This window comes from Campylobacter sp. CNRCH_2015_0338h (assembly GCF_025772785.1).
In the GTDB taxonomy this organism is placed as follows: domain Bacteria; phylum Campylobacterota; class Campylobacteria; order Campylobacterales; family Campylobacteraceae; genus Campylobacter_D.
Window position 1 is genome coordinate 1 of sequence record NZ_JAKMST010000006.1, and the last position, 114,756, is coordinate 114,756.

126 protein-coding genes, 1 tRNA gene and 1 other RNA gene (1 of these 128 only partly in view) are annotated in these 114,756 nt (G+C 29.4%); 68 read left to right on the top strand and 60 right to left on the bottom strand.

Translation table 11 applies throughout. The features are described from left to right. Window positions 1–34: 34 nt before the first annotated feature. The 6 genes from ychF to rpiB are packed head-to-tail and all read right to left on the bottom strand — an operon-like array spanning window position 35 to window position 4,477. Window positions 35–1,135 carry a redox-regulated ATPase YchF gene (gene ychF, locus L8X30_RS05155; RefSeq protein WP_263679342.1) on the bottom strand — a complete coding sequence of 367 codons (1,101 nt, stop codon included), beginning with the start codon at window positions 1,133–1,135 and terminating at the stop codon, window positions 35–37. Between the two features lie 2 nt (window positions 1,136–1,137). Then, entirely contained in the window at window positions 1,138–2,583 is a 1,446-nt protein-coding gene (locus tag L8X30_RS05160; RefSeq protein ID WP_263679344.1) for a leucyl aminopeptidase, read from the bottom strand. Then, complete coding sequence (locus L8X30_RS05165) at window positions 2,580–3,173, bottom strand: DedA family protein (RefSeq protein WP_039668313.1); 594 nt, start codon at window positions 3,171–3,173, stop codon at window positions 2,580–2,582. The genes L8X30_RS05160 and L8X30_RS05165 overlap by 4 nt, the downstream gene beginning before the upstream one ends. 1 nt (window position 3,174) lies before the next feature. Then, window positions 3,175–3,711: an adenine phosphoribosyltransferase gene (apt, locus tag L8X30_RS05170; RefSeq protein WP_263679456.1), complete on the bottom strand. Its 537-nt coding sequence runs from the start codon at window positions 3,709–3,711 to the stop codon at window positions 3,175–3,177. Beyond that, a complete protein-coding gene (locus tag L8X30_RS05175) occupies window positions 3,711–4,043 on the bottom strand; it encodes a hypothetical protein (RefSeq protein ID WP_039618138.1) in 333 nt (110 codons plus the stop codon). Before L8X30_RS05175 ends, apt begins: the two co-directional genes overlap by 1 nt. Then, on the bottom strand, window positions 4,040–4,477 hold the full coding sequence (gene rpiB / locus L8X30_RS05180) for a ribose 5-phosphate isomerase B (protein WP_263679345.1): 438 nt from the start codon (window positions 4,475–4,477) through the stop codon (window positions 4,040–4,042). Before rpiB ends, L8X30_RS05175 begins: the two co-directional genes overlap by 4 nt. A 139-nt stretch (window positions 4,478–4,616) precedes the next feature. Here rpiB and L8X30_RS05185 point away from each other — a divergent pair, with 139 nt between their 5' ends. After that, on the top strand, window positions 4,617–5,168 hold the full coding sequence (locus L8X30_RS05185) for a CheB methylesterase domain-containing protein (RefSeq protein ID WP_263679346.1): 552 nt from the start codon (window positions 4,617–4,619) through the stop codon (window positions 5,166–5,168). 9 nt (window positions 5,169–5,177) lie between these two features. Continuing rightward, window positions 5,178–5,960, top strand: coding sequence for a CheR family methyltransferase (locus tag L8X30_RS05190; protein ID WP_263664281.1), 783 nt, complete (start codon window positions 5,178–5,180; stop codon window positions 5,958–5,960). Here L8X30_RS05190 and L8X30_RS05195 read toward each other — a convergent pair. Next, window positions 5,957–7,150 carry an MFS transporter gene (locus L8X30_RS05195; protein ID WP_263679347.1) on the bottom strand — a complete coding sequence of 398 codons (1,194 nt, stop codon included), beginning with the start codon at window positions 7,148–7,150 and terminating at the stop codon, window positions 5,957–5,959. The genes L8X30_RS05190 and L8X30_RS05195 overlap by 4 nt on opposite strands. A gap of 105 nt (window positions 7,151–7,255) precedes the next feature. Between L8X30_RS05195 and L8X30_RS05200 the strand changes: the two genes are divergently transcribed. The 15 genes from L8X30_RS05200 to mog all read left to right on the top strand — a co-directional run bounded on the left by L8X30_RS05200 (window position 7,256) and on the right by mog (window position 23,576). Continuing rightward, a complete protein-coding gene (locus tag L8X30_RS05200) occupies window positions 7,256–8,302 on the top strand; it encodes a dehypoxanthine futalosine cyclase (protein WP_263679349.1) in 1,047 nt (348 codons plus the stop codon). Further along, a complete protein-coding gene (locus L8X30_RS05205; protein WP_263679352.1) occupies window positions 8,302–9,522 on the top strand; it encodes a M16 family metallopeptidase in 1,221 nt (406 codons plus the stop codon). The genes L8X30_RS05200 and L8X30_RS05205 overlap by 1 nt, the downstream gene beginning before the upstream one ends. Next, on the top strand, window positions 9,512–11,335 hold the full coding sequence (gene recG, locus L8X30_RS05210; RefSeq protein WP_263679353.1) for an ATP-dependent DNA helicase RecG: 1,824 nt from the start codon (window positions 9,512–9,514) through the stop codon (window positions 11,333–11,335). The genes L8X30_RS05205 and recG overlap by 11 nt, the downstream gene beginning before the upstream one ends. Next, the gene (locus tag L8X30_RS05215) at window positions 11,328–11,930 is read left to right on the top strand and encodes a Crp/Fnr family transcriptional regulator (RefSeq protein WP_263679355.1); all 603 of its coding nucleotides are present in this window, start codon (window positions 11,328–11,330) and stop codon (window positions 11,928–11,930) included. Before recG ends, L8X30_RS05215 begins: the two co-directional genes overlap by 8 nt. A gap of 43 nt (window positions 11,931–11,973) precedes the next feature. Beyond that, a complete protein-coding gene (locus L8X30_RS05220; RefSeq protein WP_039618152.1) occupies window positions 11,974–12,621 on the top strand; it encodes an amino acid ABC transporter permease in 648 nt (215 codons plus the stop codon). Continuing rightward, a complete protein-coding gene (locus L8X30_RS05225; protein WP_039618154.1) occupies window positions 12,614–13,273 on the top strand; it encodes an amino acid ABC transporter permease in 660 nt (219 codons plus the stop codon). The genes L8X30_RS05220 and L8X30_RS05225 overlap by 8 nt, the downstream gene beginning before the upstream one ends. A 1-nt stretch (window position 13,274) precedes the next feature. Further along, window positions 13,275–14,012, top strand: a complete 738-nt coding sequence (locus tag L8X30_RS05230) for an amino acid ABC transporter ATP-binding protein (protein WP_263679358.1) — start codon at window positions 13,275–13,277, stop codon at window positions 14,010–14,012. 76 nt (window positions 14,013–14,088) lie between these two features. After that, window positions 14,089–14,916: a cysteine ABC transporter substrate-binding protein gene (locus L8X30_RS05235; RefSeq protein WP_263679360.1), complete on the top strand. Its 828-nt coding sequence runs from the start codon at window positions 14,089–14,091 to the stop codon at window positions 14,914–14,916. A 2-nt stretch (window positions 14,917–14,918) separates the two neighbouring features. Continuing rightward, window positions 14,919–16,169: an MFS transporter gene (locus L8X30_RS05240; RefSeq protein WP_263679362.1), complete on the top strand. Its 1,251-nt coding sequence runs from the start codon at window positions 14,919–14,921 to the stop codon at window positions 16,167–16,169. Window positions 16,170–16,206: 37 nt separating this feature from the next. Next, a complete protein-coding gene (locus L8X30_RS05245) occupies window positions 16,207–17,613 on the top strand; it encodes a COG3400 family protein (protein WP_263679364.1) in 1,407 nt (468 codons plus the stop codon). Window positions 17,614–17,620: 7 nt separating this feature from the next. Beyond that, a complete protein-coding gene (aroB, locus tag L8X30_RS05250) occupies window positions 17,621–18,679 on the top strand; it encodes a 3-dehydroquinate synthase (RefSeq protein WP_263679365.1) in 1,059 nt (352 codons plus the stop codon). Then, window positions 18,676–20,205, top strand: a complete 1,530-nt coding sequence (locus L8X30_RS05255) for a mechanosensitive ion channel family protein (protein WP_318529749.1) — start codon at window positions 18,676–18,678, stop codon at window positions 20,203–20,205. Before aroB ends, L8X30_RS05255 begins: the two co-directional genes overlap by 4 nt. After that, complete coding sequence (gene mtaB / locus L8X30_RS05260) at window positions 20,202–21,458, top strand: tRNA (N(6)-L-threonylcarbamoyladenosine(37)-C(2))-methylthiotransferase MtaB (RefSeq protein ID WP_263679366.1); 1,257 nt, start codon at window positions 20,202–20,204, stop codon at window positions 21,456–21,458. The genes L8X30_RS05255 and mtaB overlap by 4 nt, the downstream gene beginning before the upstream one ends. Continuing rightward, entirely contained in the window at window positions 21,448–23,046 is a 1,599-nt protein-coding gene (locus L8X30_RS05265; protein WP_263679368.1) for an AAA family ATPase, read from the top strand. Before mtaB ends, L8X30_RS05265 begins: the two co-directional genes overlap by 11 nt. A gap of 2 nt (window positions 23,047–23,048) precedes the next feature. Then, the gene (gene mog, locus L8X30_RS05270; protein WP_263679369.1) at window positions 23,049–23,576 is read left to right on the top strand and encodes a molybdopterin adenylyltransferase; all 528 of its coding nucleotides are present in this window, start codon (window positions 23,049–23,051) and stop codon (window positions 23,574–23,576) included. Between the two features lie 12 nt (window positions 23,577–23,588). Here mog and L8X30_RS05275 read toward each other — a convergent pair whose 3' ends face one another. Genes L8X30_RS05275 through L8X30_RS05320 form a run of 10 tightly spaced genes read right to left on the bottom strand, consistent with a single transcriptional unit; the run spans window position 23,589 to window position 31,293 of the window. Then, complete coding sequence (locus tag L8X30_RS05275) at window positions 23,589–23,963, bottom strand: rhodanese-like domain-containing protein (RefSeq protein WP_263679371.1); 375 nt, start codon at window positions 23,961–23,963, stop codon at window positions 23,589–23,591. A 2-nt stretch (window positions 23,964–23,965) separates the two neighbouring features. Next, the gene (locus L8X30_RS05280) at window positions 23,966–24,301 is read right to left on the bottom strand and encodes a rhodanese-like domain-containing protein (protein WP_263679372.1); all 336 of its coding nucleotides are present in this window, start codon (window positions 24,299–24,301) and stop codon (window positions 23,966–23,968) included. Beyond that, window positions 24,298–26,127, bottom strand: coding sequence for a molecular chaperone HtpG (htpG, locus tag L8X30_RS05285; protein WP_263679373.1), 1,830 nt, complete (start codon window positions 26,125–26,127; stop codon window positions 24,298–24,300). Before htpG ends, L8X30_RS05280 begins: the two co-directional genes overlap by 4 nt. Before the next feature lie 11 nt (window positions 26,128–26,138). Next, the gene (gene crcB, locus L8X30_RS05290; protein ID WP_039625961.1) at window positions 26,139–26,507 is read right to left on the bottom strand and encodes a fluoride efflux transporter CrcB; all 369 of its coding nucleotides are present in this window, start codon (window positions 26,505–26,507) and stop codon (window positions 26,139–26,141) included. Then, window positions 26,504–27,193, bottom strand: coding sequence for a lysophospholipid acyltransferase family protein (locus L8X30_RS05295; RefSeq protein ID WP_263679374.1), 690 nt, complete (start codon window positions 27,191–27,193; stop codon window positions 26,504–26,506). Before L8X30_RS05295 ends, crcB begins: the two co-directional genes overlap by 4 nt. Beyond that, window positions 27,171–28,376: an SH3 domain-containing protein gene (locus L8X30_RS05300; RefSeq protein ID WP_263663359.1), complete on the bottom strand. Its 1,206-nt coding sequence runs from the start codon at window positions 28,374–28,376 to the stop codon at window positions 27,171–27,173. The genes L8X30_RS05295 and L8X30_RS05300 overlap by 23 nt, the downstream gene beginning before the upstream one ends. Next, complete coding sequence (gene purQ / locus L8X30_RS05305; protein WP_263679375.1) at window positions 28,370–29,020, bottom strand: phosphoribosylformylglycinamidine synthase subunit PurQ; 651 nt, start codon at window positions 29,018–29,020, stop codon at window positions 28,370–28,372. Before purQ ends, L8X30_RS05300 begins: the two co-directional genes overlap by 7 nt. Then, a complete protein-coding gene (purS, locus tag L8X30_RS05310) occupies window positions 29,017–29,253 on the bottom strand; it encodes a phosphoribosylformylglycinamidine synthase subunit PurS (protein ID WP_263679376.1) in 237 nt (78 codons plus the stop codon). The genes purQ and purS overlap by 4 nt, the downstream gene beginning before the upstream one ends. A gap of 8 nt (window positions 29,254–29,261) precedes the next feature. Continuing rightward, window positions 29,262–29,975, bottom strand: a complete 714-nt coding sequence (purC, locus tag L8X30_RS05315) for a phosphoribosylaminoimidazolesuccinocarboxamide synthase (protein ID WP_263663357.1) — start codon at window positions 29,973–29,975, stop codon at window positions 29,262–29,264. Window position 29,976: 1 nt separating this feature from the next. Continuing rightward, window positions 29,977–31,293 carry a S41 family peptidase gene (locus L8X30_RS05320; RefSeq protein ID WP_318529506.1) on the bottom strand — a complete coding sequence of 439 codons (1,317 nt, stop codon included), beginning with the start codon at window positions 31,291–31,293 and terminating at the stop codon, window positions 29,977–29,979. 207 nt (window positions 31,294–31,500) lie between these two features. Here L8X30_RS05320 and L8X30_RS05325 point away from each other — a divergent pair, with 207 nt between their 5' ends. From L8X30_RS05325 to L8X30_RS05345, 5 genes are all read left to right on the top strand, one after another. Further along, window positions 31,501–34,074 (top strand): ATP-dependent Clp protease ATP-binding subunit, encoded by a 2,574-nt coding sequence (locus tag L8X30_RS05325; RefSeq protein ID WP_263679377.1) that lies wholly within the window; start codon window positions 31,501–31,503, stop codon window positions 34,072–34,074. Window positions 34,075–34,233: 159 nt separating this feature from the next. Continuing rightward, complete coding sequence (locus tag L8X30_RS05330) at window positions 34,234–35,373, top strand: hydrogenase small subunit (protein WP_258107370.1); 1,140 nt, start codon at window positions 34,234–34,236, stop codon at window positions 35,371–35,373. 2 nt (window positions 35,374–35,375) lie between these two features. Next, window positions 35,376–37,091, top strand: a complete 1,716-nt coding sequence (locus L8X30_RS05335; RefSeq protein WP_263679378.1) for a nickel-dependent hydrogenase large subunit — start codon at window positions 35,376–35,378, stop codon at window positions 37,089–37,091. A 15-nt stretch (window positions 37,092–37,106) separates the two neighbouring features. After that, the gene (gene cybH / locus L8X30_RS05340; protein ID WP_263679379.1) at window positions 37,107–37,799 is read left to right on the top strand and encodes a Ni/Fe-hydrogenase, b-type cytochrome subunit; all 693 of its coding nucleotides are present in this window, start codon (window positions 37,107–37,109) and stop codon (window positions 37,797–37,799) included. After that, window positions 37,796–38,329: a HyaD/HybD family hydrogenase maturation endopeptidase gene (locus L8X30_RS05345; RefSeq protein ID WP_263663353.1), complete on the top strand. Its 534-nt coding sequence runs from the start codon at window positions 37,796–37,798 to the stop codon at window positions 38,327–38,329. The genes cybH and L8X30_RS05345 overlap by 4 nt, the downstream gene beginning before the upstream one ends. A 20-nt stretch (window positions 38,330–38,349) precedes the next feature. On the opposite strand, the gene L8X30_RS05350 is transcribed toward L8X30_RS05345, so the two are convergent. After that, complete coding sequence (locus tag L8X30_RS05350) at window positions 38,350–38,772, bottom strand: PepSY-like domain-containing protein (protein ID WP_263679380.1); 423 nt, start codon at window positions 38,770–38,772, stop codon at window positions 38,350–38,352. 133 nt (window positions 38,773–38,905) lie between these two features. Here L8X30_RS05350 and gltX point away from each other — a divergent pair, with 133 nt between their 5' ends. From gltX to L8X30_RS05365, 3 genes are read left to right on the top strand one after another with little or no spacing between them, the layout of a single operon-like run. Beyond that, window positions 38,906–40,201 carry a glutamate--tRNA ligase gene (gene gltX, locus L8X30_RS05355; protein ID WP_263679381.1) on the top strand — a complete coding sequence of 432 codons (1,296 nt, stop codon included), beginning with the start codon at window positions 38,906–38,908 and terminating at the stop codon, window positions 40,199–40,201. A 1-nt stretch (window position 40,202) separates the two neighbouring features. Beyond that, window positions 40,203–40,490 (top strand): YggT family protein, encoded by a 288-nt coding sequence (locus L8X30_RS05360; protein ID WP_012661430.1) that lies wholly within the window; start codon window positions 40,203–40,205, stop codon window positions 40,488–40,490. Further along, window positions 40,491–42,128: a lytic transglycosylase domain-containing protein gene (locus L8X30_RS05365; RefSeq protein ID WP_263679382.1), complete on the top strand. Its 1,638-nt coding sequence runs from the start codon at window positions 40,491–40,493 to the stop codon at window positions 42,126–42,128. It abuts the gene before it with no gap. Here the strand turns inward: L8X30_RS05365 and L8X30_RS05370 are convergent. Beyond that, window positions 42,016–42,510: a hypothetical protein gene (locus L8X30_RS05370; protein ID WP_263679383.1), complete on the bottom strand. Its 495-nt coding sequence runs from the start codon at window positions 42,508–42,510 to the stop codon at window positions 42,016–42,018. The two genes, L8X30_RS05365 and L8X30_RS05370, sit on opposite strands and share 113 nt — an antisense overlap. An 86-nt stretch (window positions 42,511–42,596) precedes the next feature. Here L8X30_RS05370 and mobB point away from each other — a divergent pair, with 86 nt between their 5' ends. The 6 genes from mobB (at window position 42,597) to L8X30_RS05400 (ending at window position 47,776) form a co-directional block, all read left to right on the top strand. Then, window positions 42,597–43,076, top strand: coding sequence for a molybdopterin-guanine dinucleotide biosynthesis protein B (gene mobB, locus L8X30_RS05375; protein WP_263679384.1), 480 nt, complete (start codon window positions 42,597–42,599; stop codon window positions 43,074–43,076). 9 nt (window positions 43,077–43,085) lie between these two features. After that, a complete protein-coding gene (locus L8X30_RS05380; RefSeq protein ID WP_263675497.1) occupies window positions 43,086–43,934 on the top strand; it encodes a class 1 fructose-bisphosphatase in 849 nt (282 codons plus the stop codon). After that, a complete protein-coding gene (locus L8X30_RS05385; protein ID WP_263663348.1) occupies window positions 43,934–44,128 on the top strand; it encodes a hypothetical protein in 195 nt (64 codons plus the stop codon). Before L8X30_RS05380 ends, L8X30_RS05385 begins: the two co-directional genes overlap by 1 nt. 13 nt (window positions 44,129–44,141) lie before the next feature. Next, window positions 44,142–46,028 (top strand): methionine--tRNA ligase, encoded by a 1,887-nt coding sequence (gene metG / locus L8X30_RS05390; RefSeq protein ID WP_263679385.1) that lies wholly within the window; start codon window positions 44,142–44,144, stop codon window positions 46,026–46,028. Then, the gene (locus L8X30_RS05395) at window positions 46,029–46,970 is read left to right on the top strand and encodes a hypothetical protein (RefSeq protein ID WP_263679386.1); all 942 of its coding nucleotides are present in this window, start codon (window positions 46,029–46,031) and stop codon (window positions 46,968–46,970) included. 62 nt (window positions 46,971–47,032) lie between these two features. After that, on the top strand, window positions 47,033–47,776 hold the full coding sequence (locus tag L8X30_RS05400; protein ID WP_263679387.1) for a substrate-binding domain-containing protein: 744 nt from the start codon (window positions 47,033–47,035) through the stop codon (window positions 47,774–47,776). A gap of 43 nt (window positions 47,777–47,819) precedes the next feature. On the opposite strand, the gene L8X30_RS05405 is transcribed toward L8X30_RS05400, so the two are convergent. Together L8X30_RS05405 and queC are read right to left on the bottom strand one after the other, a co-directional pair. Next, window positions 47,820–48,392, bottom strand: coding sequence for a YceI family protein (locus L8X30_RS05405; RefSeq protein WP_263663344.1), 573 nt, complete (start codon window positions 48,390–48,392; stop codon window positions 47,820–47,822). Between the two features lie 62 nt (window positions 48,393–48,454). Beyond that, window positions 48,455–49,120, bottom strand: coding sequence for a 7-cyano-7-deazaguanine synthase QueC (gene queC, locus L8X30_RS05410; RefSeq protein ID WP_263679388.1), 666 nt, complete (start codon window positions 49,118–49,120; stop codon window positions 48,455–48,457). A 52-nt stretch (window positions 49,121–49,172) separates the two neighbouring features. Here queC and ybeY point away from each other — a divergent pair, with 52 nt between their 5' ends. Together ybeY and L8X30_RS05420 are read left to right on the top strand one after the other, a co-directional pair. Further along, window positions 49,173–49,586: an rRNA maturation RNase YbeY gene (gene ybeY / locus L8X30_RS05415; RefSeq protein ID WP_263679389.1), complete on the top strand. Its 414-nt coding sequence runs from the start codon at window positions 49,173–49,175 to the stop codon at window positions 49,584–49,586. Beyond that, entirely contained in the window at window positions 49,587–50,555 is a 969-nt protein-coding gene (locus tag L8X30_RS05420; RefSeq protein ID WP_263679390.1) for a DUF3298 and DUF4163 domain-containing protein, read from the top strand. It begins immediately after the preceding gene. Window positions 50,556–50,559: 4 nt separating this feature from the next. Here the strand turns inward: L8X30_RS05420 and L8X30_RS05425 are convergent, their stop codons facing one another. Beyond that, complete coding sequence (locus tag L8X30_RS05425; protein WP_263663340.1) at window positions 50,560–50,970, bottom strand: PepSY-like domain-containing protein; 411 nt, start codon at window positions 50,968–50,970, stop codon at window positions 50,560–50,562. A gap of 114 nt (window positions 50,971–51,084) precedes the next feature. Between L8X30_RS05425 and L8X30_RS05430 the strand changes: the two genes are divergently transcribed. Beyond that, complete coding sequence (locus L8X30_RS05430) at window positions 51,085–51,615, top strand: rhomboid family intramembrane serine protease (protein WP_263679391.1); 531 nt, start codon at window positions 51,085–51,087, stop codon at window positions 51,613–51,615. Continuing rightward, a complete protein-coding gene (locus L8X30_RS05435) occupies window positions 51,612–52,103 on the top strand; it encodes a SixA phosphatase family protein (protein ID WP_263679392.1) in 492 nt (163 codons plus the stop codon). Before L8X30_RS05430 ends, L8X30_RS05435 begins: the two co-directional genes overlap by 4 nt. Before the next feature lie 421 nt (window positions 52,104–52,524). On the opposite strand, the gene L8X30_RS05440 is transcribed toward L8X30_RS05435, so the two are convergent. Continuing rightward, the gene (locus tag L8X30_RS05440) at window positions 52,525–52,722 is read right to left on the bottom strand and encodes a molybdenum cofactor biosynthesis protein (RefSeq protein ID WP_263679393.1); all 198 of its coding nucleotides are present in this window, start codon (window positions 52,720–52,722) and stop codon (window positions 52,525–52,527) included. 94 nt (window positions 52,723–52,816) lie between these two features. Here L8X30_RS05440 and L8X30_RS05445 point away from each other — a divergent pair, with 94 nt between their 5' ends. Genes L8X30_RS05445 through L8X30_RS05455 form a run of 3 tightly spaced genes read left to right on the top strand, consistent with a single transcriptional unit; the run spans window position 52,817 to window position 54,981 of the window. Then, window positions 52,817–53,500 (top strand): aspartate/glutamate racemase family protein, encoded by a 684-nt coding sequence (locus L8X30_RS05445; protein ID WP_263679394.1) that lies wholly within the window; start codon window positions 52,817–52,819, stop codon window positions 53,498–53,500. Beyond that, window positions 53,500–54,567 (top strand): tyrosine-type recombinase/integrase, encoded by a 1,068-nt coding sequence (locus tag L8X30_RS05450; RefSeq protein WP_263679395.1) that lies wholly within the window; start codon window positions 53,500–53,502, stop codon window positions 54,565–54,567. Before L8X30_RS05445 ends, L8X30_RS05450 begins: the two co-directional genes overlap by 1 nt. Window positions 54,568–54,612: 45 nt before the next feature. After that, on the top strand, window positions 54,613–54,981 hold the full coding sequence (locus L8X30_RS05455; protein ID WP_263663333.1) for a hypothetical protein: 369 nt from the start codon (window positions 54,613–54,615) through the stop codon (window positions 54,979–54,981). Window positions 54,982–54,983: 2 nt separating this feature from the next. On the opposite strand, the gene L8X30_RS05460 is transcribed toward L8X30_RS05455, so the two are convergent. Further along, complete coding sequence (locus tag L8X30_RS05460) at window positions 54,984–55,841, bottom strand: DMT family transporter (protein ID WP_263679396.1); 858 nt, start codon at window positions 55,839–55,841, stop codon at window positions 54,984–54,986. An 85-nt stretch (window positions 55,842–55,926) separates the two neighbouring features. Between L8X30_RS05460 and murA the strand changes: the two genes are divergently transcribed. After that, complete coding sequence (gene murA, locus L8X30_RS05465; protein WP_263679397.1) at window positions 55,927–57,183, top strand: UDP-N-acetylglucosamine 1-carboxyvinyltransferase; 1,257 nt, start codon at window positions 55,927–55,929, stop codon at window positions 57,181–57,183. Then, complete coding sequence (locus tag L8X30_RS05470) at window positions 57,180–58,340, top strand: molybdopterin molybdotransferase MoeA (RefSeq protein WP_263679398.1); 1,161 nt, start codon at window positions 57,180–57,182, stop codon at window positions 58,338–58,340. The genes murA and L8X30_RS05470 overlap by 4 nt, the downstream gene beginning before the upstream one ends. A 30-nt stretch (window positions 58,341–58,370) precedes the next feature. On the opposite strand, the gene L8X30_RS05475 is transcribed toward L8X30_RS05470, so the two are convergent. Beyond that, on the bottom strand, window positions 58,371–58,667 hold the full coding sequence (locus L8X30_RS05475; RefSeq protein ID WP_039668370.1) for an invasion antigen C: 297 nt from the start codon (window positions 58,665–58,667) through the stop codon (window positions 58,371–58,373). A 107-nt stretch (window positions 58,668–58,774) separates the two neighbouring features. Between L8X30_RS05475 and L8X30_RS05480 the strand changes: the two genes are divergently transcribed. The 9 genes from L8X30_RS05480 (at window position 58,775) to murG (ending at window position 65,893) form a co-directional block, all read left to right on the top strand. Further along, window positions 58,775–58,849, top strand: a tRNA-Gly gene (locus tag L8X30_RS05480). Window positions 58,850–58,920: 71 nt separating this feature from the next. After that, complete coding sequence (gene flgA / locus L8X30_RS05485) at window positions 58,921–59,589, top strand: flagellar basal body P-ring formation chaperone FlgA (protein WP_087700599.1); 669 nt, start codon at window positions 58,921–58,923, stop codon at window positions 59,587–59,589. Then, window positions 59,586–60,164, top strand: coding sequence for a UbiX family flavin prenyltransferase (locus tag L8X30_RS05490; protein ID WP_263679399.1), 579 nt, complete (start codon window positions 59,586–59,588; stop codon window positions 60,162–60,164). Before flgA ends, L8X30_RS05490 begins: the two co-directional genes overlap by 4 nt. Then, window positions 60,161–60,643 carry a pantetheine-phosphate adenylyltransferase gene (gene coaD, locus L8X30_RS05495; RefSeq protein ID WP_263679401.1) on the top strand — a complete coding sequence of 161 codons (483 nt, stop codon included), beginning with the start codon at window positions 60,161–60,163 and terminating at the stop codon, window positions 60,641–60,643. Before L8X30_RS05490 ends, coaD begins: the two co-directional genes overlap by 4 nt. Then, a complete protein-coding gene (tmk, locus tag L8X30_RS05500) occupies window positions 60,634–61,218 on the top strand; it encodes a dTMP kinase (RefSeq protein WP_263679402.1) in 585 nt (194 codons plus the stop codon). Before coaD ends, tmk begins: the two co-directional genes overlap by 10 nt. Further along, the gene (gene hisS / locus L8X30_RS05505) at window positions 61,211–62,437 is read left to right on the top strand and encodes a histidine--tRNA ligase (protein WP_263679403.1); all 1,227 of its coding nucleotides are present in this window, start codon (window positions 61,211–61,213) and stop codon (window positions 62,435–62,437) included. The genes tmk and hisS overlap by 8 nt, the downstream gene beginning before the upstream one ends. After that, a complete protein-coding gene (gene speA / locus L8X30_RS05510) occupies window positions 62,434–64,263 on the top strand; it encodes a biosynthetic arginine decarboxylase (protein ID WP_263679404.1) in 1,830 nt (609 codons plus the stop codon). The genes hisS and speA overlap by 4 nt, the downstream gene beginning before the upstream one ends. Beyond that, window positions 64,260–64,865, top strand: a complete 606-nt coding sequence (gene cysE, locus L8X30_RS05515; RefSeq protein ID WP_263679405.1) for a serine O-acetyltransferase — start codon at window positions 64,260–64,262, stop codon at window positions 64,863–64,865. Before speA ends, cysE begins: the two co-directional genes overlap by 4 nt. Then, window positions 64,862–65,893 (top strand): undecaprenyldiphospho-muramoylpentapeptide beta-N-acetylglucosaminyltransferase, encoded by a 1,032-nt coding sequence (gene murG, locus L8X30_RS05520; protein ID WP_263679406.1) that lies wholly within the window; start codon window positions 64,862–64,864, stop codon window positions 65,891–65,893. Before cysE ends, murG begins: the two co-directional genes overlap by 4 nt. Here the strand turns inward: murG and L8X30_RS05525 are convergent. Genes L8X30_RS05525 through L8X30_RS05545 form a run of 5 tightly spaced genes read right to left on the bottom strand, consistent with a single transcriptional unit; the run spans window position 65,886 to window position 69,127 of the window. Next, complete coding sequence (locus tag L8X30_RS05525) at window positions 65,886–66,503, bottom strand: YggS family pyridoxal phosphate-dependent enzyme (RefSeq protein WP_263675273.1); 618 nt, start codon at window positions 66,501–66,503, stop codon at window positions 65,886–65,888. The two genes, murG and L8X30_RS05525, sit on opposite strands and share 8 nt — an antisense overlap. Before the next feature lie 6 nt (window positions 66,504–66,509). After that, entirely contained in the window at window positions 66,510–67,757 is a 1,248-nt protein-coding gene (locus L8X30_RS05530) for an RNA polymerase factor sigma-54 (RefSeq protein ID WP_039641436.1), read from the bottom strand. Continuing rightward, a complete protein-coding gene (gene lptB, locus L8X30_RS05535; protein WP_039618272.1) occupies window positions 67,757–68,482 on the bottom strand; it encodes an LPS export ABC transporter ATP-binding protein in 726 nt (241 codons plus the stop codon). Before lptB ends, L8X30_RS05530 begins: the two co-directional genes overlap by 1 nt. After that, window positions 68,475–68,882, bottom strand: a complete 408-nt coding sequence (gene tsaE / locus L8X30_RS05540; RefSeq protein ID WP_263679408.1) for a tRNA (adenosine(37)-N6)-threonylcarbamoyltransferase complex ATPase subunit type 1 TsaE — start codon at window positions 68,880–68,882, stop codon at window positions 68,475–68,477. Before tsaE ends, lptB begins: the two co-directional genes overlap by 8 nt. Continuing rightward, window positions 68,879–69,127 carry an RNA-binding S4 domain-containing protein gene (locus L8X30_RS05545; protein WP_039618276.1) on the bottom strand — a complete coding sequence of 83 codons (249 nt, stop codon included), beginning with the start codon at window positions 69,125–69,127 and terminating at the stop codon, window positions 68,879–68,881. Before L8X30_RS05545 ends, tsaE begins: the two co-directional genes overlap by 4 nt. Before the next feature lie 113 nt (window positions 69,128–69,240). On the opposite strand from L8X30_RS05545, the gene L8X30_RS05550 reads away from it, so the two are divergent. The 9 genes from L8X30_RS05550 to rnpB all read left to right on the top strand — a co-directional run bounded on the left by L8X30_RS05550 (window position 69,241) and on the right by rnpB (window position 75,496). Then, window positions 69,241–70,461: an argininosuccinate synthase gene (locus tag L8X30_RS05550; protein ID WP_263679410.1), complete on the top strand. Its 1,221-nt coding sequence runs from the start codon at window positions 69,241–69,243 to the stop codon at window positions 70,459–70,461. Window positions 70,462–70,473: 12 nt separating this feature from the next. Next, window positions 70,474–70,917, top strand: a complete 444-nt coding sequence (gene rplI, locus L8X30_RS05555; RefSeq protein ID WP_263679411.1) for a 50S ribosomal protein L9 — start codon at window positions 70,474–70,476, stop codon at window positions 70,915–70,917. Beyond that, the gene (hslV, locus tag L8X30_RS05560) at window positions 70,917–71,459 is read left to right on the top strand and encodes an ATP-dependent protease subunit HslV (RefSeq protein ID WP_039618282.1); all 543 of its coding nucleotides are present in this window, start codon (window positions 70,917–70,919) and stop codon (window positions 71,457–71,459) included. Before rplI ends, hslV begins: the two co-directional genes overlap by 1 nt. Then, a complete protein-coding gene (gene hslU / locus L8X30_RS05565; RefSeq protein WP_263679412.1) occupies window positions 71,456–72,775 on the top strand; it encodes an ATP-dependent protease ATPase subunit HslU in 1,320 nt (439 codons plus the stop codon). The genes hslV and hslU overlap by 4 nt, the downstream gene beginning before the upstream one ends. After that, window positions 72,772–73,644, top strand: a complete 873-nt coding sequence (gene era / locus L8X30_RS05570) for a GTPase Era (protein WP_263679413.1) — start codon at window positions 72,772–72,774, stop codon at window positions 73,642–73,644. The genes hslU and era overlap by 4 nt, the downstream gene beginning before the upstream one ends. Further along, complete coding sequence (locus L8X30_RS05575; RefSeq protein WP_263679414.1) at window positions 73,634–74,029, top strand: hypothetical protein; 396 nt, start codon at window positions 73,634–73,636, stop codon at window positions 74,027–74,029. Before era ends, L8X30_RS05575 begins: the two co-directional genes overlap by 11 nt. A 176-nt stretch (window positions 74,030–74,205) precedes the next feature. Continuing rightward, window positions 74,206–74,643 (top strand): hypothetical protein, encoded by a 438-nt coding sequence (locus L8X30_RS05580; RefSeq protein ID WP_263679415.1) that lies wholly within the window; start codon window positions 74,206–74,208, stop codon window positions 74,641–74,643. After that, window positions 74,606–75,145, top strand: a complete 540-nt coding sequence (locus tag L8X30_RS05585) for a hypothetical protein (RefSeq protein ID WP_263679416.1) — start codon at window positions 74,606–74,608, stop codon at window positions 75,143–75,145. Before L8X30_RS05580 ends, L8X30_RS05585 begins: the two co-directional genes overlap by 38 nt. A gap of 26 nt (window positions 75,146–75,171) precedes the next feature. Beyond that, an RNA gene (gene rnpB, locus L8X30_RS05590) (RNase P RNA component class A) lies at window positions 75,172–75,496 on the top strand. Here rnpB and L8X30_RS05595 read toward each other — a convergent pair. The 17 genes from L8X30_RS05595 to L8X30_RS05675 form a co-directional block, all read right to left on the bottom strand. Beyond that, window positions 75,491–75,727, bottom strand: a complete 237-nt coding sequence (locus L8X30_RS05595) for a hypothetical protein (RefSeq protein WP_263679417.1) — start codon at window positions 75,725–75,727, stop codon at window positions 75,491–75,493. The two genes, rnpB and L8X30_RS05595, sit on opposite strands and share 6 nt — an antisense overlap. After that, window positions 75,703–76,074 (bottom strand): flagellar export chaperone FliS, encoded by a 372-nt coding sequence (gene fliS, locus L8X30_RS05600; protein ID WP_263663313.1) that lies wholly within the window; start codon window positions 76,072–76,074, stop codon window positions 75,703–75,705. The genes L8X30_RS05595 and fliS overlap by 25 nt, the downstream gene beginning before the upstream one ends. A gap of 18 nt (window positions 76,075–76,092) precedes the next feature. After that, the gene (gene fliD, locus L8X30_RS05605) at window positions 76,093–78,396 is read right to left on the bottom strand and encodes a flagellar filament capping protein FliD (protein ID WP_263679418.1); all 2,304 of its coding nucleotides are present in this window, start codon (window positions 78,394–78,396) and stop codon (window positions 76,093–76,095) included. A 2-nt stretch (window positions 78,397–78,398) separates the two neighbouring features. Continuing rightward, the gene (locus L8X30_RS05610; RefSeq protein ID WP_263679419.1) at window positions 78,399–78,740 is read right to left on the bottom strand and encodes a FlaG family protein; all 342 of its coding nucleotides are present in this window, start codon (window positions 78,738–78,740) and stop codon (window positions 78,399–78,401) included. A 121-nt stretch (window positions 78,741–78,861) separates the two neighbouring features. Then, window positions 78,862–80,655 (bottom strand): menaquinone biosynthesis decarboxylase, encoded by a 1,794-nt coding sequence (locus L8X30_RS05615; RefSeq protein ID WP_263679420.1) that lies wholly within the window; start codon window positions 80,653–80,655, stop codon window positions 78,862–78,864. Next, window positions 80,656–81,582, bottom strand: a complete 927-nt coding sequence (gene hemC / locus L8X30_RS05620) for a hydroxymethylbilane synthase (RefSeq protein WP_263679421.1) — start codon at window positions 81,580–81,582, stop codon at window positions 80,656–80,658. Next, complete coding sequence (locus L8X30_RS05625; RefSeq protein WP_263679422.1) at window positions 81,573–81,968, bottom strand: FxsA family protein; 396 nt, start codon at window positions 81,966–81,968, stop codon at window positions 81,573–81,575. The genes hemC and L8X30_RS05625 overlap by 10 nt, the downstream gene beginning before the upstream one ends. Then, on the bottom strand, window positions 81,965–83,665 hold the full coding sequence (locus tag L8X30_RS05630; protein ID WP_263679457.1) for a proline--tRNA ligase: 1,701 nt from the start codon (window positions 83,663–83,665) through the stop codon (window positions 81,965–81,967). The genes L8X30_RS05625 and L8X30_RS05630 overlap by 4 nt, the downstream gene beginning before the upstream one ends. Then, complete coding sequence (gene hemA / locus L8X30_RS05635; RefSeq protein WP_263663307.1) at window positions 83,652–84,959, bottom strand: glutamyl-tRNA reductase; 1,308 nt, start codon at window positions 84,957–84,959, stop codon at window positions 83,652–83,654. The genes L8X30_RS05630 and hemA overlap by 14 nt, the downstream gene beginning before the upstream one ends. Then, window positions 84,959–85,852, bottom strand: coding sequence for a polyprenyl synthetase family protein (locus tag L8X30_RS05640; protein WP_263679423.1), 894 nt, complete (start codon window positions 85,850–85,852; stop codon window positions 84,959–84,961). Before L8X30_RS05640 ends, hemA begins: the two co-directional genes overlap by 1 nt. Window positions 85,853–85,899: 47 nt before the next feature. Next, window positions 85,900–86,307: an exporting protein gene (locus L8X30_RS05645; RefSeq protein ID WP_263679458.1), complete on the bottom strand. Its 408-nt coding sequence runs from the start codon at window positions 86,305–86,307 to the stop codon at window positions 85,900–85,902. A 29-nt stretch (window positions 86,308–86,336) separates the two neighbouring features. After that, complete coding sequence (locus tag L8X30_RS05650) at window positions 86,337–86,600, bottom strand: DUF2018 family protein (RefSeq protein WP_039618310.1); 264 nt, start codon at window positions 86,598–86,600, stop codon at window positions 86,337–86,339. A 3-nt stretch (window positions 86,601–86,603) separates the two neighbouring features. Further along, complete coding sequence (locus tag L8X30_RS05655) at window positions 86,604–87,230, bottom strand: HAD family hydrolase (protein WP_263679424.1); 627 nt, start codon at window positions 87,228–87,230, stop codon at window positions 86,604–86,606. Further along, window positions 87,227–87,559, bottom strand: a complete 333-nt coding sequence (locus L8X30_RS05660) for a hypothetical protein (protein WP_263663304.1) — start codon at window positions 87,557–87,559, stop codon at window positions 87,227–87,229. The genes L8X30_RS05655 and L8X30_RS05660 overlap by 4 nt, the downstream gene beginning before the upstream one ends. Then, window positions 87,556–89,181, bottom strand: a complete 1,626-nt coding sequence (locus L8X30_RS05665) for a cation:proton antiporter (protein ID WP_263679425.1) — start codon at window positions 89,179–89,181, stop codon at window positions 87,556–87,558. The genes L8X30_RS05660 and L8X30_RS05665 overlap by 4 nt, the downstream gene beginning before the upstream one ends. Window positions 89,182–89,205: 24 nt before the next feature. Next, window positions 89,206–89,580, bottom strand: coding sequence for a heat shock protein transcriptional repressor HspR (locus L8X30_RS05670; protein ID WP_039668403.1), 375 nt, complete (start codon window positions 89,578–89,580; stop codon window positions 89,206–89,208). 12 nt (window positions 89,581–89,592) lie between these two features. Beyond that, window positions 89,593–90,465: a co-chaperone-curved DNA binding protein A gene (locus L8X30_RS05675; protein ID WP_039628332.1), complete on the bottom strand. Its 873-nt coding sequence runs from the start codon at window positions 90,463–90,465 to the stop codon at window positions 89,593–89,595. A 148-nt stretch (window positions 90,466–90,613) separates the two neighbouring features. Between L8X30_RS05675 and L8X30_RS05680 the strand changes: the two genes are divergently transcribed. From L8X30_RS05680 to L8X30_RS05710, 7 genes are read left to right on the top strand one after another with little or no spacing between them, the layout of a single operon-like run. Beyond that, window positions 90,614–92,032 (top strand): DegQ family serine endoprotease, encoded by a 1,419-nt coding sequence (locus L8X30_RS05680; protein WP_263679426.1) that lies wholly within the window; start codon window positions 90,614–90,616, stop codon window positions 92,030–92,032. Between the two features lie 12 nt (window positions 92,033–92,044). Further along, window positions 92,045–92,719 carry a response regulator transcription factor gene (locus L8X30_RS05685; protein ID WP_039618324.1) on the top strand — a complete coding sequence of 225 codons (675 nt, stop codon included), beginning with the start codon at window positions 92,045–92,047 and terminating at the stop codon, window positions 92,717–92,719. Next, window positions 92,716–93,957 carry an ArsS family sensor histidine kinase gene (locus tag L8X30_RS05690; protein ID WP_263679427.1) on the top strand — a complete coding sequence of 414 codons (1,242 nt, stop codon included), beginning with the start codon at window positions 92,716–92,718 and terminating at the stop codon, window positions 93,955–93,957. The genes L8X30_RS05685 and L8X30_RS05690 overlap by 4 nt, the downstream gene beginning before the upstream one ends. Before the next feature lie 7 nt (window positions 93,958–93,964). Beyond that, the gene (locus L8X30_RS05695) at window positions 93,965–95,992 is read left to right on the top strand and encodes an ATP-dependent helicase (protein WP_263679428.1); all 2,028 of its coding nucleotides are present in this window, start codon (window positions 93,965–93,967) and stop codon (window positions 95,990–95,992) included. A 54-nt stretch (window positions 95,993–96,046) separates the two neighbouring features. Beyond that, a complete protein-coding gene (tpx, locus tag L8X30_RS05700) occupies window positions 96,047–96,571 on the top strand; it encodes a thiol peroxidase (protein WP_012661493.1) in 525 nt (174 codons plus the stop codon). Window positions 96,572–96,610: 39 nt separating this feature from the next. After that, window positions 96,611–97,216, top strand: coding sequence for a Crp/Fnr family transcriptional regulator (locus L8X30_RS05705; protein WP_257404107.1), 606 nt, complete (start codon window positions 96,611–96,613; stop codon window positions 97,214–97,216). A gap of 57 nt (window positions 97,217–97,273) precedes the next feature. Continuing rightward, complete coding sequence (locus L8X30_RS05710) at window positions 97,274–97,474, top strand: DUF2892 domain-containing protein (RefSeq protein WP_263679429.1); 201 nt, start codon at window positions 97,274–97,276, stop codon at window positions 97,472–97,474. Here L8X30_RS05710 and msrA read toward each other — a convergent pair. The 13 genes from msrA to L8X30_RS05775 all read right to left on the bottom strand — a co-directional run bounded on the left by msrA (window position 97,471) and on the right by L8X30_RS05775 (window position 112,640). Beyond that, entirely contained in the window at window positions 97,471–97,977 is a 507-nt protein-coding gene (gene msrA / locus L8X30_RS05715) for a peptide-methionine (S)-S-oxide reductase MsrA (protein WP_263679430.1), read from the bottom strand. The genes L8X30_RS05710 and msrA overlap by 4 nt on opposite strands. Further along, window positions 97,967–98,332, bottom strand: a complete 366-nt coding sequence (locus L8X30_RS05720; RefSeq protein WP_039618337.1) for a hydrogenase maturation nickel metallochaperone HypA — start codon at window positions 98,330–98,332, stop codon at window positions 97,967–97,969. Before L8X30_RS05720 ends, msrA begins: the two co-directional genes overlap by 11 nt. Next, window positions 98,332–99,303: a hydrogenase expression/formation protein HypE gene (gene hypE, locus L8X30_RS05725; RefSeq protein ID WP_263679431.1), complete on the bottom strand. Its 972-nt coding sequence runs from the start codon at window positions 99,301–99,303 to the stop codon at window positions 98,332–98,334. The genes L8X30_RS05720 and hypE overlap by 1 nt, the downstream gene beginning before the upstream one ends. 1 nt (window position 99,304) lies before the next feature. Then, entirely contained in the window at window positions 99,305–100,396 is a 1,092-nt protein-coding gene (hypD, locus tag L8X30_RS05730; protein WP_263679432.1) for a hydrogenase formation protein HypD, read from the bottom strand. Next, the gene (locus L8X30_RS05735) at window positions 100,383–100,664 is read right to left on the bottom strand and encodes a HypC/HybG/HupF family hydrogenase formation chaperone (RefSeq protein ID WP_039618343.1); all 282 of its coding nucleotides are present in this window, start codon (window positions 100,662–100,664) and stop codon (window positions 100,383–100,385) included. The genes hypD and L8X30_RS05735 overlap by 14 nt, the downstream gene beginning before the upstream one ends. Next, window positions 100,664–101,398 (bottom strand): hydrogenase nickel incorporation protein HypB, encoded by a 735-nt coding sequence (gene hypB / locus L8X30_RS05740; RefSeq protein ID WP_263679433.1) that lies wholly within the window; start codon window positions 101,396–101,398, stop codon window positions 100,664–100,666. Before hypB ends, L8X30_RS05735 begins: the two co-directional genes overlap by 1 nt. 63 nt (window positions 101,399–101,461) lie before the next feature. After that, complete coding sequence (gene hypF, locus L8X30_RS05745) at window positions 101,462–103,660, bottom strand: carbamoyltransferase HypF (protein ID WP_263679434.1); 2,199 nt, start codon at window positions 103,658–103,660, stop codon at window positions 101,462–101,464. Next, window positions 103,641–105,155, bottom strand: coding sequence for a hypothetical protein (locus tag L8X30_RS05750; protein WP_263679435.1), 1,515 nt, complete (start codon window positions 105,153–105,155; stop codon window positions 103,641–103,643). Before L8X30_RS05750 ends, hypF begins: the two co-directional genes overlap by 20 nt. A 99-nt stretch (window positions 105,156–105,254) precedes the next feature. After that, window positions 105,255–106,082, bottom strand: a complete 828-nt coding sequence (pepE, locus tag L8X30_RS05755) for a dipeptidase PepE (protein WP_263679436.1) — start codon at window positions 106,080–106,082, stop codon at window positions 105,255–105,257. Between the two features lie 73 nt (window positions 106,083–106,155). Next, window positions 106,156–106,821, bottom strand: a complete 666-nt coding sequence (locus L8X30_RS05760; RefSeq protein WP_263679437.1) for a M48 family metallopeptidase — start codon at window positions 106,819–106,821, stop codon at window positions 106,156–106,158. Continuing rightward, a complete protein-coding gene (locus L8X30_RS05765; RefSeq protein ID WP_263679438.1) occupies window positions 106,797–108,113 on the bottom strand; it encodes an MATE family efflux transporter in 1,317 nt (438 codons plus the stop codon). Before L8X30_RS05765 ends, L8X30_RS05760 begins: the two co-directional genes overlap by 25 nt. Window position 108,114: 1 nt before the next feature. Continuing rightward, window positions 108,115–110,562 (bottom strand): hypothetical protein, encoded by a 2,448-nt coding sequence (locus L8X30_RS05770; RefSeq protein WP_263679439.1) that lies wholly within the window; start codon window positions 110,560–110,562, stop codon window positions 108,115–108,117. A gap of 59 nt (window positions 110,563–110,621) precedes the next feature. After that, on the bottom strand, window positions 110,622–112,640 hold the full coding sequence (locus L8X30_RS05775; protein ID WP_263679440.1) for a KAP family NTPase: 2,019 nt from the start codon (window positions 112,638–112,640) through the stop codon (window positions 110,622–110,624). A gap of 106 nt (window positions 112,641–112,746) precedes the next feature. On the opposite strand from L8X30_RS05775, the gene ftnA reads away from it, so the two are divergent. The 3 genes from ftnA to L8X30_RS05790 all read left to right on the top strand — a co-directional run. Beyond that, entirely contained in the window at window positions 112,747–113,241 is a 495-nt protein-coding gene (gene ftnA, locus L8X30_RS05780; protein WP_133318863.1) for a non-heme ferritin, read from the top strand. A 106-nt stretch (window positions 113,242–113,347) separates the two neighbouring features. Further along, complete coding sequence (locus tag L8X30_RS05785; protein WP_263679441.1) at window positions 113,348–113,983, top strand: helix-turn-helix transcriptional regulator; 636 nt, start codon at window positions 113,348–113,350, stop codon at window positions 113,981–113,983. A 181-nt stretch (window positions 113,984–114,164) separates the two neighbouring features. Continuing rightward, a protein-coding gene (locus L8X30_RS05790) for a cytochrome c family protein (protein WP_263679442.1) crosses the window boundary here: on the top strand, window positions 114,165–114,756 show its start. 1,346 nt of this gene lie beyond the right edge of the window; 592 of the gene's 1,938 nt are visible here — the first part of the coding sequence; it begins with the start codon at window positions 114,165–114,167; its stop codon lies off the right edge, out of view.

Here is a 114,756-nt window from a genome sequence, read left to right on the forward strand (position 1 = left end):
GAGATTGCAAGCTTGAAATAGCTTGCAAATTTTATTAAACATTAAATCTAAAATGCATTACATCGCCATCTTGTACGATATAATCTTTTCCTTCAAGGCGTAGTTTTCCTGCTTCTTTAGCGCCACTTTCTCCTTTGCAAGCGATATAATCTTCATAAGAAATCACTTCAGCTTTGATAAAACCTTTTTCAAAATCATTATGGATTACACTTGCTGCTTTTGGTGCTTTCCAGCCTCTTTGTATAGTCCATGATCTAACTTCTATTTGACCTGCTGTAAAATAGCTAATTAGATTAAGCTTTGAAAATGCTGTGCGTATAACTACTTCAAGTCCACTACGTTCAATCCCTAAAGATTTTAAAAACTCAAAATGCTCCTCATCGCTTAAAGCTATCATTTCCTCTTCTATTTTAGAGCAAAGTTTGATAACCTCATGACCTGATTTTGCTGCAAATTCTTTAAGATTTTTTACAAATTCATTATCTTCTAAAAGGGAATTCTCATCTACATTTGCCCCATATATCACTTCCTTAGCTGAAAGCAATCTTAGTTCTTTTATAAGAGCATGATAGACTTCATTTTTATTTGGAAATGAGCTTGCACTATTGTTTTGATTTAAATGTTCTAAAAGCTCATTAGCTAAAGCCAAACTTTCTTTTGCACCTTTTTCATTAGCTTTTGCACCTTTGGTGAGTTTTTCTATTTTTTTACTAAGTTGTTCTATATCTGCTAGTATAAGTTCTGTTTCTATGATTTGCACATCACGCACAGGATCAACACTGCCCGCAACATGGGTGATATTTTCATCATCAAAACAACGCACAATATGTAAAATCATCTCTGTTTCACGTATGTTAGATAAAAATTTATTACCCAAACCCTCGCCTTTGCTAGCGCCAGCTACTAAACCTGCTATATCAACAAATTCTATATTTGAGCGTATAATTTTTTGTGGATTGACAATCTTTGCTAGCTCTTTTAAGCGATGATCAGGCACAGGAACGACTGCTTTGTTTGGTTCTATGGTGCAAAATGGATAATTTGCACTTTCTGCATTTTGTGCTCTTGTTAGTGCATTAAAAGTGGTAGATTTTCCAACATTTGGAAGTCCTACTATACCAACTGATAAACTCATTTTTATTTCCTTGAAAGATAAAGTAAATATGAAAGGCACATTCTAACACCTGCTCCACTTGCACCAAAGCTATGATAACCCCAAGCTTTTTCTAAGTAAGCTGGCCCTGCGATGTCTAAATGTAGCCATTTGTCTTTATATTCTTCTCTAATGAAAGAATTTAAAAATAACCCTGCAGTAATAGCCCCACCATAACGACTTGAAGAGGTATTGCTAACATCTGCTATATTTGATTTTATAAGTTCTTTTAAATGTGGATTAAAATGTAAAATAGTAGCTAAATCTCCACTTTTTTTACTTACTTTGAAAAAATCATTTTGTAAATCTTCATTATTTCCCATGATAGCACTTGTGTATTCTCCAAGTCCCACTACGCAAGCTCCAGTTAGAGTGGCAAGATCTATTAATAAATCAGGTTTTAGATCTTGAGCAAGTGAAAGACAATCTGCTAAAACTAATCTTCCTTCTGCGTCGGTATTTCTAACCTCTATACTCACACCTTCTCTTGAGATGAGTACATCATCAGGCTTGTAAGCATTTCCGCCTATCATGTTTTCAGTTGCACCGATGATAGAATGCACTTCTATATTAAGGTTTAATTCACTTGCACCTTTGATGATGGCCATTGCCGCTGCACCACCGCTTTTATCTGATTTCATCGTTAGCATATAATCAGCAGGTTTTAAACTAAGTCCACCACTATCATAAGTTAGTCCTTTGCCTACAAACACTACTTTCATTTTTGGATTTTGTGGTTTGTATGAAAGATGAATGAGTTTTGGAGGATGGATTGATGCACGATTTACCGCTAAAAATGCTTGCATTTTTTCTTGCTCTAAGAAATCACTCTCATAGATTTTACATGAAATCTTGCAATCATTTTGACTTAAGCTAAGAGCATCCTCAGCCATTTTTGCAGGAGTATAAATTTGAGGAATTTCATTTACGATATTTTTTGCAAAATCACAAGCATTTGAAAAAACCTGACCATAGTTTATACCTATGCAAGCTTCTTCTAGGTTGTATGCTTTGTCATTAATTTCATCTTTTGAGATGAAAATATTCTCTAACTTACTCTGTGTTTTTTCTTTTTTATATTTATCAAACTCATAAGCACCAAAAGTAAATCCTTGAATCATAGCATTAAAGCTATTTACTACGCATTTTCCTACAACACTCTTTGTTTTAACACTTTGAATTTCAAGTTTTTTTAAAGCTTTATAAGCATTTGCAAAAGCAAGTCTTATATCTTCATATTCTAAACTTTTAAGTTCACTATAAAGAATTTTATTTTGCATATCTATGCAAATTCCTTCGCCTTTATAATTTGAAAGTTTAAAGAGTTCTTGACTTTGAGTGTATTTTTCTATCTTTTTATCTTGTATTAAAATGATTTCAAAGTCAGCATTTATAGAATTTATAGTTTCTTCTTTAAAATTAAAAATCATTTATGCTCCCTTTTTCTAAGTATTGATTTTTCTATTTGTTTCATACCTAAAAATAAAGCAAGTAAAAAACAAGCAATAATAGGCACTGCAAAATACCAGTGATCTCCAGCCCATTCCACTGCAAGCCAAATTTGTTTTCCAAAAAACCATGCAAGTAAAATGGTTATAGCAGCCCAAGCCCAAGCACTAATGAGATTAATAAATGCAAATTTTTTCGCACTATAGCGTGTTAGTCCTATGCTCATAGGTATAATAGTTCTAAAGCCATACATATATCTTTGTATGAATATAATAGGCCAACCAAAACGCTGCAAGAGTAAATGTGCTATGGCAAATTTACGCCTTTGGGTGCGAAGTTTTTTCTGAATATATTTTTTATTATATCTTCCTATATAAAAATATATTTGATCACCTACAAAACCACCCAAACCTGCTACAAAGATGATAAGTCCTAAATTTACATGACCTTCATGTGCAAAAATACCTGCTAAAATAAGCGCAAGTTCTCCCTCAAGTATGCACCATAAAAACACGATGATATAAGCCCAGTTTTTATAATCATACAAAAGTTGTTTTAAAAATTCTTCCATTTTATACCTCTAAAACACTATAAACAGAAGTTAATTTAGCTAATTCTTTAGCCCCATCAAGATCTTTTAATTCTAGTAAAAAACAAGCTTCAATGCATTTTGCATTGAGTCTTTCTATGAGTTTAACAGCAGCGATAGCTGTACCACCTGTGGCGATGAGATCATCTATGAGCAAAACGTTTGCTTTTTGATTATTAAATGCATCGACATGAATTTCTATGGTATCACTACCATATTCTAAGCTATAAGATTCTTGTAAGCATTTTGAAGGTAATTTGCCTGGTTTTCTAATAGGCACAAAAGGTAGTTTTAATCTAGCACTGAGTGCAGCTCCAAAAATAAAACCTCTACTTTCTATACCAACGATATAATCAAGCTTTGCGTTTTGATATTTTTCAACTAAATGATCCATTAAAAATGCAAACGCTTCTTTGTTGTTTAATAAAGTAGTGATATCTCTAAAGATAATTCCTTCTTTTGGAAAATCCTTAATAGCCCTAATACTATCTAATAAGTATTTTTGATCTTGTTCTTTCATCATAATAATGCCTCGATTTTTGCTTCTAATTCTTTGATTCTTTGTCTTAATTTTTCATTTTCGATACGATATTGTGAATTTCTTGTTCTAAGAGAGGTTAGGTCTGCTTTACTTTTGTTTAATTCCTCAGTTAAAATGTCAATATTACCCAAACTTCTTTGAAGCTGTACTTGTAATTTTCTAATGACTATTTCAGTATCATCAAGATTATTTTTTATGAATTCTTTTGCTACTTTTTCTTTATGAAGTAAGGTTTTATAATAAAGCAACATAATAGTCATATAAATACTAACACAAATTAATACAGTTAATACAAGCCAACTTAAAATCATAATTTTGCCTCTATTTTACTAATTCGCACGCAATGTCTTCCACCGCTAAAAGAAGTATTAATGAAATTTGAGATGATTTCAAAAGCCATATCTACTCCGGTTAGTCTAGCTCCTAAGGCTAAAACATTTGCATCGTTATGTTCTCTTGAGAGTCTAGCGCTTAAAGGTTCGTTACACAAAGCACAGCGTATATTTGTATGGCGATTTGCTGCTATACTCATACCAATACCTGATCCACACACTAAAATTCCAAAACTATTTTCATTAATTTTAGAGCTTAATAAATGTGCATAATCAGGATAATCACAACGATCATTACTAAAAGGACCTAAGTCTTCAAAGCTTATATTTTTTTCTTGTAAAAAATTGATAATTTCTTGCTTTAAAATAAAGCCAGCATGATCACTTGCTATGTAAATTTTTTCTCTTAACATTTAATAATCACTTATCATTTGAAATTTAAAGTATTAATTCTATCATATTTAATTAAAATTTTTCTTTCTTGTATATAATTATTTTTTAATATTTTCAAATATTTAATTTGATATAATAATACTAAACTTAAGGTAAAAAATGAAGCTTATTTTGATTGGTTCTTCAACGGGCGGTCCAAGCCAACTAAAGTTTTTACTTAATGATATAGAACTTAAAGATTGTGCGGTAGTGATTGCCCAACATATGAACCCAGCTTTTATTCCTTCTTTTGTAAATCAATTCAACAAAGAAGCAAAAAGTGATGTGATCATACCAAATGACAAAGAAGTTTTAAAAAATAAAATTTATATTTGTCAAAGAAATATGGTTTTAAGTGGAAATAATGCTTTGGTGTTAAATACTACAGAGCAAACAAGTAGTTTTAATCCAGGAATTGATGTTTTATTTCATTCAGCTGTAAATCTTTGCAAATATCATAAAATTTTAGCTTTGATTATGACAGGAATGGGTGATGATGGTGCTAAATCTTTATTTGAGCTTTATAAAGTTGGTGTGAGGTGTTTATGTGAAAATGAGGCAGATTCTATAGTATATGGAATGCCAAAAAAAGCTAGAGATACTAATCCAAATTTAAAACCTATGAGTTTAATAGAACTCAAAAAAGAAATAATAAATTTTATCAAATCATAGGATGGAAAGATGATAAAAATTACAGAAAATGAAATGAATGATTTTATAAAAATAGTAGAGCAAATAAGTGGAAATAATCTTAATACTAAAAAAGATATTTTATCTATAAAGCTACCTAAATTTTTACAAGAATTAGGTTTAAGCAGTCTTAGTGAATTAAATGAAAAAGTGCAGTTTCAAAGAAATTTAAAGCAAGAAACTATGGATTTTATTACAGTTTGTGAGACATATTTTTTTAGAGAATTAGAACAATTAAAAGATGTAATTTTTTATATAAAATCTCTTGATCGACCTGTAAATGTGCTTTGTGCTCCATGTTCAAGTGGTGAGGAAGTGTATTCTTTAGCTATTTTAGCAAGTGAGAATTTTGTTAAAGGTATGAATATAGTTGGTATAGATATTAATAAAAAAATGATAGATAAATGCAATGAAATGTTATATTCAGAGCGCTCAGTAGCTAGATTAAACACTATGCAAAAAACGCGTTATTTTGATGTAAAAGATAGAATGTATCAGCTTAAAAAAGAGACTTTAGCTTGTAGATGTCGTTTTGAGCTTTGTAATGTTTTTGATGATTCTTTATTTAAACTTGGGAAATTTGATGTGATTTTTTCAAGAAATATGATGATTTATTTTGATCAAGATTTCAAAATAAGATTAATGGAGCGTTTCCATAGGATATTAAACAGAGAAGGTAGAATATACCCAGGAAAATCAGATCTTGTACCTGAAACAGCGTATTTTGAAAAAAACTTTTCAGCGGGTGGGGTTTATTATTCTAAGGTGGATTAATTATATTTTTTATTAAACCACCACCAATAAATCGCCGCAAAGATAAAACATACTCCTAAACCAAAAGTAAAATGGCTTAATTTTACTCCATAAAATTCAAATAAATATCCTGTTGAAAAAGCAATAATTGCACTAAAAGTTAAATACACCATATCATTATAGGCAATCACTCTACCATAATATCTTTTATCACAATCATTTTGCAAAAGTGTGTAAGTATAGCTCCATAAAGATGAAGTACAAAAACCTGCCATTACTAAGCCTACAAAGGCAAGATAAAAGTTAAATTGCAAGCAAGCCCAAAGCATTATACCTATACCTTGCGCTAAGTATAAATATACTAAAGTGTTTTTATTAATATAAGGACTAAGTACATAAGGTCCTATGAGTAAAGATATGGCTCTTATAGCATTAGAAAGCCCTATGGCTAGAGGTATGGAAATAACTTTTGCGTATTCATATTCGGCTAAAAGAGTGATTAAAACATCATAAGCGGTTATCCCTACAACTCCATGAAGTAAAATCAAATGAATGATTTTTTTATTGTTAAATACATAAACTAAACCTTCTTTGATTAATATAAAAAGATTGTTTTGTGTGGTGTTTTTTTCATCAGGTAAGATTAAAGTTTTAAGTATAAGCATAGCGCAAAACAGCATTAAAGTATCAGCTATGAAAGCTGGTTTTACTCCAAAAAGATCTATAAAAAGTCCTGCTGCGCCCATACCCAAAGCATATGATACAGCCCATATAATACTATGAAGCTCATTGCCTAGTTTTAATTCTTGTGGGGTTAAAATTTTAGGTAAAACTGACATTTCTGTTTGAAAATACATGCTTGCAACCGCCATACGCACAAAGGTTAAAAAGTATAAAAACCAAAGCATAGCTAAAGAATTTACAAAAATTAGCATAAAAATAGAAATCATCTCAATGCTAATCATTGTCAGTAATAAATTCTTAGGTTTAAATCTATCTACTATAACTCCATTTATAGGTGCAAGTATAATAGAAGGTAAAAAAACAAAAATAGCTGAAAAACCTATGATATTTGCAGGTGCTTGTAGCTCTTTGGTTAAGAGGGTAAAAACACCTACTTGGGAAAACCATGCACCAAAATAACTTATAAATTGTACCATTGCTAAAAGGCGAAAAGTTTTATTATTTTTAAGTAAAGACCTATAAGTCATGAGTATCCTATGAATATATGAAATTAAAGGGCTTGATTATATCGTTTTTAAGATTATTTTACATTTAAATGCTATAATAATTCTTTTTTATAAAAAAGGTTAATAATGAATAGATTAAGTAAAAATGAAGCATTAAATTTACTCCAAAATGCACCTTTATACGAATTAGGCGCAATGGCATATGAGAAAAAATTAGAGCTTCACCCTGAAAAAATAACTACTTTTGTGGTGGATAGAAATATAAATTATACAAATATTTGCTGTATTGATTGTGATTTTTGTGCTTTTTGTAGAAAAGAAAAAGATGATGATTCTTATATTTTAAAATACGAAGAAATAGGGCAAAAAATAGAAGAATTACAAGCCATAGGTGGAACGCAAATTTTATTTCAAGGTGGGGTGCATCCAAAACTTAAAATAGAATGGTATGAAGACTTGCTTTCTTATATAAAAACTAATTATCCAACCATCACTGTGCATGGTTTTTCAGCAGTAGAGATAGCTTATATAGCAAGAGTTTCTAAAATTTCTATCGAAGAGGTTTTAAAAAGATTACAAACTAAAGGACTTTTTTCTATACCTGGAGCAGGTGCTGAAGTATTAAGCGATAGGGTAAGAGATATCATCGCACCACACAAATGTGACACAGCTACTTGGCTTAGGGTGCATGAGAGTGCGCATAATATAGGTATGAAAAGTACTGCTACAATGATGTTTGGTACGGTTGAAAATGATGAAGAAATCATTGAACATTTTGATCATTTAAGAAATTTACAAGATAAAACAAATGGTTTTAGAGCTTTTATTTTATGGTCATTTCAAAGCGAAAATACTCCTTTGATTAAAAAACATCCTGAAATCATCAAGCAAAGCTCTAATAGGTATTTAAGATTGCTAGCTTTGGCAAGATTATATTTGGATAATTTTAAAAATTTGCAAAGTTCATGGGTAACGCAAGGCTCTTTGATAGGCCAACTTGCTTTAAAATTTGGTGCAAATGACTTAGGTTCAACTATGATGGAGGAAAATGTTGTAGCTGCAGCTGGTGCAAAATATAGAATGAATCAAGAGCAAATGATAGAACTTATCAAAGATATAGGAGAATTACCTGCTAAACGCGATACAGCTTATAATATTTTAGAAAGGTTTTAATGTTAAATTTAGACTTTAATAATACTAAAATAGACATAATATATGAGTATGAAAACGAGCTTCCTGTAGTATTTTTCAAACTCATTTTTAAAAATAGTGGAAAAATAGCAGAAAAACACAATAGGGGTTGTGCAAGTATGCTTGCTAGGCTTTTAAATGAAGGAAGTAATGATGAGTTTTTTAAAAGCTTAGAATACCGTGCTATAGAGCTTTATGCTAAGGCTAGTTTTGAGCATTTTCAAATTAGTATTAAATGCTTGAAAGAACATTTTGATTTTGCTTTAGAAAAATTACAAGAGTTGTTTTTAAATGTGCGTTTTGATGAAAAAATCTTACAAAGATTAAAAACTTTAGCCTTAGGTGAGCTTGCAAGTTTAAATACTGATTATGATTATCAAGCAAAAAGACTTTTAAATAAGAATGTTTTCAAAGATGAAATTTTTGCTAGTGGTCTTGATGGGACTAAAGAAAGCATAGAAAAGATTAGCTTAAAAGAATTGCAAGATTTTATGAGTGAAAATTTAGTACTTGATAATGCTTTATTTGTTTTTGGTGGAGATATTAAAGAAGATGAAGCAAAGATTAAAGCAGAAAAAATTTGCCAAATTTTAAAAAGAAATACCTCAAATCAAAACAAAAGTTACAAACTCATTGATGAGAGTATAGAAGCAAGTGAGCAAAAAAGTACTGAGCAAGCTTATATATACTTTTGTTCTCCATTTAATATGCAAATTAATGATGAGAAAATGTATTTAGCTAAACTTGCTTTATTTATATTGGGTCAAGGTGGTTTTGGTTCGCGTTTAATGGAAGAAGTGCGTGTGAAAAGAGGCTTGGCGTATTCAGCATATGCTATGCTTGATGTAAATTTAAATTATAGTAGAGTTTTTGGGTATTTGCAAACTAAAAATGAAAGTTCTAATGAGGCTAAAACTTTAGTTAAAGAAGTTTTTGAAAACTTTGTCCAAAATGGAGTGAATGAAAAAGAATTTCAACTAGCTAAGCAATTTTTAGTAGGTTCTATGCCTTTAAGATATGAAAGCTTAGCTAAAAGACTAGATATAATGCTAAATGAATATTTGCATGGTTTAAAACTTGAAAATTTGAAAGAAGAAATGCAAAAGATCAAAAACACTACCTTAGATGAGTTAAATGACTTTATCAAAACACATAGTGAAATTACAAAAGTGAGTTTTGCAAGTATAGAAAATGAAAGTTGAAGAAAAGGATTTAAAACTACTTCATACTTTAGGGGTTAAAAATTGTATCGATTTGGCTTTGATTTTGCCTAAAAAATTTGATGATTTTAGAATTTCAAAGTTTCCAAAAGATACATTTTGCACCCAAAATGTAAAAATTATCAGCACGCAAAATCATCACTCCCAGCTTTTTATACTTTGTGAATGTTTAGAATGGGGTATAAAAGCAAATATAGTAATTTTTCATCCTAATAAATGGCATTTTAAAATTTTTAAACACAATGCTTTGATTTGTATTTATGCAAAGATGAATTTTTTTAATGGAATTTGGCAGTTTATAAACCCAAAAATAGTAAAAAATATAGGTCAAATAGTCCCTAAATACCAAATTAGCTCTATTAAAGATGAAAGCATAAAAAAACTTATCTTAAAATATGTCAATGAAGCTAATTTAAAAGCGCTAAATTTAGAACAAAAATACATTAATTTGCTTTTAAATTTGCACAATTATGATGATTTAACTCTTTATGAAAATTTTAACGCCATAGTTAAAGACTTAAAATATATAGAAATTTTTAATCATTTAAGGCGTTTAAAGGGTAAAAAAATATCACAAAATGCTTATAAAATAGATCTTTTTGATATAAGCTCTTGGCTTAAGGGTTTAGAATTTAATCCTACAAATGATCAACTTTTAGCAATAGAAGATATTAAAAAAGACTTACAAAATAAAGTTGCTAAAAGGCGTGTGGTGATGGGTGATGTGGGTTGTGGTAAGACTTTGGTTATACTTGCTGCAAGCTTGCTAGTGTATCCTAAAAAGGCTATTTTAATGGCTCCAACTAGTATATTAGCAGAGCAAATTTATCATGAAGCAAAAAGACTTTTGCCTGATTTTGTTAATGTATTGCTTTTAAAAGGTGGTAAAAAAGATAAAGATTTAGCAAAATTAAAAGAACAAGCTCATTTTATCATAGGCACACATGCGCTCATTCATCAAGAAGAATTTGAAGCAGTTTTAGTGATGATAGATGAGCAACACCGTTTTGGCTCCAATCAAAGACAAAAAATAAGCGAGCTTAGCAAAAACTCTCAATATGCTCCACATATCGTGCAATTTTCTGCTACACCTATACCAAGAACACTTTCTATGATACAAAGTGAGCTTGTAAATTTTAGTTTTATTAAACAAATGCCTTTTAAAAAAGACATTAAGACTTTTTGTATACAAGATAAAGATTTTAAATATTTGCTTAAAAAAATCGATGATGAACTTGCTAAAAATCATCAAGTAATCATCATTTATCCTTTGGTAAATGAAAGTGAAAATATAGATTATTTGTCATTAGAACAAGCACAAGGATACTGGATAAACAAATACAAAAATGTTTATGTAACCCATGGAAAAGATAAAAATAAAGATCAAATTTTACAAGAATTTAGAGAAAAAGGTACGATTTTGCTTTCTACTACCGTGGTTGAAGTGGGGATTTCTTTGCCAAGACTTAGTGTGATTGTGGTTGTTGGGGCTGAAAGACTTGGGCTTGCTACCTTACATCAGCTTAGAGGTAGGGTAGGTAGAGTGGGGCTTGAGAGCTTTTGTTATTTATACACTAAGCAAAAAGAAATTCCAAGCCGTTTGCTTGAATTTGCTAAAACTTTAGATGGATTTAAAATAGCTGAGCTTGATTTAAAAAATAGGTTAAGTGGGGATTTACTAGATGGTAGAGTGCAACATGGCAATCATTTTAAATTCTTTGATTTTGCAGATGATGAAGAATTAGTTTTAAAAGCAAAAGAAAGTATCAAAAATATGGAAAAAGAAAATGGATAAACACTTTGAAATTTTAATTTCTAAAGGCAAGAAAAAACATTTTAACAAAGGGAATATTTTATTTTTTCAAGGTGAAAAAGCAAATAAAATTTACATTTTACTAAGTGGAAAAGTGCGTATATATAAGGTGAATGCAAAAGGTTTTGAACTAACACTGCATACTTTAACTCCGGTAAATTTTATAGCTGAAATGCCTGTGTTTGAGGGTATTAATTACCCAGCTAATGCTATTTGTGAGCAAGATTGTGAAATTTGTGTTTTTGATTTTGATGAATTTAAAAAATTATGCTTAGAAAATGGAGAATTTAGCTTTTTACTTTTGACTTCTTTAATCGGTAAAATTCGAATTTTAGAAAATTTCATCAGACAAAAATCTTTGGATTTAAAATCAAGACTAGTCAGCTTTTTACTAGAAAATGAAGAAAAATTACAAAATTTAAAGCAAAAAGAAATTGCTGTGATTTTAAATTTACCTCCAGAATCTTTGTCGCGTTTTTTAAAAGAATTAAAACAAAATGAGCTTATTTGCACAAATAAAGGTAAAATAGCAATTTTAAATAAAGAAAAAATGAAAAATTTAATTAAGTCTTTTTAAGTCTTATTTGTTACAATATTGTATTTAAAGTATGGAAGGTTTTATGGATTTTGATTTTTTAATCAAGTTTAGCCCTATGTTTATACAAGCTTCTTGGCTTACTTTAAAACTTGCTATTTATGGAGTATTTTTTTCATTTTTAGTAGGTTTATTTTGTGTGGGAGTAAGTTATTTTAAATTTTCTTTTTTAAATACAATCTGTAAAATTTATATAGAATTTTCAAGAAACACACCTTTATTAATCCAACTTTTCTTTTTATATTATGCCTTGCCTGAGTTTGGGATACACCTTAGTTCTTTTGCTTGTGCTGTGATAGGACTTAGTTTTTTAGGTGGTTCTTATATGGCTGAGAGCTTAAGAGCGGGTATGGAAGCAGTAAAAAAACAACAATACGAATCAGGGCTTTCTTTGGGTTTGAGTAAATGGCAAAATTTTCGCTATATTATCATGCCTCAAGCTTTGGGTATAGCTATGCCAAGTATTAGTGCAAATATCATTTTTTTACTCAAAGAAACTTCAGTAGTAAGTATTATTGCTTTAGCGGATTTAGTATATGTGGCTAAAGATCTTATAGGGCTTTATTATAAAAGTAATGAAGCATTATTTGCTTTGGTGCTTTGTTATTTGATTTTGATTTTACCTTTATCTTTAGTGTTAAACCGTATAGAAAAAAGGTTAAATTATGTTTGAAATTTTAAATCAAGATACCTTTTTTAGACTAGCACAAGGTTTAAAGGTTACTTTAGAGCTTTCATTGATTAGTGTTTTGATTTCACTCATAGGAGGAGTATTTTTTGGAATTTTAATGCATTCTAAAAATAAAATCCTTTATGCTTTTTGTCGTTTTATGCTTGAATTTGTACGTATTATGCCTTTGATTGTTTGGCTTTTTATAGTGCATTTTGGCTTAGCGAAATGGTTTGGATGGCATTTGAGTGCTTTGGGTTCAAGTATTATTGTTTTTAGTATTTGGGGTGTGTTTGAGATGATGGATTTGGTTAGATCATCTTTAGCAAGCATACCAAAACACCAGTATGAATCAGGACTTTCACTAGGTTTTAATAAATTTGAAGTTTATCTTTTTATCATTATACCTTTATCTTTAAGAAGATTATTACCAATGAGTATTAATCTTTTTACAAGAATTATTAAAAGCACTTCAGTGATTTATCTAATCGGTGGCATAGAGCTTATTAAAGTAGGCCAACAAGTGATTGAGTTAAATTTATTTCAAAATTCTTACGCGGCTTTTGTGATTTATGGTTTGATTTTATTGATTTATTTTATACTTTGCTATCCTTTGTCGGTATATTCAAAGTTTTTAGAGAAAAAATGGAGCTAATATGAGCATTTTAAAAATACAAAATTTACAAAAATACTATGATAATCATCATGTTTTAAAAGATATAAATTTAGAAGTAAATCAAAAAGAAGTAGTGGTTATACTAGGTCCAAGTGGTTGTGGGAAATCTACACTTTTAAGATGTATTAATGGTTTAGAGGAAATGGCTGATGGGGCTATTTTTGTAGATGATGAAAAAATTGATAAAAATTATAAAAAATGGACTCAAATTCGCCAAAAAATAGGTATGGTGTTTCAATCTTATGAGCTTTTTGATCATTTAAATGTGGAGCAAAATATACTCTTAGGGCCTTTAAAGGTGCAAAAAAGAAAAAAAGAAGAGGTTTTAGAAGAAGCAAAATACTGGCTTGATAGAGTAGGGCTTTTGCATAAATTAAAAGCCTATCCTAAAGAATTAAGCGGTGGACAAAAACAACGCATAGCTATAGTTAGAAGCCTTTGTATGAATCCTGAAATCATGCTTTTTGATGAAGTTACAGCAGCGCTTGATCCTGAAATCGTGCGTGAAGTTTTAGATGTGATTTTAAATTTAGCAAAAGATGGTATGACTATGCTTATAGTTACACATGAAATGGGTTTTGCAAGAGCAGTTGCTGATAAAATAGTTTTTATGGATGATGGAAAAATAGTAGAAATTTCAAAGCCTGATGAATTTTTTGAAAATCCAAAAACTGATCGTGCGAAAAAATTTCTCAATTTGTTTGATTTTCATCGTTAATTTTATTTTAGAAAAGATTTGTTAAAAAAATTAATATAAGGTTTATAAATTTAAATTTCAATCATAAGGAAAAAATATGAAAAAGATTTTTCTTTTATCGTTTTTAATGGCACTTTTTTTTAGCGCCTGCTCAAATTCAAGTTCCAATGAAAACTCTTTAGAAAAAATTAAACAACAAGGTGTAATCCGTATAGGTGTTTTTGGTGATAAACCTCCATTTGGTTATCTAGATGCACAAGGGAAAAATCAAGGCTATGATGTATATTTTGCTAAACGTATAGCAAAAGAACTTTTAGGCGATGAGTCTAAAGTACAATTTGTTTTAGTTGAAGCAGCAAATAGGGTGGAGTTTTTAGAGTCAAATAAAGTAGATTTAATCTTAGCTAATTTTACTAAAACTCCAGAAAGAGAAGCTGTGGTGGATTTTGCATTGCCTTATATGAAAGTTGCTCTTGGGGTGGTAGCTCCTAAAGGATCAGATATTAAAACTATAGATGATTTAAAAAACAAAACTTTGATTTTAAATAAAGGCACAACAGCTGATGCGTATTTTACAAAAAATAATCCAGAAATTAAAAGTATTAAATTTGATCAAAACACAGAAACTTTTGCAGCTTTAATCGGTAAAAGAGGCGATGTGCTAAGCCATGATAATGCATTGCTTTTTGCATGGGCTAAAGAAAATCCAAATTTTGAAGTGGTGATTAAAGAACTTGGAAATCATGATGTCATAGCTCCTGCTGTAAAAAAAGGCGATGAAGTCATGTTGAAATTTATCAATGATTTGATTGTAAAATTACAAAATGAGCAGTTTTTTCATAAAGCTTATGATGAAACCTTAAAGCCATTTTTTAGCGATGATATAAAAGCTGATGATGTAGTAATCGAAGGTGGCAAAATTTAATAATGCAAAAAGCCTTTAGAAATACCATCTATGCTTCTTTAGGTGGTATTTTAGAATTTTATGATTTTGTTTTATTTATCTTCTTTGCAAGTGTTTTTGCAAAAATTTTCTTTCCTCAAAATGATGATTTTTGGCCATTAATCTATACCTATGTAGCCTTTGGAGCAGGATATTTAGCTAGACCTTTTGGTGCTGTTGTTTTAGCACATTTTGCAGATATTAAAGGGCGTAAGAATGTTTTTTATATTAGCATGCTTTTAATGGTCGTGCCAAGTTTTGTTTTGGCCTTTTTACCTACTTATGAAAGCATAGGACTTTTAGCTACTTTTATGCTTTTTATCATACGGATAGCTCAAGGACTAGCCATAGGAGCTGAAGTGAGTGGTGCTTGGATTTTTGTGAGCGAATTTGTAAGTAAAAAAAGACTTGGTTTGGCACTTGGTTTTATTTCAGCGACTTTAACTTTAGGTTTATTACTTGGAAATTTAGCGACTTTAAGTATATATGCATATTTTGATAAAGAAGAAGTAGAAAGCTTTGCTTGGAGAATTCCTTTTTTTATAGGGGGATTTTTTGGCATATTAGCTTTATTTTTGCGTACAAAGCTTAATGAAACGCCAGCTTTTAAAAACATAAAAGAAAAAGAAAAAATTTTAAATTTTCCACTTTTACAAGCTTTAAAAACACATAAAAAAAGTATGTTAATATGCGCTTTACTTACTGTGGTTTTAACAAGCGGGGTAGCTACTTTAATGATACTGCCACAATATTTTGAAAGCTTATTAGGAGTTAGTAAAACTACTGCTTTGTTATATCAAAATTTGGCCATAGTGATGATCATACTAGGAAGTTTAGCACAAGGGTATTTAGCGGATTTTTTAGGACATTTTAGGATTTGCTTGATTTTTACTGTGGTTTTTGGAGCTTTTGGCATAAGTTTTAGCTTTTATAATGAGTGGTTTTTATCATTTTATTTGCTTGCTTGTTTTGCGCAAGGCATTATAGCTTTTGCTCCTATTTTTATGACTCAAATTTTTACTACAGAGTTAAGATCAAGTGGTCTTTCTTTTGCTTATAATGTTTCTTATGCGATTTTAGGTTTTTTAACACCCTTTGTTGTTAATTTTATGTATGAGAAGTATTTTTATATTTATATTATTTTTATAGTGATTGCTAGTTTGTTAAGCATGTTTTTGATAAAAGTATTTTTAAAGCAAAAACCAGTATTAAAAACTTTAAATTATAAACTATAACTTTGCTATAATTATATTTTATATTTTAGAGGTGTAAATGAATAAAATTTTATTACTAGCTGATGGGATTTTTGCTAAAGATTTTTTAAGGAAAATTCATAGCAATAAAACTTTTAAAGAGTTTTTAAGTGTTGTTTATTATAATGATGAAAGTGTGGATTTGGATTTAGAAAATGAACAAATATCTTTTTATAAATTTGATCCTACAAGTTTGGTTAAACTAGAAAATTTATTAAAGGAAGAATTCCATCAAGCTATCATCTATATGCAAGAAGAAGCAGATATGTTAGCTTGTTATAAAAATTTAAGAAAATTACACCCAAGATTAAACATAGTTATCATGGATTTGTGGAATAGTCAAATTGATGATAATTTTTGCGAAGTGATTAATATTTATGATACTTTAAGCACGAGATTAACAGGTTGTTTAGATAATATGCCTTCTATGGCACAATTTATAGGGCTTGGACAAGGTGAGATAATGGAGGTAAAAATTCCTGCAGGATCAAGCTTTGCTTATAGACATATAAGCTCTATTAGCCAAAAACGCTTTAAAATTGTAATGGTTTATAGAAATAATGAATTTATCCTAGCAAGACCTGGGCTTATTTTAATGCCAAATGATAGTATTTTAATCGTAGGCGATCCTAAAGTTTTACAAAGTGTTTTTACTAATGTTAAAACAAGCTTAGGACGCTTTCCATCGCCTTTTGGTGATAATATACTTTGTATTATAGATATGAAAAAAATGAGTGAGTTTGCTATAGAAAAGCTTATTTTTGCAAGTTTACTTTTACATGTAAGGATTAATAGTAAAAAGCTTTATTTTAAAGTGATTAATCCTACTTTAACTCCTATGTATTATAAACTTAAAGCCTTGCATAAAAATAGCTCTGAAGTGATATTTGACTATGAAAGTACAAATGTAAAAAACATTAAACCTTTTGTGGAAAATACTAGCATAGGTTTACTTGTAGTGGAAGATTATCTTTTTGAAAAAGAAAAAAGTTTTCTTTTTACTTTAAAAATTCCTGTTTTAAAAGCAGGTAAAGGGGATTTTGCTGACTTAAAATCATCAGTGGTTTTAAGCTCAAACTTTGAAGATGTGGAAGGTATTGCTTCTATTATGCTTGATTTAAATAAGCAAATCCAACTAGGGCTTGCTTTGTATTATTATGATTTAAAACTAAATAAAGCTGAAATTTTTGAATACCATCAATATTTTGAAAGCCTTTCAAAACTCCATGATGAAAAATTACTTTTAATAGAAGAAAAAGAACATAACCCTATCAATAAATTTTCTTATAAACAAAATGTATTGCATTTTGTGCCATTTAATGAAAAAATTTTAGGAAGTAATTTCAATAAAATTTTAAAAACAGATTTAAATACGATATATTATAAGATGAGTAAAAATTATCAATTATTTATACCATCGCTGTGAGAAAACAATGCAAGTTAAGGTAAATTTAGAAAATAATACAAGTTATAATGTCTATATAAATGAGCTAGAAAAGTTAAATTTTGATACTAAAGTAGTGATTTTAACTAATGAATTAGTAGCAAAGCTGCATTTAGATACGCTTTTGGAAAAAATTCAAGCTAAAGAGCTTTTTATCATAAAAATCAAAGATGGCGAAGAGTATAAAAATTTACAAACTATAGAATATATCTTAGATCAAATGTGTGCTTATAAGCTAGATAGAAAAAGCTTGCTTATTAGTTTTGGTGGCGGGGTTATCTCTGATATGGGTGGTTTTGTAGCAAGTATATATCAAAGAGGGATAGAATTTATCAATATTCCCACAACCTTACTAGCTTGTGTGGATGCAAGTGTGGGTGGTAAAACTGGAGTGAATAATAAATTTGGCAAAAATCTAATAGGCACTTTTTATCAGCCAAAAGCAGTGTATTGTGAGAGTGAGTTTTTAAAAACCTTACCTTCAAGAGAACTAGCTGCTGGTATGGCTGAATTTATCAAAATGGCTGTGGTTTTTGATGAGAAAATTTTATCTTTTTTAGAAAATTTAGACGAGGATAAATTTTTAAATGCTAAATTAGATGATATTACCTTGGCTCAAATCATTCAAAAAAGCATAGAACTTAAAGCTAGTGTGGTTTCGCAAGATGAAAAAGAAAGTGGTTTAAGAATGCTTTTAAACTATGGACACACTTTTGCTCATGTTATAGAAAATCAAACAGGATATAAAAAATACTTACATGGTGAAGCTGTGGCTGTAGGTATGAATATGGCAAATATTTTAGCATTAAATTTAGGATTATTAAGTGAGAAAGAATGCCAAAGAGTGCAAAATTTACTTGTGAAATTTAAATTACCTATATCTTATAAAATTTCAAATACACAAGAGTTTTACAATGCCTTTTTCTTGGATAAAAAGACACATTTTCAAAAGATTAATTTCATTTTAGCTTGTGGTTTGGGAAAAGCTTGTATAAAAAATGATATAAACAAAGAAGATATTTTACGCACTTTAGAGGTGTTTGCATGAAAAAGATTTTTTTACTTTTATTTTTACCTTTTTTGATGCTTTTAGCACAAGATGATATAAAACATTTAGAGCAAAAACTCAATGAATTACATAATAATTTAACATACAATACTTGGGTGATTAAATATAATAATTTTAATATTTATAGAAAAACTCAAAATGAAATTTTAGCTTTAGAAAAAGAAAGTTTAAAGGCTAATGAGCGCAATAAAAGCATTATAGAAAGACAAATTTTAATCTTAAAAGAAAGATTAGAGCTTTTAAGTGAGTATAAAAGTGCAAATTTTTCCAAGATGGTTTTAGCTCCTGAAGAAGTTGATAAAATAGATAAACTAACTAATCCTTTAGCCATCATTTCAGCATACTCACACATAAAAAAACTAAGACGTGATAAGGAAGAGTATATTAATCTTTTAAATAGTTTTAAGCAAACCTTGGATGAGCTTATAAAAGAAAATGTTTTAGTGGCTGAGATAGCTAAATTGGCCCCTAGTAAAGAACATGATGAGTATTTAAAAATATCCAATCAAATGGTAAGAGATTTTTCGCAAACCTTGCGTTTTGGAGAAATTTCTTATTCTGTTTATGAGAAAAAAATACAAGAAGAAATTGAAAAAACAACAGCTTCTATTAAAATTCAAGGTGTAAGAGCTTTTAATATAGTTTTGGCTATTATTATCGTTATAGCCATAGCATTTTTACTCAAATTTATAGCTAGAAAATACATAGGCGATAATGATCGCTTTTATACAGCAAATAAAATCATTAATTTTATTAATATCAATGTGATTATTTTGATTTTGCTTTTTGGATATATTGAAAATATTAGTTACTTAGTGACTGTGCTTGGTTTTGCTTCTGCTGGTTTAGCTATTGCTATGAAAGATATGTTTATGTCTATGCTTGGTTGGTGTGTGATAGTTTTTGGTGGAAGTTTTAGAGTGGGTGATAGAGTTAGAGTTTTTCAAAACAATACACATTATATCGGTGATATAATTGACATTTCGTTTTTAAGAATAACCTTATATGAAGATATTTCTTTGCTAACTTATACAGATAATCGAAGAAGTGGTAGGATAATTTTTATACCAAATAATTTTATATTTACTAATCTCATATCAAATTATACCCATCATGGTATGAAGACAGTTTGGGATGGACTTGATATTACTTTGACTTTTGATTCAAATCATCAAAAGGCTTTAGAAATAGTGGAAGAAATCGTTATAAAAGCTTCTAAAGGTTATACAAAAATTGCAAAAGAATCTATGAGTAAATTAAGAAATGAATACAGCATTAGAAATCCTAAAGTAGAGCCTAGGTTTTTTACATTTTTAGAAGGTTATGGCATGAGAATTTCTGCTTGGTATATGACAAATTCTTATGCAGCTTTGATTTTAAGAAGTAATATAAGCAAAGAAATCATTAATGAATTTAATAAGCATGATGATATAAAAATAGCTTATCCATCGCAAAATTTATATATGGCAAAACATGAATTTATAGAAAATAAGGAAGATATTTGAAAAAAAAGGTATATTTTAAAACTTTTGGTTGTAGAACTAATATTTATGATACGCAATTATTAAAAACTTATATTAAAGATCATATTGTTACACAAAATGAGCAAGAAGCTGATGTGATAGTGATAAATTCTTGTACTGTTACAAATGGTGCTGATAGCGGGCTTAGAAGCTATATTAATGGTGTAAAGAAAAATGGAGTTAAGGTTATACTTACAGGCTGTGGTGCTGTAAGCAAGGGAAAGGATTTTTTTGATAAAAAAGAAATTTTTGGAGTTTTAGGGGCTTCTAATAAAGATAAAATCAATGAGCTAATCTCGCAAGATAAAGCCTTTTATGAGATTGGAAATTTACGCTTTATTGATACAAAAATCGTAAGTAATTATGAAAATCATACTAAAGCTTTTGTAAAAATTCAAGAAGGATGTGACTTTGCTTGTAGCTATTGTATAATCCCAAGTGTTAGGGGTAAATCAAGAAGTATGCCAAGTGAGGAAATAATAAAACAAATCAAACTTCTTGCACAAAATGGTTATAGTGAAGTAGTTTTAACGGGTACTAATATAGGAAGTTATGGTTTAAAAGATAAAACTACACTTGGAAAATTATTGCAAGAAATAGGTAAGGTGAGTGGCATAAAAAGAGTAAGACTTGGGAGTTTGGAGCCTGCTCAAATTGATGAGAGTTTTAAAGAAATTTTAGATGAGTCTTGGCTTGAAAGGCATTTACATATTGCCCTGCAGCACACTCATGAGAAAATGCTACGTATTATGCGCAGAAGATCACACACGCAAAATGATTTAGCACTGTTTAATGAGTTAAGTCAAAAAGGTTTTGCTTTAGGAACAGACTTTATTGTAGCACACCCTGGAGAAAGTGAATTAATATGGCAAGAAGCTTTAGAAAATTTCAAGCAATTTAAACTTACACATATTCATGCTTTTATTTTCTCACCGCGTGATGGAACACATTCTGCTTCTATGAGTGAACGAATTAATGGTGAAATAGCCAAAGAAAGATTAAATATTTTAAAAGATATAGTCGCGCAAAATAATTATGAGTTTAGAAAAAATCAAAAAGATACTTTAGAAATTTTAGTTGAGAGTAAAAAAGATGGTTTTTATGAAGGTTATGATCAATTTTTTAATAAAATCAAAATTACAAGCAAAGAAGATATTGCTAAACAATGGATAAATATTGAAAAATATGAATGCAAAGAAGATTGTAACTATGTAAGGTTAGGGGATGAAAAATAAAAAGATTATCTTAGCTTCATTTTTATTGCTTTGTGTTTTTGTAATAGTTGCGTTTATAAAAAATCAACCTGATTATATTAGCAAGGCTGCTTATGAAGAGCTTTTAGAGCAAAATTTAATCCAAAAAGCCATAGTAGAAAATAATGAAATATTATTAAAAAGCAAAGAAGGAAATTTTTTAATTGCTAAAGATGTAGTGGATTTAAATGCTTTGTGGCAAAAAATTCCTTTAGAATATGCTAAAGATTATAATTTAAGTGAGTTTTTTTTGATATTTATTTTGTTTGCTTTTCTTGTAAGTTTTTTATTCTTTCTTAATAAAAAAAATAAAGATAGACAAAATTTACTTTCTTTAGAAAAAAATATTTTAGAAAAAAATGAACAAAATAACACTATACAAGATGTAGTAAGTGAAGTTAAATTTAAAGATGTAGCAGGGGTTGATGAGGCCAAGGTGGAGCTTTTAGAAATCGTTGATTTTTTAAAAAATCCTCAAAAATATAAAGATTTTGGCGTGAAAATGCCAAAAGGGGTTTTACTAGTAGGGCCTCCTGGAGTAGGTAAAACCTTGATAGCAAAAGCAGTAGCAGGCGAGGCTGGGGTGCCATTTTTTTATCAAAGTGGGGCTAGTTTTGTAGAAATTTATGTAGGTATGGGTGCAAAAAGAGTAAGAGAGCTTTTTTTAAAAGCTAAATCAAAAGCTCCAAGTATCATTTTTATAGATGAAATTGACGCAGTTGGTAAAAGTAGGGGGGATTTTTCTAATGTAGAAAGAGATAATACCCTAAATCAACTTTTAACTCAAATGGATGGATTTGAAGATAATAGTGGTGTTATAGTGATGGCCGCTACAAATAAAATCGATCTTATGGATAATGCGTTATTAAGATCAGGGCGTTTTGATAGAAGAATTTTTATATCTTTGCCTGATTTTAAAGATAGAATGCATATTTTACAAAATTATATGAAAGAAAAAAAATCTAGTGTAGATTTAGAAAAAATCGCAAAAGCTAGTGTGGGTTTTAGTGGAGCAGCTTTAGAGACTTTAGTTAATGAAGCGGCCATTAATGCTATAAGAAGAAAATCAGATTTAATAGAAGAAAATGATTTTTTTGCAGTGCTTAATAAGGTTTTAATGGGTAAAAAAAAGATTTTCTCTCTAAGTGATAAGGAAAGAAAAATTCAAGCCACATACCAAGCAGCTAAAGCTTTGTGTGCTTTTTATTTTGATGTTAAATTTGAAAAAATTACCCTAATCGAAGATAGATTTAAAGAGTATGAAAATACTATCAAATCAAAATCAGAATTATTAAATAAAATAAAAGTTTTTCTAGCAGGCTCAGTTGCTATGGAGCTTATTTTTAATGAAAGCTATACTAATGCACAAAGCGATCTTTTAAAGGTTAAAGAATTGCTTACTTTCATGGAAACTTTTGCTATGGCAAATGAGAGTTTATTGCAAGAGCAAAAGCAAGAAGTGAAAGAATTTTTAGAGTTAATGAAGGAAAAAGTTGTGAGATTAGCTAGCATTCTTTTAGAAAATGAAAAAATAGAAAAACAAGATGTAGAAAAAATCATAATGGAGTAAAAATGGTAAAAATAGGAATTTTAGTACTTTCAGATAGGGCAAGTAGCGGAGTTTATGAAGATAAATCTGGAGTAGAGATAGAAAAAATTTTAGATTCTTATATAAAAAATGAAAAAAGTTTTTATTATGAGCTAATTCCTGATGAGTATGATTTAATTATAGAAAAATTAGCTTATTTGGCTGATGAAATAAAATGTGATTTGATTTTTACTACAGGGGGTACGGGGCCTGCTTTGCGTGATGTTACACCAGAAGCAACACAAGCAGTGTGTGATAAAATGCTACCAGGTTTTGGGGAGTTAATGCGTGCAAAAAGCTTAGAATATGTACCAACAGCTATACTTTCAAGACAAAGTGCGGGTATAAAAGGAAGATCATTAATTATTAACTTACCGGGTAATCCAAAAGCTATAAGAGAATGCATTGAGCCTATATTTCCTGCTATTCCTTATTGTGTGGATTTAATAGGTGGAGCTTATATTGAAAATAACGAAGAGGTAATTTCTGTATTTAGGCCAAAGAAAAAGTAAGTCTAACTAGACTTACTTTGAGGTTACGTATCCTTGTGATAAAAGTGCGTTCATACCGCCTTTTAAATTAGTAACCTCTATGCCATTTTGATCTAGTAAAGCAGAAGCTTTAGCGCTTCTTGAACCACTTCTACAAACTATAGCGATAGGTTTATTACTTGAAATCTTTTTAATTTCCTCAACGAAATTTTTATTTACACTGCCATCTTCATTATAAAAGCTAATTTTAATGGCGTTTTTTATTGTACCAGTTTGCGCCCATTCACTAGGTTTTCTAACATCAATTACTTGATAATTTTCCAAAATATCCGCATTAATATCGATATTTTTGACTTCTGCTAAAACAAAACTAGCACAAAGTGTCAAAGATAAAAATATTTTCTTCATAATTAACCTTCCTTTTTTGTAGCTTCATAGCCTTGCGATAAAAGCGCTACCATGCCACCATCTAGATTGGTGCATTCTATACCTAGAGCATCTTCTATCATCATAGCAGTATGTTTGCTTCTTGAGCCTGTAGCACACACAAAGGCTATGTTTTTATTTTGATAATCTACTTTTTCTTTAAACTCTTGGATGAAATTTTCATTCATAAAGCCATTATCATCGCAAAGTGCGATGGGTATAGCTTCTTTTATAACTCCGCTTTTCCATTCGCTTGGGGTTCTTACATCTATAATACAAAATTCGTGCAAAATATCTTTAGAAATAGCTATATTTTTCATTTTTCTAAAGCCTTAGAAACGATTTTGCTTAAGGCATTGTTAAATTCGCTAGGGTTATCTATACCCATACCTTCACTAAGTTTAGCCATATTTAAAAGAATATGTGCCATTTCATTAGCTAAGGTATCATTTTCTTTTAAGGCTTTTAAAATTTCATGATTAGGATTGATTTCAAGTATAGGTTTAACTTGCTGTTCTTGTCCCATTTGTTTAAGAATTTGTTGCATAGCAAAATCAGGTTTATTTTGATCATAAACAATACAGCTTGGACTATTTGAAAGTCTTTGGCTAAGTTTTACCTCTTCAACTTCATCTTTTAAAACTTCTTTTATTTTAATGAGCAAGCTTGCAAATTCAGCTTTTTGCTCTTCGCTAGTTTCTTCACTAGCTAGATGATTGATAGCGCTAAATTTTAAACCTTCAAATTCATTCATCATAGGCATAACTATGGTATCAATTTCCTCATCAAGCAATAAAACATTGATATTTTTTTGTTTATAACTTTCAAGAAGAGGAGAATTTCTTAAAAGTTTTTCATTTTTTCCGCTAATATAAAAAATTTCATTTTGACCTTCAGCTAGGTTTTGTTTATACTCTTCAAGATCAATTAATTCTTCTTTATTTGAGTTTTTAAAGTATAAAAGCCTAGCTATAGCGTCTTTATTTTCGCCAAAACCATATAAACCTTCTTTTAAAACTTTTCCAAAATTCTCATGGAATTTAAGATAGTTTTCTTTATCTTTTTCTTTGAATTTTTTAAGTTCAGCTAAGATTTTTTTAACACTTGCTTCTTGAACGCTTTTTAAAATTTTATTTTCTTGTAAAATTTCACGGCTTACATTAAGCGGTAAATCTTCTACATCGATAATCCCGCGCACAAATCTTAAATAAGTTGGTAATAATTCTTTATCATCATCGCTGATAAAAACTCTTTTTACATAAAGTTTTAAACCACTTTTATAATCTACTCTATATAAATCAAATGGAGCTTGTGCAGGTATAAAGAATAAAGAATTATACTCTATAGAACCTTCAGCTTTTGTGTGGATATAAAGCATAGGTTTGTTTGAATCATGAAAGTTTTGTTCATAAAATCTTTCATAATCTTCAGCTTTTAAGCTGGCTTTATTTTGTCTCCATAAAGCACTTGCTGTGTTAATTTGAGTGTTTTTTAATTCTTTTTTAGGTTCTTTTTCACCTTCTTCTAATGGCAAATATTCTTCTTTTTCCATAAAAATAGGAAATTGTATGTGATTTGAGTATTTTTCTACTATACTTTCAATGCGGTATGAGTTTAAAAATTCTTCATCTTTTAAATGTAAGGTTATGCAAGTGCCTTGCTCATCTTTGTTTGCATCTTCTATTTCATAACCACTAGCATCAGAAGTCCAAAGATAAGCTTTATCATCTAATGCCTTTTTGCTTAAAACCTCTATTTTAGAAGCCACCATAAAAGCAGAGTAAAAGCCTACACCAAATTGTCCTATAAGTTGTGAGTCTTTTTTGGCATCACCACTTAAGTTTTCTAAAAAGCTTTTTGTACCACTTTTAGCAATGGTTCCAAGGTGATTGATCAAATCTTCTTTATTCATACCTATACCATTATCACTTACGGTTAGGGTTTTTGCTTCTTGATTGAAGTTTATTTGAATTTTTGGTTCAAATTTTAAATTTTTATAAGCATCATCACTCACGCTTAGATAACTAAGTTTATCAAGTGCATCGCTTGCGTTAGAAATAAGCTCTCTTAAAAAAATTTCTTTGTTTGAATACAAAGAATGAATCATAAGTTGTAAAAGTTGATTAACTTCAGTTTGAAATTGCATTTATATCTCCTTTATTTAAAAATTAAAAAACCAATCCATACTGCCAAAAGACAAAGGATAACATTTAAAATAATATTTAGAAAAAAGTGAAAATAATCACCACTTTGCAAAAATAGCAAATTTTCATAAGAAAAAGTTGAAAAAGTCGTAAAAGCACTTAAAAAACCTGTGCTAATTAAACTTTTAGTAAAAATATGCACACCTTTAGAGTTTGCATAAGAAAAAAACAAGCCCATTAAAAAAGATCCTATGATATTAACAAGTAAAGTACCATAGGGAAAATCATGTGGAATGATTTTATTAAAAAAGCTACTAGTAAGCATTCTAGATATAGCCCCTAAAAAGCCACCAAAACCTACAGCCAAAATTGTGCTAATCAAGCTTTTGACCTTTCATTGTCTAAGATTGTTTGCATTTTTTCTCTAGTTTGCTCAAGCCAATCATCTTTACTTATATCAACAAGATCAAGAAATACTACTTTTAAAACGCCACTCTTTGCGCTAAAGTTTTGCGTGTCTAAAATTTTAGCTGAATCAACAATTACCACAGGTTGGACTTTTAGATTAAGTTTTTCACTTAAAATTTTAGCTCCAACTTTAAATTTTAAAAGTTTTTGTGTTTTAGATCTTGTACCTTCTGGAAAAATAGCCAAAATTCTATCTTCTTTTAGTCTTTCTTTGGCTTCTTTTAAAAGTTTTACTAGACCTTTTGGACTTCTATCTATACAAATAATTTTAGGTTTTTTAATCAAAGTTTTAAAAACGGGGAGTTCACCAAGTTCTTTTTTTGCTATCCAAGATATATTTTTTGGACATAGATCTTCCAAAACAACTATGTCTAACAAGCTTTGATGATTGATTAAAAGTAAATTAGCTTGAGGGTGTATAGAACCTTGAGTTTGGATTTTATAATTTATTACATATTTTTGCAATTTTGACCATGCTTTTCTGATTTTCCAAATTTTTTCTTGTGATTGTAATAATAAAAAGGCAATGCATAAAAATATAATAGAAAAAATAAATTCAATCCAAAATACTAAAGCTTTAAATCTTTGATAAATCTTCACTTTTTACCCAGCCTATTTTTCCATTATTAAATAAAATTTTTTTATATTCATCTCTTGAATCTAACACTTCTACTTCTTGGTTATATTTTCCAGAATAAAAATGAGTTGAGTTAAGAGTTGGTAAAATTTGCACTTTACTTTCAGCTTTTAATATGGCTTTGTATATGTTATTTTGGGCTAAAAAACTTGCTATTAGAGCCAAAATTGCTAAGCCTAAAGCTACATAGCTTTTCTTAAATACAAACCATAAAGCAAAAATACCACACAAGCTCCACAAAAATACTTGTTTGTAAAAATTAAAGTCATTGGTTTTTGGATTTAAATCACTTTGTGTGCTAATGCTATCTTCTTTAAGTTCTATTTTTAAAGAAAAATCTTTTAATTCTTTAGAATTTAAATTAAAATAAGAAAAATCAAAGCGTGTTTTGCTTTTATCTAAAATAGCATAATAAAATCCACTTTGTTTTTCAAAATCGCCTTTAATAGCCTCTACGCCTTGTTTTTGAATATCTTTTATATTAAAACTTGCTAGGTTTGTGTTTTCTCCTGCAAGTTCTATAAATAAAATCATATTATCATTGTCAAAATGGCTTGCTTTTACTTGTTTTACTTCTAAATTACTTGCAACTATGTGTGAGTATTTGTTAGAAGGAGCGTCGATTTTTTTAAGTCTAATAGGTTTTATAATTAGTGATGAGCTTTGAAAAATATGATCATTTCTGCTTAAAGAAACGATGATTTTATTTAAATTGGCATTTAAACTTTTTGCTTCAAACCATAATTTTGTATGATATGAATTAGCTTTTTGCTCCCAAATAGGATTAGGATTAATCCAAAGCATATCGTCATTTTTTTCAAAACTCACATTTAAATCAAAACTTACATTAGTTGTGGTGATAACCTCAAGATCTATAGCAAAAGCTTCATCTATGTAAGCTTCATCAGTGTATTCTTTTGCGTTTAATACTAAAGAGCCTTGAGGAATAAAATTTTCATCATTGATTTTACTTTCATAATTACTCTCATCACTTGGAGCGATAGTTTGATAAATTTGCTTAGCTTGATCGTCTAATTGATTGTAGTTTTTTTCTAGGGTGTTATAATCTTCAAAAACGCTATTTTCTTGAGCATATAAATTAAACGCTAGCAAAAAAACACAAAAAACTTTGAAGGTTTTTAGCAATTTAAAAATCCTTCAAACATTTTAAGTCCTACTTTTGAGCCAAGTATATCATCACACATTCTTTCAGGGTGTGGCATAAGTCCAAAAACTTTTTTATTCTCATCACAAATTCCAGCTATATCGTTTAAGGAGCCATTTGGATTATTGATATATCTTAATAAAATCATATCTTTATCTTCTAGCATTTTAATACCATCTTCGCTATTAAAATAATTTCCTTCTCCGTGAGCAATAGGCAATTCTATAATGTCATTTTTTTGGAAATTTTTCAAAAAAGCATTATTGTTTGATACTACTTGCAATGCTTGCATTTTAGAAATAAAACTTAAGCTATTATTATGTTTCATAGCTCCCTTTAAAAGACCAAGTTCTAATAAAATTTGAAAACCATTGCAAATACCTAGGACATATCCACCTTTTTGTACATGTTCTTTAAGTGTTTTCATAGCAGGAGCAAGTTTTGCAATGGCTGCACATCTTAAATAATCTCCATAAGAAAATCCACCTGGTAAAACAATTAAATCAGCACTAAAATCTTGTCTTTCATGCCAAATGATTTCAATTTTTACACCTAGTTTTTCAAAAGCATAAGCTGTATCAAACTCGCAATTAGTTCCGGGAAAACGAATAATAGCTACTTTCATAATATTATCTCATAATCTTCTATCACAGTATTTGCAAGCAATTCTTTACACATTAAATCAACATGTTTTAAAGCTTCTTCTTTATCCTCACAAGCTATATCAAAACTAATTTGTTTTGAGGTTTTAACATTTGATATGTTATTAAAATCTAAAGAATGCAAAGCCTTTTCTATGGCTTTGCCTTGAGGATCTAAAACCCCGTTTTTTAGTGTGATATTTACAGTTACTTTCATTATTTTTCCTAACTTAAAATTCTTTTTAATACTTCTTCATAGGCCATTTTTACATTACCTAGATCTTGTCTGAAGCGGTCTTTGTCTAATTTTTCATTAGTTTTGCTATCCCAAAATCTACAACTATCAGGGCTAATTTCATCAGCTAGTATCATATTTCCTTCACCATCAATACCAAATTCTAATTTAAAATCAATCAATCTTAAACCTTTAGATTCAAAGAATTTAACCAAGATAGAATTGATTTGTCTTGCAATGTTTTTTATTAATTCTAAATCTTTTTCACTTTTTACTAAATTTAAAATCAAACAATGCTCATCATTGATAATAGGATCGCCTAAATCATCATTTTTATAACAAAACTCAACTACAGCAAAAGGTAAAATCGTACCCTCTTTAATGCCCAATCTTTTTGTTAAAGATCCTGTGGCTACATTTCTAGTAATAACTTCAATAGGTATAATATTGCATTTTTTTACAATTTGTTCTTTATCGCTGATAGTTTCTACTAGGTGTGTTTTAATACCTTCTTTTTCTAAAAGATGAAAAATTTCAGTACTAATTTTACAATTTAACGCACCTTTTCCCGCTTCATTACCTCTTTTTTCTGCATTAAAAGCAGTTAAATCATCTTTAAATTCCGTGATGAGTAAATTCTCATCATCAGTTTTAAACATTTTTTTACCTTTTCCCTCGTATAAAAGATCTAGTTTTGTTGCCATTTTACTCTCCTTTTGTGATGTTTAAAATTTTGATTGCATCTATTGCAGTTTTTAATTGTATATCATTATCAATTTGTTCTTTGGTGATGATATTTTTATCTTCTTTATTATCTTTTTTCTTTTCTTGATGTCCGATTTTATCAAGTTCAGCTTGTAAGTGTTTTTTTAGATCGCTTTCTTTGATTTCAAAGCCATGATTTTCTTCTTTACTTACTTTTCCTGGGAATACTTCTATATCAGGACTAACCCCGACAGCTTGTATGGTTCTACCACTTGGTAAATAATATTTTGCTATAGTAAGTCTTAAACCTTCTTTGCCTTTTTCATCCATAGGTAATATAAGCTGTACACTACCTTTTCCAAAGGTTTTTTCTCCTATGATAATAGCGCGTTTGAAATCTTGTAAAGCCCCACTTACAATCTCACTTGCACTAGCGCTACCACCATTTACAAGCACTACTAAAGGTGCGTTGGTGATTTTTTTACTAGGATTTGCTTTAAATTCTACATTCTCATTTTCTATTTTTCCTTTTTGTGAGACAATGACTCCTTTATCTACAAAAAGATTTACTAAGCCTACGGCTTGATTTAAAATACCACCCGGGTTGGTTCTAAGATCTAGTATAATTCCTTTTACATTAGGATGTTTTTTGATAGCTTTACTAGCTTCATCTACGACATTTTTATCAAAATTAGTCACTCTTAAATAAAGCAAGTTTTCATTTTCGATTAATTTTGTATAAACGCTATCTACTTTTATAATATCTCTTTTTAAATTGACATCAAATGGTTTTGCATCGCCTTTTCTATAGATAGTTAGAGTGACCTTTGTCTTAGGTTCTCCGCGCATTTTAGAAACAGCTTCATTTAAAGTCATACCTAAAGTTGATTCGTTATTAATTCTTAAGATAATATCATCAGTTTTAATACCTGCTTTATCTGCTGGACTTCCTTCTATAGGAGCTACAACGCTAATTGCTCCATCTTTTTGCGTAATAGTAAAGCCAAGTCCACCAAATTCTCCATTAGTTTGCTCTTTAAGTTCTTTATAACCTTTTTCATCTAAGAAAGAAGAATGAGCATCTAAATTTGTTAGTAAGCCTGCTATGGATTTATCAACCAAATCTGTATAATTAACATCATCAACATAGTATTGTTCTATAATGGACATGGTTCTTGTGAGTTTAGATAAAGCTTCTATTTTCTTTTCTGCTTCACTAGGAGCGGGGTTTTTAGCTTGTAAATTAGTAAAAATAAAAGAAGCAGTTACTAAACTGCAAATGCTAGCTGCGATAATAAGATTTCTTTTTGTCTTCAAAGGAAAAACTCCAAAATAAATATGAATTCATAAAATAATTATCTAATTTTAGTTATTTTTGCTTAAAAAATCGTAAATAAAGTAAATATTTTTATTATATTAGTGCGTTTATATAAAAAATTATTTATAAATATAACTAAATAAACTTGACAATAATAGACTAAAGTTATATAATACATCTCATATAAAAGTAAAAAAGGAGCAAAAATGGCAAATATACAAGATTTTTTAACAGATTCTATGCTTTCAAATATAGAAAGTGCGATTTCTTTGGCCATTCATTCTAAGAATAGTGAAATAAAACCTTTGCATTTATTATGGGCTTTAAGTATTGATAGTTCAAGTTTGCTAAATCAAGTTTTTAATAAATTAAATGTTTCTAAAGAGGCATTTGAGCTAGAAGTAAAAAGTAAAATTTCATCTTTTCCTACTAGCTCAAATGTAAATAAAGATAATATTAAATTTTCAAATGAATTTATTAATTCTTTAGAAAAAGCAAAAGGCTTGGCTTTAGAAAACAAAGATAGCTATTTGGCTGTGGATATGTGGCTTGTCTCAGAAAGTACGAGTGGGGTTATTAAAGAACTTTTATCTAAATTTGTAGATTTAAATGAATTTAAAAAAGAATTAGAATTTATTAGAGCTGGAGCTAAAATAGAAACCAAAACAAGCGATGAAACGCTTGATTCTTTGTCTAAATTTGGTATTGATTTGACTATGAAAGCTAAAAACAATGAACTTGATCCTGTCATAGGCAGAGAAGAAGAAATTCAAAGATTAATGCAAATTTTAATCAGAAAAACTAAAAATAATCCTATTTTATTAGGTGAGCCAGGGGTAGGAAAAACTGCTGTAGTAGAAGCTTTAGCACAAAGAATAGTAAAAAAAGATGTTCCTACTTCATTGCAAAATAAAAAAGTCATAGCCTTGGATATGAGTGCTTTAATAGCAGGAGCAAAATACAGAGGTGAATTTGAAGATAGATTAAAAGCTGTTGTAAATGAAGTAATAAAACACAAAAATATAATTTTATTTATAGATGAAATTCACACCATTGTAGGTGCAGGTGCAAATGAAGGAAGTATGGATGCAGCAAATATTTTAAAACCTGCTTTAGCAAGAGGTGAGCTTCATACTATAGGCGCTACAACCTTAAAAGAATATAGAAAATATTTTGAAAAAGATGCGGCTTTGCAAAGAAGATTTCAACCTGTAAATGTAGCTGAACCTAGCGTGAATGAAGCTTTAGCAATGCTAAGAGGTATAAAAGAAAAATTAGAAATTCATCATAATGTAACTATTAATGATAGTGCACTGGTAGCAGCTGCAAAACTATCTAAGCGTTATATAGCTAATAGATTTTTACCTGATAAGGCGATTGATTTAATTGATGAGGCCGCAGCAGAATTAAAAATGCAAATAGAAAGTGAGCCAAATTCTTTAAGAAAGGTTAGAAAACAAATTGAAAGCTTAGAAGTAGAAAATGAAGCTTTAAAAATGGAAGAAAATGAAATTAATGAAAAAAGATTAGAAGAGATTAAAAAAGAATTAGCAAATTTAAAAGAAGAGCAAATTAAACTTAATGCTAAATTTGAAAATGAAAAAGCAGTATTTAATGGTATAAGTGCAAAGAAAAAAGAAATCGATACTTTAAAAAATGAAGCTATTTTAGCTAAAAATAAAGGAGATTTCCAAAAAGCTGCTGAAATAGAATATGGCAAAATTTTAGAGTGCGAAAAAGAGGTATTAAATTTAGAAGAAAAATGGAAACAAATGACCCAAGAAGGAGTTTTGCTTAAAAACCAAGTAGATGAGGATTTAGTAGCTGGTATTTTAAGTAAATGGACAGGTATTAGCGTGCAAAAAATGCTTACTTCTGAAAAGCAAAAATATTTACACATTCAAGAGTATTTACAAGAAAGCGTCGTAGGACAAGATGAGGCTTTGAGTGCTTTGGCTAAAGCTATTAAGCGTAATAAAGCAGGGCTAAATCAAGCAACTAAGCCTATAGGAAGCTTTTTATTTTTAGGGCCAACTGGGGTAGGTAAAACAGAAAGTGCTAAAGCTTTGGCTAAATTTTTATTTGATGATGAAAAAGCTATGGTGCGTTTTGATATGAGTGAATTTATGGAAAAACACAGCATATCAAGACTTTTAGGTGCACCTCCAGGATATATAGGGCATGAAGAAGGCGGGGAGTTAACTGAAGCTGTTAGAAGAAAGCCTTATAGTGTGATTTTATTTGATGAAGTAGAAAAAGCCCATAAAGATGTATTTAATATACTTTTGGGAATTTTAGATGATGGTAGGGCTACAGATAGTAAAGGCGTAACGGTGGATTTTACTAATACTATCATTATCTTAACTTCTAACATAGGTGCAAATTTTATTATGGAGTTAAAGGGCGAAGAAAGAGAAAAAGCTATCAAAGAAGCTCTTAGAAGCTTTTTTAGACCTGAGTTTTTAAATCGTTTAGATGATATTATTACTTTTAATCCTTTGGGAGAAAGTGAGGCTGAAAAAATAGTTAAATTGCTTTTTAATACCTTGCAAAAAAGTCTTGAAAATAGAGGTATCAAGGCAAGTTTGAGTGATAATGCTGCTAGGTTAATAGCAAAGGTTGGTTTTGATGTAGATTTTGGCGCAAGACCATTAAAAAGAGCCTTATATGACATGGTAGAAGATAAATTAAGTGATATGATATTATCGGATGAATTAAATGAAAATGATGAGATTATTATAGATTCTAAAGATGATGAGATTGTCATTATTAAACAATAAGCAAGTGCAATACTTGCTTATTTTAGAGTAAAATTATCCTATTAACATTAAATTGTAAATACTTCGTATATTTGTTTAAAAAAATATTATTTTTTATCTATTCTTAACAATAAATGTTTTAAAATCTTTAATGATATTTCTATATTTAAGGAACAACAAATGAGTGATTTAGATATTTTTAATCGCCGTTTAGACGCATTAGAAAAACTTCCTCTTTTGAAAAATGAGATTTCTATCTCTAAAGCCTTAGAACAATCAGGTTTTTCAAGAAGAGATTTTATGAAATGGGCTAGTGCAATGACTGCATTTTTAGCACTACCTGCTAGCTTTACTCCAGTAGTTGCAAGAGCTGCTGAGCTTAGTGATAGACTTCCAGTGATTTGGCTTCATATGGCTGAATGTACAGGATGTTCTGAGAGTTTATTAAGAAGTGATGCTCCTACTATTGATAGTTTAATTTTTGATCATATTTCTTTAGAATATCATGAAACTATAATGGGTGCAGCAGGTTGGCAAGCTGAGCATAATCTTGAAGCTGCTATGGAAAAATACAAAGGTAGATATATCCTAATGGTAGAAGGTGGTATACCAACAGGCGCTACAGAAAACTTTTTAACTATAGGACCACACGGTAAAACAGGCAAGCAAATAGCAGTTCAAGCTTGTGATAATGCTTTGGCTATTTTTGCTATAGGCACCTGTTCAGCTTTTGGTGGTATTCAAGCTGCTAGACCTAATCCAAGCAATGCTGTGAGTTTAAGTAAAGTTACAAATAAAACAGTTATTAACGTTCCAGGTTGTCCTCCAAGCGAGAAAAACATTATAGGTAATGTGATTCATTATATATTGTATCAAACATTGCCAGCGCTTGATGCTTATAATAGACCAAAATGGGCTTATGGATTAAGAATTCATGATCTTTGCGAAAGAAGAGGACGCTTTGATGCGGGTGAATTTGTGCAACAATTTGGTGATGAAGGGGCAAAAAAGGGATATTGTCTTTACAAGGTAGGTTGTAAAGGACCTTATACTTTTAATAATTGCTCAAGAGAAAGATTTAATCAACATACTTCATGGCCAATCCAAGCTGGACATGGTTGTATAGGTTGTTCTGAACCAGATTTTTGGGATACTATGGGGCCTTTTGAAGAAGTGATGGCAGGAAGGTTATTTGATACTGTTTATGGTTTGGGTGCTGATAGTATTTCAGATAAAATTGGTATAGGTGTGCTTTGCGTAACAGGTGTTGCTGTTGCTGCGCACGCTGTAATTGCTTCATTAGAAAAGAATAAGGATTAAGAATGTCAAAAAGAATTATTATAGATCCACTTACTAGAATAGAAGGACACTTAAGAGTTGAAGTGGTGGTTGATGAAAATAATGTCATTAAAGAAGCATATTCAGGATCAACTCTATGGAGAGGTTTGGAAACTATTGTAAAAGGTCGTGATCCAAGAGATGCAGGCTTTTTAACTCAAAGAATTTGCGGTGTTTGTACTTTTTCACACTATAGAGCAGGGATTATTGCGGTAGAAAATGCTTTAGGTATTACCCCGCCATTAAATGCTGTTTTAACCAGAACTTTAATGAATGCAGCTTTATACATGCATGATCATGTGGTGCATTTTTATCAACTTCATGGGCTTGATTTTGTTGATGTTGTAAGTGCTTTAAGTGCTGATGTAAAAAAAGCAAGTGATGAAGCATTTAAATATACCGATATGCCTTATGCAACAGGTGCAGATAAACTTTTAGAAGTACAGCAAAGACTAAAAACCTTTGTAGATAAAGGAAATCTTGGACCATTTGCAAATGCTTATTATGGACACGCAACTTATCGCTTTACTCCTGAGCAAAACCTTATTGCGCTTTCACATTATTTAGAATGTTTAAGAATTCAAAGAACAATAGCTCAAGCTATGGCGATTTTTGGTGCTAAAAATCCTCATCCACAAAGCTTAACAGTAGGTGGTGTGACTTGTGTTATGGATCTTTTAAACCCATCAAGAATGGCTGAATATATGACTAAATTCCAAGAAGTAGCTGATTTTATTAATCGTGCTTATTATCCAGATATCATAATGGCTGCAAAAGCTTATTCTAAAGAAGCAAGTGTGTTAAATGATGTAGGGGTAAATAATTTCTACACTGAAAAAGAATTCCAAGTTTCTAGCGATGAGTGGCTGTTTGAAGGTGGTATTATTAGAAATGGTGATTTGAGTAAGGTTGAAGAAGTAGATGAAGCTAAAATCACTGAAGAAGCTACAAGATCATGGTATGCAGATAATGAAGCTTTACATCCTTATGATGGCAAAACTAATCCAAACTATACAGGCTTAATTGATGGTGAAAGCATTGATGATAAAGGTAATATAGTTCATAGTAAGGTATTTGATACTAAAGGTAAATACAGCTGGATTAAAGCTCCAAGATATGAAAATTTACCTATGCAAGTTGGACCATTAGCAAATATTTTAGTAAATTATGCTAAGGGTAATAAAATCGTAGTAGAAGCGGTTGATTCATTCTTAAAAACCACAAATTTACCACTTAAAGCACTTATGAGTACTTTAGGAAGAACAGGTGCTAGAGCGATTGAAGCTAAAATCATTGCTGATTATGGTTTAAAAGCATTTAATTCTTTAGTTGAAAATTTAAAAACAGACGAAAGCACTTGTGCTACTTATGTAATCGATAAAAATAAAGAATACAAAGGTAGATTTATGGGAAGTGCGCCTCGTGGTGCGTTGAGTCATTGGTGTAGAATTAAAAATGGTGTAATTGAAAATTGGCAAGCAGTGGTACCTTCTACTTGGAATGCAAGTCCAAAAGATGCAAATGGAGTAGGCGGTAGCTATGAGCAATGTCTTATCGGTATGAAACTAGCTGATGTTAAACAACCTTTAGAAGTAATAAGAGCTATTCACTCTTATGATCCTTGTATAGCATGTGCTGTGCATGTAATGGATACTAAAGGCAATAATCTTAGCGAGTATAAAGTTAATGTAAATTTATAAGGAAAGGACTTTAGTATGGATTCTAAACATTCCTTAAAATCAAACAGAAAGGCTGAATACGAATTTAGTATTGGCCTTCGTTTTACACATTGGTTAAGAGCAGTTGCGATCGTGATTTTAGTAGGGACTGGATATTATATTTCTTATGTATTTCAATCTCCATCTATTTCATCTGAACCAACTTTATTTATGCAGGCAAAATACCGTATGGTGCACCAAATTTTTGGTTTCATCTTAATAGCTTGTGTGATTTTTAAAACATATTTGTTCTTTTTTGATTCAAAAAGTGATGGTGAGAGAAAAAGCATAAAAGATATTTTTAATGTAAAATTATGGATAGATCAGATTAAATTTTACATTTTCTTAGGAAAGCACCCGCATTTGCAAGGTGTGTACAATCCTTTGCAATTTGTAACTTATTTTTTCTTTTATCTTGTTATGTTTGGACTTATCTTAACAGGATTAATCCTTTATATGCATGTATATCATGAAGGCTTGGGTGGATTTTTATATAACATCTTAAGACCTATTGAAGTAATGTTAGGTGGATTAGCCGATGTTAGAACTTACCATAGAATTTTAATGTGGATTGTGTTGATTTTTGTTCCAGTGCATATTTATATGGCTGTGTTTAACTCAGTTAAAGGCAAAGATGGTGCTTTAGATGCTATCTTTAGTGGTTATAAATTTGTAAGAGAAAATCATTGAAACTTCTAATCTTAGGTATTGGTAATATTATGTTTGCAGATGAGGGCTTAGGCGTTCATCTTTGCAAACTTTTAGAAAAAAATTATAAGTTTTATCACGAAAAAGACTCAGTGAGCTTTGTAGATGGTGGAACTTTGGCTTTGCAACTTAGTTATATTATAGCTGAATATGATGAAATGGTTGTGATTGATTGTATTGCAGCAGATGATGCTAAGATCGGAGATATTTTTTTCTTTCCTTATGATGCAATGCCCAAGAAAGTTAATTGGAGTGGTAGTGCACATGAGGTTGAAATGCTTCAAACTTTACAATACATGGAGCTTATGGGAGATTTGCCTAAAACTCAAATTTTAGCCTGTGTGCCAAAGCGCATAGAACCATTGAGTTTTAAACTTTCAAAAGAAGTCTTGAGTGCTTTAGAAAAAATGGAGAAAATTTTACTTGATTTTTTAGAGAAAAAAGGCTTTACTTATGAGAGAGTTGCTAATTATAATATACAAGAGCTTGCTCTAAATTCTTATAAAAGCTAAGCAAAAGCTTAGCTTAATTTTTAATCATCAAATTTTTGTCCTAAGAAATTTCCATTTACATCAGTATAAATTTCCATCATATTATTTAGTTTAAATTTATAACCTTGAATTTCTTTTTCAACTTTAATTATACTTGCATTTGGGTGCATTTTCTTAATCGTTGTTAAAACATTTGGACTTAAAAAAGAAGTATCAATCGGTCTGTATTTTGCATCAATTTCTTTCCAATCTCCATTGATAAAAAACTCAAGTTCAGTTCCATTGTCTAAATAAACATCAAAACTATCAATATCTTGTTTAACTAAAGCTATGTTTGAGCCTGTAAAGTGTTTTTGTATAAAATTTTTAGAATTTGCTGGTAAAGCATTTACACCTACAACCATATCTCTTGCAAAAACACAACTTGCTAGAGCTAATGCCGTTAAAGCTATTTTTAATTTCATTTTTTATCCTTTAAATTGAATTATTTGTGAAATCATATAAATATTGAGTGAATTTTGTGTGAACTTTGTTTTTTTAAAATAAATAGCAAGTATTTAATTGTATAATGATAAAAAAGTTTTAAAAGGATAAATAATGTATAGGTTTGCACCATCGCCTACTGGAGATATGCATATTGGAAATTTAAGAGCAGCTTTGTTTAATTATATTAAAGCAAGACAAGAAAATACAGATTTTATTTTGCGTATTGAAGATACGGATAATGCTAGAAATATTGCTGGAAAAGAAGAGGAAATAAAAGCTATTTTAAAAGAATTTGGTATAACTTGGCAGCATTATTATGTGCAAAGTGAGAACTTGAAATTTCATCGTCAAATGGCTTTAAAGCTAGTAAGTGAAAAAAAAGCTTTTGCTTGTTTTTGTACTGAGGATGAGTTAGCTCATAAAAAAGAATTAGCTAAAAGTAAAAATCAAGCATATAGATATGATGGTACTTGTGAAAAATTAGCAGATATTGATGTGTTAAATTGCGAAAAACCTTTTGTAATCCGTCTTAAAAAACCTCAATCTCAAATGAAATTTACTGATTATATTAAAGGCGAGATTAGTTTTAATCCTGAAGATATTGATAGTTTTGTGATTATGAGAGCAGATAAAACCCCAACTTATAATTTTGCTTGTGCGGTTGATGATATGCTAGAAGGTATTACTTGTATTATAAGGGGAGAAGATCATGTTTCAAATACTCCCAAGCAAGAACATATTAGAGCAAGTTTGGGTTATGATAAAAGCATGACTTATGCACATTTACCTATCATTTTAAATGAAGAAGGTGTTAAAATGAGCAAAAGAGAGGCTCATTCTAGTGTAAAATGGATGCTTGATAATGGATATTTAGCAAGTGCTATTGCAAATTATTTAATCCTTTTAGGCAATAAAACTCCAAAAGAGATTTTTACTTTAGAAGAAGCTATAGAATGGTTTGATTTGAAAAAAGTTTCAAAATCTCCTGCTAGATTTGACACTAAGCGCTTGATGCAAATCAACCGTGAGCATATAAAAATGCTTGATAATGATAAATTAAATTCTTTGTTAAATTTAGGCAAAGATGTAGCAGAGTTTGCAAAATTTTATACTCAAGAAGCTAGCACTTTAAATGAGATAAAAGAAAAAATACAAGCTATTTTTGCAGTTAAAAATTATAATGAATTTGAAAATGAGTGTAAGTTGATTAAAGAGATTTTAAAAGATTTGGATTTACCTCAAGAATATGATGAGTTCAAAAAGATTTTAATGGAAAAAACAAATTTAAAAGGTAAAAATTTCTTTATGCCTTTGCGTTTAGTATTAACAGGGGTTACTCATGGACCTGAAATGAGTGAAATTTATACTTTAATCAAGCCTTTTATTAAAGAAATTATAAAGGAGTAAAATGGGAGTTGGAACAAGTTTGATTGTGTCTTTGGTGCAAATTTTTTCTTTAGTGATTGAAATTTATGTGTGGATTATAATTATTGCTGCTTTAATTTCTTGGGTAAGGCCTGATCCATATAATCCTATAGTACAAATTTTATATCGTTTAACTAATCCTGCTTATGCTTTTGTAAGAAGATTTATCCCTACTACTATAGGAAGTATTGATTTAGCACCTTTGATTATTATTTTAGGATTAAAATTTATCCAAATATTTTTATCAAATTTAATTTTAGGAAGTTTATAAGTGTTGAAAAAAAGTGTGGTATTACTCTTAGTTGGAGTAGTTTTTGCAAATAGTGCGATGTATTCTTACAAAGAATTAGAGCAAAGACCAAATTCTTTAGCTAAGGATTATTATTTATATCGTTTATTAGAAAAAAATGAATTTAAAAAAGAAGAAGTTGAAGGTTTAAAAGAGCATATTTATCGTTATGCAGGGCGTATTAAAAATGCTATTGAAACGATTATTCCACCTTTGGGATATAATAAAGAATATGAAACTTGTTATAAATTTAATGCGCAAAATATCTTAGATGCTAATGCTACTTGTCAGCTTATAAGATTAAACAGTTTAACTTTTATACAAGATCTTAATACTTCAACGCGTAATGAGATGAAAAAAATTATCCCGCAAGATAATCCAAATTTAGTAAAGCTTTTAGAAGCTTTTAATGCTAAAGATCCTCTAAGTTATGCGGTTTTAAATTATGATAGTGCAAATTTTTATAAAATTTATGGCTTTTTAAAAGATAAAAAGGATTTTTTCTTAGAAAAAGATTTTGTTAATGAGTTAGCAAAAGAAAAAGAATTTACAAATTTTGTAAAAGAAATTATCATTAAGAAAAAAAGTCCATTGATAAGAAAATCTTTGGTCAATGTGGATGCAAATTTAACTCTTCAAGATAATGCTTTTTATCTGGGAGTGAATGCTATTTTAGAAAATGACGATAAAAAAGCACTGGAATTTTTCCAAGTAGCAAAAGATACTTTTAAAAGTAAGCCTTTAGTAGATAATGCAAATTTTTGGATTTATTTAATCACTCAAGATAAAAAGTATCTTGATGAGCTTGCTCAAAGTGATTCTTTAAATATTTATAGTCTTTATGCAAGGGAGTTAAAGGGCTTGCCTTTGCCTAAAATAGAAGAATTAAGTCCAAAAAAACAAAAAAATGATTTTGATATGAAAGATCCTTTTGCTTGGCAAAAACTTGCAAAAGAAATTGCAAAAGGTACTCCTAATGAGCTAGAAAAGCTTGCAAAAGATTTTTATACTAAAGAAAATATCGCTATTTATGCTTATATTAAAGAAAGAGCTGAGGGTTTTAAAAAACATTATTTCATTATGCCTTATTTTGAGTATTTAAAAGATTATTCAACACAAAGAAAGGCTATGATTTTAGCTTTAGCTAGACAAGAAAGCCGTTTTATCCCAACAGCTATTTCAACCTCTTATGCTTTAGGTATTATGCAATTTATTCCATTTTTAGCTAATCATATAGGCAATAAAGAATTGCAAATTCCAAATTTTGACCAAGATATGCTTTTTGACCCAAAAACAGCTTATACTTTTGCAAATCATCATTTAGATTATTTAGAATCTAAACTTAATTCTCCAGTATTTGTGGCTTATGCTTATAATGGAGGTATAGGATTTACTACTAGAATGCTTAAAAGAGAAGATATGTTTAGAGCAGGAAAGTACGAGCCATTTTTATCTATGGAACTTGTTCCTTATGCAGAAAGTAGGGTGTATGCTAAAAAGGTTTTAGCTAATTATATTGTGTATTTGCATCTTCTGAACGATAATACACCGATTTCGAAATTTTTTGAAACTTTAACTCAAAACACTGATTCTCAAAACACAAATCAAGTTTTAAAATAGGTTTTTGTACCAACTCATCAAGGGTGATTTTGTAATAATTTGCATAATCACTTTTGATGATATATTTAAACAACTCATCATTTTGATCCAAGGCTTTTAAGTTAGTTTTTTCTCCATCTATGAGTATTGAAATTTGTTCTTGTTTGATATTGATATTTGGTAAAAAACTAAGCACAAAAACTTCTTGTTGACTTTTTCCGTCTAATACGGGATTTAGATAACTTAACAAAGCTACTACTCTATTATCTTTATAATTAAAATTGATTTTTTGTGCATACATAAGAGTTTGGCTTTTTAAATCGATTTCACTTTGTTTTTGAGTTTTATTTGAGCATGCAGTAAAAATAAGTGTTAAAAAAATAATCATATAAATTTTTTTCATATTTTATTCCTAATTTTTTTATAATTATAAGCTTTTAACTTTTAAAAAGATATAATTTTGTTTATTTTCTTTGATTTAAGGAAGTTATGAAAAGATTAGCAATGGCTTTTAGTGGGCCTTCCAATTCAGGTAAAACAACTTTAATAACCCAAGTTGCTAAATATTTTATGGAACAAAATTATAAAGTATGTATTATAAAACATGATCCAAAAGATAAAGCAAGTTTTGATATAGCAAAAAAAGATAGTTTTAAATTTTTTCAAAGTGGTGCTGATGTAATGGTTTTAAGCCCTACAAGGACAACTTTATTTACACATTCTCCAAGTACTTTAGATGAAGCTATTTCCAAACTAGGGGAATTTGATTTTTTATTTATAGAGGGCTTAAAAACCTTAGATATGCCAAGAATTGGTGTTTTTTGCAAAGAAGTGGATGAGAGCTATTTTGCTTATTCTAAGGCTATTGCAAGCTATGAGAAAATCGAAAATAAAAATTTAACTTGGCTTTATTTGGATGATTTAGAAAGTATTTGTGATTTTATATTAAAAAATTCAAAAAAAGTATAGGGGTAAAATATGCAAGAATTAATTAACGATATACAAAAAGCAGTGATTGAAATTTCAAAAGAACTTAGATATTTAAAAGATTTTGATTATACTACTTCTCAAAATGCTACTGGAGATAATCAATTAAAACTTGATGTAAAAAGCGATGAGATTATCACTAGAATTTTAAAGCAAAGCAAAGGTATAAAAAGCTTAATTAGTGAAGAAAAACAAGAGCAATTATTAATCAATGAAAATGAAAAATACGTTGTTGCTTATGATCCTTTAGATGGCTCATCTTTGGTGGATGTGAATTTTGCTATAGGTTCTATTTTTGCTATTTATGAGCAAAAGGCTAGTGCAAAAAATCTAAAAGCAGCAGTTTATGCTATTTATGGTGTGCGTTTAGAGCTTATAGTATGCATAGATACTCCTAAGCTTTATAGGTTAAATGAAAATGATGAATTTGTTTTTGTTAAGGATTTAAAATTAAATGAAAAAGGCAAATTAAATGCAAGTGGTGGGACACAAAAAAATTGGTCAAATACTCATAGAGCTTTTATAAAAGCTTTATTTGATGAAGGATATCGCTTAAGATATTCAGGTGCTATGGTGAGTGATTTACACCAAATTTTACTCAAAGGTGGAGGATTATTTTCATATCCTGCAACAAGCGATGCGCCAAATGGAAAATTAAGAGCATATTTTGAGGTATTTCCTTTTGCTTTTATTTTTGAAAAAGCAGGAGGGCTTTCTACTAATGGAGAAAATGATTCTTTGCTTGATTTAGAATTTGAAAAAATCCATGCAAGTACGCCATGCTTTTTGGGTTCAAAATATGAAATTGAAAAACTAAAACAAGCTTATAAAGGGCTTTAATGGCTGAAGTTAAAGATGAATTTGAACTAGCTTTAGAAGCTAAAAAAAATGAACTTCAAGCTTGTCAAAATGATAAAAACTTAAAATCTTGTTTACCTTGCTCTATGATTTTTGAATGCTCTTTAAGAAAAGAGTATATTGATGCAGTTTATAAGAGTATGTCTAAAGGTAAAGAAGGTGGATTTGATTTTTAATTAAAGGTTGAAAATGCGTTATATTACTACTCCGATATATTATGTAAATGATGTGGCTCATATTGGTCATGCTTACACTACGATTATAGCAGATACTTTGGCTAGATTTTATCGCTTGCAAGGAGAAAAAACATTCTTTTTAACAGGTACAGATGAACATGGTCAAAAGATAGAGCAAGCTGCTAGTGCTAGAAATTTTACCCCTAAAGAATATGCAGACGAAATTAGTGCTAAATTTAAAAAACTTTGGGATGAGTTTGAGATTTCTTATGATTATTTCATCAGAACTACAGATGAAAATCACAAGTTAAGCGTACAAAAAGCATTTAAAAAAATGTTTGATAAAGGTGATATTTATAAAGGAACTTATGAAGGCTTTTATTGTGTTTCTTGTGAGAGTTATTTTACCCAAACTCAGCTTGTAAATGAGTGTCATTGTCCAGATTGTGGTAAAAAAACACAGCTTTTAAAAGAAGAAAGTTATTTTTTCAAGCTTTCTAAATATCAAGATCAAATTCTTAAATGGTATAAAGAAAAAGAGCCGATTTTACCTAAAAATAAGGCTAATGAATTAATCCACTTTGTAGAAAGTGGTTTAAAAGATCTTTCTATTACAAGAACGAGTTTTGAATGGGGTATAAAGCTTCCAAAAGAACTAAATGATGAAAAACATGTGGTATATGTTTGGCTTGATGCTTTGATGAATTATGTGAGTGCTTTGGGTTATGGACTTGATGATAAAAATATGGATCTATGGCCTGCTCATATTCATTTTGTAGGTAAAGATATCTTGCGTTTTCATGCAGTGTATTGGCCTGCGTTTTTGATGAGTTTAGAACTCCCTTTGCCTAAATTTGTAGCAGCGCATGGCTGGTGGACCAAAGATGGTGAAAAAATGAGCAAATCTAAAGGCAATGTAGTAGCACCTAAAGAAGTAGCAGATACTTTTGGTTTAGAAGCTTTAAGATATTTTTTACTCAGAGAAGTTCCTTTTGGCAATGATGGGGATTTTTCACAAAAAGCATTAATCACTAGAATCAATGCAGAATTAAGCAATGAGCTTGGAAATTTATTAAATAGAATTATCGGTATGAGTGCTAAGTATTCTCAAAATATTATTGATTGCAAAGATGTGAATTTGTATTTTAATCAAGAATTAAATGAATGTAAAGAGTATTTAGATAATGCAATCAATGCTTTAGAAAATATCCAGCCAAATCGCTGTTTAGAAGAACTTTTTAAGGCTTTATCTTTAGCAAATTTAAGTATTAGTAAGTATGAGCCTTGGAATTTAATTAAAAATGATCAAATGCAAAAAGCTAATGCCTTAGTAGCTTTATGTGCTAATATTTTAACAAAAGTTACTATTTTACTTTCAGCTGCTATGCCAAAAACAGCTTTAAAAATCGCCAAAGCTTTAAATTTTGAAATTTCAAACGAAAACTATCAAAAACTAATTTTAAATAATCAATTATGCGATTTAAAATCAAGTGCATGTGAAGCTTTATTTCCAAAAGTTGAATTAACACAAGAAAACAAAAAAGAAGAAAAAGTAGAAGAGAAGCCAAGTTTAGCTCAAATTAAAATTGATGATTTTAAAAAAATTGAAATTAAAGTAGCACTAGTAAAAGATTGTCAAAATATAGAAGGCAGTGAAAAGCTTTTAAAATTTCAACTTGAACTTGAAAATGGCGAACTAAGACAAGTGCTTTCGGGTATTGCTAAATTTTATAAAGCTAGTGAGTTAATAGGCAAGCAAGTTTGTGTCATTACCAATCTAAAAAAAGCTAAAATTTTTGGCCATGAAAGCCAAGGTATGATTTTAAGTGCAGAAAAAAATGGTAAATTAGTTTTAATTAGCCCACAAAGCTTTATCGAAAATGGAGCTTTAATAGGCTAAATGAATATTTCTAATTTTATTGAGCTTATTAATGCTCAAGTTTTAAACTATGGAGCAACTTCTAGTGTTTATGATTTTAGTATAGATTTAAACAAAGTCAAACAAGCAAGTGTATTTTTTGCTAAGAATAATGAACAAGCTAGTTTTGCTATAAAACTTGGAGCTTATGTTATAGTAAGCGAGGAGAAATTAAATCTTGAAGATAAAGATGTGTTTTATCTTCAAGTTGATGATCTTGAAGAAGCTATTTTTAGGCTTTTTAGATTTTTATGTGAAGAAAAATCTTATGAATTTATATATTGCAATCATGTAGAATTAAAATTTGCAAAAGCCTTTAATTTTAAAGTCTTAAATTCAAATATTTTATTAGATTTTGATCTTTTAAAAAATTCTAAAGAAAAAACTTTCTTTTGTTCTGATGATGAAAAATTTATTTTAAAATTAAAATCAAATTTTCATACCTTAAAAGCTTGTAAATATGAAATTTTAGGCTCAAAATCTTTATTTCAAACGAGCTTACTTTGTAAAAATTTGTATTTTAAAGATTTAAAATTTGCATTTTTTTATGCAGATATTTTTGCTAGTTTTATTGAATTTATAGAAAGTCAAAAATTACCCTTTAGTTTTAATGATAAAAAATTAGAACTTTTTAAAGCCTATTTTTTAAACTCAAAAAATGAAATTTGTGTTTTTGGAGGTAGCTCTAGGGTGATTTTACTCGTGGAAAATGATGAGGATTTTGACTTTATAGCACAAAAACTTCAAGACACTAAGGGTTTTAAAACCGCATTAAAAAATTCTTTATTTTGTGATTTTTCTTATACAAATTTAAAAGAATTAAAAAATTTTCTTGACTTTAGATATTGCTTGATAAAAGAAAACATAGAAGACTTTTTAGAATGTTTTTTTGTCTATGAAAAAAATATTAATTTATTTGATTAAAAAAATATATACTTTAAAAAGCTATATTTCTAATTTTATTTTATTAATTTAAAGGAAAAAATATGAAAAAATTTTTATTTTTAAGTTTATTTGCTGCAGCTGCATTGAATGCTGAAATTTTAGTTTATGGCCCAGGCGGTCCAGCTCCTGTTTTAAAAGAACTTGCTAAACAATTTGAGGCAAAAAGCGGAGAAAAAGTTATCGTTAATGCAGGGCCAACACCTAAATGGATCAAACAAGCCAAAATGGATGCTGATATCATTTATTCTGGTAACACATCTATGATGGATGGATTTGTTAAAGCTATGTCAAAACAAATCAAAATACAAGATGTTCAGGTTTTAAATGCTAGAGGATCAGGTATGATAGTAAGAGCTAATAACCCTAAAAAAATTAAAAAATTTGAAGACCTTTTAAAAGATGGTGTTAATGTTATGGTAGTTGATGGAGCAGGGCAGGTTGGCTTGTATGAAGATATGGCTTTAAAAACAGGAAAAATCGAAAACCTAGAAAAACTTAGAAAAAACATCAAAGTGTATGCTAAGAATTCAAAAGCAGCAGTTGATGAGTGGAAAAATAATCCAAATATCGATGCTTTAATCATTTGGACACATTGGATTAAAGCAGTTGGTGAGAAAGAAAATAAATTTATAAAAGCAGATAAAAACTCAATTATTTATAGAGCTGCTGAAATAGCACCAACACAAAAAGGTTTAAAAAATCCAAAAGTAACTGAATTTATAGAATTTACACAAAGCAAAGAAGCGCAAAAAGTATGGGAAAAAGAAGGTTGGTTAGCTAAATAAATTAAGTTAAAGCATTTTACTTTATTGTAAAATGCTTTTTAAATTATTTTTCGTTAATTTCTGCTTCTATATTAATTTGCACTTCATCACTAAGTGTCAAACTAGAAGTATCTGGAGCAAATTTAAAATCACTTCTTTTAATTTGTCCTTGTAAAGTAAATCCCGCCTTTTCTTTACCACTATCTGTTTTAATAACCCCACCAATTTCAGTATCTAAAACAATATCTTTACTTACACCAGCAATATTTAAAGAGCCATACATCTTACCTTTTTCATTAGAAATTTTTTCATATTTGCTCATAGTAAAAGTGATGTTTGGGTGAGTTTTTGCTTTGAAAAAATCATCTTGTTGTAAATGGGCATCTCTTGCTTTATTTTCAGTATTTATAGAAGCAACTTTTACATTTGCTTGAAGTTTATTAAATTCAAATTTAGTACTATCAAAATCAACCACTGCATCATAGTCTTTAAAATTTCCATTTACATTACTAATTTGTAAATGCTTGATTTTAAAAGCTACATTTGTATGAGCTTTATCTAGAATAAATTCTTTACTTAAAGCATTGCTTGCTAAAATTGAAGCAGCTAAAAATGAACCAAGTAGTATTTTTTTCATTAATTCTCCTTTTTTAATTTGTAAAATCTATTATACAAACAAAAATAAAATGAAAGTAAATTTTAAATGTACTCTATAAAATCTTTCATATGGGCTTCTTTAAAGCCTTTTAATCTTAATAAACAACTATCACATTTACCACAAGCTTTATCTTCTCTTTCATAGCAAGACCAAGTGTATTCTAAGGCTACCTTTTCTTTTAAGGCTAATTCAACTATTTGTCCTTTGCTTAGATGAACTAATGGGGTTTTAATTGTAACATTACAAGTTTTTGTTGTGCCTTCATTGATAAACTCACTTGCTTTTTGTATGAAATTTGCACTACAATCAGGATAACCACTGCTATCTTCTTGCACTACTCCTATGAAAATACTTTCGCATTTTTCTTTTTCAGCTATGGCTCCTGCAATAGATAAAAAAATGCCATTTCTAAAAGGAACATAAGTATTTGGAACTTCTTTTTCGTGTAGCTTTTCTTTAGGAATTTCTAAATTTAAATCCGTTAAAGAATTACCACCAATATTTGCTATAAATGAAACATCTAAAATATATTTTGTTTTTATGTTAAGTTTTTCACAAATTTTATTAAAACATTCTCTTTCTTTAAGCATGGTGCGTTGATTGTAATCAAAATGCAAAGCAATGATTTCATATCCTTCTTTTTTGGCTAAATATGCACATAAAGTACTATCCATACCACCACTTATAATACAAAGAGCTTTTTTCATACTTTTCCTTAATTTTGATATAATTTGAAATTATAAAATCAAAAGGATAATAATGATTTTTTGCGAAGAAGAAATAGATATTTCTTTTCTTGAAAAAATTGCTCAAAAAATGAGTGATCAAAATATAGAACTTGTTTTGGTAGATGAAAAAACCATGCATGAAATTAATCTTAACCAAAGAGGAGTAGATAAAACTACAGATGTTTTGTCTTTTCCTTTAGTGCAAAATTGTGAAAATTTGCTTGGTAGTATTGTGATAAATTTAGATGAAGTAAGTAAAAAAGCAATGGAATATAAACACAGCAATGAAGAAGAAATGGCATTGCTTTTTATACATGCTATGCTTCATTTGCAAGGTTATGATCATGAGGTAGATCAAGGACAAATGAGACAAAAAGAACAAGAATGGATTGAGTATTTTAAACTACCAAAAAGTTTAATTATAAGAACACAAGAAGGGGATTGAATGATTAAAAAAATAATATTAAATTTAGGTTTATATGTGAGTTTATATGCATATAATGAAAATACATTTACATTAAATATTTTAAAAGGAAAGGAATTTGATATTCACTTATATAGTTCCATTAAAAGTAACACTAGTTATGGTTTTGTCCAAACAAAACAAAAACAATACAGTTTTTGGGGTAGTGCTAAGAATGATGAGTATTATATAGATATAGCAGATTTTGGAACTTGCGTTTTAAAAGATATGCATAAAAATAAATTTGATGCTTTATGTAAAATAGATGAAGTAAAAAAAGAATTTAGTTTTTTAGCCAGCAAGACAAATACGATGATTAATCAGCTATCACTTAAAGAACAAAAACAACTAGATGCTAATAAAACTATAGAATTTGACTTTAGTGAAGATATTTTAAAATTAACAAGTAAAAATGAAAAATTAAATAAAATTATTGATGATTTTAATGAGAATTTAGATAAAAATTCATTAAAACAAAAAGCAAAAGAAAGCTTTGAAAAATGGAGTAAAGAAAACATTTCTAATAATGAGTTTTTTTCTCAAGCTTATATGTTTTACCAAGATGAGCATATTATCTCTTTAGGAAAAAATATTTATGAATATAAAGGTGGTGCTCATGGTATGACTAATTTTTTAAGAAAAACTTATAGTATTGATGATATGAAACTTATAAATATAAAAAATGAGTTAAAAATAGAAAGTGAAGATTTTCAGAATATGATTAAGCAAAAGATTTTAAGTTTATACAGTGAAAATGAATTATTTGATATTAAAGAACTTAAAATGAGTGAAATTTTTGAAGTAAGAAAAGATGGATTAAATTTTATATGGGAACCTTATGAGGTAGCTCCGTATTCAACAGGAGCAGTTGAAGTTTTTATAAGTTTTGATGAATTAAAACCTTTTTGGAAGAAAAATTCAAAACTTGCTTATTTGAGTAAAATCAAATAAGCATTTAATCATCAAATTTTTGTCTTAAAATTGTTCCATTATCGTCTATGTAAAGCTTCATTTGATTGTTTAGTTTGATTTTATAATAAGAAATTTTTCTTTCTATTTCTATGATTGCTGTATTAGGGTAGATATTTTTGATGGTATTTTGTATTGTTAAAGGTAAAATCGCATAATTTAACGAGCTAAAATTTTCAGCCTCTTTAAATTCTCCATTAAGTGAAAATTCAATCTCACTTCCATCGCTTAAATAAATCTCATAAGAATAACCATCTTGTTCTACTAGGCCTATTTCTGCATTAAAATAATCTTTGATAAATTGTTTGATATTTACCGGTAAAGAATCAGGTGCTATAACTATACCTGCATTAAGGGTATTTAGAGTGATCAAAAAAGCAAAAGCTAGTTTTTTCATTTTTAACCTTATTTTATTTTTTGACGATATTGTATCTTATTAGTGTGAATTTTATGTGTAAGCTAGAATTTAAATAGCTTTTTGTTATAATTATTAAAAATACAAAGTAGGGTAATGATAGCTTCTTTTCTAATTGCTTTAAATATTGTGATATTTGTCTTTGTGAATTATCTTTATTTTGGATCTTTAAATTTAGATGCTATTTTAGGTTTAAATTTATTTTTCTTTCAAGGATTTTACTGGCAAATTCTAAGCTCAATGTTTATGCATGGAAATTGGCCTCATTTGATTTTAAATATGATAGTGCTTTTTCAATTTGGCTCTATGCTGGAAAAATACTTAAAAAGCTTTAAATTTGCTTTGCTTTACTTAATTGGCGGAATTCTTTGCTCTTTGCTTAGTGTTTTTTATATGTATTTAAGCTTTGATGGTAGTTTTGTAAACGTAGTGGGCGCAAGTGGTGCCATATGTGTTTTAATGGGATATTATGCATATTTGGATAAAACCGCCACTAAAGGACTTATCATAGCTATATTATTAATGAGTTTTGTACCTATTTTTATGGGTGTAAATATAGCTTGGTATGCACATATTTTTGGCTTTATATGCGGATATCTTTTGGGTAAATTTAAGGTTATAAAATGAAATATATCTATTTTATCCGTCATGCTAAGGCTCAAAAAGAAAACTACGAACAAGATTTACAACGAGAGCTTAGTTCTAGTGGAAAAGATGATCTAAAAACTATGATTTATAGGATTAAAGATTTAGAATTTAAAGCCCAAAGTATCTTTTCAAGTCCTGCTAGGCGTTGTATAAAAACAGCGCAAAAACTCTGCAAAAGTTTTTCTTTAAAAGAAAAAGATATCAAGATAGAAAAAAACTTTTATGATGGTAATTTAGAAGATGTATTAAATTTTATAAAAGAATTAAAAGAGAGTAGGGTAGTGCTAATTATGCATAATCCTTTATTGCAAGAACTTTGTGAATATTTAGCTCATATAGATTTAGAAAACTTTCCAACTTCTGCTATTTTATGTATGCAATTTGATATAAAAGAATTTAAAGATATAAAAGAACACAGTGGGGAAGTTGTGTTTTTTGATTATCCTAAAAGTCAAGAAAATAACTAATCTACATTTTTAAACTTCAATTTTATTTAAGCAAAAATACAAACTAAAATTTAGTTGAAATAAAAAATATACATCTTTAGTCTTTCATAGTTACATAAAATAACTTATAATATTTTTCAAAAAATTATACTTATTTTTTTATGGATAAGTTATTTTCACTCAAAAATTAAAATGCTTTAAAATACTATATTATATGTGTTTTAAAATACATTTTACTTATGAAAGAACAGATAAATATAAAAGTTTGAAAATTATAGTTTTCAATACAAAATATATATAATTTCAATATTTTACTATTTATCATATAATTTTACATATATATTAAGTTTAAGTTAAAATATTTTTATAGACTAAAAAAGCTAAAATGATGAGTAAAAAGGAAAATAAATATAAAAGTTTAGCTTGTATGGAATTTTTGGTTTTATTTGGATTTTTGGATTAATCTTGAAAGTTGTCTTGCTAAAAGTTTGGCACTATTTTCATCTTTGCTAAGTTTTTTCATATTTTCTCTAAATTCATAAAGTCTTTTTTCTTGTGCAAAGTCATTTGAAGTATTATTTTGTTTTGAGGTATTGCTTTGGTTTGCTTGCTTTTGCGCGGTTTTTTTCTTAAAAAACATATTATCACCCTATTTTGTTTTTATAATTATAGCTTGATATTTTTTAAGTAAGATTTTTTTATAATTTTTATATTAATTTTAAAGGAAAAAAAGTTTGAAAACCATAGGTTTAATAGGTGGAATGAGTTATGAAAGCACACTTAGCTATTATGAAATAATCAATAAATTAACAAATGAAAAATTGGGAAAATTACACAGCGCTAAGATAGTTTTAACTAGCGTTGATTTTGAAGAAATAGAAGAATGTCAACGCAAGAATGATTGGCAAAAAGCAAGTGAAATTTTAACCCAACATGCCCTACTTTTGCAAAAATGCGGAGTTGATTTTATATTAATTTGTACTAATACTATGCATAAATGTTATGAAAATATACAAAAAAACATTCAAATTCCTATCTTACATATAGCTAAAGCTATGCTTTTAGAGCTTCAAGAGCAAAATATAAATAAAGTATTGTTGTTAGGGACAAAATACACTATGCAAGAAGATTTTTATAAACAACTTTTAATTAATTCAAAGATCGAAGTTTTTATTCCCAAAAATGATGATATTTTAAAGCTTAATGATATTATTTTTAATGAGCTTTGCAAAGGTATTATAAATAAAGACTCAAAAAAATATCTAGATGATTTGATTGCTCAATTTCCAGAGGTTCAAGGAGTAATTTTGGGTTGTACTGAACTTGGTTTAATTGTAAAAGAAAGCTCTAAAAAGCTATTTGATAGCGCATATATTCATGCAAAAATGGCTACTTTGAAAGCCTTGGAGAATGAGTGATGAAATATCCTCTAGATTGTGAAAAAAATTTTGAAAAGTCCTTTTTATTTTGGCTTTGTAGATATGTGAAATTTAAGCTTAATTCTTTATCAAATAAGGAATTAAAAGACCCTCAAGCTTTGGCTGTAGTAAATTTAGCCTTAAGTAAGGGTGTTAAAAATATACAAGAGCTTGATGCTTATGTAAAAAAAGCAAGAAATGCAGGACTTAGCGGTGTAAATACGTATTTTAATCCTTTGAAAAAACTTTATGAGTATTTGTTATTTTATAAGCTTTATTCACTAAAACAAATCGATGAAGAGCTTTTAGTCGAAATTTTAGCAAGTATTAGTGCTTCTTTATCTGATGCGAGTAAGAAAAATTATCGCATAGCTGTGATTAATTTTTTTGCATTTTTAGATAAACAAAATGAAGAAGATCAAAAAGCGCATATTTTTGATATTAATCTTAGAAATTGGGCAGGTATAAGTGGTTCTAAAGGAGTTAAACTGCCTGAATATATGAACGAAGATGAAGTGAGTAAATTTTTAGATGCTATTGATAATACAGATTTTAAAAGCAACACTATACGCAATCGTTTGATTATTAAAATCATCATTTTTACAGGAATTAGGGTTAGCGAGGCTATTAATATAAAATTAAAAGATATTAGCGAAGAAAATGATCTTTATATCATACGTATTAGAGCTAAAGGTAATAAATACCGCGTTGTGATGATTAAAAAAGAGCTTATAGAACATCTTTTAAAAGATGTAAGAGTAAATTATCTTTCTTGTGATGGACTTTTATTTGTCAATCGCAATGGCAAAGCCCTAACCCAAGCTTATGTTTCGCGTATAGTAGAACAAATTTTATTTAAAGCAGGAATTCGCAAGCAAAAAAACGGAGCACATATGCTAAGACACACTTTTGCTACCCTACTTTATAAAAAACAAAAAGATTTAGTTTTAGTCCAAGAAGCACTAGGCCATGCAAGTTTAAATACTTCAAGAATTTACACACACTTTGACAATGAAAAGTTAAAATTGGCTGCAGAAGTAGCTAAAAAACTTCACGATAGAACTTAAATTTTTATAAAAAAATCCGATATATCCTTAAAGAAAGGATATATCATGCAAATAAATGATTATGCTAGTAAAATTAATCCTTATATTTTAAACACTCAAAAAGAAGAAAAAGAAAGTAAAGAGAATAAGAATTTTATAGAATTTAAGTTTACACAAGGTGTGAAAGAGCTTGAAAAAAGTGTTAAAGATAATCAAAATAACAGTGAATCTGAAGATCAATTAAGCAAGCTTTATAGCGAGTTAGCTAAGATACAAGCTAAAATTGCAGAATTAAATGCAAAATTACAATCAAGTCAAGATCCGCAAAAAGCTCAAATGATTAATTCTCAAATTCAAAGTTTAAATGCACAAATGCAAAGTATATATGGCCAAATCATGCAAATACTTTCTCAAGCTATGCAAAGTATACAATGATTTTAATGTTTTTTAGCATTTAAAAACACACTAAGAATGATCAAAGCAAAAGCAAAAAGATCAATCACACTATAAATAGTTCCTAAAAATAAAAAACTCATAAAAGCAGCAGCCACAGGTTCTATACAAGCTATCATACTAGCTTTAAAAGCTCCTATTAATTCAACTCCTTTTAAGTATAAACAAAAAGCCCCTATTGTGCCTATAAATACAATCGCGCTCATAGCCAAAAAGGAATTTAAAGAAAAATCATATTTTGGGATATTTCCTTGTAATAATACAAAAAGCAAAAAAGAAGCAAATAAACTAGCCAAACCCATGATTAAAAATAAGCCATATTTTGCTATAATAAGCCTAGCACTCAAAGAATAAAACGCTACTCCAAGAGCTCCAAAAAAAGCCCAAATAACACCTCTTATATCAAGTTTTAAGTTGTTAATATCTCCATTTGTTATAAGTAAAAATAAGGCAAAAAGTATTAAAAATAAAGCGATTAGTTCTATTTTTTTAGGTAAAATTTTGTTTTTAAAACACATAAAAAGCATTATGATTAATGGTGCGTTGTATTGTATCATCGTGGCGGTTCCTGCATCGGTATAATAAATAGCCTTAAAATAACCATATTGAGTTATCAATAAACCAAAGATAGAAAAAATCAAAAGAGAGCTAAGTTCTTGTTTTTGCTTTAGTAGTTTTAATTTGAAATTTTTTGCACCCAAAATTATTAAAATAATGCCTGTAAAAAGCAAACGATAAAAACTCACCCATTCAGCAGAATAATGATTTTTAAACAAATACTCAGCCAAAACCCCACTTATGGCCCAAAATATCCCACCAAGTATGACTAGAAAAACTCCCAAAAAATACCTTTTAGTCTTATTAATTTATATAATATTTGTAGTAAAATATTATTATATCATTATGTATATATTTTAAGGAAAATTAATGACTTATTTAGAGATTGATGGTGTTGAAAAATTAAATGGAGAAGTGATAATAAGCGGTGCAAAAAATGCAGCACTTCCTTTGATAGCTTCAAGTATTTTAGCTAAAAATGAAGTGCAAATTTCAAATTTACCAAATGTAGCAGATATTTGTACCCTACTTTCTTTGCTTGAAAATTTAGGAGCAAATTATACTTTTAAAGACAATTTTGCAAAAATAAATACAAAACATTTAAATAAAACCATAGCAAAATACGACATCGTGCGTAAAATGCGAGCTTCTATACTTACCTTAGGACCTTTACTAGCTAGATTTGGAAATTGCGAAGTTTCTTTACCGGGAGGTTGTGCTATAGGCCAACGTCCTATTGATTTACACCTTTTAGCTTTAGAAAAAATGGGAGCTAATATTGAGATCAAGCAAGGTTATGTGGTAGCTAGCGGAAAGCTTAAGGGTGCTGATGTGATGTTTGATAAAATCACTGTTACAGGTAGTGAAAATATCATCATGGCAGCAACCTTAGCTCATGGTAAAACTAGACTTTTAAATGTTGCTAAAGAGCCTGAAGTAGTGCAACTTTGTGAGGTTTTAGCTAGAGCTGGGCTTGATATACAAGGCATAGGATCTTCTGAGCTTGAAATTTATGGCACAAGTGGAGAGCTTTTAGAATTTAAACCTTTTGAAATCATTCCTGATCGCATTGAAGCAGGAACTTATCTGTGTGCAGGAGCTATCACTAACTCAAAAATTACTCTAAAAAAAGTCAATGCGAGCCATCTTAGCGCAGTTTTGGCAAAGCTAGAGCAAATGGGCTTTAGCTTTGATATTAATGAAGATAGTATTAGTATAAATCCTGCCAAAGAAATCAAACCAGTTGAAATTTTAACTAGCGAATATCCAGGCTTTCCAACGGATATGCAAGCACAATTTATGGCTTTAGCTTTAAAAGCAAATGGCACAAGTATTATCGATGAGAGATTATTTGAAAATCGTTTTATGCATGTAAGTGAGCTTTTAAGAATGGGAGCTGATATAAGATTAAACGGGCATATTGCTACTATAAATGGTACTAAAGAGCTTTTGGGAGCTGATGTTATGGCTACTGATTTGCGTGCATCTTCTGCTTTGATTTTAGCGGCTTTAGCAGCTAAAGGCACAAGTAAAATTCATAGAATTTATCATCTTGATAGAGGGTATGAAAATTTAGAAGAAAAATTTAAAAAACTAGGCGCAAGTATAAGAAGGCTTGAAGAATGAGAGATATTTTTGCAACTTTAGATTTTTTAAAAGAACAAATCAAAGCAAAAAATGAATTTCAAAAAGTAAATTTGACACAGGCTTTGGGGTGTATTTTATATGAAGATATTTTTGTGAAAAAAAACCTACCCGCTTTTGATAATTCTGCCCTAGATGGTTATGCATTAAATTATACACATAAGAATGAATTACTAGAAATAAAAGGAAGCATTTTAGCAGGCGATAAAAATGATTATATTATAGAAAAAAATGAATGCTATAAGATTATGACAGGAGCTAAAATTCCTCAAAATGCAAATACTATTTTAATGTTTGAAGAAGCTTTGCTTGAAGATGAAAAGCTCAATGCTAAAAACGCTAAAGAAAACAATGCCATCCGTTTTAAAGGCGAGGAAGCAAAGCTTGGAGAGCTTTTGTTTAAAAAGGGACAAAAAATCACCTCAGGTATGATAGCTATGCTTGCTGCTCAAGGAATTTATGAGCTAAAAGTCGTTAAAAAAATGCGTGTTGGGATTTTTTCAAGTGGAGATGAGCTTGTAGAACCTTGGGAAAATGCTGATGAATACAGCATATATAATGCAAATGCTTTTGGAATTTATGCTATTTTGCAAGATTATGCTGATGTTGAGTATTTAGGACTTATAAAAGATGATTTAAATGCATATAAAAAGCTTTTAAAAAATAAAGAATTTGATATGCTTATAAGCAGTGGTGGGGCTAGCGTGGGTGAGGCTGATTTTATCAAACAAGCTTTGCTTGAGTGTGATTTTAGCCCTATTTTTGAAAAAATCAATGCTAAACTTTGTAAGCATGTAAAACTTTTTAGCAAAAGCGATATGCTTTTTCTAGCTCTACCAGGAAATCCTTTAGCTTCTTTAGTTTCAACGCATATTTTTGCAAAAAATATACTCAATTTACTTTATGGTAAAGAACTTTTGGAATTTGATAAAGCAAGATTGACTAAAGATTTAAATTTCAAAGGCCAAAGAAATGATTTTGCTTTTGGAAAATTAGTCGATGGGTATTTTAAACCAAGTGAAGCTAAATTTGGCTCAGGTATGCTAAAACCTTTATGTGAAAACACGCATATTTTAATCACGCAAATTGATGATACAAAATTAGCAAAAGATCAAGAAGTTAAAGTTTTAAAAATTTAATAGGGTATTACACTACCCTATTTTGAATGATTAACTTCTTGCTTTATCTAAGGTTTTAAAAAGATTATTTAAGATATTTTCTTCATTTTTTTGGTATTTGCTTTGGCGTAATTTCTCCCAAGCATATACGCTATAATCTTTAGAAATCGAACCTATATTTAAATCTGTATTACTAAAAGCATTGTTGCTATCTTTTTTATACTCTTTTTCTTCTTTGTCTTTAAGTGCATTAAGTGTAGCTTGAAATTCATCTGAAGATGTGTTTTTTTCTTTGATTTTTGTCATATTATTTAGGGCTAGCGGACTATTTTTATCATTTACTTGCATGAGAACTCCTTTTAAAATTTAATAACTATAAGCAAAAAACATTCCTTAATTTTAAAAACTTGACAATAAAATAAAGTTTTGATAAAATCACACTCTACTTTCAAAATGCGGGAATAGCTCAGGGGTAGAGCACAACCTTGCCAAGGTTGGGGTCGCGAGTTCGAATCTCGTTTCCCGCTCCACTTCTTTTAACTAAAATCAAACTTTTTTAATGTATTATACGATTAATATATTTTTATAAAAGGTCGCTGTATTGTTTTTTAAGCAAATCATTCTAGTTTTATTTTTCTATACTTTAAGTTTTGCTTCAAATTTTGATGAAGTAAAATTAGCTTTGATTAAAGAATTTAAGACAAATTATCCGCAACTAGAAATCATTTCTTTAGATCTTAACACTCAATCAAGTTTGCCTGCTGATTTTAATCAATATATTTTTTTAAAGCTGGGTAATCATAATTTTGATAGAGCAGATGGTTTTGTAAAGGCTGAATTTAAAACTCCAGAGCAGTTTAAAAAAAATATATTTTTTAAGTATTTTTTAAAGGCAAAATTAGAAGTTTTACAAACCACACGCCCTATTGCGCGCAATGAAAATTTAAGTCCTGCTAGTTTTAAAATTTTAAAAATTCCTTTTGATAAAGCTCCTCAAGGTGTATTAAAAAAAGATGAAATCGCAAATTTAATAGCCAAAAGCAATATAAGAGAAAATATGATTTTAAAATATAATATGTTTAAAACCAAAACCCTTATACAAAGAAATGATTCTGTTTATGGGGTTATCAAAGATGGGGATTTAAGCATGATAATAGAATTAAAAGCCTTGCAAAGCGGGAATTTAAACCAAAGAATTCGCCTTAAAAATAAAGATGGAAAAGTCGTGCATGGTAAAGTCATTAGTAAAAATTATGTGGAGCTAAAATGAGAAAAATTTTAGTAGGTATTAGCGGGGCTAGTTCTTGTGAACTTGGTTTTTTATTGTTAAAACATTTAAAAGAAAAAGGGCAAATTTATGCCATTATAAGTAAAAATGCAAAAATAAGCTTTGCAAAAGAAAATTCTCTTTTAGAAAATATAGACTTTTTGCAACACGTAAAAGATAAATTTGAACTTGAACATGTAAATTTTTTAGATAATGAAGATATTAGTCAATGCGTTGCAAGTGGATCTTTCGGCATAGAAACGACTTTTATCACACCTTGCTCTATTAACACTTTAGCAAAAATTACTTGTGGTATAAATGATACTTTACTTACAAGAGCTGCAGGAGTGGCTTTAAAAGAACGCAAAAAACTCATACTTGGAGTAAGGGAAATGCCCTATTCTACTTTAAATTTAGAACAAATGACTAAACTTTCTAGCTATGGAGTTATCATCGCTCCTCCTGTAATGGCAAGTTATGCTAAGATTGATAATTTAGAAAAATTATATGAATTTATCATAGGAAAATGGCTTGATCTAGCAAATATTGAGCATAATTTATACCAAAGGTGGCAATGATGGCTAGTTGTATATACCCAGGGACATTTGATCCTATCACTAATGGACATTTAGATGTTATCGTTCGAGCTAGTAAGATGTTTGAAGAAGTAATCGTTGCCATAGCTAAAAGTGAGAGTAAAAAGCCTATGTTTAGCTTAGAACATAGAGAAAAAATGGTAAAAATTGCTACAAAAGACTTAAAAAATGTTAAAATTACAACTTTTGATAACTTACTAGTAGATCTTGCTAAAAATTTGCAAATAAATATCATTATAAGAGGCTTAAGAGCGGTGAGTGATTTTGAGTATGAATTACAACTTGGTTATGCAAATCACATGCTTTGGGAAGATTTTGAAACTATATATCTTATGCCAAATTTAAAAAATTCTTTTATTTCAAGCTCTATAGTAAGATCAATTTGTATGCATAATGGCGATGTGAGTAAGCTTGTGCCAAAAGAAATTATATCTTTATTAAAGGAGAAAGATTGTATATAGCTTTTGAAGGGGTTGATTGTGTGGGTAAAAGCACGCAAATAGAGCTTTTGAAAAAATATTTTCATAATGCATTTTTTACTAAAGAACCAGGTGGAAGTGAGCTTGGGGTGCATTTGAGAAAAATTTTATTAGAAAGTAAAATACAATTTTCTAAAAAGGCTGAGCTTTTGCTTTTTTTAGCAGATAGAGCAAATTTAATCGACATGCATTTAGCGCAAAATAAAAATAAATTTATCATTTCAGATCGTAGTTTTATCTCTAATATGGCTTATGCAAGATGTGATTTTGATCAAAATATTTTATTTGAGTTAAATTCTTTTGCCACAGGTGGACTTTTTCCACAAAAGGTTGTATTTTTGCATGGTTCTAAAGAGCTTATTGAGCAAAGACTTTCTAAAAAAGATCTAGATAGTATTGAAAAAAGAGGGATTGAGTATTTTTTAAATATACAAAAAGCTTTAGAAGAAACTTTAGAGTTTTTAAAAACTAAAATAGATATAAAAATTTTAAAATTAGATGCTTCTTTGAGTATTGAAAATTTACATGAAAAGATTAAGGAATTTATAGATGATTAATGCTTTAAAAGGAATGAAAGATTTACAAGATGACCAAGCTGTTCTTTATGAAAAAGTAGTTAAAACTTGTGAAGAAGTAGTTAAAAACTATGGTTTTACTTTTATTAATTGTCCGCATTTAGAACTTACTAAGCTTTTTAAAAGAAGTGTTGGGGAAAGCTCTGATATAGTTGGCAAAGAAATGTATGAATTTGTTGATAAAGCAGGCAATGATGTGTGTTTGAGGCCTGAAGGGACAGCTGGAGTGGTAAGATCATACATAGAAGCTAAAATGGATAAGGCTCAAAGTGTTAAAAGATGGTTTTACCATGGTTCTATGTTTCGCTATGAAAGACCACAAAAAGGAAGATTGCGTGAATTTCATCAATTTGGTGTAGAAAGCTTTGGTATAGCAAGTGTGTATGAGGATGCGAGTATTATTTTAATGCTAAATGAAATTTTTAAACGCTTAGAAATTCATACAAGTTTGAAAATTAATTCTTTAGGCTGTAAAGAATGTATGGGTGTATATAAAGAAAAACTCATAGCTTTTTTAAATTCTAAAGAAGGTTTTTGTGAGGATTGTTTAAGAAGAAAAGATTTAAACCCTATTAGAGTGCTTGATTGTAAAAATGATCATTGTCAAAGTTTAATCGAAAATGCGCCAAAACTAAGTGAAAATTTATGCCCATGTTGTAAAAAAGATTATGAAAAATTACAAAAACTTTTAAAAGAAAATGATGTTGAGTTTGAATGTGATGAGAAATTAGTGCGCGGGCTTGATTATTATTCTAAAAGTGCATTTGAGTTTGTTAGCGATGAAATCGGTGCAAAGGCTGCTGTGGCAGGTGGTGGAAGATATGATAGATTGATTGAATACTTAGATGGCAAAAGTGGTTATGGCGTGGGTTTTGCTATGGGTATAGAAAGGATTATGGCTATTTTAGAGCAAAAACAAAGCGTAAAATCAAGAGAAGGAATTTATCTTTGTGCTATGGATGAAGCTTATATAGATACTATTTTTAAATTAGCAAATACTTTAAGAAAAAAACATAAAGTGCATTTAAGTTATGAAGCAAAAAAACTTGCAAAGCATTTAAACCAAGCAGATAATGCTAATGCTAAAATCTTTTTGTGTATAGGTGAAGATGAAATGGAAAAAGAAGAGATTTTTTATAAAAATTTAGAAAATAAAGATACTAAAAATATAAAATTAGCAAATTTGGAGAATGAGTTATGATTGATTATGGTATTAATATTTGGGGTGCGAATAATTTTATCATCGAAAATGGCAAAGTATGTGTAAATCATGGTAAAAAACCTGCCATTATAGATATAGTAAATACTTTGCGTGATGATGGCTATAAGGGACCATTATTGCTCCGTTTTCCCCATTTAATCCATAAGCAAATTGAGCAAATTTATAATAAATTTGCCAAAGCAAAAAAAGAATTTAACTATAAAGGTTCTTTTAATGCTGTGTATCCTTTAAAAGTCAATCAATACCCAGGTTTTGTAAAAAATTTAGTTAATCTAGGTAAAGAATATAACTATGGTTTAGAAGCAGGAAGCAAGGCCGAACTTTTACTAGCTATGGCTTATAATAATGAAGGCGCTCCTATAACAGTCAATGGTTTTAAAGATAAAGAACTCATAAATATGGGCTTTATAGCGTGTGAAATGGGTCATAATATCACTTTAACTATGGAAGGGCTTAATGAGCTTGAAGCAATGATTGAAATTGCTAAAAATCGTTTTAAACCAAAGCCAAATATAGGCTTAAGGGTGCGCTTGCATTCAGCTGGAGTAGGAATTTGGGCAAAAAGTGGTGGTATAAATTCAAAATTTGGTTTAACATCTACTGAGCTTATTGAAGCGGTAAATCTTCTAAAAGCTAATAAGCTTTTAGATCAATTTACTATGATACATTTTCATTTAGGCTCACAAATTACTGAAATTCATCCTTTGAAAAAAGCTTTAAATGAAGCGGGCAATATCTACACTGAGCTTAGAAAAATGGGTGCAAAAAATTTAAAAGCTATTAATCTTGGCGGAGGTTTAGCAGTAGAATACTCTCAGTTTAAAAACGAAACAAGCAGAAATTACACATTAAGTGAGTATGCAAACGATGTTGTGTTTATTTTAAAAAGCATTGCAGAGCAAAAAAAAGATTTAGAGCCTGATATTTTTATAGAAAGCGGGCGTTTTGTAGCGGCTAATCATGCTGTTTTAGTAGCGCCTGTTTTAGAGCTTTTTTCTCAAGAATACACAGAAAGCAAACTTTTATTAAAAGATAAAAATCCAAAACTTATTGATGAACTTTATGATTTGTATAAAAACATTAAAGCCTCTAATGCACTTGAGTATTTACATGATAGTATTGATCATATGGAGAGTATTTTAACCTTGTTTGATTTGGGTTATGTAGATTTACAAGATCGCTCTAATAGTGAAATTTTAGTGCATTTGATTATGAGAAAAGCTATTTCTTTAGTGGGTGATCAAGCTGATTTGTCGAGTTTGCAAAATGAAGTACAAGAAAAATATTTAGTGAATTTTTCAGTATTTCAGTCTTTACCTGATTTTTGGGGCTTGAAGCAAAATTTCCCTATCATGCCACTTGATAGACTCAACAAAAAGCCAACTAGAAGTGCAAGTATATGGGATATAACTTGTGATAGTGATGGAGAAATTTCTTATTCTAAAGATAATCCTTTGTTTTTACATGATATTGATGTAGAAGCTGAAGATTATTTTTTAGGATTTTTCCTAGTGGGAGCTTATCAAGAAGTCCTTGGTATGAAGCATAATCTTTTTACACATCCAACCGAAGCTTGTATAAGTATTAATGAAAAGGGTTTTGAAGTAGAAAGCGTACTAGAGGCTCAATCTATTTTAGATACCTTAGAAGATCTTGATTATGATATTCATGCAATTATGGATAATATTAATGAAAAAATTTATGCTTCAAAACTTGTTAATGAAAATCAAAAAAAGCATATTTTGGGTGAAATTTATTTATTCTTAAATGATAATGGATATTTAAAAAGCATAGGTTCTAAATGAATATTTTTAAACTAATCAAAGAAGATTTTTCTATGCCAAAGCAAAAAGATCCTGCATATAGATCTTGCGTGGAATTAGTTTTTAATTATCCTGGTGTTTGGGCTGTGGTAAATTATCGCTTTGCGCATTTTTTTTACCAAAAAGGTTTTAAAAAAATAGCAAGGATTATTAGTGGAATTTCTCAGTTTCTTACTGGAGTTGATTTACACCCTGGGGCACATTTAGGTAGAAGGATATTTATAGATCATGCAAGTGGGGTTGTGATTGGTGAGACTTCTATTATAGGTGATGATGTTTTGATTTATCAAGGTGTTACTTTGGGTGGAACGAGTTTAGATAAAAATACCAAAAGACACCCTACTATAGAAGATGGCGTGATCATAGGTTCTGGTGCTAAAATTTTAGGCAATATTACCATAGGTAAAAATGCAAAAATAGGCTCAAATGCAGTTGTATTAAAAGATGTTGGGTCAAATTTAACAGCTATTGGCATACCTGCTTATATTAAAGAACATGGTAAGATTGGTTATGAAGAAAAAATCGCTAAATTAGAAGCAAGACTTGCTATTTTGGAAGAAAAGCTAAATAAAGAGGATAAATGATAGCAATTACAGGTGGAGGCACAGGAGGACATTTAGCTATAGCTAGATGTTTATTGCAAAGTGCAAGAAAACAAGGTGTAGAATGTATTTATATAGGAAGTGAAAATGGCCAAGATAGACTTTGGTTTGAAAATGAAAATGGCTTTTATAAAAAATACTTTCTAAGTTCTCAAGGCGTTGTTAATAAAAAAGGCTTAGCTAAGGTTCAATCGTTTTTGCATATTGTAAAACTTGCAAGAAAAACAAAACAAATTTTAAAAGAACATAATATTAAAGTAGTTTTTAGCGTGGGTGGATATAGCAGTGCTCCAGGTGCTTTTGGTGCTTTAATGGCAAATATCCCGCTTTTAATCCATGAGCAAAATTCAAAAATGGGAAGTTTAAATTCACTTTTAAAGCCTTTTTCTAAAGCTTTTTTTACTGCTTTTGATGATCAAGTTAATAAAGCAAATACTTTCTTTTGTCCTTATCCTATTAGTGAAATTTTTTCACAAAAAGCAAGAGTGAGAAAAGAATTAAAAAATATTATTTTTCTTGGTGGATCTCAAGGGGCTAAATTTATAAACGATCTTGCCTTAGAAAATGCTTTATACTTTAAAGAAAAAGGCATAAATATCATTCACCAATGTGGTAAGAATGATTATGAAAGATGTAAAAAAGCTTATGAGGATTTAAATGTCAATGTAGAGCTTTTTGACTTTGATAAAAACATTATAGATAAAATTTCTAAAGCAGATTTAGCCATATCAAGATCAGGTGCAAGTAGTCTTTTTGAGCTTAGTGCAAATTTACTTCCTTGTATTTTTATTCCTTATCCATATGCGGCTAAAAATCATCAGTATTTTAATGCTTTGTATTTAAAAGAGCGTAATTTATGTGAAATTTTAACCCAAGAAGAAAAACATCAATTTTTAAATTTGGTAGAAAATTTCTCACTAGAAGAAAAATCTTTAGCCTTGCAAGAATTAAAAAGTGAAAATGGTGCAGATTTTATGATAGAAAAAGCAAAACAAATGGGGTTTATTTAAATAAAATACTCCCTAAACGCACCATATTTGAGCCACATTTTATAGCTAACTCAAAATCCCCGCTCATGCCCATAGAGCAAATTTTTGCCCCGTGTTTTTGTAAATTTTCATAGATTTTAAAAGTTTGCTCAAAACTTTCTTGAACTTTTTCCTCATCCATAGAACCTATACACATAATACCTATAAGGTTTAAATTTTTACACTCTTCTTGTATTTGCAAATACTCTTCTATGGCCTTATTTTGCTCTATGCCACTTTTAGAACTTTCATTGGCAGTATTTATTTCTAATAAAGTATCTAATTTATAATCAAGTCTTTTATCTACAGCTTTGGCACTTTTTAAGCCATTGCAAGATTGCCAAAGTAACGGGTTTTGTTTGATTAAAAGGTTGATTTTATTACTTTGAAGATTACCTATAAAATGCCACTTGATTTCTAAATCTTGAAGTTTTTCTTTTTTTAAAGCTAAAGCTTGGACTTGATTTTCTCCAAACTCTACAACACCTTGCTTAAAAAGCTCTCGAATTTGTTCATCTTGAACATACTTGCTAGCTGCTACTAAACGCACATTTTGTTTTATGGTTTTTTCAAAAATACTTTCTAAATTCATCTTTTCCTACATTAATTCATATAATTTTTTACGCTCACTTGAGCTTCCTATACCAAGTTGCATACGATATTTAGTGATAGTTCTGCGCCCTAGTTGCACACTTGGGAATTCTTTTTGAGTGAGTTCAAGAATTTTCAAATCACTCAAAGGTTTTTTAGGATTTTCTTTTTTAATTAAATTACTAAGAAAATCTTTAATAGTTGCATTAGAAGTTTCACCATCATCAACTGCGGTGGTAAAGAAAGACTTTAAGGGTATTAAACCTCTATCACAACTTAAGTATTTATTTGCAATTGCCCTTGAGATGGTAGAAGCATTTCTTTCAAGATCTTGTGCTAAGTCTTTAAGCTGCATAGGTTTAATATCTCCGCCCATGAAAAAATCATATTGATATTCTATAATCATAAGCCCTAGTTTATAAAGGGTAGCTTTACGCATAGCTAATGCATCGATTAAATTTTTAGCATCTTTTAAATAAGCACTTAAAAACTCATGATCTAAGCCATCTGCTTCAAAGGCAATTTCAGGGTAATAATCATCATTGATTTTAATTTTAATTTCACCATTTTCTTGATAAATAAATATATCAGGAATGATTTCCATGCTCTCTTCAAAATACTCTAAAAAAGGCGGAATAGAGATTTTTTTAATTATCGCTATAGCCTTTTTATACAAAGGATCTTTGATAAAATCTTTTGCATTTTCTAAATTTAAAATTAGCATTTTGCAAAACTCATAAAGCTCATCATCTAAGTCAAAATGCTCTAATGCAAAAATAAAAGCCTCCTGATTGTCTTTTGCCCCTACTCCAACGGGATCAAGGTATTTAAATCTTTGCCTGATTTTTTCTACTTCTAAAGGATCAAATTCACCTAAAATTTCCTCATCATACTCAAAATAACCTTCATGATTTAAACATTCTATGATTTTTTCGGCAATGGTTTGGGATTTTTTAGTAGGAAAAAATGGTGGTATGATTTGCTCGCTTAAAAGTTCATACACATTTTTTACTTCCAAGCTTTTTGCATCAATCATTTGCGTGGTGGTATTTTTACTAAAATATTCTTGATAATACTTGTTTTGATTGTTTGTAATACTTGAGTTTTCTTTGATCTCTATAAAAGGATTTTCTTTAGCAAATTCATCTAAGCTTTCTTTTAGATCTTCAATGTTAGCTTGCAATATAGGAAGCCAAGATCTTAAGGTTTGTGATAGTTTTGCTTTTTGTGTTATAGAGGTTTTTTGTTTAAGCATTATTCAAGTCTAAACTCACTTCCAAGATAGTATTTTTTAACATCTTCGTTATGCGCAATTTCATTAGCATTGCCACTAGCTAGCAACCTTCCACTTCTAATCACATAAGCTCTATCGCAAATTGCTAGAGTTTCTCTTACATTATGATCGGTGATTAAAACACCTATATTCATAGCTTTTAAGTCATTAATCAAGCTTTGAATTTCACTCACTGCGATAGGATCAACCCCAGCAAATGGTTCATCAAGAAGTAAAAATTTAGGATCACACATAAGCGATCTTGCGATTTCACAACGCCTTCTTTCACCCCCACTTAAACTCATACCTTTTCTATGTCTAATAGGTTCTATACTAAGTAATTCTAGCATTTGCTCTATCTTTTGTTCTAATAAATTTTTATCCTTATATATTACTTGGGCGGCTAAAAGTAAATTTTCTTCTACGCTTAAGTCTTTAAAAACACTACTTTCTTGAGGTAAATACCCAATGCCAAGTTTTGCTCTTTTATTAAGCGGTTCTTTTGTGATATCTTGTGAGTCTAAAAACACTTGTCCACTTGTTGGTAAAATAAGTCCACATATCATATAAAAACTTGTGGTTTTTCCCGCTCCATTAGGCCCTAAAAGTCCTACTACTTCCCCGCTTTGTACTTCTAGTGAAACATCGTGTATGATTTTAGTTTTTTTAATGATTTTTTCTAAATTTCTAGCTTCTAGCTTACTCATGTACTATATACTTTCTTTTATTTTCATAAGGAATGATTTGTAAAATTATATTAAAAATTTGATATTTATCTAAGTATTTTTTTAATTTTTCATCACCCCACTCTACCAAATGCAAACCCTCTTCAAAAAAATTTTCAATCAAACCATTTTTTAAAAGTCCATCAAAACCTTCTTGATAAATATCATAATGATACATTTTACCTTGTTGAAAATCATATGCTTGCATGATAGAAAATGTAGGAGAATTAAGTGTTTTTTCTATTCCAAGAAATTGAGCATAATTTTGAACCAAAGTAGTTTTACCGCTTGCTAAATCCCCTTGAAGTAAAATAACTCCATTTTTAGGTAAAATTTCACAAAGCTTATAAAGCTCATTTTGACTTAAAATCATTTCTTTCATTGAATTTTTACCACATATTTTTCTTGCATAGCTTTTGGTATGCTTTTGGTTGTTGGTATGTCTAAAACTTTATAAATATTGGTATATTCTATAAATTTAATGCTTATTTCATCGCCAATTTTTACTTCTTTACTAGCTTTAACCACTTGATTGTTTATACTCACTACGCCACTTTTGCACATATCCTCTGAAATAGCACGACGCTTAGTAATATTAACTACATTTAAAAACTTATCTATTCTCATAAAAATATTTTATCAAAAAATACAAGAAAATGTTATAAAATGTCTAAATATTTTACATTATATTAAGCTAAATTCGTTAAATTTTAAAATTATTTTTACAAAGAGGAAAGACAATGAAAAAAGATATCAAAAAAGTGGTTTTAGCATATTCTGGTGGACTTGATACAAGTATAATTTTAAAATGGCTACAAGATGAGTATAAATGTGAAGTGGTAACTTTTACAGCAGATATTGGACAAGGTGAAGAGCTTGAGCCTGCTAGAAAAAAAGCGCTTTCTTTGGGTGTAAAAGAAGAAAATATTTTTATTCAAGATTTAAAAGATGAATTTGTAAAAGATTATGTATTTCCTATGTTTAGAGCAAATGCTATTTACGAGGGAGAATATTTACTAGGTACAAGTATAGCAAGACCTTTGATAGCAAAAGCTTTAGTAGAAATAGCAAATAAAACAAAAGCAGATGCTATTAGCCATGGGGCAACAGGTAAAGGAAATGATCAAGTGCGTTTTGAATTAGGCGCTTTGGCGCTAAATCCAAATTTGGCCATTATTGCTCCTTGGAGAGAATGGGATTTAAATAGCCGTGAAAAACTCTTAGCTTATGCGCAAAAACATGGCATTGATATAGCTAAAAAGCCAGGTAAGTCACCTTATTCTATGGATGCAAATTTATTGCATATTTCTTATGAGGGTTTAGTGCTTGAAGATCCTGCGGCTAAACCTGAAGCAGATATGTGGCGTTGGGTGAAAGATTTAAAAGAAACTCCAAATGAAAGCGAAGCGATAGAGCTTGAGTTTAGTAAAGGTGATTTGTGTGCTATTAATGGAGAAAAAATGACTCCTGCACAGCTTTTAGCAAAACTTAACGAACTTGGTGCAAAACATGGTATAGGTCGTCTTGATATTGTTGAAAATCGCTATGTGGGTATGAAAAGTAGAGGTTGCTATGAAACTCCAGGTGGAAGTATACTTTTAAAAGCACACCGTGCTATAGAAAGTATCACTCTTGATAGAGAAGCAGCGCATTTGAAAGATGAATTGATGCCAAAATATGCAAGTTTGATTTATAATGGCTATTGGTTCTCACCTGAAAGATTAATGCTTCAAGCCTTAATTGATGAGTCACAAAAATATGTAAATGGTAAAGTTAAACTTGAATTATATAAAGGTAATGTAATGGTAATAGGCAGAGAAAGTGCGAATGATAGTTTATTTAGTGAGGCTTATTGTACTTTTGAAGAAGATGCTGTGTATGATCAAAAAGATGCAGCAGGTTTTATAAGATTAAATGCTTTAAGATTTATCATCGCAGGTAAAAATGGAAGAAAATTTTAAAAAAGGAAAACAATGAAAGTATTATTGATTAAAGATGTAAAAAGCTTAGGAAAAGCAGGAGAAGTTAAAGAAGTAAAAGATGGATATGGACAAAATTTTTTAATTGCCAAAGGTTTTGCTAAGGCTGCTACACATGAAGTTTTAAAACAATATGAAGCAGAGCAAAAGAAAAAGGCAGAAAATTTAAGATTTGAGCTTGCAAATTTGGAAAAATTAAAAGAAGAATTATCTAAAATCACTATTTGTATAGCTAAGCCTGTGGGAGCTAATGGAAGCTTGTTTGGTGGGGTTACTAAAGATGAAATCGCTCATGCGCTAAAAGAACAAAAAGGCATAGAGCTTGATAAAAAAAGCCTAGAATGTGATACTATAAAAGAACTTGGCATGCATGAAATTTCAGCAAAATTAGGCCATGCGATTCATGCTGTATTTAAGCTAGAAGTTAAAGGAGAATAATGTTTCACGCAACTACAATTTTAGCTTATAAAGGTAAAAATAAGTCTGTAATTGGCGGAGATGGACAAGTAAGTTTTGGAAACACTGTTTTAAAAAACAATGCAGTTAAAATTAGAAAATTAAATAATGGAAAAGTATTAGCAGGTTTTGCAGGAAGCACTGCTGATGCTTTTAATCTTTTTGATATGTTTGAGAAGTTACTTTCTAGTTCGAAGGGTGATTTATTAAAGGCTGCAATAGATTTTTCAAAAGAATGGCGTAAGGATAAATATCTAAGAAAACTTGAAGCAATGATGCTAGTATTAGATAGAAATCATATATTTTTACTTTCAGGAACTGGAGATGTAGTAGAGCCTGAAGATGGCGCTATAGCCGCTATTGGTAGTGGGGGTAATTATGCACTTTCTGCTGCAAGAGCTTTAGCTAAACACTCAAGTTTAGATGAAGAGGAATTAGTCAAAGAAAGCTTGCAAATAGCTGGTGAAATTTGCATTTATACTAATACAAATATTAAAACTTATGTAATTGAGGATGATAAATGAATTTAACTCCAAAAGAGATTGTGAAATTTTTAGATGATTATGTAATTGGACAAAAAAATGCTAAAAAAATCATAGCAATTGCTTTAAGAAATCGTTATAGAAGAATGCAGCTTAGTCCTGAACTTCAAGATGATATCATGCCAAAAAATATTTTAATGATAGGATCAACTGGAGTTGGTAAAACAGAGATTGCAAGAAGGCTTGCTAAGATGATGGGACTTCCTTTTGTAAAAGTTGAAGCAAGTAAATATACTGAAGTTGGTTTTGTTGGGCGTGATGTAGAAAGTATGGTTAGAGATTTAGCTAATGCTGCTTTAAATTTAGTAAAAAATGAAGAAAAAGAAAAAAACAAAGAAAAGATTAATGAATTTATAGAAAATAAGATTTTAGAAAAACTTTTACCGCCTTTACCAAAGGGTGTTAGTGAAGAAAAACAAGAAGAATATCAAAATTCTTTAGAAAAAATGCGCGTGAAATTAAAAGCTGGTGATTTAGATGATAGCACAATAGAAGTTGAAATTTCACAAAGTGTATTTGATACTAATCCAAATTTACCACCTGAAATGGGTGCTATGCAAGATATAGTAAAAGTTATTGGTGTGGGTAATAAAAAAGTTAAAAAAGAAATGAAGGTAAAAGATGCAAGAATAGCTCTAGCTCAAGAAGCAAGTGAGAAAATTCTTGATATGGAAAGTATTAAAGGCGAGGCTTTAAGAAGAGCTGAAAATGAAGGGATTGTTTTTATCGATGAGATAGATAAAGTAGCAGTTTCAAGCTCAAATTCAAACCGCCAAGATCCAAGCAAAGAAGGGGTGCAAAGAGATTTGCTTCCTATAGTTGAAGGTAGCACTATACAAACTAAATTTGGTCCTTTAAAAACTGATCATATTTTATTTATCGCTGCAGGTGCTTTTCATCTAAGCAAACCAAGTGATTTAATCCCTGAACTTCAAGGGCGTTTTCCTTTAAGAGTTGAGCTTGATTCATTAGATGAGGATGCTTTATATGCTATTTTAACAAGACCTAAAAATTCATTACTAACACAATACATTGAGCTTTTAAAAACTGAAAATGTAGAGCTTGTTTTTGAAGATGAAGCTATTAGAGAAATAGCAAAAATAGCAAGCAAGGCCAATGAAGAAATGCAAGATATTGGTGCAAGACGTTTACATACAGTAGTGGAAAAACTTTTAGAAGATATTAGTTTTGAAGCAGATGAATACGCAGGTAAGGTATATAAAATAGACGATTTTAAAGTGCAAGTTAAGCTTGGAGATATCATAGAAAATAAAGATTTAGCTAGGTATATCTTGTGAAAAGTGGCTTTATAAGCATAGTGGGTAGAACTAATGCGGGAAAAAGTTCTATCCTAAATTCTTTATTAGAAGAAAAAGTTGCTATGGTTTCTCATAAGCAAAACGCTACAAGAAGAAAGATTAATGCGATCATAATGCATGAAAATCATCAGCTTATTTTTATAGATACACCAGGTTTGCATGCAAGCTCTAAGGCTATGAATCAGCTTATGATTGATTTAGCGATTAAAAGCATTGTAGATTGTGATGTGATTTTATTTGTAGCTAGTATTTATGATGATATTAAAGATTATGAAAATTTTTTAAGTTTAAACCCTAAAGTGCCGCATATTGTGTTGATTAATAAGGTTGATTTAGCAAAAAAAGAAGTTTTGCTTAAAAAATTAAGTGAATATTCTCAGTTTAGCTCACATTTTAGTGCTATTATCCCCTATTCTGCAAAGCAAAAATTTTATAAAAAAATTCTTTTAGATGAGATGGTTAAGTATTTGCCTGAACACCCGTATTATTTTGATCCTGAGTTTATTACTACAACAAATGAAAAGGATATTTATAGAGATTTTATCTTAGAAGCCATATATGAAAATTTAAGTGATGAAATTCCTTATAGCACTGAAGTCAAAATAGAAAAAATCAAAGAACTAGAGCAAATTTATTATATCAATGCCACTATTATTACAGATAGTAATTCTCACAAAGGAATGATATTAGGTAAAGATGGTGCTACAATTAAGCGTATAGGTAAAGAAGCTAGAGTGAAAATAGAAAAATTAGCACAAAAAAAGATAATGTTAAAATTATTCGTTCAACTTGAGAAAAATTGGCACAAAAACGAGCAAAACCTTAAGAAAATACTTTATGATGAGTAAGAAAACTATTCTAAAAGATTTTCTTGCTTATGAAAAGCTTTTATATATTAAATTTGCAAATCCTATTAGCGAAGATGAAATTTTAAAAAAGAGCTTTGAAGAGCTTGGTCTTAAAGATGATTTTTCTTATAAGCTAAAGTATTTTCAAGATAAATCTTTTGCATATGTATTCTTGTGTAAGTATGAAGATATTTTAGATATTGATTATATAATACCTGAACCCCTGCTTTTTGAAGTGTATTTTAAGAACGATGTAAATAGTGAAAATCTTGCATTATTGTTTAAAGAAAAATACATAGTTTTAGTGGAGTATTTGGGGTGTGATTTTCAAAATTGTAAAGTTATACCATTAAATGTTTATGATAAAATATATAATGAAAATTAAAGAATACCTATAAGCACATTATAAGCATAGATGATACTCAAAATCTTAGTAGTTTTGATAAATTTAATAGTAATATTTTTTATCAAAAATTGTTAAAAAATTGCGATCAAGTCAAGATTAATTTTACCAACAAAGAAAAAATAAATCATTTAAAATCTTTTAGTTTTAAGATTTTATTGGCTTTTGTTTGTGGAATTTTACTAGCTTTAGCTTATCCTTTGTATTTGTATACACAAAAATCATTTTATGAAAATGAGAAAACAAAATATGAAAATTTAATAAAAAAGCAAGATGATATTTTAGAACAGGTAAAAATTAATCAAAAGCAAAATCAAGAGTTTAAAAAACTACAAGAAGAAAATGAGTTAAAGGTTGATTTGTTACAAAAATTTTATGCAAATACACTTTGTTATAAAGATTTTTATGATTTTTTAAAAGTTTTAAATTCTCATCAAGCTTATATAGAGGCTTTGCATGTTAAAAATAATGATTTTATTATAGAGCTTAAAAATGACTATGAATTTTATGAAGATTTTAAAAAGCATCATTTTGTATTAAAAAATAAAGAAGTTAATAATGGAAAAATCACTCTTGTTTTTGAAAAATCTTTATAAAAATTTAGAAAATATCTTTGCTAAGTTATCTGAGCGTGAATTTATATTGTCTTTGATAGTTGTTTTTGTTTTTGGTTTTTTCATGGTTTATATGGGTGTTTTTGACTATTTTGAAAAACAAATGAAGTTGTCAAAAGATGAACTATATATTTTACAAACAAAATACGAGCAAAAACAAGAAGTGATTTCTGATTTAAAAGAAGATGAAAATATATCTTATAATGATCACTCATTTTTAAGCATAAATAAAGATTATCAAAGTATTTTAAAGGATATAGAAAAGAATCTTAATGGAGTTAAATCTTTGCAAATTCAAAGTTACAAAAGTCAAGATGAATATTTTGCTTATTATGAATTAAGATTAAGTTTTGTTGGCGATTTTATTTTTTTAACGCAGTTTTTGCAAAAATTAGATCCTTATATAAAAGTTAAAAATTTAGAACTTGTAAAATATGAAAATAAATTAAAAATTACATTAAATCTTGTTTTTGCTCTGGTATAAAAATAATTTTTTTGGTAGAATTTGTCTAAACATGGCAAGCGATCGCTTCTTTTTGAAGAGGAAAGTCCGAGCTGCAATAAGACAAAGATTCCATCTAATGGATGGCTAGGGCAACCTAAGGGAAAGTGCAACAGAAAGAAAACTACCATATTTTATATGGAAAAGGTGAAACGGTAGAGTAAGAGCCTACCAGTAGCTTTGGTAACAAAGCTAGCTATGTAAACCCAATCTGCAGCAAGAAGGGGTGGTTTTTGTCTTATAATATAACCCTTCGCTTGAACTTGTTTGTAAAAACAAGTCTAGATAAATGATCGTTCTTGACAGAACTCGGCTTATAGCCATGTTTTACTTTATATAAGCAGAAGCTTTTTTGAGTTTTTGTAAATTAACAGCTATTTCATCTTGTTTTTTTTTCATAAAAGCTATCGCTTCATTAGTTAGCGCTAAAGCCTCATTGGGACAATCTTTATAATCCGGTTTTTCCATAAGTTTAACTATTTTTTCTACATCTTCAGTATAAACAGCTAGTTTAAACTCATCAATCCATTTTTTTTCACTCATTTTTGGTGTACTTCTCTCCAAGCTTCTAATAAGCCTTTTACTACATTTATTACTTCATCCACTCTTGCTTCACTGTTTTCTATGTTTGCTAAAGAAAGAAGTTGTAATTCTCTAGTGTATAAGCCACTTAAATAATGTGCTACTTCGCCGCCCTTATCATAATCAAGACAATTTAACAATTCAATAAAAATAGCACTAGCTCTTTTTACATAATACACTCTTTCTTCTATATTTTCATTTTGTATAGCTATTTTTATCCTGCTTGAAAAGCGTAAAATCCCACTGTATAGCATCTCTATAAGTTTTTCTTGGGATTCTACACCAGTTTGATTTTGTGAATATGCGCTATAAACTGCACTATTTAGCATTTAAACCCTTTCTTTATTTTAAGAATTTTGATTATTTGCTGCATTGATCATATTTGCAATAACACTTGCTTGGTTATTTAGTTGTGCAATGATACCATCATATGCTGCCCATCTTGACCACATTGTATCATATCTACTTTCTATGGAAGCTTTGGTGCTTTCTATGGTTTCATTTAGATTTTTTGATTCTTTTGTTAAAGATGCTTTATAACCTCCAAATGAACCTTCAGAACTCATTATTTCACCCATGGTATTTTTTAGCATACCAAAAGTTCCAGTTTCTTCTTTATAAACTGAATATAAGGTTCTAGAACTTAAACCAAATTTTTTCAAAAATTCATTATCACCTTGAATTTCTAAGTTACTACCTGAAGTTCCTTTGATTTTAAATTGAATTTGTTGATTTTCATTACCTTGGTTAATGATTTCAAAGCTAGCCTCTAAACCTTCTAAGCCAAAACTATTTATATGATCAACCAAATTTTTAGCTTTTTCAATATCATCTGCACCTGTTAATACAAAAGGATCTCCATTTGGAGTTTTGCTTAAATCTATGGTTGTATCATTATAAGTGATAGTAAAACTACCTTCTTTAAATGTTATATCTTCTTTGCCAAGATTACTTACTCTATCACCAGCTAAATCAATATCTTCAAAACCATTACTTCCTACGAAAAATTTTTCAGCTAATTCAGGATCTTCGTTAAATTTAGAGTTAAATTTTCCTGAATCAAAAGATAAAACACCATCGTTTAACGTTAAGCCATAATCAGCCAAAGACAAACTTACTTTAGAGGAAACTTCAATCCCTTCTGAACTTTCACTATCACCAACCGTAACAGTTCCATCTACTGTTATAGTTTGAAGTAAAATATTGTTTATCTCAGATTTTATATTATAAATTTCGCTAACACCTACAAAATTCCCTTGTACTCCTGCTTCTGGATCATATTTTGTCGCTGCATTAAGATTTATCATTAAATCATTATAAGCAGTAACTAAACTTTCTAAAGATTGCGCAAGTGCTTCAGTGTCTTGAGAAACATTAAAGGTTATTTCTCCTTTTTGTTTTAATTCTAAGGTAACATCTGGAGCTATATCAGTGATAGTATTAGTTGGTCTTGTCATTTTAACACCATCTACACTAAAGATAGCATCCATACCTTTTTGGATATGATTTTCATTGTTTGAAGCTACATTGTAGCCTTGTGGAGTGCTAGTATCTAGAGTAATGCCAAATTTACTACTTAATAATGAAGTAGCTTTTTCATCTCTAGCATAATTAGCTTGGTCAATATTTCCTTCAGTATCAGTTGCATAACCACCATCAAAAAGACTTAATTGCCCACCATTGGTAGCTCTAAAAGTAAAAGATTTTCCATCATCTCCAAAGCTTAATTCCACTTTTCCATTGGTTTGTTTTTTTAAATCTTCTGCTAAACTTTTATAAGTAGTATTCTCGTCTATATCAATGGTAAATCTATCATATCTTTCACCATTTTTAATAACAAAAGTAAAAGAGGTTTTTTCTCCTGGGTTAAGTAGTTTGTCATCAAAGCTTCCACTACTAATTTGTCCGCTTATTTTATCTTTATTTTCTTCTCCAGCACCTGTTGGTCTAAAACCATACAAACCACCAGCGCTAATGCTATTTTTATCAAGTCCCCAACCCATAGCATTTAATAACTTTTCATCACCTGAAAAAGAAATATTATTTTTAGTTCCTGTTTCAGTACTTTGTACTACTAAGCGGTATGGATTATCTCTATCTCCTGTATTGACTATTTTAGCTTCTACTTTTCCACCTGTTGCGGCATTTATTTTTTCTGCAAGCTGAGATACAGTAGTGCTTTCATCAATATCGATTTTATAATCTTTTCCATCTTGGGTAATAGTAAAAGAAGTTTTGCCATCTACACCTTCTATACCCAAACTACCCATTACAGTAGCAGTTTTATCTTTAAATCCATTACTTTGATACACGTCTTTTTGTGCAAGTTGATCAACAATAACTTTCATGTTTGTAAGGTTAGATAAAGATCCTACTACTAAGCTTGCAGCAGCGCTATCTCCACTTACACTAGGTGATACTTTTTTCTTGTTAAATTGTGAAGCATCACCTAAGCTATTTACGGCTGTTTGAAACGCAAGTAGCTTAGCTTCAAGTTCTGCTAGGTCTTTTTGTCTTGAAGTATTAGTTTCAAGCTGTGAGTTATAAAGACCTAAATGCGCATTCATTTCTGCTTCTTTTAGCTTGTTTAATGTATCGCTTGTTAAAACTCCTGAACCTATTCCTAAACTTCCTAAACTACCTACTGCCATAATTAACTCTCCTTATCAAAAATAGTGCCAATAACACCTTGAAAATGTTCTATTAGCTTCATAACTTCCTCGCTAGGAATTTTACGTATTAACCTACCAGTATCTTTTTCGGTTACACTAACATACATTTCATTGATTTTATCATTATATGCAAAACGTACGTTTGTTTCTAGTGTTTCCATTTGATTATTAAGTTTTTCTGTTGCATTTTTCAATTTTTCATTTAAATTCTCATCTTGATTATTTAAATTAGTTTGCTGTTGATTTTCTTGAGATACTTTTCCAGTACTTTTTGTATTAAATTGTGCTGTGTTTGCATCCCTTTGAATATTTCCAATGTCCATTTTAAACTCCTTTTTAAAAGACTTTAAAATACTCTATCGACATAATTTTAAAAAACTTAATATTTAGATTAAAAATCTCTATATTATTAATAAGCAAAAAGTGTTCTCAAAAAGCTTAAAATTAAAAAATTTCAAACTTTTTGAATAATTTTTCATCATTTGGAAGTAAATTTCTTGTAATAAGTCTATCTATGACTTCTTTAGAGCAATTTGTCATTAAAGGCCATTCTTTATGATAATCTTCTAATGATCCTTTATTTGTTGCATCAATCGCAACGCAATCTTTTTTGATAAATATATCTCTTTTTGCATCTATATTATTTACCACACGCCAAATTAGCATATAAGGATTTTCTAAAATAGCATCTGAATCTAAGAAAACTAAAATTCTAAAATGTTTTTTATAAGTTTGTAATTTTTCAAAAACTTGAGTTATTTTTTCTTTTTTATCTATCAAAATCACGCAAACTGGAGCAAAGGTTTGAGTGTAAAATTGCTTTAATTTTAAAATACTTTGATCTTTTTCTTTAAAAAGTGAAAGTAAAGCCTCATCGCTTAGAATTTCAAGTTCAACTTTTTTCTCATCACCACATGCATCAAGCCCTGCTTTGCCACCATAACAATAAGTGCTTGAAGCATGGTCGAGTTGATCGCAAATTCCTTCGCTAATAAGTAATTTTTCTTCATCAAAGCGATTGAGTATATAAGGTATGAGTTTGTCATAATCTTTCAAACAAGGCGCATTTTCATCAACAAAAATAGCATGTTTTACAAAACTCATTTGCCCTACTCCCCAAAAAGTATGCATGACTTGTTTTGCATGAGCTGGGTATTTTGTTTCTATTTTAGCCAAGATTAAATTATGAAAAACTCCATTTTCAGGCATATTATAATCTATCAAATCAGGAGCATTTGTCTGAAGTAAAGGTAAAAAAACTCTTTCTGTGCCAAGCCCCATGTATTTATCTTCTAAAGGCGGTTTTCCTACAACAGTAGCTTGATAAATCGCATTTTTTTTAGCAAAGATTTTTTCTACTTTTAAAACAGGACAAAGCTCAACCGGAGTGTAAAAGCCTGTGTGATCTCCAAAAGGTCCCTCAGGTGCAAATTCATTTGGATCTATAAAGCCCTCAATCACAAAATCACTATCATAAGGCACATAAAGATGATTGCTTTTACATTTTGCCAAAATGGCAGGTTTTTTCTTGATAAAACCATAAAGTAAAAGTTCAAAAATTCCTTTTGGCAAAGGCGCTTGAGCACACCAAATATATAAAGGATCTCCACCTATGGCTATGCTTACTGGCATTTTTTGATTTGCTTTTTTATACTCATGGAAAAAATGGCTCGCATCTTTGTGAATTTGCCAATGCATAAGCAAGGTTTTTTCATCAACTACTTGCAAACGATACATTCCAAGATTATTTTGCTTTCCATCTATACTTTGAGTATAAACTTGTCCCATGGTGATAAAAGGCGCAGCATCTTTTTCCCAAGTTTTTAAAATAGGCATATCATATAATGAATTTAAACTTTTGTAGTTAAATTCTCCATCTTTTTTAATGCGTTTTGGTGGGATATTTTTTAAATCAAGTAAGGTTTTGAAAAAATTTAATTTTGCGCCAAAGCTTTGTGGTATATGCATTTTAAGTAAAGAACTAATTTCTTTAGCTACATCTTCATAGTCTTTTTCAAATGCTAATTTTAAAGCTTTTTCATTACAAAAAGTATTTAAAAGAACAGGATAATCGTATTTTTTACCATTTTTGACTGCATTAGTAAAAAGCAAAGCTTTAGAATCTTCTTTTTTAACTTCTATATAAGCTAAATGTGCCATTTCAAGATCAACATCAACGGGTTCATGAATGGTTTTTAATAAATTATTTTTTTCTAAAAGATCTATGAATTTTTGCATTTATATCATACTCTCTGCTTCTTTTAAAATTTCTTTTGCACCTTTTGCTATCATTTCTTTAGCTAAAAGCTCGCCCGCTTTTGCGTAATCTTGCTTATCAATCATTCTTTTTTCTTTGAGAATTTTACTTGCATCAGGTAAGCCTACTATGGCGCGAATTTCTATTTTTTCATCAATGATTTTTGCATTAATACCTATAGGTACTTGGCAGCCACCTTCTAGAGTTTTTATAAAATCTCTTTCTATATGGGTTTCTATAAAGGCATTTTCATCATTTAAGCATTCAAGGTATTTTAAAATTTGTTTATCATCAATGCTTTCTATACCTAAAGCTCCTTGGGAAGCTGCGGGTATCATCTCATCAAGCTCAAAAGCTCTAATGTATTTTATTTCTTTATCTAAACCTAAGCGTTTAATACCAGCTAAAGCCAAAATAATAGCGTCAAATTCTTTAGCTTTAAGTTTTTCTAAGCGCGAGTTGATATTACCTCTTAGAGAAATGATGTTTAAATCAGGCCTTAACGCTAAAAGTTGCATTCTTCTTCTAAGGCTTGTAGTGCCTACTTTTGCACCTTTTGGAAGAGCATTTAAACTCTCATAATACTCACTTAAAAAAGCATCATTTACCACTTCTCTTTTTGAAATAGCAGCTAAAACTAAGCCATCAGGAAAGAAGCTCGGCACATCTTTTAAGCTATGCACAGCTAAATGCGAATCGCCTCTTAATATACTTTCTTCAAGTTCTTTTGTAAAAAGTCCTTTTCCGCCTATTTTAGCCAAAGGTGAATCAAGTAAAACATCACCTTTAGTTTTAAAACCCTCTAAAGAAATTTCTAATTCAGGATGTGTCTGTGATAATTTATTTTTTATATATTCGCTTTGCCATAATGCAAGTTGGCTTTTTCTTGTTGCGATGATTAATTGCATTTTTTATGCTCCTGTATGATTTCTACATCTATAATTTCTTCTTCATTATTTGTTTGATGATATTTTCTTTTTTGTTTTGTAAATAATTTTAATATCATCATGAAAAATAAGAGTAAAATTCCTAAAAATGTACTTAAAATTCCTGGTATTAAAAGCAAAATTCCTACTATGGTTAAAGAAAATAATTTAACCATACCAAATAAATTTGTATTGGTATTTTGCATAGTGATGAGATTTGTCCAAGTCTTTGCTAAAAACATTGCACCTAAAAACATACTTGCAAAAACTATCATAAAAAAATTTAAAAAGCCAAAAAAGGTTATAAATAAAATACTAGCGAATAATTCTAAAATCAAAAATGCACTTAAATTTGTTTTTACTATCATAGAATTTTCTCTAAGTGTGAAATTACTTCTTGGGTTTTCAAAACTTGTTTTTCTAAGGTATTTCTATGGATCAACTCTACTTCATCATTTTCTAAGCCCTTGCCTACAACTAAAGCATAAGGAAAGCCCATTAATTCAAAATCATTAATCTTTACACCAAAACGCTCATTTCTATCATCAAATAAAATCTCTTTATCACTAAAATGAGTGTAAATTTGTTCAGCAAATTCCATAGCTTTTGTGTCTTTTATATTAGAAACGATAATATCCAAAACAAAAGGAGCTAGAGTTTTATTCCAAATACAACCTTTTTCATCATGACTTGCTTCTATGGCAACAGCTACTAAACGGCTCACTCCCATACCATAACAACCCATAGTGAAAAATTGAGCTTTACCATTTTCATCTAAATAGCTTGCATTCATTGCTTTTGAGTATTTATTTCCAAGTTTAAAAATATGCCCTACTTCAATACCTTTGCTTTGCTTAAGCTTGTGCTGACATTTTGGACAAAGATCATGCTCTTTAACTGCGGCAAGATCTTTAAAGCGTTCTTTATTTAAATTTACAACATTGATTCCGACTAAATGATAATCTTTTTTATTTGCACCAATAATCATATTTGTTTCATTTTCAAGCTCATGATCAATATAAAAATCAACGCCATTTAATCCTACAAAGCCGATAAATCCTGGCACCAAACCTGCTTTTTCTAATTCTTCTTCACTTGCATCAACTAATTCTAGTGCATTTGCTGCATTTAGTGCTTTAACTTCTTGTAATTCATCATCACCGCGTATAAAAAATACTACAATTTTTTCTTCATTTTCATAAATAGCTTTTTTAGCAATAGCTTTAATAGTATAGTAAGGGTTAATTTTAAAAAATTCCGCTAATTCTTCTATAGTTTTTACATTTGGAGTGTGAAATTGTGTAGCAAAGTCAGCTTCTGGCCTTTCATCTTCACAACTTTTTTTAGCTCTTTTTGCTGCTTCAATATTTGCAGCATAATCACAATGTTCACATAATAATATATCATCCTCGCCATTTTTAGCCAAAACCATAAATTCTTTTGAACCGCTTCCACCAATAGCCCCGCTATCAGCTTCAACAGCTCTAAATTCAAGCCCTAATCTTGTAAGAATTTTACTATAAGTTTCATGCATAAGATTAAATTCTTTATCTAAATCAGCTTCGCTAGCATGAAAGCTATAGCCATCTTTCATTAAAAATTCCCTACATCTTAAAAGTCCAAATCTAGGTCTAGCTTCATCTCTAAATTTAAGTCCTATTTGATACAAATGCAAAGGAAGTTGTTTGTAAGAATTTATTTTATTTCTTACTAAAGCTACCATAGCTTCTTCATGGGTTGGCCCTAAAACAAAATCATTTTCTTTTCTATCTTTAAAGCGTAAAAGCTCTTTACCAAAAACATTAAATCTCCCACTTTCTTTCCAAAGTTCGGCTGGAGTATTAAAACTTAAATTTACTTCTAAAGCCCCTGCTTTATCCATTTCTTCTTTGATGATATTTTTAATCTTATCTAAAACTCTTTTTCCTAAAGGTAAAAAATTATACAAGCCACTTCCAATTTGTTCTACAAAGGCACCTTTAACTAAAAATATATGACTTGGTAAAGTAGCATCTTTTGGATTTTCTTTTGTGCTTATGGCATAAAATTTACTAAATTTCATGATTATTCTCCAAATTAAATTCACATTTATAAAGGTTTAAACCCTCCATATTTTCATTTTTTAAATCAAACACATAACGCATAGCATTAATTACTGAATCATTTTGCATAGTTCCGCTTAGTTTTTTTAAATTTACGCTAGGATGATGTAAAAATGCATTCATTACTTGTCTTATAAGCTTTCTTGCTTCTTCATGGTTTGAGTGCTTTAAATATCCTTTATCTATAGCCTTTTGTAATTGTTCTTTAGCGATTTCATCAGCTTGTAAACGTAATTGCTTAACTAAAGGCAAGGTTGCTAGTTTGCTTAGATGTTGAAAAAACTCATTTGTCATAGTACCTACTATGGAATAAGCAATTTGGGCTTGGTGTTCTCTTAGAGTTAAATTTTTTCTTACAACTTCTTCTAAATCATCAACAGCATAAACTATATTTTTTTCATTTGCTTTTACATCAATATCCCTAGGCACTGCTATATCAAAAAAATATCTTTTATAATCTTTTTCTTCTAATAAATCATTGGTTATGATAGCATGTGGAGCGTTTGTGGCGCTAAAAAATATCTCATATTGATTTAGTACTTCTTTTAAATTTGCAATACTTTCATAGCTTGCATTTTCACCTAAATCCTCGCAAAGCTTTTGGGCGTTTTGTATATCTCTATTTAATATCAATACTTTAGCCTTGGCATTTAGTAAATGCTTACAGGCTAGTTCGCTCATTTCCCCTGCACCTACTACAACAGCAGTTTTATTTTCTAAATTTACAAGTTCTTTAGCTTTTGCCACCGCCACTGAAGCAACCGAAATAGGATTTTTAGAAATTTCAGTTTGATTTCTAACATTTGCCGCACATTTAAAAGCATAATGAACTGCTCTAGTTATATGCACACCACATCTTTGCTCTTGCAGAGCAAATTTATAAGCATCTTTTAATTGTCCAGCAATTTGTGTTTCACCAATAACCAAGCTATCAAGCGAACTTGCCACAGAAAATAAATGATGGATGGCTCCGCTATCTTCGTAAAAATCAGCCTTGGTGCTTAAATTTTCTCTATCAACCCCACAAAGCAAACTAAGTGTTTTTAAAATATGCTCATTAATGCTTTCAACATCCCCAACAAAAAGAAAAATTTCAACCCTGTTGCAAGTACTAAGCACTAAGCTTTCTAAAATTTTATTATTAGTATGGATTAGCTTTAGTAATTCTCTTTTTTTATCTTCATTAGAAAAGGAAAGTTTTTCTCTAGTAGCAATATCTGTATTTTTATGTGTAAAACTGATGCAGTAATAATGCATTAAAATTCCCTTTCTATCATGCTTTTAATAATATCTTCTAAATCTTTTATATTGTATTTTTTTATAGCTTTTAGTGCATTATTTGCATAAGTGTTTAGTTCTTGGCCAACTTGATTAAAAATTTCATGCTCTTGTATTTTACTTTTAATCCAGGCAAGCTCATTCACACTTAAATCTTTCTTGTAATAAGACTTAAGTATTTCTTGATCTTGTGGATTTAATTTTTCACTTAAATACATATAAGCAAGAGTGGTTTTACCTTCTTTAAAATCATTCATAGCAGGTTTACCTAAAGTTTGCTCATCACCTTTGATATCTAAAATATCATCTACAATTTGAAAAGCTAAACCTAAATTTTTACCATATTCTGCAAAATCATCTTCATTTAAATTAGCAAGTATTGCCCCACACCTTGCGCTAGCTTCGATTAAAATGGCTGTTTTGTTATATATCATTTGTAAATAAGCATTTTTATCAGTATTGAAAGTTTCGCTTAAATTTACATCCATTAATTCACCAACAGAAAGCATTACAACAGCATTAGAGATAATTTTTGCTAATTTTAAATCAATCAAAGAAAGTTCATAGAAGGCTTTTGAGTATAAAATATCTCCAAGCATGATAGCATTTTTAGCTCCAAATTGTGCATTGATAGACTTTACACCTCTTCTTAATTTTGCTTCATCAATCACATCATCGTGCAATAAGCTTGCAGCATGAATTAACTCTATAATAGCACAGATTTTATAGCTAATATCACTTTCCCCAGCTATTTTTAAAAGTAGTTTTGAGCGTAATTTTTTACCACCTTGAAGTTTTGAACTCATGGTTAAAATAGGCTCATAATTTAATTCAGATAAAAATTCATGCATATACTGATCGATCTTTTGCACTATGCTTTCCTTAGTTTTCTTATAATTATATTTTATTAAATTTTACTTTAGTTTTGATTAAGAGTGGCTTTTCTAGGGTCTAAAAATTCTACTTCTAATTTCTTATCTCTATCTTCTATATACACAGTAAAAATAGCCTCACCTTTTTTAAAATCACTAAATTCAAGTATCAATCTTGCTCTATCTATATGAGGATTTTTATAATCAGGCACTAAGGTTTGATCAACCCAGTTTAAATTTCTTCTTAAAGACATCACAAATTGTCTAGGGTATTTTTTATACTTTGAATGAACAATGATATTAGTTTGATCAAATAAAGTCCATGAGAAGTCAAAATAATAAATCTCATCAGGATAGTCAATTTCTTTTATTTTTACACTTGCTTTTTCATCTTTACTTAGGGTAAATTTATAAGTATAATCAAAAAATACTTCAGCCTTTAAAAAGTTAAACATCAAAAATAAAGATAAAAGTAAACGCAAAATCAACCCTCATGCCCTAAAATTTCAGCACTTAAGCCTATGTAAAAATCATTTTTTCTCTCATCTATTAAGAGTGAATTTTCCATTTGAAATTGCGCTACATCGCTTTCATTTAAATTATTTTTTTCTAAAAGCTCTATCATAGCGATATGATCGGCTAATAATTTTTCTAAAACATTTTCCAATGCACCTAAATTTGCATATTTTATTGTTTCGATAAATTTTTCTTTAGGGCTTTTTGCAAACATTTCATCAAAAATATCCATTTTTTAACCTTTCATGTGAGTTTGAATTTTTTCTATTAAAGTAGTTTTATCGTTAACTTCATCTAAGTCTTTAGTTTCTTTTTGCCAAGAAATATGTATATAATCCATCTTAGCATTTTTAGCACAAAGTCTGTCTTTTAAACTATCGCCTATAAAAATACTTTTTTCATATTTTGCTTCATCTGCGATTAATCTTAGCATCATAGGATCAGGCTTAGCTTCTATACCATAACTAACACCTAGTATTTTATCAAAATATGAAAGAATGTTTTGTTTTTTTAAAATAGGCACCAAGCTTTCTTGAGGTGCATTAGTAGCTATAGCCAGATAACAATCGTTTTTTTTACAAAATTCCAAAACCTCAAGCACACCATCAAAAAGTACCACACTTTGATCATAATGCTTAATAAAATATTTTTCATAACCTTCTTTAAAACTAGTATGTGAGTAAGTATCAACCCCATAAAAAATCTTAGCATAATTTTGCCCAGGAGTATTGATAGTATCTAAAATAAACTCTCTTTTTAAAGGTTCTAAATTTAAATCCACTCTTATCTCATTTACCGCACATACTATGGCATTAGCACTATCTATAAGCGTGCCATCCATATCAAAAATTACATTTATCAATATTCATCCTTAAATTTAATTTTATGTTTGTCTTTTTTATAACTTTGATTATTTTTTAGCTTATACAAAGCATTAGCTTTTGAAGCTAAGGTTTTTTGGTCTAAACTTTCATCTAAACACTCATTTACAAAAAGCTCTAAAGCTTTAGTATAAGTAGAATCCAAAAACACCGCTTGAACTTTTTCAAAGATTTTAGCATTTTTTTGCATTCTTTCTCTAAAAAGTGTTAAATCAAAATCTTCCCTTTTTAAAGCATTCACAGCAGAGTTGGTAAATTTTTCCAAAGCTCTTACATATTTAACTCTTAAAGCTTTTTCATCATTTTTCATTCTGCTGCACTTGTATTGATTCTACATTGTAATGCTTCTTGTACTAAATTTCTAGCTATTGAAGCTTCAGCATCTACAATGTGTAAATGTTTATCAGTGTGTGGGAAAATGATCTTAGCACCTGTACCACTTGTTTTTAAAACCGTTTGTATGGGTTTATTGAAATTAGAAAGCACTTGATAGAGCATATCAAGTTTAGCTTCATTGCTTATGGTTATAATAGCAACTGAGCATTCTTCTATATTAGCTACCTTTAATGTTTCTACTTGCGCTACACTAGCAAAAAAAACATTCTCATTTCTGCTACGCCCAAGCTCAACTAAATTTAAATCACTTTCTAAAACTAGATATGGAATACCTGTTTTTTTGATCTTTTGCACTACTTCTTGACCCAATCTTGTATAACCAAAAATGATAAAATGATCTTTCATTTTTTGATCACATAGATAAAATTTAGCCATATCATTTTGCTCACCTTCGGCTGCGTTGGCTATTTTTCTAAGATTATTTAAAATAAAAGGTGTTGCAACCATAGTGATGATAGAAACTATAATAAAAATTTGTGCTGTTTTTTCATCTATAAGCGAATTTACTTGCATTAGTGAAAACACCGCTAGAGCAAATTCTCCAATTTGAGAAATACTCAAAGCAGTTTTTAAAGCTACTCTTTTTCTCGTATAAAGGATTAAAAGACCATAAATTACTACAAATTTTATCAATAACACCAAGTTTACAAAAACAAAAATCAAAAACCAATTTTCAAAAACTATATGAAAATCAATTTGCAAGCCAACACTGATAAAGAAAAACCCTAAAAGTAAATCCCTAAAAGGAACCAAATCTGCTTCTATTTTATGTTTATATTTAGTTTCAGCTATCAAAGCTCCAGCTATGAATGCTCCAAGCGAGTAAGAAAAACCAAAAGAATGTGCTAAAAAGCTTGCTCCTATTACGGTAAAAAGTATGGTAGCGATGAAAATTTCATTTGCATTGGTCTTAATGATAAATTTTAAAACATAAGTAAAAAGGTATTTGCCTATAAAATAAAGCAAAACAAGTAAAATCACAGCACTGACTAAGGTTGTAAATAAAAGCTTTGAAATATCAGCGTTTTGAGAGCTAAATATATCAATCATTAATAGTAGTGGTATCACAGCAATATCTTGAAAAAGCAAAATTCCCAAAGCTTTTCGGCCATATTCTTCATTGATATCGCCACTATCATTAAGTATTTTTAAAACTATAGCTGTAGAAGATAAAGCTAGGGCAAAACCTGCTATCATTGCTATATGATTTGCTATACCTAAAATATAAGTTACAAGCAAAGTACAAACCAAGCCACAAGTTAGCATTTGTAAACTTCCATTTAAAAACACTTCTTTTTTCATTGCTAAAAGGTGTTTAAATGAAAATTCAAGCCCTATGGTAAACATTAAAAAAACTATACCAAACTCAGCCACATGGATAATGATTTCATTGGTGCTAAAACCATAAAATTCACGCACAAACAAACCTGTGGCTATATAGCCTATAATGGTTGGAATTCCAAATTTTTTAAGTATAACATTAAGTACGACAGCAACTGCTACTGCAGTTAAAAATAAAGTTATAAAAGCATCCACTCACCAACCTTTTGTAATGTTTTATTATTTTATTTTTTCTAAAAAAATTAAGTCAAAATTGCTTCTGTGTTTTACTACTGCTCTTGATTTTGAAGGATTATCTCTTCTATCAAGCTCTAATCTCAATTCTTCAATGGTATTTTCAAACTCATCAATTTTTGTTTTTAGCTTTAAAATCACATCAACACCAGCTAAATTAACTCCAAGATCTCTTGTTAAGCGTAAAATCATTTTGATTCTATCTATATCTTTTTGAGAATAAAGTCTCATTTTACCATCGGTTCTACTTGGTTCAACCAAACCTTCTTTTTCATATTGTCTTAAAGTTTGTGGGTGTATGCTTAAAACCTTTGCAACAACACTTATAAGATACACCGGTTCATCATAACTATGCTCCATTGCATACTCCTTTTAAGGTAATTTTTCTTCTAAAATTTTTACAAATTCAGGATCAAGGCTATTAATATCAGGTATTTTTACATTTAAAATTAAATACATATCTCCATAAAGGTCTGTTTTTCTATTTTGCACCCCATAGCCTTTAAGTCTGATTTTTTGATTGTTTTTTGAATTTGGTGGTATGGTGATTTTAACTTCTTTTCTTGGAGTATGTACGCTGATTTTATCTCCAAAGAGTGCTGTTTTTAAACTAATTTCAACCTTTTTGTATAAATCATCATCTTCTCTTTCATATTCATCACTTTTTTCAAGCTCTACCTTTAAAATCAAATCTCCTTTTTGTCCTTGAAAGCTTTTTCCCTTACCTCGTATGCGTAACTTTTCGCCATCTTTTATACCATGTGGAATTTTGATTTTAACTTGTTCGTTGTTGATATTTATTGTGTGTTCACCACCTAAAATTCCTTTTTCAAAAGGAATTTTAACACTTGCTTGCAAATCCAGATCCTCTTCAAAGCCACCAAAACCCCCAAAACCACTTCTAAAATTATTGCTAGAACTAAAACCTCTACCAAAACCTCCAAAGCCACCGCCAAAAATATTATTTAAAATATCATTAATATCAGCTCCGCCCGCATTTCTTGAAAAATCATGAAAACTTTGCCCACCAAACATAGAATCACCATATCTATCATATTGAGCTCTTTTTTTCTCATCACTTAAAATTTCATAAGCGGCGTTAATTTCTTTAAATTTTTCCTCAGCACCTGCTTCTTTATTGATATCTGGGTGGTATTGTCTTGCTAATTTTCTATAAGCTTTTTTTATTTCATCTGCGCTAGCATTTTGTGAAACACCTAGTGTCTCATATAAACTATTACTCATTTTTATTCCTTATTTTTTATAAGATTATACCATAAACTTTAGTCTTAGTCAATCAACTTTTATAAGTTTTAAAACTAAAGGTTTTATTTACAATTGCGTAAAAATAAAATTTTATACTTGTGTAAATTGATTTTACAAAGGATAATACATGAAAAAAACTATGGTTCTTTCTTTGGCATTAGCAACTAGTCTTTTTAGTGCTAGTATTGATTTTAAACAAGCAGATGATAATGTAAAAAGATCTTTACCAACTGATAATCAAAATACTATACTTTCTTATCATGATTCTATACAAAAAGTTAAAAATTCAGTTGTGAATATCTCAACCTCTAAAACCGTTCAAAGTAATTCCTTTGGGATTGATGATTTTTTCAATGATCCTTATTTTAAACAATTTTTTGGTTTTGATTTTCCACAAGCTCCAAAAAGTAAAAAAAATAAAAAAGAAGTAGTAAGTTCGCTTGGATCTGGTGTAATTATTTCAAGCGATGGTTATATTATAACAAATAATCATGTTATAGAAGATGCTGAAAAAATTACTGTAAATTTACCTGATTCTAGCACTGAATATAAAGCTAAATTAATCGGAGCTGATCCTAAAACAGATTTAGCGGTGATAAAAATAGAAGCAAAAAACTTACCCGCAGTAGTTTTTGCTGATTCAGATAAATTATTAGAAGGTGATGTAGTATTTGCCTTGGGTAATCCTTTTGGTGTTGGAAGTAGTGTTACAAGTGGGATTATCTCAGCTTTAAATAAAAATAATATAGGTTTAAATCAATATGAAAATTTTATTCAAACGGATGCTTCAATTAATCCTGGAAATTCAGGTGGGGCTTTGGTAGATAGTAGAGGGGCTCTAGTTGGGATAAATTCAGCCATACTTTCAAGAAGTGGAGGAAATAATGGTATAGGCTTTGCAATCCCTTCTAATATGGCAAAATCTATTGCACAAAAACTCATTGAACATGGAAAAATTGAAAGAGGATATTTAGGCGTAGTTATAGGAGCTTTAACTCAAGATATTAAAAAAGCTTATACTAATCAAGAAGGAGCTTTAATAACAGAAGTTCAAAAAGATTCAGCAGCTTATAATGCGGGATTAAAAAGAGGAGATTTGATTATAAAAGTAGATAAAACTGTGATTAAAAGCCCTATGGATTTAAAAAATTATATAGGAAGTATTGATCCAAAACAAGCTATAGAAGTAACTTATGAAAGAGATAATAAAGTTAAAACAGCTAAATTTATGCTAAAAACAGATGAAAAATCGCTACAATATGAAAAAGGTTATATTGATGGTTTAAAATTAGTAGAGCTTGATTCTAAAAATAAACAACAATACCGCATACCTGAAAATATTAGTGGTATTTTAATTACCGAAGTTACTCCAAAATCAAAAGCAGAAAAAATAGGTTTTGAGCAAGGTGATATTATCATAGGTATTGATCAATACGAAGTTTCAAATTTTAAAGAATTATCTAAGGCTTTAGAATTAAATAAAGGCAAAGAATATGTTAAAATTTGGATTAATAGAGGCGGTATGGTTAGAGCTTTACTTTTTTAAGAAAGGAAAAAAATGACAAATATTTTAATGATAGAAGATGATTTAGAATTAGCTGAGATTATAGCTGAATATTTAGAGCAATTTGATATGAAGGTAGATATTGCTCATGAACCTTATATAGGTCTTTCAAGACTTGCTTTAAATCCTTATGACTTAATCATTTTGGATTTAAGCTTGCCTGGGCTTGATGGACTTGAAGTATGCGAGGAAATTCGTAAAAAATATGATACACCTATTATCATTTCAAGTGCAAGACATGATATTAGCGATAAGGTTGCTGCGCTTGATTTGGGTGCTGATGATTATTTGCCAAAACCATATAATCCTCAAGAGCTTCAAGCAAGGATTAAAAGTCATTTAAGAAGAATTTCAAACACCAAAACCGCTCAAACTCAAGTTAAAAAAGATCTTGTATATGATAAATACAAACATACTATCACTATGAAAGATCAAGAAATTAGCTTTACTAATGCTGAATTTGATATTTTGAGTTATTTAATTAAAAAAGAAGGTGGAGTGGTGAGTCGTGAAGAACTTGTATATAATTGTAGTTCTATTAGTGAAGATTCTAGCAATAAAAGTATAGATGTAATCATTAGCAGAATCAGACAAAAAATCGGAGATGATCCTAAAACTCCAAAATATATTCATTCAATTAGAGGTATAGGATATAAATTAACTCAATGAATAAATCATCAATTTTTTATACTATAACCTTTGTTTTTTTACTTGCTAGTGTTAGTGTAATTTTGGCATTTTTATGGCTTATAAAATATGATCAGCAAAATTACACTAATGAGCTTAATGCGAAATATTCTTTTATAGCTAATGCAAGATTATTGTATTTTAATCATGTAATTAGTGAAAAAGAATTTTATGAGCAAACAAAAAATTACAAAATGATAGAATTAACAACCCCATCTTCTATAAGAAAAATCATCTATAAGGCTGAAACCATAGCACGCGCTCAAACTAGCACAGGTGTGGTTGAAATCATTACTTTAGAAGATAATGTGTATTTAAAAATCATTTTTGATGGTAAGCTTTATTTGTACAAAGATTTAGAATATCAAGGTTATCGTTATTTTGTGATTAAGCTTATTGCTAGTATAGTGGTAATGGTTTTATTGATTTTATATATTTTTATCATTAGAAAATTAAAACCACTTAGAGCTTTAAAAAGACAAATAGATAAATTTGGCGAAAACAAACTCAATGAAATTCAAAATGTCAGTAAAGGCAATGATGAAATTTCTCAAGTAGCAACAGCCTTTTATGAGTCTATTTTGAGAATTCAAAAACTAAACACTTCAAGGCAATTTTTCTTAAGAAATATTATGCATGAGTTAAAAACTCCTATCACTAAAGGTTTAATTACTTTAGAAATGCTTGAAGATAGCAAATATAAAGAAAGATTAGTAGGTGCTTTTAATCGTTTGGAAATTTTGATTAATGAATTTGCAGCCATTGAACAAATTACTTCAGGTGCTGGTTTAATTAATTTAAAAAAATACAATATCTTAGATCTTTTAGATGAAGCTAAAGATATAGCTATGAGTGATGATGAAAAAGTAAAAATTAGTATCAAAGAAAGCTTTAGTGTTAATGTGGATTTTAAACTTTTTACCACTGCAATGAAAAATATGATAGATAATGCAACAAAATACTCTGATGAAAATTGTGTTACCATAGAAATAACTAAAGAATATCTTTGCTTTAAAAACAAAGGAAAAGCCTTAGATAAAGACTTGAAATACTACACTCAAGCCTTTACGCAAGGAAAGAAAAACAAAGATAGTTTTGGACTTGGATTATATATTGTTAAGACTATTTTAGATTCTCATAAACTTACGCTTTATTATGAATATAAAGATGGTATTAATCATTTTTATTTTAATGATATGCAAAATATAATTTTAAACTAGGAAGCTCATGCCCTTATCGCATTTAAATGAAGAACAATACAAAGCTGCTAGTGCTCCTTTTGGGCACAATCTAATCATAGCAAGTGCAGGCACAGGTAAAACTTCAACCATAGTTGCAAGAATAGCCTTTTTACTTCAAAATGGTATAAAGCCTGAAAAAATTATGCTTTTAACCTTTACAAACAAAGCTAGTAAGGAAATGATAGAAAGACTTGGCAGGTATTTTGATAAAAGTATTACTTCAAAAATCACAGCAGGAACCTTTCATAGCACTGCTTATTCCCTACTTAAAGAGTTAAATCATGATATTATTTTAAAACCTGCTAGTGAGCTTAAAATTCTTTTACGTTCCATTTTTGAAAAACGCACTTTTCATCATTTAAGCGACACTAAACCTTATATGCCAAGTTATTTGTATGATGTGTATTCTTTATTTCAAAATACTAATGCAAATTTAGATGAATTTTATAATTGGTTTTGTCAAAATTATGATGAACAAGCTGTTTATGCTGAAATTTATGAAGATATTTTAAAAGAATACGAAGAAGAAAAAGCACGTTTTAATTATGTGGATTTTAATGATTTATTGATCAAATTAAAACATGTTTTAGCTTCACATCATTTTGAATTTGATGAGATTTTGGTAGATGAGTACCAAGATACTAATACTTTACAAGGTTCATTAATTGATGCTTTTAAAAGTAAAAGTTTATTTTGTGTGGGGGATTATGACCAAAGTATTTATGCTTTTAATGGGGCTGATATTTCTATTATAGGAAGTTTTAAAGATAGATTTATCGATGCAAATATTTTTACTTTAAATAAAAACTATCGTTCTAGTAAAAATATACTTGCGCTGGCTAATAAGGTAATTTTAAACAATGAAAGATTATATCCTAAAGAATTGATTGTAACTAGAGAAGGAGATTTTAAAGCACCAAGTTTGCTAACTTTCAATGAATTATTTGATCAATACTCTACCATAGCAAAAATAATCTTACAAAGTGGAGTTAATCTTGATGAAATCGCTGTTATTTTTAGAAACAATTCTAGTGCAGATGGAGTAGAAGTTGCCTTGAGAGAACTTGGTATAGCAAGCAAAAGAAAAGGCGGGGGAAGTTTTTTTGAAAGCTTGGAAGTTAAAAACTTTTGCTCTATGCTTGCAATCGTGCTTAATCCAAAAGATATCATGGCTTTTATACACTTACTTGAATATACCAAAGGAGTTGGCGGGGTTTTAGCAAAAGATATTTTTGACGCTCTATTAAAACTGGGACATTCTAGTTTGATTAAAGGTTTTTTAAATCCTGATAATAGTGTGAGTTTAAAAAAATACAAAAAACAAAGTTACCAACTAGGACTTTTTGATGATATTGAGGAGCTAGCCTCGCCTTCAAGATTTAATCTAAAAAGTGAATTTAACACCCACCCTATTTTAAGCCTTCCTAAAATCAACGAGCTTTGTGCGAAAAATCTTGAAAAAATTTATCTTTTTATTAAAAAAGCAAGCGAGTGTAAGGTTTCAACTCAGCTTGTAAATTTGATCTTAGAAAATGATTATTTTAAAGAAATTTGTGATATTTTAGCAACCAAAAGAGCGACTAATAAAAACTCCAATGTTGATTTAAATAAAAAAAATGAAATTTTAGAAAAAATCAATGCAAAAATGTTTGTATTAAAAGAACTTGCTAAAAATTACAGTGATAATTATAAATATTATAATTTTCTTACTCTTGGTGCTAGTGAAATGAGTAGTGGTAGTGGGGTTAATCTTTTAAGTATACATGCTAGTAAGGGGCTTGAGTTTGAGCTTGTATTTGTAATTGATCTTGCACAAGGAAGATTTCCTAATCAAAAACTCATGAGCATGGGTGGAAGTTTAGAAGAAGAAAGAAGGCTTTTTTATGTAGCTGTAACTAGAGCTAAGGATACTTTATACTTAAGCTATGCAAAATATGACAAGATTAAAAAAAGCAATTATCAACCCTCGTGTTTTCTAATCGAAGCAGGTATGTGCAAAGAAGAACAAAAATAAGACTTTATTAATCTTTTTATATTATGATTAATAAAAATCATTCAAGGAGAAAAAATGAATAGTGTATTATTCAAAGGAAATAAAGTAAATCTAAAAGGAAACAACATCCAAGTTGGCGATATGGCTCCAAATATCACCTTAAAAGCTAAAGATCTTTCAGGTGTTGAAATTGCCCCAAAAGGCAAAACTCAAATTATTATCAGCGTGCCAAGCCTTGATACTCCAGTATGTGCAACTGAAGCTAGAGAATTTAATAAAAAAGCAGCAGCAAGCGGTGTAGAAGTAATCGTAGTTAGCATGGACTTACCATTTGCTATGGGTCGTTTTTGCTCAACTGAAGGTATAGATAATTTAACTGTTGCAAGTGATTTTGTTTCTAAAGAATTTGGTGAAAAATATGGTGTTTTAATGGCTGATGGTCCACTTGAGGGAATTTTAGCTAGAGCAGTGTTTGTAGTTAAAGATGGTGTGGTTGCTTATAAAGAATTGGTAAATGAAGTAACAGAGCTTCCAAATATGCAAGCTTTAGAAAGCTTCTTTGGTCAAAGTTGTGGATGTGGTGGTTGTGGTTGCCACTAAAATTTAAAAGCCTTTTATAGGCTTTTAAAATTTAAAAACATGGAAAATTTTCTTTCTCGTTTTGAAATAGAAAAACAAGATCTCAAACTTATACAAGAGCACTTACAAATAATAAACATCGAAAAAGACTTTAAGGTCAATGATAAATGTTTAGGATTTATAAAAATTTTAAAAGGTGAGCTTAGAGCTTTTATTTTAACCCCAAATGCAAAAGAAATAACACTTTTTCACCTTAAAGAAAATGACGAATGCGTTATTTGCTCTGAGTGTAATATGGATGGTATATCTTATGATGTTTTTATACAAAGTACTCAAAATACAAGTATAGCCATCATCCCCTCTTCAACTTTTCAAATTTTAAAAGAAAAATATCCAAAAATTAATAATTATGTTTTAAGTTTAATCACCAAGCGTTTTAATACCTTAATCAAAGTTTTAGAACAAGCTTTATTTATGCCTTTATCTTCTAGAATTTGTGATTTTTTGAAAGAAAATGCTAGCAACAATACTTTAAAAATTACCCATGAAGCTTTAGCTAATCACTTAGGAAGCGCCAGAGAAGCCGTTTCAAGAATTTTAAAAGAATTAGAAAAAGAAGGTAAAATCAAACTTGAAAGATCTAAAATAATACTAATTTCTTTGTAACTTTATCACAGAAATACTTTTAAAATTTATTTATAATATCAACAAAAAGGAGAAATTATGAGTAAATTAGAAAGAGTGCTAAGAATAGCTTTAGCTATAGTGGCGTTTTCTTTAGGAGTTTATTTTTCAACTTGGTGGGGATTATTGGGTTTAATTCCTTTATTAACAAGTATTTTTGCTGTTTGTCCTATAAGAGTACTTAGTGGAAAACAAGCTTGTCCACTTGGGGTTTGCCCTATTTCTAAAAAGAAAAACTAGGAATGATTTACTAGTTTTTCTAGCTTTGGTGTAATGACAAATCTACAATAAGCTTGGCTGGGATTATTTTTAAAATATTTTTGATGATAATCCTCAGCCTTATAAAATTTTTCTAATTTTAAAACTTGCGTAACTATAGCTTTAGTGTAATATTTTTGTACTTTTTGTAAAAAATTGCTAATAATTTTTAACTCCTCATTAGTTTGATAAAAAATAACTGATCTATATTGTATCCCCTCATCAACACCTTGTTTATCTAGGCTTGTTGGATCATGCATTTTGAGAAAAATTTCTAAGATTTTTTCTAATGAAATTTGTTTTTCATTATAAATTATCTTAGCTACTTCTATATTCCCATCACCATTTATCACGCTTTCATAACTTGGATTTGGCTTGCCACCGCTATAACCTACTTCTGTATAAACTACGCCTTTAATTTCATCAAACACAGCTTGAGTACACCAAAAACAACCCGCACCTAAGATAATTTCTTTATTTGTCATTATTTTCTAAATCCTCATTTTCTTTTAAAACAAGTTGCATAAGATAAAGTTCTTCTCCATCTATGATTTTTAGATCTTTATCTTCGCATTTTGGGCACCAAAAGATATTATTTTCAAGCACTCCGCTAAAATGGCATTTTTGACATTCAACTACTACTTCTTGAATATGCATAATAAATTTAGCATTCTTACACAAAGGACTATTTTCTTTAAAAGTTTCAAAGCTTCTTTGTAAAAGTGGAGGTTCAACCCCGCTTAAGCGCCCTATTTTAACATGCACTTCTTCAATAACTTTTCCTTGAGCATATTCTTCGCAAAGCTCTAGTAATGATTCTGTAATACTTAACTCATGCATTAGCAAATTCTTGGCAAAAGTTCGCCTTTTGGAGCCTCTAAAATGCGTTTTGCTCCATAAGCATTTTCTAAAACCACTCTTGTTTTTTCATTAGCTGTGATTTCACCTATAATGGCTGCATTAGCATTAAATTGTTTTAAAATCTCTAATACTTTTTGCTCATCTTTTTTATCTACACAAATAATAAAAGTTCCTTCATTTGCAAGTTCATAAGGCTCATACCCAAAAAGCTCACAAACCCCTAAAACTTCGTCACAAACTGGAATTTTTTCTTCGTATATTAAAAGCTCTAAATTACTCAATTTAGACCATTCATTTAAAACCGCACTAAGCCCACCACGCGTAGCATCACGCATTGCTTTTATAGAAATATCTGCATTTAAAAGCGCTAAAACTTCATCTTTTAAGCTTTTGCAATCACTTTGGATATTTGCCTCTAAATTATTTCTTTCAATCAAAACTGCACAACCATGAGCTCCAATATCCCTTGAAACTAAGATGCTACAACCACTTTTTAAGTCTTTGGTATTGATTTTTTGTATATTTTTACCTATACATGAAGTGTTAATATATATTTCATCGCCTTTATTTTTAGGAACAACTTTAGTATCCCCGCAAACTAGTTTTACTCCCGCTTTATCGCATTCTTCTTTTATAGATTTTAGTATAATTTTTAACTTTTCTATCTCAAAACCCTCTTCTAAAATCAAAGCTAGCGATAAATATAGCGGTTTTGCTCCTACCATTAATACATCATTTACGCTACCGCAAACTGCTAATTTTCCTATATTTATATCTTTTAAAAAGATAGGATTTAGTACAAAAGAATCGGTGCTAAAAGCTAAATCATCTAAAATAGCAGCGTCATTTGCTTCTTTTAAAACATCATTTTCAAAAATAGAAAAAATTTCATTTATCAAAGCATTCATTTCTTCGCCACCACCACCGTGGGCTAGAGTAATTTGTTTCATTTTATGCCTTATCTTGATAGTATTTATAATAAGCCGCACAAGCTCCTTCACTAGAAACCATACAGCTACCTATAGGATTTTTTGGAGTGCAAGCTTTTGCAAACACCTTACAATCATAAGGCTTAGCTAAGCCTCTTAAAATTTGACCACAAATACAAGCTTTACTCTCATCTTTACTTTGCACTTTACAATCAAACACTTTGCTAACATCTAAGTGCGCAAATTCATCTTTTAAACAAAGCCCACCATTTACAATCACTCCAAGACCTCTAAATTCAAAATCACAAGGTTTAAAGTATTTTTCCACTAAAGCCTTAGCTTTTAAATTTCCCTCTTTGCTAACCACTCTGTGATATTCATTATAAACTTCAAAAGTATTTGCATTCATTTGCTCTACTATATTTAACACACTAAGCATTATATCAACTGGCTCAAAACCACTCACTGCTATAGGAGTTTTGTATTTTTTAGCAATAGGTTCATAAATGTTTGATCCTGTGATAACACTTACATGAGAAGGTCCTAAAAAGGCATCAATTATTACATTTTTATCTTGCATGATAGTTTCTACTGCGGGTGGAACTAATACATGATTGATATGAAAAAATAAATTTTTTAAATTTAAGGCTATACTTTTTTCTATAATCACCCCACTCATAGGTGTAGTTGTCTCAAAACCTATGGCAAAAAAGATTATATTTTTTTCAGGATTTTTTATGGCTATATCTATCACATCCAAAGGTGTATAAAGTGCTCTAATATCAGCTCCTTTGGCTCTAAGATCAATTAAGCTTTCATAACTTCCTGGCACTTTAAGCATATCGCCTAATACACAAAAGATAGTATTTGGCATACTTGCAAGCTTTAAAGCTACATCAATACGCTCTCTTGGCATAACACATACAGGACAACCTGGGCCATGAACAAAATTAATTTCTTTGGGCAATAAATCAGGCAAACCAAATTTCATAATACTATGCGTATGTCCACCACAAATTTCCATGATATTAATAGGCTTAGTAATTTTAGAAGCAATAAGTTCTTTTAGGGCTAAAATTCTTTCTTTATTTCTAAAATCATTAATTAAATCCATTTTTTAGCCCCATATCGCCTTCATTTTCATCAATTTGCCCATTTTGCATTTTCTCTGCTATATCAGTATAAATTTTTAAACTCTCTTGTGCAGCTTGAGTGTCGATTTTTTCCATAGCAAAACCTACATGTATAAGCACATAATCACCTACCTTTAAAGGCTCACTTATTAAATCCAAACTTACTCTTCTTTTAACCCCTAAAGTTTCTACTATAGCTGAATTTAGCTCATCAATTTCTAAAATTTTAGAAGGTATAGAAAGACACATTAGTTAAGCTCCTTTTTCATTTTTAGATAATTTATCCAAAGATCAAATCCTGTTTTTGTTTTGCTATCTAAAATCATAATATCTATTTTAGGATTTAGCCTTTTAGCAGCCATAGAAGCTGCTTTAAAATCAAAGTCAAAATGCTGAGCTAAATCGGCTTTAGTAATGACTAATAAATCAGCCTTTCTAAACATCACTGGATATTTTTCTACCTTATCACTACCTTCTGTTACTGAAAGTAAAACTACATTTAAATGCTCACCCAAATCATAACTTGCAGGACATACTAAATTTCCCACATTTTCAACAAATACTATATCAAGTTCACTAAGTTTAAAATGATGTAAAGCTTCATGCACCATAAAAGCATCTAAATGACAAGTTTGTCCTGTGGTGATTTGATGAGCTAAGCCTCCTGCTTTGATAATGCGATTTGCATCATTATTAGTTTCTAAATCCCCTTCAATCACGGCTATTTTTAAATCATCTTTTAAAGTTTTTATAGTTTCTTCTAAAAGTGTTGTTTTACCGCTTCCTGGAGAACTCATTAGATTAATACAAAGAGTATTATACTCATTAAAATGCTCTCTATTATGAGCTGCTTGATGATCATTTTTTGATAAAATTTTACTAATAACATTAATAGTTTTTTCATCTTTTAAAGCTGGATTTTCATGATGGTGATCATGATGATGCTCATGTCCATTAATAGAACAGCCACAATCTTTACACATAATCTTTCCTTTATATTTTTATTTTATTGTATATAAAAAAGTATTAAAAAAATATGAGTTTTATTAAGTTTTTAAAGATAAATAATGCACAAGTTGCCCAAGCGCAATAGAGCTATCATTGCAAGGAAATTGTAAAGAAGTTTTATAAGCGAATTTTTTTCGATCTAAAATTTCAAGTAAGGTTTTATTTTGAAATACCCCACCACACAAAAGCACTTCTTCTTTAAAATCTTTTGAATATTCTATAATTAAATTTGCAATGCCATTAAGCAAACCTGTGCTAATTTTAACCTTATCTTTATCTTCTAAAGCCTGCAAAAAGGCATTTTTAAAGCAAATTTCTTTTTCTTTGATGTCAAATTTGTAACTATAATCAAGATTTTTATCATAATATTTTTCCATCAAAAGCCCAATTTGTGCTTCATAATCAAGCTTTTGTATATCAAAAGCAAAAGTGCCAAAAGCATCAATAATCCTACCAAGAGAACTCGTATATAAAGAGCTTTGAGTGTGAATTTTTTTAAGATTGTTTAATTTTACTTGAGAAAATTTAGCTAAAAACTCGCTAGCTTTGCTTTCTAAATTAAAATCAAAAATCAAAGCTAAAGCTAAATTTGCGATATTTTTAATATCTGCATTGATTAGTTTGAAATTTTTAAAATGATTTAGCCTTTCATAGCTTTTTAAACTCGCTCTAAAAATCTCCCCACCCCAAATTTTTCCATCATCCCCATAGCCTGTTCCATCAAAAACAAAGGCTAAAACATCATTTTTGTAAATTTTATGTTCGAATAAACAAGCGCACAAATGCGCATAGTGATGTTGCACACGAAAATTTTTATAATCTTTAAATTCTTTTACATAGTTAAATTGTGGGTGTTTATCGCTTAAAATCTGATCAAAATTTAGTTTATAAGAGTTTTGAAAGAAAGTTAAAATTTTAAAAAATCTCTCTTGTATGTCTAAACTTTTCATATCGCCTATATAAGGAGAAATGAAAATTTGATTTTTAAAAAAACATGCAAATTCATTTTTTAATTCACTTCCTAGAGCTAGAATATTTTCTTTTACATTAAAAATATCTGCTGTGTTAATATAAAGTGGATTAAGACCCCTTGAAGTCCTTAAAAACATTGCTTCTTTACCAATAACTTGAGCAATGCTATCATCACTTGAATTGTGTATTGCTCTATCATAATCAAGATAAAAATCAAACACATCACTAAGTTGCTCTAAAAGTTTTGTTTCTTCATAAATAATGCTTTGTGAGCTTAAATTAGCACTAGTTGCAATGATAGGTTTTTTAAAATGTTCAAAAAGCATTAAATGCGTTCCCGTATAAGCTAACATAATACCTATTTTATTAATATCTGGCGCTAAGCTTTTATGGATATTTTTGCTATTTAAAATAACTATGGGTTTTAAATTTGAAGTTAAAAGTTTTGCCTCGGCTTCATTGATAAAAGCTAATTCTTGAGCCATTTTAAGATCTTTTACCATAATAGCAAAAGGTTTTTTAGGACGATTTTTACGTATTCTAAGTTCATTTATAGCATTTTCATTTGTGCTATCACAAATTAAATGAAACCCACCTATACCTTTAAAAGCTATGATTTTACCTTCTTCTAAAAGCTTTGCAAGCAAGATAAAAGCTTTTTCATTTTTGGCTAAAATATTTTGATTTTTATCTTTTAAAAAGATAGTAATTTTACATTTTGGACATGAGAGTGGTTGAGCATGAAAGCGACGATTAGCGGGATCTTCATATTCACTTTGACAAAAAGAACACATTTTAAACTCATCCATAGTCGTATTAGCTCTATCATATGGGAGTTTTTTTATAATAGAAAATCTTGGCCCACAATTTGTGCAAGTGATGAAAGGATATTTAAAACGCGGGTTTTTTTCATCATAAAATTCATTATAGCAATCCTCACAAAGAGCAAAATCACTTAAAATCGGACTAAATTTTTCACTATCTTGTGAAATACTTATGCTAAATTCATTATAAGTTTTTTGAAGTTTTTTATAAGAAAAATTAAAATCATCTATCCTAGCTAAAGGTGGTAAATTAGCAAAAAGTTTTTCTTTAAAAATTTCTAATTCATCATTGCTACACTCAAGGATTATAACAACGCCTAAGCTATTATTATAAACTTCACCTTTTAAATTAAGCTCTTTAGCTATATTAAAAACAAAAGGACGAAAGCCAACGCCTTGTACTAGCCCTTTAATATGAATTTCATATCCAAAGTGGGACATCACTTAACTTAAAAAAAGGTATGTGTTTAAATACATTCTTACTAAGGCTTTTATGCTCAAACAAGCTCCCGCTAAGCACGGCACAATCAACTTGTTCTTTAGCCTTTAAATCATCAAATAAATCTCTTAAAAAATACGCCAAACTCTCAACAACGCCTAAGGCTATGATTTGATTTTCTACTCCAGCAAGCTTAAAACTCATCACGCTTCTTAAGGTCTTAGTATAATCAAATTCTTTTTGCTCATTAAGCTTAAAATCTATCCTAACACCTTTTGCCATTTTACTCTCATCTGCTAAAGCTAAAAGCGCTAATGCAGCACTTTGCACATCTTCATCAAGCTCTAAAATCATCCCTACCATGCCAAAAAGATTAAAAAAATTATTAGCCATCTTTAGTTCTTTTCGCACAAGAATAAATTCTTTTTCATAATTAGCTAGTAATCTCTTAGCAACATCATCTTGACTTATAGTTTCATAAAACTCATCAAAGCTTTTTGGTAAATTTAGTTTTAAAAGATTGATTTCTTTATCAAGTAAGATAATATCATCATATTTTTTACTAAGTTCTAAAAGCAAAGGCTTTTTGTCTTTAAAATCAGACAATATACAAGAAATTCTTGCAAAATTTTTATCTTCTTTTTGAAAAATCAAATTTTTAAACTCAGGTAAAATATAATCATAACCTCTGCAAACTACTAGCTCATTTTCGATTAAAGCCACTTCAAAATCATCCTCAAAATGTTCTAACTTTTTAAAATTTAAAAACTTAATTCCTTCTTTTTCAAGCTCAAAACATAAAGCAAACAAGAAAAGATTATCGTATATTTTTATTTTAAAATACTCATGATTTAATTGATGATTTTGTCTAAAGATAGCATTAAATTTAAGTTTCATTAGAGGTTTTTCAACCCCTGCTAAGATTTTAAATTGTTCATTATTGCAGGAAAAAAATGCATTAATATGTTTTGGATCACTTGGCATTAAAAAATCATCTAATGCTTCATTAAAAATTTCAAAAGCATAAATCCCTTTTGAATTTTTAAAGTATATTTTTTCTTTATTTTTTAATTTTTCTAAGGCTTTTTTTAAATTATCGCAGAAATTTTCTTTTGTGATTTTATTAAATTCATTTTCTATTTTAAACTCTTCTGCTACAAACACACCCCATTCATTTTCTAAAAGCTCACCTTGGGTATAAGCATTTGCATTAAGTCTTGTTAAAAAACTTCTTTTAGTGAAGTTTTTTTCTTTTTTTATAGGTGTAAAATCTTCTTCTATAACTTTTAAGTCAAATTTGTTTAAAAAAACACTGTGGCTGATATTTTCTAAATTAGAACAAAAGGCTTGAATTTCATCTTTTTCGCCTTTAACTTTAATAATGATTTTTTCATCTTTTTGCTCATAATCATACACATAATCTTTAGCATAATAAGCTAACAAATATTCAAAAATATCGTTTTTAGATTTATAATCAAAAGTAATTTCTAAAAGCAAGTTAAAACCTTAAAATTAAAATTTAAAAGCATAAATATAACAATTTTAATTCTAAGGAAAGCTTAAACAAGCTATCTAAAATATAGATAGCTTGTTATTTTAGTAGTTAAATTCAGAACCGATAGCGATTTTTTGAATTTCTTTTTTGTTTTCAAGTTTTAAAAGTGGAGCATTTTTATCCATACCTAAAACTTTTGCTTTTTTGCCATCAAGTAATAATGCAACACCTTCAGGCAAAGCATAAACAACTACTTTAGGATTAACAATCAAAAACTCTTCTAATCTTTCTTCACGGCTTTCGCCATTATGCCCTACTGGTTTGCCTGAGATAAAATGTGGATTGATTTGATGAGGGAAAATATTGAAAGTATTGAATGATTTTGGTTCAACTATAGGCATATCATTAGTTGTCATCATAGTTGCACCTGCTACATTTGAGCCTGCTGACCAGCCAACATAAGGCACACCTTCACTTACTCTTTTTGCGATTAATTCTACTAGATTGTTATTATAAAGTTGATTTACAAGTTCAAAAGTATTTCCACCACCTACAAAGATCGCATCAGCACTTTTAACAATATCAACAGCATTGCCTCTATGTACGCTAATTATTTGAAGTCCTAAGCTTTCTAAAGCTTTAGCAACTTGCGCTTCATACTGCTCATAAGTTTTTCTAACACCTGCATAAGGTATGAAAGCTACCTTTTTGCCTTTTAAATTGTTTTTTTCAACAAATTCTTTAAGCCAAGGTAAAGCATGGTTTAAATACCCAGTGTCTTTATATCCAGAGCTTGAAAGCAATAAAGCTTTTTGCTTATCTTTTGGAAAATTAACTAAATCGTTTGACTTTGCATTTAATGCAACCCCGCTAAAAAGCATAGCAGCTAAACCCAAAGCACCTACTTTTAACAAACTTCTTCTTTTCATTGTTTTTCCTTTAAAAGATATTTAAAAACAATTTATTTTAATAAATGTTTTTTTAAATTAAAATAAATTTTTGTTAAAAAATAAGGCTTTTTAGAAAATTTTCTCTTGCTTTATAATCAGGCATTAATTTATGTAAAAAATCATAAAATTCTTTTTGATGATGTGGGTAGATTAAATGCGTAAGTTCATGTAAAATCACATATTCTATAGCTTTAATGGGCTTTTGCATGAGTTTTAAATTTAAGTTTATATAGCCTTTTTGATGATTGCAAGAACCCCATCTTGAAATCATTTCCTTAATGCAAATTCTTTGCACCTTTCTTTGGAAAGCAAATTCCCATTTTTTTATAAAATACTCAAAAATCACCCTAGCGCTACGCCTTAAAAAAAGCTCTAAATTCTTTTGATTTTTTGCGAAAATTTTATCTTTTTTTATGAGAACTTTTTTACAATTTTCATTAAAGATTAGCTTGTATTTTTTACCTAAAAAATAAAGCTCATCGCTTGCTAAAACTACTCTTTTTAAAGCAAGTTCTTTTTCTTTAGCTCTAATCCAGCTTTCATTTTTTTCTAAAAATCTCAAAACATCTCTTTGCTCATAATAAAGCGGTATGCTAAGCTTGAAATTTAAATCCCTATCTATCCTTAGTCTTAGATATTTGAGTTTTTTCTTTTCAAAAGCAAAACGAAATTCTTTAAATTCTAAAATTCCTTTTATACTAGTGCTTTGCCTTGCCATTTTTTACTTTTCCATCTGTATGAATTGACTATACCGCGTAAAAACTCATCTGCACAAAAACCTATCCAAACTCCCAAAATTCCAAGTCCAGCATAAAAACAAAGCACATAACCAACTGGTAAAGAAACTCCAAGCATAAACACCACTCCACTTAAAAACGGAAACCTCGCATCGCCTGTTGCTCTTAGTGAATTTACCATGACTATATTAAAGGTTCTTGAAATTTCTAAGAAAATTGAAAGCGCAAAAAGCGGTATCATAAGCTCTTTTAAACTCTCTTCAAGCTTTACTACACCCATAGTGAAATCTTGCAAAACATAATTAAGCAAAGCCACAAAAGCACTTGCAACCACGCTAAAATACAAAGCTATCCAAGTATGTTTATAAGCTACATTTAAGTATTTTGCACCGACTAATTTACCTATGATAATTTCATTTGCCACGCTTATGGCTTGCCCTACTAGCATGATAAGCAAAGAAATTTGAAAATAAATCGTTTGAACACTTAAATTTTCTTTGCCTAAACTTGCTACAAAAGAAAAAGCTATGGTGTATTGAATAAACCATATCAAATGCTCCCCTGCTGCAAAACCACCGATATTTAAAATCTTTTTAAGCACAGCTTTTTCAAGGTTTATCATTTCTTTAAATTTAAGATGAATTTTGAGTTTAAAACTAAGTATTGCTATAAGCATGCTAAAGGCTATCAAACGCCCAAAGATATTACTAAGCCCTACTCCAAAAAGCTCTAACTTAGTAAAATGCAATACATAAAAATTCCCTATAAATATCACGACATTCATCAACAAGGTAGTAAACATAACCCAATAAGCCATGTTATACACCCTAACAATAGCAGCTAAAACTATACCCATAGCGTCAAAAAACAAGCAAATTCCAAGCATGTGTAAATAAATCGCACTATCTTTTAAAAGCTCATCTGGAATTTGCAAAAGATAAAGCAAAAACTCTCCATGCCATAAAATCAAACTACCGCACACAAAGCCAAGTAAAGCGTTTAAAAACAAGCTCTGATGTATAACTTTTCTAGCCAAAGTATAATCTTTAGCCCCTAAAGCTTGGGCTATCACCACGCTACAACCCACACTTAAAAAGCTAAAAATGATGATAAATAAATCCGCTACTTGATTTCCCGCACCCATAGCTCCAACTAAAAAGTTAGAATACTGCGAAACCATAACGGTGTTAATGATCAAAGAAAAATACCTTAAAAACATCTCAAGTAATATAGGCATGCTAAGATGTTTAAGCGAAAGTTGCTTGCTAGCCATGTTAATCTCTCAAAAAGTTATATTCATAAATTTTTGGCTCGATTTTTTTAGCCAAAATATCCAAAGCTAAATTCAAATCACTAAGTAAAATTTTATAATGTTCATCTTTTGCTTTGCTAGGCATATTCATCTTGCCTTTTTCATTTCTACCTTGAAAAAATTCTTTTATATCATACAAAGAAGCATTTACTAAATACCCCGCCTTTTCTTTATGCGTGTGATAATACTTAAAAAGCTCTTTGCCTGCTTTTAAAAGCTCTTTTGCTTCATTAGAAAATTCCACCTTGTCTAATGTATCATCAAACAAAACATCATCATTTTTTATCTTGCCATTTATAAATTTATACATAAAATCACTCTTAAATGCTTCTTGAGTAATGCCTAATTCTTTCTCACTAAAAGGTATGAAGTGATTTACACCTTCTTTTGCACTAATTTTATTTTGTCCATGAAAAAGCATAAAAGCCAAACAATCACTTTGAAATTCTTTATCATTTTGATATGCTTTGTTTGGGTATAAAAACTGATCTCTATCATTTAGCCAAGTAGCTTTTATAGCATGGCGTACTGAATAAGATATGCAAATTTCTAGAAAATTACTTATTTCTGCAAAAATATGAACACCCCCTGACTTAGCTCTTGTTTTTTCAAAATTTTCTATAAAAACACCATTTTGGTTCTGAAAGTCATTTCCTTTAGCTGTAAAATGACATAAATAAATTTTATTTTTATCAAAAGAAATTTTTCCAAAACTTGAAAGATAACTACATTTATCGTTATAAAAATTTTTCTTACCTAAAAAATTTCCATTTTCATTAAAAATATCAAGCCTTACCTTTTTAAGCTCATCTTTTTGACTCATATCCCATATCAAAAAACCTATAGGAAATTTTCCTTTTACATTATCAAAAGTATAAGAAGGTGCTAGAAAACCTTTTAAAAATTTAGCCTTAAAAGTTTCTCTAAAATCATCAAAATTAGAACTATTTACATATTTTAAAGTAGAAAAAGTAGCTAGCACAGCTCCATCGATCTCACAATATATTCTTATATAAAATTGTGCAAAAAGTTCGTTATTTGCTTTACCTAAGATATCTTTGTATTTTTCACAAATTCTATTTTCTCTTGCTACTTTGTTTTTATTTTTACCTGTATTGTTTCGAGTAGAGCTAGTCCCTGCTTCTACATAAGGCGGATTTATAAAAATGATGAGTTTTTTACGTTTGTTTTCATCTTTTAAAATTTCTTGTAAATTTAAAGGTAGTTTTGATTTATAAATAACATTGCCTTTATCATCTACTTTATCAAAAAATTCATCATTTAAAAAGTCAAATTGAAAAACATGATTTTCAAATAAATTTGCACCATTTTTTATACGCTCATGTATCACATCAACATCTGCTTTATCTATGGTAGAGCAAAAAATATTTTTTGCATTTGTGAAATTTGCTAGTAAATTTCCTGTCCCACCAGCACAGTCCCATATATAGTATTTCTCTTCATAGTCTTTGCCTAAAGCCTTTGATAAATACTCACAAGCCTTATCTACCCAAATTCTTGGAGTAAAAAACGCTCCCTTTCTTTCTCTAATGTCTTGATCTACAAGCAAATCCCTACGCTCTATCATATAATCCCAAAATTCCTCCAAAGGCGGACGCTCATAAATAGCCCAAAAATCTTTATGTGCTTTTTGATTATCTTTAAAGCCTGTTTTTTCCGTAGCGATAGAGCCTAGATCTGTCTTTTTGGCATTAAATTCATAATGATCTTTATTTAAGATAGCAAAAAGCTTTTCTACTATGGTTTGATTTTCATTTGAAAGTAAATCAGCTAGGTAAAAGTCCGCATCGATAATGCCGTTTTTCTTGGCTAAATCCCAATCTATACTTATGCTTTCTTTTACGCTTTTGCTCCATTTATGATATATGCTTACAAAGTTGTTTTTGTCGATTTTAAATTTGCTTATGTTTTCGTTTGTTAAATTTTCTTTTATGAAATTTTTTAATTCCTCATCATTTTTCTCATAGTAAAAAATCAAAGCTTCGTTTAAAATTTCATCTAATTCTTTTAAAAGTTTTAAAAACTGCTCGCTTGTGTGTTTGCTAGCTGCTACACCCCAAACCCTATCATTTTGATAAAAAATTTCTTGAATTTTATAATAAGGTAAAAATGCGATTTTTTCAGCATCAAATGCACCTATTAAAGCAGGTGTTTGCATGGTATGAAAACTCCCATTTTTTATAGTCATAATGAGTTGAACAAATGATTTTTTAATATCACTTATGCCTTGCTTAGCTTCAGCCCAAAATAAATTAATCTCGCCTAAGTCTTTGTGTTTTTGCGTGACAATAAGATCAATACTAGAACCAACTACAGAAAATTTTGAAAAATACGCTTCACGCACTTTGTTTTTTAAAGTTTCTTCATCTAGCTTTAACCATTCTTGCATTTTTAACCTTTGATAATAAATAAACTTACAATTTTAAGCAAAAGAATATTATTTTTCAATTATTTTTGAATTAATGATTTATAATGACTTAACTTGTCTTTATAGAAATCAACTATTTCTTTTTGCTCATCACTAGGATTTTTAAAAGTTTCTTCGATCATAGTTTTTAACTCATAAGGTTTAATATGATTTAATAAATTTTGATTAATGTATTTTTGATTATTTTCATCTTTTTCTATAAAAATTTCTAAAATCAAGAAAAATATTTTTGAATTTTGTGCAAAAATTTTAAAAGTGTTTTTTAAGTAATGAAAATTATTTATTCTAAGGGTGTAAATATGTGCTTTTATTTTCTCTTTTACTTTTTCATTGTCTTCTTGAAGTAACTTTTCTAATAATACTTTTAATTCTTTTTCACAAAAATACTCTTTTTGTTTCATAGAAAAATTGTAACTATATATAAATAGCATTCTTGCATCTAGTGGATATTTTGCATTAAGCAATTCTTTGGTATTTATATTTTCTTTACCTGCAAACTTTGAAAAAAACTCAAAGAAACTTTTGCATTTTTCAAAGTAAAAAAACTGAACTTCTCCATAAATTTCATCAAAAATACCCCAAAGATAATAAATAAATTCACTGCTTTTAAAGTCTTTAGCATAAACACTCATTTTAAAAGGTAATTGTTTAAATTTTTCAAGTTCTTTTAAATCATACTCATTAAAAATATCATCATACTCTTGGTGTGAATTTGCCTTTATAATTTTATCTATTGTTTCTTTTCTGATAACATTTTCTGCAAAATTTAACACAAAATAATCTTGAAAATATTCTAAAGAAGCTATTCTGTGTTTATGCTTATATTTTCTTCTATCTTTTAAATCAGAAAAATCTCTATTATGTAAATCATATATTTTAGGAAAAATAGAAATCAACAATTTTTTGATCACTTTTTTATTTAGTTTATTTAAACTTTCTATTTGTTTGTCAATCATTTTAGTATATATAGATTTTTGCTCTTCTCTATCAATCTCATAACTAGCTAAAGCAGTTCCAGCAAAAATTTCAAAATGATTATAAATAAACTCATAAAATTTTGGCTCAAAAACTTTAAACAAAGTAATCACGGCAAAATCATACAAATATAACTCTTGTTTTATAGCACTCATTTCAAATTTTAAAACATTTAAGTATCTATTAATATCTCTTATATTTTCAAAAGCGCCTGCAAAATTATTTGTATTTAAGTTCTCTATAAATTCATTCTTATCGATTTTTTCATAAGTAAAGCTAAATTGTTCAATTTTTTGCATAAAAATCGCTGTTAAATTAGCTTTATTTAATTTAGGTAGCACTATAGGAACTTGCACTATTTTTTCTATATATCTTTCGCCTTTATCTTTTTGGATTTTGTCTAAGGCTTTAGTGACTATTTCATTATCATAAGCAAGAATATACATGGTGTTTTTAAAATCTGCTATAGATCTAACAAGTTGAAAAATTTCTCGTATATCTGTATCAGCTAATCTATCAAGATCGTCGATAACTATAATGATTTTTGTGTCTATATTTGATAAAGCAGTGTTGATTTTATTTTTAATTTCATCTAAACCTTTTTTCTCCGCACTTAATAATTTATTAAAATCACTGATAGCGTTTGAAGTTTTAGACATTGCCACTGAAGTAACCGGATCTGCAATCACATAAGATGACATTTTAAACAATAATGCTAAGTCTTCTAATTTTTGAGGTACTTTAGAAAAAAATTTATTTTTTGCATGAGAGCATATTTTTTTTAAATTTTTAATTTTAATTTTAAGTTGTTTTCTAGTAGAGATATTCCAAGGATTGAAATTTATTATAATGAAATTTTCATCATCTTTAAAATCTTCTAAAACCATATTTATAAAAGAAGTTTTTCCACTACCCCAATCCCCTATAATACCCATAGAAATACTATCTTCATCTTTATAATATTTTATAGTTCTTGCCAACGCTATGGCAATTTTTTTTCTATCAAACAAGTCTTCATTTTTGCTTGTTATAGCTTTATCAACTTTAAAAGTATTTATTTGCATTTTTTACTCTTTATTTTTTAGTGCAATTATACATAAAATATAAATTTAGTATAAATTAAACTTTAAAATATATCATTATAAATCATTATTAAAAAAAGGAGAAAAAATGCTTTCTAAAGAAGTAGTGGCTTTATTAAACGAGCAAATCAATAAAGAAATGTATGCAGCAAATTTGTATTTGAGTATGAGTTCATGGTGCTATGAGCATAGCTTTGATGGTGCGGGGGCGTTTTTGTTTGAACATGCAAGAGAAGAAAGTGATCATGCAAGAAAACTCATCACTTATTTAAATGAAACTGATTCTAAAGTAGAATTAAAAGAAGTTAAAAAACCTGATAGTGATTTTAAATCATTGCTTGATGTGTTTGAAAAAACTTTCGAGCATGAGCAAAGTATCACTGCTTCTATTAATAATCTTGTAGATTTTATGCTTTCAAGTAAAGATTATTCTACTTTTAATTTCTTGCAATGGTATGTAAGCGAACAGCACGAAGAAGAAGCGCTTTTTAGAGGTATAGTAGATAAAATCAAACTCATAAGCGACAATGGCAATGGCTTATATATGGTAGATCAATACATCAAAAGCTTAGTAAATAAATAATTTTTTAGCTTCCATAAATTTGGGAGCTAAATATCTTTTAATTTAAAAGAATTCTTGCAAAATAAAAGTAAATTTGCTAAAATACTTTTTATTTAAAAGGATTTTTATGCAAATGAATGAAATTACTGATAAATTAAAATTTATACTCCAAAAAGAAGGCATAAAAAACGCCAAAGATTCTGATGTGGCTAAAATGCTAAATATCAATCCTGATACCTTTTATAGTATGAAATTTAGAAATTCCATACCTTATAAACAAATACTTCATTTTTTAAATGAAAGAAATATCAATATCAATGCATTTTTTTATGAAGATTCTCTTGAGAGCAATACTCCAGCACTTGATCTAAACTATAATGTTTTAAAATATTATGATGTTAATGCTTCTATGGGAGGTGGAGCTTTAAATGATAATGTGAGTTTTTCAGAAGTGATTATAGATGAAAAACTAAGTGATTTTTTTGGCTCTAACAATTGTGATATCATCCCATGTATAGGCGATAGCATGGAGCCTGAAATCAAAGATGATTCTTTATGCTTAGTAGATAAAAGTAAAAGCTTTAAAGAAGGTGGGGTTTTTGCAGTAAATACTAGAGATGGTTTGTTTATCAAACAAATTTTTAAAAGTAATAAAGGCGGGGTTTATCTACACTCTTTTAATCTAAGTTATGCAGATGTACATTATCAAAATGGCGATTTTTTAATCGTGGGTAAGGTAGTGGGGACTATAAGTAGAATTTAGTATGTAGCAAATAACTTCTTTTTCTATATGATAATTTTTATTATTTAAATTAATAAAAAATAAATATAAATATATTTTAAGTTAATTTTTATTAAAAAATAGTCACAATTATACTTTAATAGTTAATAGATAATAAATAAGAGTATTTTTATCTTTTAACAAAACACGCGAAAGGGAAGTTATGAAACACAAATTAGCTAAGGTTGCTACCTACGCCTGTTTAGCTTTAGGTATAAGTTTAAGCTCGCAAGCTTTTGCTTCTTCAGGGCCTAGAACTCTTGATGGTTATGTAGCTCAAGAGGATGCATTTTTTGACTATCTTTACAAACATCACCCTATTTTCAAATATGAAAAAGAAGGGCGTTTGGTAGGTAAATTTACCCATAGTGATAGAACTGAAAACTGGGTTTTAAATCAAAATGGGGCTAAATTTGCTACTGAGCATGATTTAAAACAAGCTTCTATTACTTATCGCTTGCCTTATGAATCTTTTTTGGATTTTCCAAACAAATTTGTAGGCCCAAAAAAATGCGGTGAGTGTCACCCTGCTCAATATGCTTCTTGGGAGCGTTCTCGCCATGCAAAAACCGTGCGTTTTCCGCATGAAATGGAAGAAGTTGGTGGGGCTGAAGGTTTAAAAAAACCTATGTATAACTCTCAAGCTACTATTTTACCTGATGGAATTTATCCAAATGATGTTTATGCTCTCATTGGAACACCAAGAACAAAATATGGTTTTATAGATAGATGGCTTGTGCGTGGAACCTACCATG

Excerpts from the sequence above, each read along its gene's own strand:
- ychF (WP_263679342.1), bottom strand. The coding sequence starts at position 1,135 with ATGAGTTTATCAGTTGGTATAGTAGGACTTCCAAATGTTGGAAAATCT.
- L8X30_RS05160 (WP_263679344.1), bottom strand. The coding sequence starts at position 2,583 with ATGATTTTTAATTTTAAAGAAGAAACTATAAATTCTATAAATGCTGAC.
- L8X30_RS05165 (WP_039668313.1), bottom strand. The coding sequence starts at position 3,173 with ATGGAAGAATTTTTAAAACAACTTTTGTATGATTATAAAAACTGGGCT.
- apt (WP_263679456.1), bottom strand. The coding sequence starts at position 3,711 with ATGAAAGAACAAGATCAAAAATACTTATTAGATAGTATTAGGGCTATT.
- L8X30_RS05175 (WP_039618138.1), bottom strand. The coding sequence starts at position 4,043 with ATGATTTTAAGTTGGCTTGTATTAACTGTATTAATTTGTGTTAGTATT.
- rpiB (WP_263679345.1), bottom strand. The coding sequence starts at position 4,477 with ATGTTAAGAGAAAAAATTTACATAGCAAGTGATCATGCTGGCTTTATT.
- L8X30_RS05185 (WP_263679346.1), top strand. The coding sequence starts at position 4,617 with ATGAAGCTTATTTTGATTGGTTCTTCAACGGGCGGTCCAAGCCAACTA.
- L8X30_RS05190 (WP_263664281.1), top strand. The coding sequence starts at position 5,178 with ATGATAAAAATTACAGAAAATGAAATGAATGATTTTATAAAAATAGTA.
- L8X30_RS05195 (WP_263679347.1), bottom strand. The coding sequence starts at position 7,150 with ATGACTTATAGGTCTTTACTTAAAAATAATAAAACTTTTCGCCTTTTA.
- L8X30_RS05200 (WP_263679349.1), top strand. The coding sequence starts at position 7,256 with ATGAATAGATTAAGTAAAAATGAAGCATTAAATTTACTCCAAAATGCA.
- L8X30_RS05205 (WP_263679352.1), top strand. The coding sequence starts at position 8,302 with ATGTTAAATTTAGACTTTAATAATACTAAAATAGACATAATATATGAG.
- recG (WP_263679353.1), top strand. The coding sequence starts at position 9,512 with ATGAAAGTTGAAGAAAAGGATTTAAAACTACTTCATACTTTAGGGGTT.
- L8X30_RS05215 (WP_263679355.1), top strand. The coding sequence starts at position 11,328 with ATGGATAAACACTTTGAAATTTTAATTTCTAAAGGCAAGAAAAAACAT.
- L8X30_RS05220 (WP_039618152.1), top strand. The coding sequence starts at position 11,974 with ATGGATTTTGATTTTTTAATCAAGTTTAGCCCTATGTTTATACAAGCT.
- L8X30_RS05225 (WP_039618154.1), top strand. The coding sequence starts at position 12,614 with ATGTTTGAAATTTTAAATCAAGATACCTTTTTTAGACTAGCACAAGGT.
- L8X30_RS05230 (WP_263679358.1), top strand. The coding sequence starts at position 13,275 with ATGAGCATTTTAAAAATACAAAATTTACAAAAATACTATGATAATCAT.
- L8X30_RS05235 (WP_263679360.1), top strand. The coding sequence starts at position 14,089 with ATGAAAAAGATTTTTCTTTTATCGTTTTTAATGGCACTTTTTTTTAGC.
- L8X30_RS05240 (WP_263679362.1), top strand. The coding sequence starts at position 14,919 with ATGCAAAAAGCCTTTAGAAATACCATCTATGCTTCTTTAGGTGGTATT.
- L8X30_RS05245 (WP_263679364.1), top strand. The coding sequence starts at position 16,207 with ATGAATAAAATTTTATTACTAGCTGATGGGATTTTTGCTAAAGATTTT.
- aroB (WP_263679365.1), top strand. The coding sequence starts at position 17,621 with ATGCAAGTTAAGGTAAATTTAGAAAATAATACAAGTTATAATGTCTAT.
- L8X30_RS05255 (WP_318529749.1), top strand. The coding sequence starts at position 18,676 with ATGAAAAAGATTTTTTTACTTTTATTTTTACCTTTTTTGATGCTTTTA.
- L8X30_RS05265 (WP_263679368.1), top strand. The coding sequence starts at position 21,448 with ATGAAAAATAAAAAGATTATCTTAGCTTCATTTTTATTGCTTTGTGTT.
- mog (WP_263679369.1), top strand. The coding sequence starts at position 23,049 with ATGGTAAAAATAGGAATTTTAGTACTTTCAGATAGGGCAAGTAGCGGA.
- L8X30_RS05275 (WP_263679371.1), bottom strand. The coding sequence starts at position 23,963 with ATGAAGAAAATATTTTTATCTTTGACACTTTGTGCTAGTTTTGTTTTA.
- L8X30_RS05280 (WP_263679372.1), bottom strand. The coding sequence starts at position 24,301 with ATGAAAAATATAGCTATTTCTAAAGATATTTTGCACGAATTTTGTATT.
- htpG (WP_263679373.1), bottom strand. The coding sequence starts at position 26,127 with ATGCAATTTCAAACTGAAGTTAATCAACTTTTACAACTTATGATTCAT.
- purQ (WP_263679375.1), bottom strand. The coding sequence starts at position 29,020 with ATGAAAGTAGCTATTATTCGTTTTCCCGGAACTAATTGCGAGTTTGAT.
- purS (WP_263679376.1), bottom strand. The coding sequence starts at position 29,253 with ATGAAAGTAACTGTAAATATCACACTAAAAAACGGGGTTTTAGATCCT.
- purC (WP_263663357.1), bottom strand. The coding sequence starts at position 29,975 with ATGGCAACAAAACTAGATCTTTTATACGAGGGAAAAGGTAAAAAAATG.
- L8X30_RS05325 (WP_263679377.1), top strand. The coding sequence starts at position 31,501 with ATGGCAAATATACAAGATTTTTTAACAGATTCTATGCTTTCAAATATA.
- L8X30_RS05330 (WP_258107370.1), top strand. The coding sequence starts at position 34,234 with ATGAGTGATTTAGATATTTTTAATCGCCGTTTAGACGCATTAGAAAAA.
- L8X30_RS05335 (WP_263679378.1), top strand. The coding sequence starts at position 35,376 with ATGTCAAAAAGAATTATTATAGATCCACTTACTAGAATAGAAGGACAC.
- cybH (WP_263679379.1), top strand. The coding sequence starts at position 37,107 with ATGGATTCTAAACATTCCTTAAAATCAAACAGAAAGGCTGAATACGAA.
- L8X30_RS05350 (WP_263679380.1), bottom strand. The coding sequence starts at position 38,772 with ATGAAATTAAAAATAGCTTTAACGGCATTAGCTCTAGCAAGTTGTGTT.
- gltX (WP_263679381.1), top strand. The coding sequence starts at position 38,906 with ATGTATAGGTTTGCACCATCGCCTACTGGAGATATGCATATTGGAAAT.
- L8X30_RS05360 (WP_012661430.1), top strand. The coding sequence starts at position 40,203 with ATGGGAGTTGGAACAAGTTTGATTGTGTCTTTGGTGCAAATTTTTTCT.
- L8X30_RS05370 (WP_263679383.1), bottom strand. The coding sequence starts at position 42,510 with ATGAAAAAAATTTATATGATTATTTTTTTAACACTTATTTTTACTGCA.
- mobB (WP_263679384.1), top strand. The coding sequence starts at position 42,597 with ATGAAAAGATTAGCAATGGCTTTTAGTGGGCCTTCCAATTCAGGTAAA.
- L8X30_RS05380 (WP_263675497.1), top strand. The coding sequence starts at position 43,086 with ATGCAAGAATTAATTAACGATATACAAAAAGCAGTGATTGAAATTTCA.
- L8X30_RS05385 (WP_263663348.1), top strand. The coding sequence starts at position 43,934 with ATGGCTGAAGTTAAAGATGAATTTGAACTAGCTTTAGAAGCTAAAAAA.
- metG (WP_263679385.1), top strand. The coding sequence starts at position 44,142 with ATGCGTTATATTACTACTCCGATATATTATGTAAATGATGTGGCTCAT.
- L8X30_RS05395 (WP_263679386.1), top strand. The coding sequence starts at position 46,029 with ATGAATATTTCTAATTTTATTGAGCTTATTAATGCTCAAGTTTTAAAC.
- L8X30_RS05400 (WP_263679387.1), top strand. The coding sequence starts at position 47,033 with ATGAAAAAATTTTTATTTTTAAGTTTATTTGCTGCAGCTGCATTGAAT.
- L8X30_RS05405 (WP_263663344.1), bottom strand. The coding sequence starts at position 48,392 with ATGAAAAAAATACTACTTGGTTCATTTTTAGCTGCTTCAATTTTAGCA.
- queC (WP_263679388.1), bottom strand. The coding sequence starts at position 49,120 with ATGAAAAAAGCTCTTTGTATTATAAGTGGTGGTATGGATAGTACTTTA.
- ybeY (WP_263679389.1), top strand. The coding sequence starts at position 49,173 with ATGATTTTTTGCGAAGAAGAAATAGATATTTCTTTTCTTGAAAAAATT.
- L8X30_RS05420 (WP_263679390.1), top strand. The coding sequence starts at position 49,587 with ATGATTAAAAAAATAATATTAAATTTAGGTTTATATGTGAGTTTATAT.
- L8X30_RS05425 (WP_263663340.1), bottom strand. The coding sequence starts at position 50,970 with ATGAAAAAACTAGCTTTTGCTTTTTTGATCACTCTAAATACCCTTAAT.
- L8X30_RS05430 (WP_263679391.1), top strand. The coding sequence starts at position 51,085 with ATGATAGCTTCTTTTCTAATTGCTTTAAATATTGTGATATTTGTCTTT.
- L8X30_RS05435 (WP_263679392.1), top strand. The coding sequence starts at position 51,612 with ATGAAATATATCTATTTTATCCGTCATGCTAAGGCTCAAAAAGAAAAC.
- L8X30_RS05440 (WP_263679393.1), bottom strand. The coding sequence starts at position 52,722 with ATGTTTTTTAAGAAAAAAACCGCGCAAAAGCAAGCAAACCAAAGCAAT.
- L8X30_RS05450 (WP_263679395.1), top strand. The coding sequence starts at position 53,500 with ATGAAATATCCTCTAGATTGTGAAAAAAATTTTGAAAAGTCCTTTTTA.
- L8X30_RS05455 (WP_263663333.1), top strand. The coding sequence starts at position 54,613 with ATGCAAATAAATGATTATGCTAGTAAAATTAATCCTTATATTTTAAAC.
- murA (WP_263679397.1), top strand. The coding sequence starts at position 55,927 with ATGACTTATTTAGAGATTGATGGTGTTGAAAAATTAAATGGAGAAGTG.
- L8X30_RS05470 (WP_263679398.1), top strand. The coding sequence starts at position 57,180 with ATGAGAGATATTTTTGCAACTTTAGATTTTTTAAAAGAACAAATCAAA.
- L8X30_RS05475 (WP_039668370.1), bottom strand. The coding sequence starts at position 58,667 with ATGCAAGTAAATGATAAAAATAGTCCGCTAGCCCTAAATAATATGACA.
- L8X30_RS05490 (WP_263679399.1), top strand. The coding sequence starts at position 59,586 with ATGAGAAAAATTTTAGTAGGTATTAGCGGGGCTAGTTCTTGTGAACTT.
- coaD (WP_263679401.1), top strand. The coding sequence starts at position 60,161 with ATGATGGCTAGTTGTATATACCCAGGGACATTTGATCCTATCACTAAT.
- hisS (WP_263679403.1), top strand. The coding sequence starts at position 61,211 with ATGATTAATGCTTTAAAAGGAATGAAAGATTTACAAGATGACCAAGCT.
- speA (WP_263679404.1), top strand. The coding sequence starts at position 62,434 with ATGATTGATTATGGTATTAATATTTGGGGTGCGAATAATTTTATCATC.
- cysE (WP_263679405.1), top strand. The coding sequence starts at position 64,260 with ATGAATATTTTTAAACTAATCAAAGAAGATTTTTCTATGCCAAAGCAA.
- murG (WP_263679406.1), top strand. The coding sequence starts at position 64,862 with ATGATAGCAATTACAGGTGGAGGCACAGGAGGACATTTAGCTATAGCT.
- L8X30_RS05525 (WP_263675273.1), bottom strand. The coding sequence starts at position 66,503 with ATGAATTTAGAAAGTATTTTTGAAAAAACCATAAAACAAAATGTGCGT.
- L8X30_RS05530 (WP_039641436.1), bottom strand. The coding sequence starts at position 67,757 with ATGCTTAAACAAAAAACCTCTATAACACAAAAAGCAAAACTATCACAA.
- lptB (WP_039618272.1), bottom strand. The coding sequence starts at position 68,482 with ATGAGTAAGCTAGAAGCTAGAAATTTAGAAAAAATCATTAAAAAAACT.
- tsaE (WP_263679408.1), bottom strand. The coding sequence starts at position 68,882 with ATGAAAGAAATGATTTTAAGTCAAAATGAGCTTTATAAGCTTTGTGAA.
- L8X30_RS05545 (WP_039618276.1), bottom strand. The coding sequence starts at position 69,127 with ATGAGAATAGATAAGTTTTTAAATGTAGTTAATATTACTAAGCGTCGT.
- L8X30_RS05550 (WP_263679410.1), top strand. The coding sequence starts at position 69,241 with ATGAAAAAAGATATCAAAAAAGTGGTTTTAGCATATTCTGGTGGACTT.
- rplI (WP_263679411.1), top strand. The coding sequence starts at position 70,474 with ATGAAAGTATTATTGATTAAAGATGTAAAAAGCTTAGGAAAAGCAGGA.
- hslV (WP_039618282.1), top strand. The coding sequence starts at position 70,917 with ATGTTTCACGCAACTACAATTTTAGCTTATAAAGGTAAAAATAAGTCT.
- hslU (WP_263679412.1), top strand. The coding sequence starts at position 71,456 with ATGAATTTAACTCCAAAAGAGATTGTGAAATTTTTAGATGATTATGTA.
- L8X30_RS05575 (WP_263679414.1), top strand. The coding sequence starts at position 73,634 with ATGATGAGTAAGAAAACTATTCTAAAAGATTTTCTTGCTTATGAAAAG.
- L8X30_RS05585 (WP_263679416.1), top strand. The coding sequence starts at position 74,606 with ATGGAAAAATCACTCTTGTTTTTGAAAAATCTTTATAAAAATTTAGAA.
- fliS (WP_263663313.1), bottom strand. The coding sequence starts at position 76,074 with ATGCTAAATAGTGCAGTTTATAGCGCATATTCACAAAATCAAACTGGT.
- fliD (WP_263679418.1), bottom strand. The coding sequence starts at position 78,396 with ATGGCAGTAGGTAGTTTAGGAAGTTTAGGAATAGGTTCAGGAGTTTTA.
- L8X30_RS05610 (WP_263679419.1), bottom strand. The coding sequence starts at position 78,740 with ATGGACATTGGAAATATTCAAAGGGATGCAAACACAGCACAATTTAAT.
- L8X30_RS05615 (WP_263679420.1), bottom strand. The coding sequence starts at position 80,655 with ATGCAAAAATTCATAGATCTTTTAGAAAAAAATAATTTATTAAAAACC.
- hemC (WP_263679421.1), bottom strand. The coding sequence starts at position 81,582 with ATGCAATTAATCATCGCAACAAGAAAAAGCCAACTTGCATTATGGCAA.
- L8X30_RS05625 (WP_263679422.1), bottom strand. The coding sequence starts at position 81,968 with ATGATAGTAAAAACAAATTTAAGTGCATTTTTGATTTTAGAATTATTC.
- hemA (WP_263663307.1), bottom strand. The coding sequence starts at position 84,959 with ATGCATTATTACTGCATCAGTTTTACACATAAAAATACAGATATTGCT.
- L8X30_RS05645 (WP_263679458.1), bottom strand. The coding sequence starts at position 86,307 with ATGTTTAACTTTTTAAAGGCTGAAGTATTTTTTGATTATACTTATAAA.
- L8X30_RS05650 (WP_039618310.1), bottom strand. The coding sequence starts at position 86,600 with ATGGATATTTTTGATGAAATGTTTGCAAAAAGCCCTAAAGAAAAATTT.
- L8X30_RS05660 (WP_263663304.1), bottom strand. The coding sequence starts at position 87,559 with ATGAAAAATGATGAAAAAGCTTTAAGAGTTAAATATGTAAGAGCTTTG.
- L8X30_RS05670 (WP_039668403.1), bottom strand. The coding sequence starts at position 89,580 with ATGGAGCATAGTTATGATGAACCGGTGTATCTTATAAGTGTTGTTGCA.
- L8X30_RS05675 (WP_039628332.1), bottom strand. The coding sequence starts at position 90,465 with ATGAGTAATAGTTTATATGAGACACTAGGTGTTTCACAAAATGCTAGC.
- L8X30_RS05680 (WP_263679426.1), top strand. The coding sequence starts at position 90,614 with ATGAAAAAAACTATGGTTCTTTCTTTGGCATTAGCAACTAGTCTTTTT.
- L8X30_RS05685 (WP_039618324.1), top strand. The coding sequence starts at position 92,045 with ATGACAAATATTTTAATGATAGAAGATGATTTAGAATTAGCTGAGATT.
- L8X30_RS05690 (WP_263679427.1), top strand. The coding sequence starts at position 92,716 with ATGAATAAATCATCAATTTTTTATACTATAACCTTTGTTTTTTTACTT.
- L8X30_RS05695 (WP_263679428.1), top strand. The coding sequence starts at position 93,965 with ATGCCCTTATCGCATTTAAATGAAGAACAATACAAAGCTGCTAGTGCT.
- tpx (WP_012661493.1), top strand. The coding sequence starts at position 96,047 with ATGAATAGTGTATTATTCAAAGGAAATAAAGTAAATCTAAAAGGAAAC.
- L8X30_RS05705 (WP_257404107.1), top strand. The coding sequence starts at position 96,611 with ATGGAAAATTTTCTTTCTCGTTTTGAAATAGAAAAACAAGATCTCAAA.
- L8X30_RS05710 (WP_263679429.1), top strand. The coding sequence starts at position 97,274 with ATGAGTAAATTAGAAAGAGTGCTAAGAATAGCTTTAGCTATAGTGGCG.
- msrA (WP_263679430.1), bottom strand. The coding sequence starts at position 97,977 with ATGACAAATAAAGAAATTATCTTAGGTGCGGGTTGTTTTTGGTGTACT.
- L8X30_RS05720 (WP_039618337.1), bottom strand. The coding sequence starts at position 98,332 with ATGCATGAGTTAAGTATTACAGAATCATTACTAGAGCTTTGCGAAGAA.
- hypE (WP_263679431.1), bottom strand. The coding sequence starts at position 99,303 with ATGAAACAAATTACTCTAGCCCACGGTGGTGGTGGCGAAGAAATGAAT.
- hypD (WP_263679432.1), bottom strand. The coding sequence starts at position 100,396 with ATGGATTTAATTAATGATTTTAGAAATAAAGAAAGAATTTTAGCCCTA.
- L8X30_RS05735 (WP_039618343.1), bottom strand. The coding sequence starts at position 100,664 with ATGTGTCTTTCTATACCTTCTAAAATTTTAGAAATTGATGAGCTAAAT.
- hypB (WP_263679433.1), bottom strand. The coding sequence starts at position 101,398 with ATGTGTAAAGATTGTGGCTGTTCTATTAATGGACATGAGCATCATCAT.
- hypF (WP_263679434.1), bottom strand. The coding sequence starts at position 103,660 with ATGTCCCACTTTGGATATGAAATTCATATTAAAGGGCTAGTACAAGGC.
- pepE (WP_263679436.1), bottom strand. The coding sequence starts at position 106,082 with ATGAAAAGAAGAAGTTTGTTAAAAGTAGGTGCTTTGGGTTTAGCTGCT.
- L8X30_RS05760 (WP_263679437.1), bottom strand. The coding sequence starts at position 106,821 with ATGGCAAGGCAAAGCACTAGTATAAAAGGAATTTTAGAATTTAAAGAA.
- L8X30_RS05765 (WP_263679438.1), bottom strand. The coding sequence starts at position 108,113 with ATGGCTAGCAAGCAACTTTCGCTTAAACATCTTAGCATGCCTATATTA.
- L8X30_RS05770 (WP_263679439.1), bottom strand. The coding sequence starts at position 110,562 with ATGCAAGAATGGTTAAAGCTAGATGAAGAAACTTTAAAAAACAAAGTG.
- L8X30_RS05775 (WP_263679440.1), bottom strand. The coding sequence starts at position 112,640 with ATGCAAATAAATACTTTTAAAGTTGATAAAGCTATAACAAGCAAAAAT.
- ftnA (WP_133318863.1), top strand. The coding sequence starts at position 112,747 with ATGCTTTCTAAAGAAGTAGTGGCTTTATTAAACGAGCAAATCAATAAA.
- L8X30_RS05785 (WP_263679441.1), top strand. The coding sequence starts at position 113,348 with ATGCAAATGAATGAAATTACTGATAAATTAAAATTTATACTCCAAAAA.